The sequence below is a fragment of the Cohnella thailandensis genome, assembly GCF_014212135.1.
Classification (GTDB): domain Bacteria; phylum Bacillota; class Bacilli; order Paenibacillales; family Paenibacillaceae; genus Cohnella; species Cohnella thailandensis.
The window spans coordinates 1-115,343 of the sequence record NZ_JACJVQ010000002.1 but is presented as its reverse complement, the minus strand read 5'-3'; the positions used below and the strand labels follow the sequence as shown (position 1 = coordinate 115,343).

105 protein-coding genes, 1 pseudogene and 2 riboswitches (1 of these 108 running past the window's edge) are annotated in these 115,343 nt (G+C 56.0%); of the genes and pseudogenes, 75 read left to right on the top strand and 31 right to left on the bottom strand.

Annotated features, from left to right (window positions below; translation table 11 throughout):
• On the top strand, positions 1–212 hold the 3' portion of the coding sequence (locus H7B67_RS01005) for a YuzB family protein (protein ID WP_185117939.1). It extends 55 nt beyond the left edge of the window; 212 of the gene's 267 nt are visible here — the last part of the coding sequence; the start codon falls outside the window, past its left edge; it ends in the stop codon at positions 210–212.
• Positions 213–240: 28 nt separating this feature from the next.
• Here the strand turns inward: H7B67_RS01005 and H7B67_RS01000 are convergent, their stop codons facing one another.
• Both H7B67_RS01000 and mqnE read right to left on the bottom strand, forming a co-directional pair.
• Complete coding sequence (locus H7B67_RS01000) at positions 241–1,296, bottom strand: FAD-dependent oxidoreductase (protein WP_185117938.1); 1,056 nt, start codon at positions 1,294–1,296, stop codon at positions 241–243.
• Between the two features lie 113 nt (positions 1,297–1,409).
• Positions 1,410–2,513: an aminofutalosine synthase MqnE gene (gene mqnE / locus H7B67_RS00995; RefSeq protein WP_185117937.1), complete on the bottom strand. Its 1,104-nt coding sequence runs from the start codon at positions 2,511–2,513 to the stop codon at positions 1,410–1,412.
• Between the two features lie 281 nt (positions 2,514–2,794).
• Here mqnE and H7B67_RS00990 point away from each other — a divergent pair, with 281 nt between their 5' ends.
• The 5 genes from H7B67_RS00990 (at position 2,795) to sda (ending at position 5,790) form a co-directional block, all read left to right on the top strand.
• Positions 2,795–3,256, top strand: a complete 462-nt coding sequence (locus H7B67_RS00990; RefSeq protein ID WP_185117936.1) for a hypothetical protein — start codon at positions 2,795–2,797, stop codon at positions 3,254–3,256.
• A 164-nt stretch (positions 3,257–3,420) separates the two neighbouring features.
• Positions 3,421–3,777, top strand: a complete 357-nt coding sequence (gene erpA, locus H7B67_RS00985) for an iron-sulfur cluster insertion protein ErpA (RefSeq protein WP_185117935.1) — start codon at positions 3,421–3,423, stop codon at positions 3,775–3,777.
• A gap of 379 nt (positions 3,778–4,156) precedes the next feature.
• The gene (locus tag H7B67_RS00980; protein ID WP_185117934.1) at positions 4,157–4,555 is read left to right on the top strand and encodes a hypothetical protein; all 399 of its coding nucleotides are present in this window, start codon (positions 4,157–4,159) and stop codon (positions 4,553–4,555) included.
• Positions 4,556–4,696: 141 nt separating this feature from the next.
• Entirely contained in the window at positions 4,697–5,377 is a 681-nt protein-coding gene (locus tag H7B67_RS00975; protein ID WP_185117933.1) for a YheC/YheD family protein, read from the top strand.
• A gap of 269 nt (positions 5,378–5,646) precedes the next feature.
• A complete protein-coding gene (gene sda / locus H7B67_RS00970; protein ID WP_185117932.1) occupies positions 5,647–5,790 on the top strand; it encodes a sporulation histidine kinase inhibitor Sda in 144 nt (47 codons plus the stop codon).
• Here the strand turns inward: sda and H7B67_RS00965 are convergent.
• Entirely contained in the window at positions 5,787–6,026 is a 240-nt protein-coding gene (locus H7B67_RS00965; RefSeq protein ID WP_185117931.1) for a hypothetical protein, read from the bottom strand. The genes sda and H7B67_RS00965 overlap by 4 nt on opposite strands.
• A 94-nt stretch (positions 6,027–6,120) precedes the next feature.
• Positions 6,121–7,125: an NAD(P)/FAD-dependent oxidoreductase gene (locus H7B67_RS00960; protein ID WP_185117930.1), complete on the bottom strand. Its 1,005-nt coding sequence runs from the start codon at positions 7,123–7,125 to the stop codon at positions 6,121–6,123.
• 324 nt (positions 7,126–7,449) lie between these two features.
• Between H7B67_RS00960 and H7B67_RS00955 the strand changes: the two genes are divergently transcribed.
• Both H7B67_RS00955 and H7B67_RS00950 read left to right on the top strand, forming a co-directional pair.
• Positions 7,450–8,643 carry an NAD(P)/FAD-dependent oxidoreductase gene (locus tag H7B67_RS00955; protein ID WP_185117929.1) on the top strand — a complete coding sequence of 398 codons (1,194 nt, stop codon included), beginning with the start codon at positions 7,450–7,452 and terminating at the stop codon, positions 8,641–8,643.
• A complete protein-coding gene (locus tag H7B67_RS00950; RefSeq protein ID WP_185117928.1) occupies positions 8,643–8,921 on the top strand; it encodes a hypothetical protein in 279 nt (92 codons plus the stop codon). The genes H7B67_RS00955 and H7B67_RS00950 overlap by 1 nt, the downstream gene beginning before the upstream one ends.
• A 255-nt stretch (positions 8,922–9,176) precedes the next feature.
• Here the strand turns inward: H7B67_RS00950 and H7B67_RS31395 are convergent, their stop codons facing one another.
• Together H7B67_RS31395 and hemQ are read right to left on the bottom strand one after the other, a co-directional pair.
• A complete protein-coding gene (locus H7B67_RS31395; protein ID WP_425353908.1) occupies positions 9,177–9,377 on the bottom strand; it encodes a GntR family transcriptional regulator in 201 nt (66 codons plus the stop codon).
• Positions 9,378–9,444: 67 nt separating this feature from the next.
• A complete protein-coding gene (gene hemQ, locus H7B67_RS00940; RefSeq protein WP_185117926.1) occupies positions 9,445–10,191 on the bottom strand; it encodes a hydrogen peroxide-dependent heme synthase in 747 nt (248 codons plus the stop codon).
• A gap of 180 nt (positions 10,192–10,371) precedes the next feature.
• On the opposite strand from hemQ, the gene H7B67_RS00935 reads away from it, so the two are divergent.
• The 3 genes from H7B67_RS00935 to H7B67_RS00925 are packed head-to-tail and all read left to right on the top strand — an operon-like array spanning position 10,372 to position 12,034.
• Positions 10,372–10,656 (top strand): YuiB family protein, encoded by a 285-nt coding sequence (locus H7B67_RS00935; RefSeq protein ID WP_185117925.1) that lies wholly within the window; start codon positions 10,372–10,374, stop codon positions 10,654–10,656.
• Positions 10,611–11,090 (top strand): GtrA family protein, encoded by a 480-nt coding sequence (locus tag H7B67_RS00930; protein ID WP_245363768.1) that lies wholly within the window; start codon positions 10,611–10,613, stop codon positions 11,088–11,090. The genes H7B67_RS00935 and H7B67_RS00930 overlap by 46 nt, the downstream gene beginning before the upstream one ends.
• Before the next feature lie 50 nt (positions 11,091–11,140).
• Positions 11,141–12,034: an alpha/beta fold hydrolase gene (locus H7B67_RS00925; protein WP_185117924.1), complete on the top strand. Its 894-nt coding sequence runs from the start codon at positions 11,141–11,143 to the stop codon at positions 12,032–12,034.
• Here H7B67_RS00925 and H7B67_RS00920 read toward each other — a convergent pair.
• On the bottom strand, positions 12,025–12,507 hold the full coding sequence (locus H7B67_RS00920; protein WP_185117923.1) for a GAF domain-containing protein: 483 nt from the start codon (positions 12,505–12,507) through the stop codon (positions 12,025–12,027). The two genes, H7B67_RS00925 and H7B67_RS00920, sit on opposite strands and share 10 nt — an antisense overlap.
• 197 nt (positions 12,508–12,704) lie before the next feature.
• On the opposite strand from H7B67_RS00920, the gene H7B67_RS00915 reads away from it, so the two are divergent.
• The 12 genes from H7B67_RS00915 (at position 12,705) to H7B67_RS00860 (ending at position 25,243) form a co-directional block, all read left to right on the top strand.
• A complete protein-coding gene (locus H7B67_RS00915; protein ID WP_185117922.1) occupies positions 12,705–14,258 on the top strand; it encodes a DnaD domain protein in 1,554 nt (517 codons plus the stop codon).
• A 342-nt stretch (positions 14,259–14,600) separates the two neighbouring features.
• Positions 14,601–15,551, top strand: a complete 951-nt coding sequence (locus H7B67_RS00910; protein WP_185117921.1) for an ATP-binding protein — start codon at positions 14,601–14,603, stop codon at positions 15,549–15,551.
• Positions 15,552–15,718: 167 nt separating this feature from the next.
• Positions 15,719–16,120 carry an RrF2 family transcriptional regulator gene (locus tag H7B67_RS00905; RefSeq protein ID WP_185117920.1) on the top strand — a complete coding sequence of 134 codons (402 nt, stop codon included), beginning with the start codon at positions 15,719–15,721 and terminating at the stop codon, positions 16,118–16,120.
• Between the two features lie 158 nt (positions 16,121–16,278).
• Entirely contained in the window at positions 16,279–17,193 is a 915-nt protein-coding gene (locus tag H7B67_RS00900) for an NAD(P)/FAD-dependent oxidoreductase (protein ID WP_185118170.1), read from the top strand.
• Positions 17,186–17,896 (top strand): methyltransferase domain-containing protein, encoded by a 711-nt coding sequence (locus H7B67_RS00895; RefSeq protein ID WP_185117919.1) that lies wholly within the window; start codon positions 17,186–17,188, stop codon positions 17,894–17,896. Before H7B67_RS00900 ends, H7B67_RS00895 begins: the two co-directional genes overlap by 8 nt.
• A gap of 41 nt (positions 17,897–17,937) precedes the next feature.
• Positions 17,938–18,480, top strand: coding sequence for a GNAT family N-acetyltransferase (locus H7B67_RS00890; protein ID WP_185117918.1), 543 nt, complete (start codon positions 17,938–17,940; stop codon positions 18,478–18,480).
• 260 nt (positions 18,481–18,740) lie between these two features.
• A complete protein-coding gene (locus H7B67_RS00885) occupies positions 18,741–20,864 on the top strand; it encodes an ATP-binding cassette domain-containing protein (protein WP_185117917.1) in 2,124 nt (707 codons plus the stop codon).
• A gap of 271 nt (positions 20,865–21,135) precedes the next feature.
• Positions 21,136–22,284, top strand: coding sequence for a sulfate ABC transporter substrate-binding protein (locus H7B67_RS00880; protein ID WP_245363770.1), 1,149 nt, complete (start codon positions 21,136–21,138; stop codon positions 22,282–22,284).
• 26 nt (positions 22,285–22,310) lie between these two features.
• Positions 22,311–23,138: a sulfate ABC transporter permease subunit CysT gene (gene cysT, locus H7B67_RS00875; protein WP_185117916.1), complete on the top strand. Its 828-nt coding sequence runs from the start codon at positions 22,311–22,313 to the stop codon at positions 23,136–23,138.
• 12 nt (positions 23,139–23,150) lie between these two features.
• A complete protein-coding gene (cysW, locus tag H7B67_RS00870; protein WP_185117915.1) occupies positions 23,151–24,026 on the top strand; it encodes a sulfate ABC transporter permease subunit CysW in 876 nt (291 codons plus the stop codon).
• Between the two features lie 18 nt (positions 24,027–24,044).
• Entirely contained in the window at positions 24,045–24,248 is a 204-nt protein-coding gene (locus H7B67_RS00865) for a YezD family protein (protein ID WP_185117914.1), read from the top strand.
• Between the two features lie 302 nt (positions 24,249–24,550).
• Positions 24,551–25,243 carry an N-acetylmuramoyl-L-alanine amidase family protein gene (locus tag H7B67_RS00860; protein ID WP_185117913.1) on the top strand — a complete coding sequence of 231 codons (693 nt, stop codon included), beginning with the start codon at positions 24,551–24,553 and terminating at the stop codon, positions 25,241–25,243.
• A 93-nt stretch (positions 25,244–25,336) separates the two neighbouring features.
• Here H7B67_RS00860 and H7B67_RS00855 read toward each other — a convergent pair whose 3' ends face one another.
• Positions 25,337–25,489: a YqzM family protein gene (locus H7B67_RS00855; protein WP_185117912.1), complete on the bottom strand. Its 153-nt coding sequence runs from the start codon at positions 25,487–25,489 to the stop codon at positions 25,337–25,339.
• 195 nt (positions 25,490–25,684) lie between these two features.
• On the opposite strand from H7B67_RS00855, the gene uvrC reads away from it, so the two are divergent.
• Complete coding sequence (uvrC, locus tag H7B67_RS00850; protein WP_185117911.1) at positions 25,685–27,739, top strand: excinuclease ABC subunit UvrC; 2,055 nt, start codon at positions 25,685–25,687, stop codon at positions 27,737–27,739.
• 622 nt (positions 27,740–28,361) lie between these two features.
• On the opposite strand, the gene H7B67_RS00845 is transcribed toward uvrC, so the two are convergent.
• Complete coding sequence (locus tag H7B67_RS00845) at positions 28,362–29,876, bottom strand: CPBP family intramembrane glutamic endopeptidase (RefSeq protein WP_185117910.1); 1,515 nt, start codon at positions 29,874–29,876, stop codon at positions 28,362–28,364.
• Between the two features lie 417 nt (positions 29,877–30,293).
• A riboswitch (cyclic di-AMP (ydaO/yuaA leader) is annotated at positions 30,294–30,465 on the top strand.
• A 102-nt stretch (positions 30,466–30,567) separates the two neighbouring features.
• On the opposite strand from H7B67_RS00845, the gene H7B67_RS00840 reads away from it, so the two are divergent.
• The 4 genes from H7B67_RS00840 (at position 30,568) to H7B67_RS00825 (ending at position 34,860) form a co-directional block, all read left to right on the top strand.
• Complete coding sequence (locus H7B67_RS00840) at positions 30,568–31,911, top strand: TrkH family potassium uptake protein (RefSeq protein ID WP_185117909.1); 1,344 nt, start codon at positions 30,568–30,570, stop codon at positions 31,909–31,911.
• A 21-nt stretch (positions 31,912–31,932) separates the two neighbouring features.
• Positions 31,933–33,273 carry a TrkH family potassium uptake protein gene (locus H7B67_RS00835; protein ID WP_425353909.1) on the top strand — a complete coding sequence of 447 codons (1,341 nt, stop codon included), beginning with the start codon at positions 31,933–31,935 and terminating at the stop codon, positions 33,271–33,273.
• Positions 33,274–33,291: 18 nt separating this feature from the next.
• Positions 33,292–33,954 (top strand): potassium channel family protein, encoded by a 663-nt coding sequence (locus tag H7B67_RS00830; RefSeq protein WP_185117907.1) that lies wholly within the window; start codon positions 33,292–33,294, stop codon positions 33,952–33,954.
• Between the two features lie 69 nt (positions 33,955–34,023).
• A complete protein-coding gene (locus tag H7B67_RS00825) occupies positions 34,024–34,860 on the top strand; it encodes a polysaccharide deacetylase family protein (protein ID WP_245363772.1) in 837 nt (278 codons plus the stop codon).
• A gap of 57 nt (positions 34,861–34,917) precedes the next feature.
• Here the strand turns inward: H7B67_RS00825 and H7B67_RS00820 are convergent, their stop codons facing one another.
• The gene (locus H7B67_RS00820; protein ID WP_185117906.1) at positions 34,918–35,595 is read right to left on the bottom strand and encodes a 3D domain-containing protein; all 678 of its coding nucleotides are present in this window, start codon (positions 35,593–35,595) and stop codon (positions 34,918–34,920) included.
• A 10-nt stretch (positions 35,596–35,605) separates the two neighbouring features.
• Positions 35,606–35,770: riboswitch (cyclic di-AMP (ydaO/yuaA leader) on the bottom strand.
• A 95-nt stretch (positions 35,771–35,865) separates the two neighbouring features.
• Positions 35,866–36,780 (bottom strand): LysR family transcriptional regulator, encoded by a 915-nt coding sequence (locus H7B67_RS00815; protein WP_185117905.1) that lies wholly within the window; start codon positions 36,778–36,780, stop codon positions 35,866–35,868.
• Positions 36,781–36,974: 194 nt separating this feature from the next.
• On the opposite strand from H7B67_RS00815, the gene H7B67_RS00810 reads away from it, so the two are divergent.
• From H7B67_RS00810 to H7B67_RS00795, 4 genes are all read left to right on the top strand, one after another.
• Positions 36,975–37,652: a succinate dehydrogenase cytochrome b558 subunit gene (locus H7B67_RS00810; RefSeq protein ID WP_185117904.1), complete on the top strand. Its 678-nt coding sequence runs from the start codon at positions 36,975–36,977 to the stop codon at positions 37,650–37,652.
• Positions 37,653–37,667: 15 nt separating this feature from the next.
• A complete protein-coding gene (gene sdhA / locus H7B67_RS00805; RefSeq protein ID WP_185117903.1) occupies positions 37,668–39,416 on the top strand; it encodes a succinate dehydrogenase flavoprotein subunit in 1,749 nt (582 codons plus the stop codon).
• A gap of 13 nt (positions 39,417–39,429) precedes the next feature.
• Positions 39,430–40,200, top strand: a complete 771-nt coding sequence (gene sdhB / locus H7B67_RS00800) for a succinate dehydrogenase iron-sulfur subunit (protein WP_185117902.1) — start codon at positions 39,430–39,432, stop codon at positions 40,198–40,200.
• 231 nt (positions 40,201–40,431) lie between these two features.
• A complete protein-coding gene (locus H7B67_RS00795; protein ID WP_185117901.1) occupies positions 40,432–41,430 on the top strand; it encodes a hydroxyacid dehydrogenase in 999 nt (332 codons plus the stop codon).
• 54 nt (positions 41,431–41,484) lie between these two features.
• Here the strand turns inward: H7B67_RS00795 and H7B67_RS00790 are convergent, their stop codons facing one another.
• Positions 41,485–42,873: an extracellular solute-binding protein gene (locus H7B67_RS00790; RefSeq protein ID WP_185117900.1), complete on the bottom strand. Its 1,389-nt coding sequence runs from the start codon at positions 42,871–42,873 to the stop codon at positions 41,485–41,487.
• A 240-nt stretch (positions 42,874–43,113) separates the two neighbouring features.
• Between H7B67_RS00790 and H7B67_RS00785 the strand changes: the two genes are divergently transcribed.
• The 8 genes from H7B67_RS00785 (at position 43,114) to H7B67_RS00750 (ending at position 54,333) form a co-directional block, all read left to right on the top strand.
• Positions 43,114–44,868 (top strand): DUF4091 domain-containing protein, encoded by a 1,755-nt coding sequence (locus H7B67_RS00785; protein ID WP_185117899.1) that lies wholly within the window; start codon positions 43,114–43,116, stop codon positions 44,866–44,868.
• A gap of 55 nt (positions 44,869–44,923) precedes the next feature.
• Entirely contained in the window at positions 44,924–46,117 is a 1,194-nt protein-coding gene (locus H7B67_RS00780) for a glycine C-acetyltransferase (protein WP_185117898.1), read from the top strand.
• Between the two features lie 15 nt (positions 46,118–46,132).
• Positions 46,133–47,110, top strand: a complete 978-nt coding sequence (locus H7B67_RS00775; protein WP_185117897.1) for an NAD-dependent epimerase/dehydratase family protein — start codon at positions 46,133–46,135, stop codon at positions 47,108–47,110.
• Between the two features lie 141 nt (positions 47,111–47,251).
• Positions 47,252–47,842, top strand: a complete 591-nt coding sequence (locus H7B67_RS00770) for a thymidine kinase (RefSeq protein WP_185117896.1) — start codon at positions 47,252–47,254, stop codon at positions 47,840–47,842.
• 302 nt (positions 47,843–48,144) lie between these two features.
• The gene (locus H7B67_RS00765; protein WP_185117895.1) at positions 48,145–51,009 is read left to right on the top strand and encodes a 2-oxoglutarate dehydrogenase E1 component; all 2,865 of its coding nucleotides are present in this window, start codon (positions 48,145–48,147) and stop codon (positions 51,007–51,009) included.
• Between the two features lie 5 nt (positions 51,010–51,014).
• Positions 51,015–52,229 (top strand): 2-oxoglutarate dehydrogenase complex dihydrolipoyllysine-residue succinyltransferase, encoded by a 1,215-nt coding sequence (gene odhB, locus H7B67_RS00760; RefSeq protein ID WP_185117894.1) that lies wholly within the window; start codon positions 51,015–51,017, stop codon positions 52,227–52,229.
• A gap of 126 nt (positions 52,230–52,355) precedes the next feature.
• Entirely contained in the window at positions 52,356–52,877 is a 522-nt protein-coding gene (locus H7B67_RS00755; protein ID WP_185117893.1) for a sigma-70 family RNA polymerase sigma factor, read from the top strand.
• Positions 52,870–54,333: a DUF4179 domain-containing protein gene (locus H7B67_RS00750; RefSeq protein WP_185117892.1), complete on the top strand. Its 1,464-nt coding sequence runs from the start codon at positions 52,870–52,872 to the stop codon at positions 54,331–54,333. Before H7B67_RS00755 ends, H7B67_RS00750 begins: the two co-directional genes overlap by 8 nt.
• A 59-nt stretch (positions 54,334–54,392) precedes the next feature.
• On the opposite strand, the gene H7B67_RS00745 is transcribed toward H7B67_RS00750, so the two are convergent.
• Complete coding sequence (locus H7B67_RS00745) at positions 54,393–55,382, bottom strand: M15 family metallopeptidase (protein ID WP_245363774.1); 990 nt, start codon at positions 55,380–55,382, stop codon at positions 54,393–54,395.
• Between the two features lie 215 nt (positions 55,383–55,597).
• Between H7B67_RS00745 and H7B67_RS00740 the strand changes: the two genes are divergently transcribed.
• Positions 55,598–57,574: a methyl-accepting chemotaxis protein gene (locus tag H7B67_RS00740; RefSeq protein ID WP_185117891.1), complete on the top strand. Its 1,977-nt coding sequence runs from the start codon at positions 55,598–55,600 to the stop codon at positions 57,572–57,574.
• 400 nt (positions 57,575–57,974) lie between these two features.
• Here H7B67_RS00740 and H7B67_RS00735 read toward each other — a convergent pair whose 3' ends face one another.
• From H7B67_RS00735 to H7B67_RS00720, 4 genes are all read right to left on the bottom strand, one after another.
• Complete coding sequence (locus tag H7B67_RS00735; RefSeq protein ID WP_185117890.1) at positions 57,975–58,283, bottom strand: winged helix-turn-helix transcriptional regulator; 309 nt, start codon at positions 58,281–58,283, stop codon at positions 57,975–57,977.
• 85 nt (positions 58,284–58,368) lie between these two features.
• Entirely contained in the window at positions 58,369–59,271 is a 903-nt protein-coding gene (locus H7B67_RS00730; RefSeq protein ID WP_185117889.1) for a DMT family transporter, read from the bottom strand.
• A 231-nt stretch (positions 59,272–59,502) separates the two neighbouring features.
• On the bottom strand, positions 59,503–60,318 hold the full coding sequence (locus tag H7B67_RS00725; protein WP_185117888.1) for a histidinol-phosphatase: 816 nt from the start codon (positions 60,316–60,318) through the stop codon (positions 59,503–59,505).
• Positions 60,319–60,369: 51 nt separating this feature from the next.
• A complete protein-coding gene (locus H7B67_RS00720; protein ID WP_185117887.1) occupies positions 60,370–61,272 on the bottom strand; it encodes a LysR family transcriptional regulator in 903 nt (300 codons plus the stop codon).
• A gap of 202 nt (positions 61,273–61,474) precedes the next feature.
• Between H7B67_RS00720 and H7B67_RS00715 the strand changes: the two genes are divergently transcribed.
• The 8 genes from H7B67_RS00715 (at position 61,475) to H7B67_RS00680 (ending at position 70,469) form a co-directional block, all read left to right on the top strand.
• The gene (locus H7B67_RS00715; RefSeq protein WP_185117886.1) at positions 61,475–63,034 is read left to right on the top strand and encodes an MDR family MFS transporter; all 1,560 of its coding nucleotides are present in this window, start codon (positions 61,475–61,477) and stop codon (positions 63,032–63,034) included.
• 4 nt (positions 63,035–63,038) lie between these two features.
• A complete protein-coding gene (locus H7B67_RS00710) occupies positions 63,039–63,647 on the top strand; it encodes a PadR family transcriptional regulator (protein WP_185117885.1) in 609 nt (202 codons plus the stop codon).
• A 175-nt stretch (positions 63,648–63,822) separates the two neighbouring features.
• Complete coding sequence (locus tag H7B67_RS00705; RefSeq protein WP_185117884.1) at positions 63,823–64,281, top strand: chemotaxis protein CheX; 459 nt, start codon at positions 63,823–63,825, stop codon at positions 64,279–64,281.
• A gap of 79 nt (positions 64,282–64,360) precedes the next feature.
• Positions 64,361–65,143, top strand: a complete 783-nt coding sequence (locus tag H7B67_RS00700) for an SDR family NAD(P)-dependent oxidoreductase (RefSeq protein WP_185117883.1) — start codon at positions 64,361–64,363, stop codon at positions 65,141–65,143.
• Between the two features lie 40 nt (positions 65,144–65,183).
• Positions 65,184–66,806, top strand: coding sequence for a DEAD/DEAH box helicase (locus H7B67_RS00695; protein ID WP_245363776.1), 1,623 nt, complete (start codon positions 65,184–65,186; stop codon positions 66,804–66,806).
• A gap of 215 nt (positions 66,807–67,021) precedes the next feature.
• Positions 67,022–68,254 carry an S-layer homology domain-containing protein gene (locus H7B67_RS00690; protein WP_185117882.1) on the top strand — a complete coding sequence of 411 codons (1,233 nt, stop codon included), beginning with the start codon at positions 67,022–67,024 and terminating at the stop codon, positions 68,252–68,254.
• A 201-nt stretch (positions 68,255–68,455) separates the two neighbouring features.
• Entirely contained in the window at positions 68,456–69,220 is a 765-nt protein-coding gene (locus H7B67_RS00685; protein ID WP_185117881.1) for an ABC transporter ATP-binding protein, read from the top strand.
• Positions 69,210–70,469 carry an ABC transporter permease gene (locus H7B67_RS00680; protein ID WP_185117880.1) on the top strand — a complete coding sequence of 420 codons (1,260 nt, stop codon included), beginning with the start codon at positions 69,210–69,212 and terminating at the stop codon, positions 70,467–70,469. The genes H7B67_RS00685 and H7B67_RS00680 overlap by 11 nt, the downstream gene beginning before the upstream one ends.
• An 85-nt stretch (positions 70,470–70,554) precedes the next feature.
• Here the strand turns inward: H7B67_RS00680 and H7B67_RS00675 are convergent, their stop codons facing one another.
• Together H7B67_RS00675 and H7B67_RS00670 are read right to left on the bottom strand one after the other, a co-directional pair.
• Complete coding sequence (locus H7B67_RS00675) at positions 70,555–71,565, bottom strand: CotS family spore coat protein (RefSeq protein WP_185117879.1); 1,011 nt, start codon at positions 71,563–71,565, stop codon at positions 70,555–70,557.
• Complete coding sequence (locus H7B67_RS00670; RefSeq protein ID WP_185117878.1) at positions 71,558–72,604, bottom strand: CotS family spore coat protein; 1,047 nt, start codon at positions 72,602–72,604, stop codon at positions 71,558–71,560. Before H7B67_RS00670 ends, H7B67_RS00675 begins: the two co-directional genes overlap by 8 nt.
• A gap of 151 nt (positions 72,605–72,755) precedes the next feature.
• Here H7B67_RS00670 and H7B67_RS00665 point away from each other — a divergent pair, with 151 nt between their 5' ends.
• Positions 72,756–72,962 (top strand): amphi-Trp domain-containing protein, encoded by a 207-nt coding sequence (locus H7B67_RS00665; RefSeq protein ID WP_185117877.1) that lies wholly within the window; start codon positions 72,756–72,758, stop codon positions 72,960–72,962.
• A gap of 12 nt (positions 72,963–72,974) precedes the next feature.
• A complete protein-coding gene (locus tag H7B67_RS00660; RefSeq protein WP_185117876.1) occupies positions 72,975–74,120 on the top strand; it encodes a glycosyltransferase family 4 protein in 1,146 nt (381 codons plus the stop codon).
• 49 nt (positions 74,121–74,169) lie between these two features.
• On the opposite strand, the gene H7B67_RS00655 is transcribed toward H7B67_RS00660, so the two are convergent.
• Complete coding sequence (locus H7B67_RS00655; protein WP_185117875.1) at positions 74,170–76,800, bottom strand: family 16 glycosylhydrolase; 2,631 nt, start codon at positions 76,798–76,800, stop codon at positions 74,170–74,172.
• Positions 76,801–77,029: 229 nt separating this feature from the next.
• Here H7B67_RS00655 and H7B67_RS00650 point away from each other — a divergent pair, with 229 nt between their 5' ends.
• Complete coding sequence (locus tag H7B67_RS00650) at positions 77,030–77,230, top strand: hypothetical protein (protein ID WP_245363777.1); 201 nt, start codon at positions 77,030–77,032, stop codon at positions 77,228–77,230.
• Between the two features lie 51 nt (positions 77,231–77,281).
• Here the strand turns inward: H7B67_RS00650 and H7B67_RS00645 are convergent, their stop codons facing one another.
• The 5 genes from H7B67_RS00645 to H7B67_RS00625 form a co-directional block, all read right to left on the bottom strand.
• Entirely contained in the window at positions 77,282–78,853 is a 1,572-nt protein-coding gene (locus H7B67_RS00645; RefSeq protein WP_185117874.1) for a response regulator, read from the bottom strand.
• Between the two features lie 3 nt (positions 78,854–78,856).
• Positions 78,857–80,695, bottom strand: coding sequence for a sensor histidine kinase (locus H7B67_RS00640; RefSeq protein ID WP_185117873.1), 1,839 nt, complete (start codon positions 80,693–80,695; stop codon positions 78,857–78,859).
• A gap of 209 nt (positions 80,696–80,904) precedes the next feature.
• Positions 80,905–82,590: an extracellular solute-binding protein gene (locus H7B67_RS00635; RefSeq protein ID WP_185117872.1), complete on the bottom strand. Its 1,686-nt coding sequence runs from the start codon at positions 82,588–82,590 to the stop codon at positions 80,905–80,907.
• Between the two features lie 37 nt (positions 82,591–82,627).
• Positions 82,628–83,452: a carbohydrate ABC transporter permease gene (locus H7B67_RS00630; RefSeq protein ID WP_185118164.1), complete on the bottom strand. Its 825-nt coding sequence runs from the start codon at positions 83,450–83,452 to the stop codon at positions 82,628–82,630.
• A gap of 96 nt (positions 83,453–83,548) precedes the next feature.
• Complete coding sequence (locus H7B67_RS00625) at positions 83,549–84,469, bottom strand: ABC transporter permease (protein WP_185117871.1); 921 nt, start codon at positions 84,467–84,469, stop codon at positions 83,549–83,551.
• Positions 84,470–84,616: 147 nt separating this feature from the next.
• On the opposite strand from H7B67_RS00625, the gene H7B67_RS00620 reads away from it, so the two are divergent.
• Positions 84,617–85,366 carry a glycoside hydrolase family 16 protein gene (locus H7B67_RS00620; RefSeq protein WP_185117870.1) on the top strand — a complete coding sequence of 250 codons (750 nt, stop codon included), beginning with the start codon at positions 84,617–84,619 and terminating at the stop codon, positions 85,364–85,366.
• 205 nt (positions 85,367–85,571) lie between these two features.
• On the opposite strand, the gene H7B67_RS00615 is transcribed toward H7B67_RS00620, so the two are convergent.
• Together H7B67_RS00615 and H7B67_RS00610 are read right to left on the bottom strand one after the other, a co-directional pair.
• Positions 85,572–86,249, bottom strand: coding sequence for an LrgB family protein (locus H7B67_RS00615; protein ID WP_185117869.1), 678 nt, complete (start codon positions 86,247–86,249; stop codon positions 85,572–85,574).
• A complete protein-coding gene (locus tag H7B67_RS00610) occupies positions 86,246–86,623 on the bottom strand; it encodes a CidA/LrgA family protein (protein ID WP_185117868.1) in 378 nt (125 codons plus the stop codon). The genes H7B67_RS00615 and H7B67_RS00610 overlap by 4 nt, the downstream gene beginning before the upstream one ends.
• Positions 86,624–86,748: 125 nt before the next feature.
• On the opposite strand from H7B67_RS00610, the gene H7B67_RS00605 reads away from it, so the two are divergent.
• From H7B67_RS00605 to H7B67_RS00525, 18 genes and pseudogenes are all read left to right on the top strand, one after another.
• Positions 86,749–87,645: a LysR substrate-binding domain-containing protein gene (locus tag H7B67_RS00605; protein ID WP_185117867.1), complete on the top strand. Its 897-nt coding sequence runs from the start codon at positions 86,749–86,751 to the stop codon at positions 87,643–87,645.
• 16 nt (positions 87,646–87,661) lie between these two features.
• On the top strand, positions 87,662–88,120 hold the full coding sequence (locus H7B67_RS00600) for a GNAT family N-acetyltransferase (RefSeq protein WP_245363780.1): 459 nt from the start codon (positions 87,662–87,664) through the stop codon (positions 88,118–88,120).
• Positions 88,121–88,240: 120 nt separating this feature from the next.
• Entirely contained in the window at positions 88,241–89,293 is a 1,053-nt protein-coding gene (locus H7B67_RS30705) for a dihydroorotate dehydrogenase (RefSeq protein ID WP_342592575.1), read from the top strand.
• Between the two features lie 2 nt (positions 89,294–89,295).
• The gene (locus H7B67_RS30700) at positions 89,296–90,201 is read left to right on the top strand and encodes a hypothetical protein (RefSeq protein ID WP_245363782.1); all 906 of its coding nucleotides are present in this window, start codon (positions 89,296–89,298) and stop codon (positions 90,199–90,201) included.
• 64 nt (positions 90,202–90,265) lie between these two features.
• On the top strand, positions 90,266–90,613 hold the full coding sequence (locus tag H7B67_RS00590; protein WP_185117866.1) for a hypothetical protein: 348 nt from the start codon (positions 90,266–90,268) through the stop codon (positions 90,611–90,613).
• Positions 90,614–91,388: 775 nt separating this feature from the next.
• On the top strand, positions 91,389–91,856 hold the full coding sequence (locus H7B67_RS00585) for a hypothetical protein (protein WP_185117865.1): 468 nt from the start codon (positions 91,389–91,391) through the stop codon (positions 91,854–91,856).
• A 955-nt stretch (positions 91,857–92,811) separates the two neighbouring features.
• Positions 92,812–93,225 carry a hypothetical protein gene (locus H7B67_RS00580; RefSeq protein ID WP_245363784.1) on the top strand — a complete coding sequence of 138 codons (414 nt, stop codon included), beginning with the start codon at positions 92,812–92,814 and terminating at the stop codon, positions 93,223–93,225.
• A 228-nt stretch (positions 93,226–93,453) separates the two neighbouring features.
• Positions 93,454–94,269 carry a hypothetical protein gene (locus tag H7B67_RS00575; RefSeq protein WP_185117864.1) on the top strand — a complete coding sequence of 272 codons (816 nt, stop codon included), beginning with the start codon at positions 93,454–93,456 and terminating at the stop codon, positions 94,267–94,269.
• A gap of 207 nt (positions 94,270–94,476) precedes the next feature.
• Complete coding sequence (locus H7B67_RS00570; protein WP_185117863.1) at positions 94,477–95,010, top strand: hypothetical protein; 534 nt, start codon at positions 94,477–94,479, stop codon at positions 95,008–95,010.
• Positions 95,011–95,248: 238 nt separating this feature from the next.
• Entirely contained in the window at positions 95,249–96,100 is an 852-nt protein-coding gene (locus tag H7B67_RS00565) for a hypothetical protein (RefSeq protein ID WP_185117862.1), read from the top strand.
• A gap of 275 nt (positions 96,101–96,375) precedes the next feature.
• Positions 96,376–96,549: a DUF2281 domain-containing protein gene (locus tag H7B67_RS00560; RefSeq protein ID WP_185117861.1), complete on the top strand. Its 174-nt coding sequence runs from the start codon at positions 96,376–96,378 to the stop codon at positions 96,547–96,549.
• Entirely contained in the window at positions 96,546–96,923 is a 378-nt protein-coding gene (locus H7B67_RS00555) for a type II toxin-antitoxin system death-on-curing family toxin (RefSeq protein WP_185117860.1), read from the top strand. Before H7B67_RS00560 ends, H7B67_RS00555 begins: the two co-directional genes overlap by 4 nt.
• Positions 96,924–97,828: 905 nt before the next feature.
• Positions 97,829–98,044, top strand: a pseudogene (locus H7B67_RS00550) (DUF1569 domain-containing protein); the annotation flags it as partial.
• A gap of 24 nt (positions 98,045–98,068) precedes the next feature.
• On the top strand, positions 98,069–98,551 hold the full coding sequence (locus tag H7B67_RS00545; protein ID WP_185117858.1) for a hypothetical protein: 483 nt from the start codon (positions 98,069–98,071) through the stop codon (positions 98,549–98,551).
• 1 nt (position 98,552) lies between these two features.
• Complete coding sequence (locus H7B67_RS00540) at positions 98,553–98,939, top strand: hypothetical protein (protein ID WP_185117857.1); 387 nt, start codon at positions 98,553–98,555, stop codon at positions 98,937–98,939.
• A gap of 102 nt (positions 98,940–99,041) precedes the next feature.
• The gene (locus H7B67_RS00535) at positions 99,042–99,680 is read left to right on the top strand and encodes a hypothetical protein (protein ID WP_185117856.1); all 639 of its coding nucleotides are present in this window, start codon (positions 99,042–99,044) and stop codon (positions 99,678–99,680) included.
• Positions 99,681–99,710: 30 nt separating this feature from the next.
• A complete protein-coding gene (locus tag H7B67_RS00530; RefSeq protein WP_185117855.1) occupies positions 99,711–100,466 on the top strand; it encodes a hypothetical protein in 756 nt (251 codons plus the stop codon).
• A 277-nt stretch (positions 100,467–100,743) separates the two neighbouring features.
• A complete protein-coding gene (locus H7B67_RS00525) occupies positions 100,744–101,304 on the top strand; it encodes a histidine phosphatase family protein (protein ID WP_185117854.1) in 561 nt (186 codons plus the stop codon).
• 617 nt (positions 101,305–101,921) lie between these two features.
• Here the strand turns inward: H7B67_RS00525 and H7B67_RS00520 are convergent.
• Together H7B67_RS00520 and H7B67_RS00515 are read right to left on the bottom strand one after the other, a co-directional pair.
• Positions 101,922–103,238, bottom strand: coding sequence for an aminotransferase class I/II-fold pyridoxal phosphate-dependent enzyme (locus H7B67_RS00520; protein ID WP_185117853.1), 1,317 nt, complete (start codon positions 103,236–103,238; stop codon positions 101,922–101,924).
• A gap of 123 nt (positions 103,239–103,361) precedes the next feature.
• Complete coding sequence (locus H7B67_RS00515) at positions 103,362–103,982, bottom strand: pyridoxamine 5'-phosphate oxidase family protein (RefSeq protein ID WP_185117852.1); 621 nt, start codon at positions 103,980–103,982, stop codon at positions 103,362–103,364.
• Positions 103,983–104,096: 114 nt separating this feature from the next.
• On the opposite strand from H7B67_RS00515, the gene pdxR reads away from it, so the two are divergent.
• Both pdxR and H7B67_RS00505 read left to right on the top strand, forming a co-directional pair.
• Positions 104,097–105,632: a MocR-like pyridoxine biosynthesis transcription factor PdxR gene (pdxR, locus tag H7B67_RS00510; RefSeq protein WP_185117851.1), complete on the top strand. Its 1,536-nt coding sequence runs from the start codon at positions 104,097–104,099 to the stop codon at positions 105,630–105,632.
• A complete protein-coding gene (locus H7B67_RS00505) occupies positions 105,625–106,410 on the top strand; it encodes a helix-turn-helix domain-containing protein (protein ID WP_185117850.1) in 786 nt (261 codons plus the stop codon). Before pdxR ends, H7B67_RS00505 begins: the two co-directional genes overlap by 8 nt.
• 148 nt (positions 106,411–106,558) lie before the next feature.
• Here the strand turns inward: H7B67_RS00505 and asd are convergent, their stop codons facing one another.
• Positions 106,559–107,356 carry an archaetidylserine decarboxylase gene (asd, locus tag H7B67_RS00500; protein WP_185117849.1) on the bottom strand — a complete coding sequence of 266 codons (798 nt, stop codon included), beginning with the start codon at positions 107,354–107,356 and terminating at the stop codon, positions 106,559–106,561.
• 179 nt (positions 107,357–107,535) lie between these two features.
• Here asd and H7B67_RS00495 point away from each other — a divergent pair, with 179 nt between their 5' ends.
• Positions 107,536–108,675: a glycosyltransferase family 4 protein gene (locus H7B67_RS00495; RefSeq protein WP_185117848.1), complete on the top strand. Its 1,140-nt coding sequence runs from the start codon at positions 107,536–107,538 to the stop codon at positions 108,673–108,675.
• Between the two features lie 135 nt (positions 108,676–108,810).
• Here H7B67_RS00495 and H7B67_RS00490 read toward each other — a convergent pair whose 3' ends face one another.
• Entirely contained in the window at positions 108,811–110,163 is a 1,353-nt protein-coding gene (locus H7B67_RS00490; protein ID WP_185117847.1) for an Nramp family divalent metal transporter, read from the bottom strand.
• Between the two features lie 222 nt (positions 110,164–110,385).
• Between H7B67_RS00490 and H7B67_RS00485 the strand changes: the two genes are divergently transcribed.
• On the top strand, positions 110,386–115,343 hold a 4,958-nt coding region (locus H7B67_RS00485; protein WP_185117846.1), incomplete at its 3' end, for a hypothetical protein.

The following is a 115,343-nucleotide window of genomic DNA, read 5'->3' as shown; positions in this document are numbered from 1 at the left end:
TGGAGCGGCTGGAGCAAGAGGATGACATCGAAGTCATCGAATACGGCTGCCTAGGCAACTGCGGCGAATGCTACCTCTCGCCGTACGCCCTCGTCAACGGGGAGAGCGTCGTCGCGGAGGATGCAGACAAGCTGTACGATTTGATAATGGCCGCCCTGAAGGAGCAGGATGCGGAACGATCCGCATTAGACAAGCTCCTTGACGACTTGTAATGGTTATCTTGGTTATCGCATAAATGAATTATCCGAAATGGCGGCGGCTCTTCCACAGCACGCCGCTCTTCAGCATGCGCGGAATCCGGCCCATGAGCGACGTCTTGCCCATGACGGCGAATCCGGACTTCTTGCCGAGCGAGCCGACGGTTCCCTTAAGATGGATGCGGGGCAGCTTAATGGTTTTGTTGCTCCAGCGGGCTTGCAGCACCTGTACGACTTGGCTCGCCTGAGCTTGCGCAAGCTGGCCGCTCGGGGAGAACGGCTGGCTGGAGCAGTCCCCGATGACGAAGACGTCCGGAGCGTCCGGAAGCTCATGGAACTCGTTTACGATAAGACGGCCCTGATTGTCCTTCGGGAGAACGAGATCCTGAACGAGCTTCACCGGCTGGATGCCGGCGGTCCAGACGGCCACGTCGGTTAGAATCTCTTCGCTGCCGTTGTAAATGACCCCTTGCTCGATTCGTTCCGTATGAATGCCGGAGCGCAGCTCGACGTGGTGCTCCATGAACCAGGCGGCGACGAACTTCTGCAGCTTCGTCGGGAACGCGGACATGAGGCTGCTGCGGTCCAGGATCCGAATGTTCAGGTCGGGACGGCTCTCGCGCAGCTCGGACGCCACTTCGACGCCGCTGAGACCGCCGCCGATAATGGTGACTTGCCCGTAGGGGCGAACGTCGTTCAGTTGCTGATACGTTCTGCGCGTCGAAGAGAGCGACTGAACGCTGGCCGTAAATTCGGGGGCGCCGGGAATGCCATGATAGTTATCCGTGCAACCGAGAGCGATAATAAGGGAATCGTAGAAGAGCGGGTCGTTGTTCAATAGAAGCACGGATTTGTTCTCGAAGGAGATTCCGACGACTTCGCCGTAAACGATCTGAAGCTGAGGATGGGAGGGGTAGGATACGCGAATGTCCAATTCCGATACGGTCCCGGCGGCCAAGGCGTAATACTCCGTCTTGAGCGCGCCGAAGGGCATTCGATCCACCAAGGTGACTTTGACGTCTGCAGGGATGTTAGACAGAAGATCTTGAACGGCCGTCAAGCCGCCGTATCCTCCGCCTAGAACGATGATGTTCTTCACTTTGTCACTTCTCCTTATAAACCGACCTTCGTAAGTCGTATTATTGGCCATTTCGTGTCCTTCCACGCAACACAAAGAGCGGCCCCGAAGCCGCTCATGTCTGGTTTCACTCTTTAGCCATAAACCTTCACTTCATTATACAACGTATCGCGTTCGACCGGAATACGTCCGGCCCCTTTAATCAGCCACACCAAATCTTCCCGGGTAATGCCGGCCGGCGTCAGGGCGCCCGCGGCGTGGCTGATTCTCTCGCGCACGATCGTTCCGTGGGCATCGGAAGCGCCCATCGTGAGCGCGACTTGCGTCAGCTGCGTGCCGATGTTGATGAAGTAAGCCTTCACGTGCTGGAAGTTGTCCAGCATGAGGCGGCCGATGGCGATCGCGCGAAGATCGTCGAACGCGGAATTGCGGCGGCGAATGCCGGCCTTCGGGCTCGTCGGCTGCATGGAGAGAGGGATGAATACCTGGAAGCCGTTCGTCTCGTCCTGCAGCTCCCGCAGTTGGATCAGATGCTGCACGCGCTCTTCGATGCTCTCCACCGGACCGTAGAGCATGGTCGTCGGAGTCCTCATTCCCAGCTGATGCGCCGTGCGATGGACCTCCAGATATTGTGTGATGCCCGCTTTTTCCACCCGCATTTTATCCCGGTACTGATCCGACAGAATCTCCGCTCCGCCGCCGGTCAGGGACTCGAGTCCGACCGCCATCAGCTTCTCCAGCACCTCGCGGTAGCTGAGACCCGAGATGCGGGAATAGAAGTCGATCTCCGCGGCCGTGTAGGCCTTGATGGTAACGTTCGGGTAACGCTCCTTCAGCGCCCGGATGGATTCGACATAATAATCGAAGGATACGTGAGGATTATGCCCGCCGACGATATGAAACTCGCGCGCGGTCGGAGTGATGTGCTGATCGACATATTCGAACATCTCCTCCGGAGTCAGCGTATAGGAGCCTTCTTCCCCTTGATCCTTGCGGAAGCTGCAGAAGGCGCAGTGCGATTCGCACACGTTGGTGAAGTAAAGGCTCATCGTCTCCGTGAAGTAGACTTTCTTGCCGTTCTTGCGCAGGTTTACTTCGTTGGCCAGCTGTCCCATCGTCAGCAGATCCTCGGTCTTGTACAAGAACACTCCGTCCTCGAAGCTCAGCCGTTCTCCGGCTCTGACTTTATCGGCAATCTCCGCCATCTTCTTGTCGGAAGTCGTCGAGAGAAGAGTCATTGTGGGTACCTCCTAATGGTTCGATTGTGGTCGAGATTTGAAGATGTTTGTGAAAATAATTACTTAATTGCGATGCCTTAGAAAAGGGAGTTCAGAGGCACGGCGTCCTCAGAGCATCCGGTAAACAACTGTAGTAAGTATAAACTTCTAAGTAAAAGTCATCAACTTAAAAAGTTTGACGGGTATATTTTAGGCCAAAACGGGGAATCAACTTGAATATTAAACAAATTATGGTTATCTTTATGGTAACATTAATTCAGATTAAAAAGGAAGGTGTCCCCTTGAAACCCGAAGTTCTCCCATTGGCGGAGCTGGAACAAATGGAGCAATCCGACAAAGTCGCAACTTTGCAGAAGTACAGAGCTGCTTACACCATAAAAGATCTTAGCAACGCTTGGGGGTTGACGAACCCCATTCAGTATTACATGTGGTTGAAGAAGCAGCATATTTACGAGCAGCTCGTTCGCAAAGCGGACAAGTTCGAGCCGACGAAGGAATGGCGCCGAATCAAGGAGACGGAGAGCCGCGAGGACGACCGTTTCCAAGCCAGAGGCGGCCTGCCGGCCGATCAGTTCCGTTACGGTATCGACACCGATTCGAGCGGACCGGAGCTGGCTCAGGTGTTCCGCAGGCTGTCCGAATTTCTGCACAGCGAGAACGGCCGCTTCCGCTGCCGGATCGAGCTTAAAGCTCTGCCGCATCAAGCTAATGCGGAATGGAAAGAAGAGGAACCCGGCGCTTAACGGCGCTGGGTTTTTCTATGGGGTCATTAGGACAAGCTATCCCGGGATATTTGCTTTTCCCGCCGGATGAGAGCCGCATACGACCCTTGAGCGGGATTGACGAGGAGAGTATACTAGAGGTAAAGCGATCGATTAGATCGTCAGCACGAGGGAGGGAACCAGATATGATCTCAATCACCGAAACGGCAGGCGAGAAGATTCAAGAGATGCTCGCGGCAGAGGAGCTGCCGAACCTGTTCTTGCGCATCGGCGTACAGGAAGGCGGCTGCAGCGGTTTTTCATACGGAATGGGCTTCGACGACGAACAGCACGAGGACGATCAAGTGCTCGACGTGCGCGGAATGAAGGTCGTCGTCGACTCGGAGAGCATGCGTTATCTGCGCGGCCTCGAGATCGACTTCAAGGAATCCGCCATGGGCGGCGGCTTCACGATGAACAACCCGAACGCGACCCGCACCTGCGGCTGCGGTTCCAGCTTCCGCACGGCGACCGACGAGGGCAAGCCGGACAGCGACTGCTGATCGCACTGCGTATTTACTAATTCAGCCGATTTTACGAACCTTCTGATCTCTTCTCCAGGGAGAGAGCAGAAGGTTTTTTTCGCTCTAGCGGCCGTCCGAATATTTGTAACATGGAATTCATGCTTCGTTCATAATCCGGACTTAAGATAGTTGTCGAATCTAAAACCCAAAAAAAAGCAAAGTTAGAATAGGAAGGTTGACAATCTCCGATTTAAAGTGTACGATCTGATTACTTAAATGATAATGATAATCAATATCATTTAAGTGAATATTTCGTTGGGAGGGATGCCTCAAATCACCGATCCGTTGTCGTTATGTCGCTCTAGATCCGGCTGAAGGATTCATTTTTAATACCAATTGGCAAAGGAGTGTTTTAATGATGTCCCAAGCAATGAAAAGATCGTTCTCTTTCGTCCTTTTGTTGGTGTTCGCTCTGGCAATGGCCGTTCCGGCATTCGCGTCCACGTACACCCGTGATTATCAGTTCAACTACGAAGGGGAATACCACGAGCATTCCAGCGGCTATATCGATGGCCCTGCCGTCATCGACGACTCGGCGAACACCGTAACGCTCAAGCTTGACGGCAACTACTTCCCGGAGATCAAGATCGGCGCCAACAGCTATTTAGGCTCTTACAACGCTTCGACCGGTCAGACGACGTTCGTCATTCCGGGAACCGATGCCGCCAACATCGACATCTCGCTGCATGTTCGAGTGACGATCCTCGGCATCCCGGTCCACGACACCTGGTACGATCTGGAGATCGCCTGGTTATAAAGAAATCGCAAATAAACCGTCAGGGACAATTCCCTGGCGGTTTATTTGCGGATTCGGGCGTATCTCCGGCGTCATTCATCCAAGAACCTGTCCTTTTGTCCGAGTATGTATAAGTATAACTTGTGAAAGGAGACCATGCGGATGGATGTGGCTTCGATTGCATCAGGACGGCAGCTGGCCAGCAAGTGGCTGAAGACGAACGCGCTGCTGTCCAACCCCTTTACGGCCCGGCATATCCCGCCCTCGCGCCTGTATTCGGCATCGAACCTGCGGGCGATGCTTGCCCATCACGGAACGGTCGTCATCAAGCCGGTTCGCGGCGGCGGCGGTATCGGCGTCATGAAAATCAGCGCCAGCGGCGGAACCTACCGAAGTACTTATATGGACAGTACCCGCTCGTTCAACTCGTTCTCCGGCCTGCTGGCGCATGTCGATCGCAATCGCAGAGGAAGAAGATACTTGATTCAGAAAGGCATCCCATTGGCAACGGTGTCCGGAAGGCCGATCGATTATCGGGTGAAGTACGTCAAGGAGAATGGGGTGTGGACCTTCCGTTCCATGGTGGGACGGGTGGCTCGCAGAGGCCTGTTCGTCACGAACCTATGCCGCGGCGGAGAACTGCTTACGGCTGCGCAGGGCATAAGCCGTTCCTTGTCTTCCCGCTCGGTGAGCTCCAAAAAAAGAGAGATGAGGCAGCTCACCCGCGTGGCAACGCAGCTGCTGGAAGCTCGGTTTCCGGGAGTAGGGCAGCTAGGCTACGATTATGGAATCGACCGAAACGGACGAATTTGGATATTGGAGGTCAATACTCGTCCGCAATAGCCGGCCGTAATTTACAAAAATTTTCATAAAGAGAACTACTCGCAAAATTCATATCTATCATTTTTTTTTATAATCCTTGCGGATTAACGCGTTGTGCATAATTCCGTCCACATTATCCACTCGGATTAATGCGCGGTAAGGGTTCTTACTCACATTCTGCCCACAAGATATGCACGGAATCCTGTTGATAATGGTGCTCTTGTCCCTCCAAATGCCCCATGCTATGATGCCATCAGCCGACCAATTGCAGGGATGAAAGAGGGATTGCGATGCTTCCGCTGCTGTCCGATGAAATGTTGTTGGAAGCCTATCATCATGCGCTTCGTCTTCAGCTGGAAAGAGATTTTCTGATTCTGCTTCAAGCCGAGATCGAAAGAAGAAAGCTCAAGCTTCCCGACGATCTCGCGGTCTAGCGCCACAGCGCGACGGAATGGGTGAACGTATTCCCGCATTCCGGGCAGTCGGCGATGTGAAGACAAGCCTCCGGGTCTGCCGGGGAGCTGTCCGAGCTCGCAAGCGGAAGCCCGGGAGAGTATGGGGAGTACGGACCTTTCCAATCGTCGACTTTACCTTCGTCGGCGGCCGGCGAGCCGCAGGCCGGACAGACCGGGGTTAGAGAGACAAAAGCATTGCAGGCAGGACATATCACGAAGGGCATCCTCCTTGGAACCGGATCGAGAAATCCGGCATTGTTCCAAGTTAGGATGCCCTTATTGTTTGGATATATAGGGGAAGTCCGGCGATTACAGCTTCATGTTGCTGCTATGGCCGGGAGAGAGCTTCGCTTTCGGATCGACGTACACCTTCGCGTTGTTGATCGCGGTCGGAGCTTCGCCGAAGCCGACCGCGATCAGCTTCAGCTTGCCCGGATAGGTCGTGATATCGCCGGCGGCGAAGATGCCCTCGACGTTCGTCTCCATGCGCGAATCGACGACGATGGAGCCGCCTTCGATGTTGAGGCCCCACTCGCTTATCGGCCCGAGAGAGCTGATGAAGCCGAAGGTGACGATGACCGAATCGACCTCGAGAACGGTCTCTTCCTTGGTCTTCACGTCGGCCAGGGTAACGCTCTCGATGCGTTCTTCTCCGCGCAAGGCGACGATCTCGGAAGGAACGATCACCTTCACGGAAGACTTCTCGAGCAGCTCGACGCTGTGCTCATGGGCGCGGAACTTATCGCGGCGATGGACGAGCGTCACCGATTCGGCGATCGGCTCCAGCATCAGCGCCCAATCGAGCGCGGAATCGCCGCCTCCGCTGATCAGAACCTTCTGTCCGCGGTAGCGTTCAAGATCGTTAACGAAATAATGCAGGTTGACGCCTTCGTACTTAGACGCTTCCGGCAGTTCGAGCCTTCTCGGCTCGAAGGCGCCGACTCCGCCCGTGATAATGATCGACTTCGCTTCGTACGTCCCCTTGTCGGTCGTTACCTCGAAGTGACGATCCGCCAGCTTGCGCACGGTTTGCACCTTCTCTTCCAGCCTGACGTTGCTGCTGAAGTGGCTCATCTGCTTCTTCAGGCTGTCGACCAGGTCTTGCGCCTTGACCTTCGGGAATCCGGCAACGTCATAAATGTATTTCTCCGGATACAGGGCTGCCAGCTGGCCGCCGAGCTGCGGCATGCTCTCGATCAGGGTGACGGACATTTGGCGCATGCCGCCGTAGAAGGCGGCGAACATTCCGGCAGGGCCGCCTCCGATAATAATGACATCCGACATTGCTGCCGATTCCACTTCGTTGTTACTCATGTATGCTCAACCTCCGTTGTTATTTGCAATTTCCACCAGGACGGAATCCTTCGGAGAATCTTTCTCAATTATAACAGGATTGGGGGAGCGCGGAATAGCCGAGCCCGATTTGTCGAGGATTGTTGGAAGGAGAAGTAAAAAAGCCCCCTATTTTTGTGGAGTTGTCCAAACAATTTCGTAGGATGTAAACTTGAAAACCGATGTCAAAGCCTATAGAATTCAAAATGAAGAGGCATATGTTCAGATTGGGTGCGGAGGAATTGTGTCTTTTTTCACAATTGATAAATAGATATAAACACAACCTCGGATTGGATGGGATTAACCATGAGCAGTATTCCAAAAATCGTGATTTTGGGCGCAGGATACGGCGGTATCCTGACTTCCCTTCGATTGCAGAAAGAGTTGAACTACAACGAAGCGGACGTCACTTTGGTGAACAAACACGATTATCATTATATTACGACGCATCTTCACATGCCGGCGGCGGGAACGGATCACCCCGACAACGCCCGCGTGAATATCTCCAAGCTTATCGACGAATTCAAGATCGACTTCGTGAAATCGACCGTCGTTCAGATTCGCCCTCAGGACCGCAAGGTTATTCTTGAAGACGGAACGCTGTCTTACGATTATTTGGTTATCGGACTCGGCGGCGAATCGGAGACGTTCGGCATTCCGGGACTGGCGGAGAACGCCTTTACGATCCGAAGCATCAACTCGGTTCGGCTCATTCGCGAGCACATCGAATACCAATTCGCCCGCTACAAGCGCGAGCCGCACCGTACCGATTATCTAACCTTCGTCATTGGCGGCGCCGGCTTCACCGGCATCGAGTTCATTGGCGAGCTGGCGGACCGGATCCCGGATCTGTGCAAGCAGTTCGACGTGGAGCCTTCCTTGGTCAAGATCATTAACGTGGAAGCGGCCCCGACCGCGCTTCCGGGCTTCGACCCCGAGCTGGTGGAATACGCCATGCAAGTGCTCCAGAAGAAGGGCGTCACGTTCCGCATCGGAACGGCGATCAAGGAATGCACGCCGGACGGCGTCGTCGTCGGCGAAGGGGAAGAGATCAAGTCCCAGACGGTCATCTGGACGGGCGGCGTGCGCGGCAACCGTCTGATCGAGGATGCCGGCTTCGAGACGATGCGCGGACGCGTCAAGGTGGATGAGTTCCTGCGCGCGCCCGGACATGAGAATGTTTACGTGCTTGGCGACAATTCGCTGATGTTCAACGAACAAGGCCGTCCGTACCCTCCAACGGCGCAAATCGCGATGCAGCAAGGCGTCAACTGCGCCCACAACCTGGTCGCTTCGATTCGCAACCAATCGCCGAAGCCGTTCGTGTTCCAGAACAAGGGCACGGTCGCATCCCTCGGCAAGGGCGAGGCGATCGGCATCGCGTTCGGCAAGAAGTACAAGGGACGCGTCGCCGCTTGGCTTAAGAAGGCGATCGACCTGCGCTACTTGTTCATCATCGGGGGGATCTCCCTCGTGCTGCGCAAGGGCAAGTTCCTCTAATGAGACACTGCAGCGTACAGGTCAGAGGCCTGCTTACCCGCAGCGAGCTGGATCGCTACAACGCGCTGATGGAAGTCGGGAGCTATCTCGAATCCCAGGGCCGCTACGACCTGTCCGCCGTCGTTCAGGCCGAGGTGGATCTGCTCATTCAGCCCGGCATCGAACGGCTCAAGGAGAAGGGCCGCGAGCGCGACCGGATGACTCAGGAGTACCTGGAGGAGCTTCGCCGCGCGGAATGGGAAGCTCAGATGAAGAAGCTTCAGGACGACGAGGATTGATTTCATCGACATAGGAACCGCCCGGTTGGCCCTTCTCGGCTGGCCGGGCGGTTTGTTTTGCGAGGCGGGGAGAATGGATAAATAAGCATGAAATTTCATGTTCGTTTTTTGGATTTGAGGCTGATTTTATAAATAAGCATGAAAAATCATGTATATATCGAGACGGAGGACTCGTTCTCAAGAAATAAACTTGAAAAATCATGTTTATTTCAAGATAGCACTCCATTTCCGAGAAATAGACGTGAAAAAACATGTTTATCTCAATATGGAGGAGAGCGGGAACCGTTCGGAATTCAACGCGGTCGAGAGGGCCCGAACCGAAGGCAGGCGCGTGCCGCCCTTCAGCCGCCCCGTACGGATCTGCTCCCTAAGCCGCTCGTGCAGCTGCTGATTTATTGGCTTATGGTCTTGTAGAGAATGGCACGGCGGTCGGCAAGCAGAACAAGTCGGACGCATGCGAAAAATAGGGCTAAACGACAAAGAACCTCCGCCCCGTACGGGGAAGAGGTTCTTCTACTTGCCTCTATACCTTAAGCATTTCGCCCAAGGAATCGTTCGTCAGGCGGTTGCCGACGAAGAACTCGCCGAACTCTCCGTAGCGGGCGCTGACTTCATCGAAGCGCATCTCGTATACGAGCTTCTTGAACTGCAGAGCGTCGTCCGCGAACAGCGTGACGCCCCACTCCCAGTTGTCGAAGCCGACCGAGCCGCTGATGATCTGCTTGACCTTGCCCGCGTAGCTGCGGCCGATCATGCCGTGGCTGCGCATCATCGCCTTGCGGTCTTCCATCGGCAGCATGTACCAGTTGTCGCCGAGCAGGCGGCGCTTGTTCATCGGGTAGAAGCAAATATGCTCGCTCTTCGGCAGAATCGGCTTCAGGCGAGCGACGATCTCCGGAACCTGCATCGGGTCGACGCCGGGCTGCCCCATGTAGTTGCTCAGCTCGACGACGCTCACGTAAGAGTGAACGGGCTTCGTGAAGCGGGCGAACGCCGATTTGTTGAAGGAATTCTCGATCGCGTTCAGCTCCCGCAGCGTTTCTCTCAGATGCATGAACACGAAGTCCGCCTTCTGGCCGACGATGCCGTACAGCGCCAGGCTGCCTTCCTTGCGGGCTTCGGTTTCTTCCCATTCGCTAATCAAAGCCAACAATTCGCGGGTCGCCTTGGCGCGGTCGGCTTCCGACGCGTCTTGCCAAGCGGCCCAATCCATCGTGCGAAAATCATGCAGGACATACCATCCGTCCAGCGTTTGTGCGGCTTCACTCATCGCTTATTTTCTCTCCTCGCCATTGCTTGGTCTCCGCGTTTCTCCTATATATTTTAGCGGAAATCCCCCAGAAGGGGCAAACCGATCAAGTGAACATAGAGTGAACATCAGGTGAACATTGACTATGGAGAAAACGATCTTGTAAACTGGAAGGGATATGATGCCGGGAGGAAAGCAGTCATGACTGAATTGATCCAAGAAGTGGTCGGTACCCTGCTGTTCTACGTTTTGTTTTTCGGGATCGGCTTTATTCTCAATATGCTTATCAAGACGACGTGGATGCCGACCTGGCTCTATGTCTTTATCGTGCTGCCGCTGGGCGTGTGGCACTTCTGGGATCCGGAGCTGAGCTGGCTCGCCTTTATCGGGGTATTCCTGTGGCCGTTCCTCGCCGGAATCGGCGGAGCGCTGTCGAGCGGATGGGCGATTCGTTCCCTTCGCAAGAACGGATACCGGATGTTCTGATGGGGAATCTGTCGAAGGCGGCCGTACAGCCCCAGGGGAAAATAAAACAGCTTGCGAAGTTCGCTACGGTAGGCGTCATGAACACGGCGGTCGACTTCGTTGTTTTTACGGCGTTGGTTTACGGGCTCGGCGCCGCCTCGGCTCTGGCCCAGACGATCTCCTATTTGTGCGGCTTCCTGAACAGCTACGTCATGAACCGAAACTGGACGTTCCGGTCCGAGAAGCGGGCGAGTGCGGGAGAGGTCGTGCGGTTCGCCGTCGTGAACGCGGTCTCTTTCGGCGTCTCCATGGCCATCCTTCTCGGTTTGGAGAAGGGTCTCGGATGGAGCCCGCTAGCCGGCAAGATCGTGTCGGTCATCGGTTCGCTCGCGGTCAACTACGTAGGGAGCAAGCTTTGGGTTTTTAGAGAGTCGGCACGGAATCAAGAGGTATGAAGAGGAAGAGGGCATGGAACGCTAACGGGGACAAAACCGGAGGTGGGACCGTGCCCTTATTGCATATGAACGGAGTCGAGACGCATTATCACCTTCAAGGCCGAGGCCGGACGGTTGTATTCTTGCATCCGCCCTGCATGGGGAGCCGAGTGTTCACCTATATGCGCAATGACCTGGCCCGGGATCATCGGGTGTTGACCTTCGACTTCCGGGGGCATGGACGGAGCGCTTCGTCCGGCGAGAAGCTTACGATCCCCGTGCTAGCGGAAGATATTCGCCTCTTGATGGACGAGTTGGATCTTCATCAAGCCTACCTGGTGTCGTATTCCCTGGCTTCGATGGTCGCGCTGGAGGCGATGCTCGCCTATCCGGATCGAATCCGCGGAGCGGCTTTGTTGTCGGGAATGGCGGAAGTGAGCGACCGTCGGTCCCGCTTGGAAGCGATGGCCAAGAAAATCGCCGCCGCGTTCATGGCGAAGGAGCTTATCGCGCTAACGGGGAGCTGGAAGCATGCGGACAACGCCGAAGCTTTCTACCGCCTGCGAACCGAGACGATGGCCGGAGATCCGGAGAAGTGGAAGGAATACTTGGCGGCTTGCCTCGATTATCGGGCAACGGACCGGCTGTCCCGTATCGAGAAGCCCGCTCTTCTGCTCTTCGGGGAGAACGATCACAAGTACGCTCCATATGCGAGGCAGCTTCGGCAAGCTCTGCGCCGCGCTTCGATCGCCTGGATTCCCCGCGCGGACGACCGGCTTCCGATTCATTCGGCCGACGCTTCCTCGCAGTTTATCCGAGGGTGGATCGCGGCGCTCGAGGAAGGGCCTCGAGCGGCCGCGAGAATAAAAACGGACGGATTCCGGTACGAGTCGTACGGGTTGGGCTACGATCCGGACGACCTTGCCCGGGACGACCAAGATTCGACCTTCAAGGATTACAGGTAATCGGCGAGCACCCGGACGAACTTCTCCAGCAAGCGCTGGTCTTCTTCGGTGAATCTCCCTTTGAGAGGGCTGTCGATATCGAGGACGCCGATCAACTCATCCTTGGCGTACAGCGGAACGACGATCTCCGAATTGGAGGCGGCATCGCAGGCGATATGGCCGGGGAATTGATGGACGTCCTCCACCCGGATCGTTTCTCGCTTCTGAGCGGCCGTACCGCACACCCCGCGCCCCAGCGCGATGCGAACGCAGGCGGGCAATCCCTGGAACGGGCCGAGCACGAGCTCGCCTTCCTGCAAGAGATAGAAGCCGACCCAATTGATATCGGTCAGATATACGTTCAGCAGAGCGGAGGCGTTCGCCAAATTCGCGATTCGGCTCGGTTCATCCTCGATCAGGCTTTTGAGCTGGGAGAGAAGAATACGCTCGTTCTCCTCCCTGGAGCCGGTTAGGGCTTGACGTTCAAAGGACATGGTTCTCACATTCTTTCTAGATGGATTATCTTCGGTCTATCTAGAATAGTACAATCCCGGCCGGAATGCCACGTTCCGAACTCGCTCTTCTCCTGTTAGAGACTCCCATCGCGGGGGCCTCTTTTTCCTGTCCAGTAACCGACGGCTTTGTGCTACAATAGAGAGACCATTTCTATGAAAAGAGTGTTTAAGACCTTATGCGAGTGTCGAATCGCTTGGAATTCACGGAGAACCACCGTTACGTGGCTTATCGCGACTTCGCGCTCAGCGGCCTCGATCGGAGAATTCTCTCTCATCTCTATCAACCGATGGTCGGCGGATTCGCTATCGGTCTCTATATGCTGCTCTATCATCACCTGGAGGACGAGCGCATCGGCTATACGGTGCCGGAGCCGCAGAGAAGGCTGTTCCTGGGGCTGGATCTGGAGCTGAACGACGCGGGACGCAAGCAGCTGATCGAGCATTCCTCGAAGCTAGAGGCCGTCGGGCTGCTGCAGGTGTATCGGCAATACGACCCCGCGAACGAAGAGACCCTGTATGAATACGTGCTGCTGAGGCCGCTGTCCTCCGCGGAATTTTTTACGAATTTGCACCTGACCCTGCTGCTAAGGGACAAGGTAGGCAGGGTCTCGCTGCTGGAGCTGAAGGACCAGTTCGCGCCCGAGAGGCCGGTCGGCCTTGCCCGGTTCATGAACCGCGAGGAGACGACCGTTCCGTTCTACGAGCTGTTCCGCTTGAACGCGGGACCCGTAGACCCCGAGCTGGAGGCGGCGCTGGCGGAGAGCGCTCCGGCGTCGGAAGCGGCCGCTTCGTCCCGAATCAAGAAACCGGAGAAAATCCGGCACAGCGACATGCTGCTCCGGTTCCCGAGAGGTTCGGCGAACCGTACCTACGTGGAGCGTCTACATCTGCAGACCGAGTCGATGGAGCAGATCAATTATTTGGCTTACAAGTTCGACCTGGAGGTGCCGGAGATTTGCCGCTTGCTGGACGAGGACGGCATCTTCGAGCTTGACGGAACGCTTCGTTGGGACGAGCTTCAATCCCGCGCCAACCTGACCTATCGGCAGATCCGCAAGAGGGGCGAGGAGCGGGAGCGTTATATGGCTCGTCTTAACGCGTCGTCCAGAAGCTCCGAAGGCTCGCTTGGGCTGGAGGAGCCGGACGAGCTTCCGTTAGCTGCCTCGTATCTCGATGTACCCGCCCAATTCGCTTCGAAGTTGTCGGCGGAGCAATACAACCGCCTGCTTCGGACCGAGCCGTACACGAGGATGCAGGAGCGTTACTTCCCGGCTTCGGTTCCGGACTTCTTCGCGAATATTTTCGAGAAGATCAACCAGAACTACAAGCTTCCCGATCCCGTCGTAAACGTGCTGTTCCACTATCTGATGAGCATGGAGGACACGCAGCGGCTCACGAAGCCCTTCATCGATTCCATCGCTTCGAATATGCTCGCGAAGGGTATTGATACGTACGATAAGGCGGTCGCTTACGTCCGCAGCCAGGAGAAGCTGAACGAGACGCTGGAGCGCAGGCGCCGCGGCCAGAATGCGGCCGATGCGGGCAGCCATTCGCAGGGCTACGCCGCGGGCGGCCGGGGACGCCGGGGCTCGGGCGCCGCGAACGGCGGCGGTTCGCGCAAGCCGGCCATGCCGGTCGTGAACAGCGAAGGCCCCGCGCAGGAGATCTCGCAAGAGGAACGGGAGAAGATGAGAGAGCTTGCTCGCAAGCTTCAGGATAAGAACCGGTAGCAGGCGAGTCAGCGGCTTTACCTGTAAGCCGACGATGTCGGCTTGCAGGGGCGAAGCGGCGCGTCTAGGGGGCTCTAAGCCGACGATATCGGTTTGCGGGGCTGAAGAGGCGCCTCTAGGGAGCTGTAAGCCGACGATGTCGGCTTGGAAGGTAAGAGCGGCAGCCCAAAGGAGGCTGTAACCCGATAAATTCGGGTTTCGGAGCCCAAAACAAGTCATTAAGAGGCTGTAACCCGAAAAATTCGGGTTACGGAGCCTAAAACAAGTCACAAAGAAGCTGTAACCCGAAAAATTCGGGTTGCGGAGCTGAAACAGAAGCTTTTTTAGAGAGGGGGAGAAAAGATGGAATCGCTGGGAGAAGCGCTGAGAAGCTGGAGACAGGTCGCCGGAGGCCAAGATCCCCAGACGCTCGGAGATCGGGTGCTAAGCGACCCGCTTGTCGTGAAGTTCAAGGAACGCTATCCGGAGCTGACCGAGCGCACGCTGCGGATCAACATGAACAAGCTGTACCAGATGTCGGTCGAATACCGGAACTGCAGGGAATGTCCGGGGCTTGCGAAGTGTCCGAACGACATGCAGGGCCACTCCACCCGCCTAACGTGCGAGGAAGTGAACGGCGAATGGCAGCTGTTCGATATGAAGACTCCGTGCTCCAAGTGGACCGCCTACGAGCAGCAGGAACGCATCCGCCGCAAGATAACGAGCTACTACGCCGATGTAGACGTGTCGGACGACCGCTACAACGAGCTGGAGATGCTGGATCTGGATGCGGATCGCGAGCTTGCCGTCAACAAGATGCTGCAATACGTCGAGGCGACCAAGACGGTCGGACTCGGCACCAAGGGACTGTACCTCATGGGCAGCTTCGGAACGGGCAAGACATTCCTGGCCGGTTACTTATTGCACAAGCTAGCCAAGGAAGGCCACTCGGGCGTTATCGTCTACATGCCGGAGTTCGTCGAAGACGCGAAGGGCATGATGATGGAGCCGCAGAAGCTGAAGGAGACCCTTACCCTGATGAAGGAGTGCGACCTTCTCGTGTTCGACGATATCGGGGCGGAGAATCTCAGTCCTTGGGTGCGGGACCACGTGCTTGGCGCGATTCTGAACTACCGGATGAACCGCAAGCCGACTTTTTACACGTCGAATCACGACCTGGACTCGCTGGAGAAGCACTTCAGCTTCACGCACAAGGAAGGCGAGGAGCTTCACAAGGGGCAAAGGCTGATGGACCGAATCCGGCCTTTCGTGGATGTCGTTCATGTGCGCGGAAGGAATCAACGGGGGCAATAAATGCGATAAAAGCTATCATAACCGCGATCATCGCCTCGAATTCGGCCGAATGCCGGCTGGATTCGGGGCTTTATTTTTGCCGACACCCTCATTTCCGTTTGACAGACGGATTGATTTGCGGCTATCATGGATACATTAAGTCTGTAATTAAAGGGAGGGGAGCATCCTTGAAGTATTCCAAAGCGACGAACTATGCCCTCCACACGATGCTTTATATGATGGCGATCTCTCCGGACAAGCCGGTAGGCGTTCAGCCGCTTGCCGACGCTCAGAAGGTGTCGCCGACATACCTGTCCAAAATTCTTACGAAGCTGGTCAAAGCGGGGTTGATCGAATCGGCTTCGGGAGCGAACGGAGGGTATCGGCTAAGGGGGCGGCAAGAAGATATCTCGTTCCTGGACATCATTCATGCGGTGGAAGGCACCGCCTCGCTGTTCGAGTGCTGCGGAAGCGGCGATTCCCGATGCCTGATCCATCAGGAGATGCTCTCGGCCGAACAGGCGATGGAGGAGAAGCTGAGAAACACGAAGATATACGAGATCGCCCAAAAGCATCCGATGAGCCGCTAAAGCATCGAGGAGTACCGGATATACGAAGACGCATATCCTGCATTGTCCTTAACGAAGAAGGACGATGCTCAAACTCGCTTTAATTACAGACATTGATTATCTATAATATCTCCAAAGGAGCGGACGAAGGGATGGAAAAGGAAGGGATGGAAAAACGAATGAGATACGATTGCGCGATTGTCGGCGGAGGCCCCGCGGGATTAAATGCGGCGTTGGTGCTCGGTCGAGCTAGAAGGAACGTGGCGCTCTTCGATAACAATCAGCCGAGAAACCGAGTCACTCACGCTTCCCACGGATTCATTACGAGGGACGGGGTTACGCCTGCCGAGTTCCGGCGCATTGCTTATGAGGAAGTGACGGGCTATCCATCCGTACGGCATTTTCCGGCGGAGGTGACCTCCGTTCGCAAGACGGAGAGCGGATTCGAGCTGATCGCGTCCTCGGGCGAGCGCGTGGAAGCGCGCAAGGTGATTTTGTCGGGCGGGCTTACGGAAACGTATCCGGAGATCGAAGGAATTCGCGACTTCTATGGCAAAAGCCTGTTCGTGTGCCCTTTCTGCGACGGCTGGGAGCTGCGGGATCAGCCGCTTGCGGTCGTATCGAATCATCCCGCCGCGTTTCATGTCGTCAAGCTGCTGAATCAGAATTGGAGCCGGGATTTGGTTCTGTTCACGAACGGCGGCGATAATCTGACAACGGAACAACGGGAGCAGTTGGCGTCCAAAGGCATTCGAGTCGTGGACACGCCGGTCTTGTCCTTTGAGGGCACAGACGGCAAGCTGGAGCGGGTCCGGTTGGCGGACGGGACTTTTATCGAGAGAAGCGGAGGCTTTGTCGCTCCCGCTCAAGTTCCGAGCGGCCGGTTCGCCGAGGAGCTCGGCTATGAGATCGGAACGAACGGTGAGATCGTCGCCGATCCGATGGGGAAGACCACGACGGCCGGCGTATACGCGGCAGGCGATTCGGCCTACTTGCAGCCGTCCCAGCTGATTCACGCCGCTTCCTCCGGCAGCAAAGCGGCGTCGGCCATCGTCGGGGAACTGACGGAAGAGGACTGGCAAGCGAATGCATGACGCGGCCGAGCTATTGAAGCTGCTGGCTCCTCGCCCCGGAGAGCGGATTCTCGATTTGGGATGCGGGAACGGAGACTTGACGGCTCAGATCGCCGCCGCCGGAGCGATCCCTACGGGAATCGACAGGTCGGAGGAAACGGTGGCGAGGGCAAGGCGGAAGCATGGCGATCTGAATTTTCAGGTGGAGGACGCCCGGGTATATCGGACGGACGTCCCCTTCGACGCCGTATTCTCGCATGCGGTCCTGCATTGGATCCAAGAGCCGGAGGCCGTAGCGGCTTCCGTCTGGCATGCCCTGCGCGAAGGCGGCCGTTTCGCGGCGGAATTCGCCGGTAGCGGCAATGTCGCGGCGATTACCGGTGCCATCGAGCAGGCGCTTAGGAAGCACGGGTACGCGCCGGAGGGACGCAATCCCTGGTATTTGCCGACGATCGGCGAATACGCCAGCCTGCTGGAGCGAATCGGGTTCCGGGTTGTCTTCGCCCAGCACTTCGATCGGCCCTCTCCGATCCAAAAGGATTCGGGGATAAGACACTGGCTGAACGGATTCTCCGAGTACTTTTTTGCCGACGCGACTCCCGAAGACAAAGAGTCGATGTACCGCTTTATCGAGAGCGAGCTCGAACCCCGCCTGAAACGGGAGGGCCGGTGGACGGCGGATACGAGCCGCTTGCGCATCGTCGCTTACAAGCCGCCGGAATGATATAATACACTCCAATAGTCTAGCATGGGGAGTTGGCAGCGATGGCGGAAGAAAGGGTATATATCCGGTTTCCGGAAGAGTCGGACGCTTCGGAAGTGACGGCGATGTACGAGCGCAATCGGGAGTTCTTCGAGAGGTTCTCGCCAAGCAGGCCGGAGGATTCCTATTCGGAGGAGAAGCAGCTTCAAGCGATCCGGAAGGGCAAGGTCGACCGGGAAGAGGACCGGAGATACTCCTTCGTGATTTGCCTTAAGGAAGACGATAGGATCATCGGCGATATCACTCTCTCCTTCGTGACGAGAGGACCGCTTCAAAGCTGCATGGTCGGCTACAGCCTGGATCAGGCGTATAACGGCAAGGGCTATATGACGGAGGCGGTTAAGCAGGTCGCCCGATACGCCTTCGAGGAGCTGAAGCTTCACCGAATCGTCGGCGAAGCTTCCCCCCGGAATCCCGGATCGATCCGCGTGCTTGAGAAGGCGGGCTTCCATAAGGAAGGCATCTCCCGAAGCAACGTGAAGATCAACGGGGTTTGGGAGGATCATCAGGTTCTGGCCCTGATCAACCCGTCCGAAGACGGTTGATTCCGTCCGATGGGAATGGGCGGAGCCTCGTATGCCGGCGGGCCGGCTCTTTTGCATAGCCTGCTTTACGCAGAGTTGTTATAATCTAAGCACGAAGTCCTACTCTTTTATTCTCCGTTAACATAACTAATCGATGATAGAAGACGGACGATATCGTACTTGGATACATACCTCGCGTAACTCGGAGAATGGATATGCGATTATTTCTTAGGTTTCTACTATCGGAGTACGCTAGACGACCCTGGCTGTCGATGTCGATCTTGGCATTGACATTAATCACGGTCGGCTATCCGGTCGCTTTCTCTTATAGCTTCGTATACTTGATCGACCACGTCCTGGCGCCCGAATTCAGGAATGAGCTGGGCTGGCTGCTCCTGGCTCTGGCGGCGGGAGGCATTCTCGCGGCGGCTGCGGACTTCGGAGCGGAGTACCTTCTGCTCCGGAACGGGATTCGGATGCAGGACATGCTGCGCTTCAAGCTGATGCGGCATTTGCAATTGCTTCCGGAGAGCTACTACCGCAACCGGCAGTCGAGCACGGTCGTCGGCCGAATGTCCGGTGACTTGAACAACGTTTATGCCTCTTATCTCGCTTTTCAACCGATCGCCAATTCCGTTCTCGGCATCGGGATCTCGGCCGTTCTCTTGCTCTCCATGAACGGTTGGCTGGCCGGGCTGCTGCTCGTCGGTTTTCCCTGCTGCTTCCTTCTGCCGAAATGGATTGCGCCCCGCGCCAAGACTCTAAGCGAAGAATACAAAAATCGCGAAAATTTCACCGGGCTCATCATGGATCGGGTGTTCTACCATCAAGTGATTCGGGCCTTCGATTTGCGCAATTGGGAGCTGGGGCGGCTGCGCCGCATGACCGACGATGTCGCGGAGCTCGGATTGAGAGCCCAATTCACGCGTTCCGCCTTGGGCAAGTCCGTCAGCTCGGCGCTGCTGCTTCTGAACGTCGCGCTAGTCGCCGGGGGGGTCCTTCTCCAGCAACGGGGAATGCTGACGGTAGGAGCCTTGGTCTCCTTCCAGAGCTTCTACCTGAGAATCGGCGGATACCTCACGTCGCTGACCAGGCTCCTGCCGATTTTTGTCCAAGGATCGATCAGTCACTCGAGATTGCATACCTCGATTCTGGATCAGCCTCCGGATCCTTCCGAGCGCGCATTGTCCCATAGGGGCGAAGCAACGCCTCCCGACGAAGCTTCCGGCGACCGGGGATGGACCGTTGCCAAGCTTTCCTTCGGGTATACCGACGACGCCGAGACGTTATCTTCAGTCGACATGGAGCTTCCTCCGGGAGCGTACTGCGCGGTGGTCGGATCCAGCGGATCCGGCAAATCCTCTCTCGTCGGGCTGCTGATGCGGTTCCATGAACCGAAGTCCGGCGCGATCCGGCTTGGCGGCCGGGACGTCGGCGGCATCCCGCTGGACGAGTATCGTTCCCGGATCGGCTTCGTACCTCAAGAGATCGTGCTATTTGACGCTACCTTGAGGGAGAATATCCGATTCGGCCGCTTGGACGCGTCCGACGAAGAGGTCGAAGCGGCGGCCAAAGCGGCCGCCATCCACGATTGGATCCTGACGCTCCCGAGCGGATACGACACGGCCGCGGGGGAACGGGGCAGCTTGCTCTCAGGGGGAGAGCGGCAGCGGATCGCCTTGGCCCGGGCGCTTGTCCGCCGGCCTGAGCTGCTGCTGCTGGACGAGGTGACCTCCATGCTGGATCCCGGAACCGAGCAGGAAGTGAACGCAACCTTGTTGAGCCTAAAGGGCAGCTCAACCGTCGTATCGGTGACGCATCGCCTGCAGACGATCGTTTATGCGGATCGGATCTACGTTATGGAGAGAGGGAGAATTGCCGGCTGGGGCACGCATGACGAATTGTTGAGAGCCAGCGAGCTCTATCGCTCCATGTGGATGAAACAGAGCGGAATCTTCGTCAGCGACAACGGGCGCAACGCCGTTATCGAAGCGGATCGCCTGCGCCAGATCCCGTTGTTCCAGACGCTCGCGGACGCGGCGCTGGAGGAGCTGCGGCTGGCGATGTGGACCGAGAATGCGGAGCCGGGCGAGGACATCGTCAAGCAGGGAGATCACGGGGATACGTTCTATCTGGTGGCGCGAGGTCAGGTGGAGGTGCTGCTCGAAGGAGGAGAGGAAGAGCCCAAAAGAGTGGCGGTGCTCGAGGACGGGGATTTCTTCGGAGAGATGGCTCTCTTGAGGGAAGTTCCGCGTTCCTCGACGGTTCGGGCGATGACGAATTGCGTCTTCCTGGTGATGGACCGCCGTTCGTTCCGGAAGGCGGTGGAGGCGGACGAACGGATGCGGGATCGTTTGGAAGCGGCATACGCGCAAAGATCCGAAGAGCTGTCGAAGCTGAGATAGAGCCGTAACGGAAGCGTCTGAAGATGAGCTAATAGCTTTTGTCTATATAGGTCTACGCCCATCAAACGGCCGATTAACGCGCATAACGCGCTAATCGGCCGTTTTTATTTATTAATAAGCGCGTCGCGCTTATTAAGTTTTTTTATAGATAACAAAAATTCAACTTATTGACATTAAACCTATCCGCCTGCTATGATTTCTCCAATACCAACTAAGCGGGTAGGAATTATAAGTGGTTGTCCGCCAAAATCAGAACAGGGGTGCATGTCCAATGAATCAAAGAAAAAAGAAATGGTATTCATTCAATCTCCTTCTCGTCGCCGTTCTTATGATATCGGTGTTGTCGGCTTGCGGCTCTAACAACAACGGAAACAACTCCGCTTCGCCGTCGGCAAGCAACGAAGCGTCCGAAAGCCCCGGCTCCAGCGCGTCGGCGAGCCCAAGCGCCAGCCCGAGCGCGAGCCCGAGCGAAACCCCGAAGAAGGAATCGGTCGAGTTGCTGAACGTCTCTTACGACCCGACTCGCGAGCTGTATGAATCCTTTAACGAGAGCTTCGCCAAGTACTGGAAGGATACGACGGGCCAGACGGTCAAAATCAACCAGTCGCACGGCGGTTCGGGATCGCAAGGACGCAAGGTGCTCGACGGTCTCGAAGCCGATGTCGTGACTCTGGCGCTCGCCTACGATATCGACGCGCTGGCGGACGGCGGCCTTCTCAAGACGGATTGGCAGACGCAGTTCGAATCGAACAGCTCGCCTTACACCTCCACGATCGTCTTCCTCGTCCGCAAGGGCAACCCGAAGAACATCAAGGATTGGAACGATCTCGTCCGCGACGACGTCGAAGTCATCACGCCGAATCCGAAGACGTCCGGCGGCGCCCGCTGGAACTACCTGGCGGCTTGGGGCTATGCCGCGAAGCAGAACGGCGGCGACGAAACCAAGATCAAGGAATTCCTGAAGCAGCTGTTCGACAACGTGCCGGTGCTGGACTCTGGCGCCCGCGGTTCGACGACGACGTTCGTCGAGCGCAAGATAGGCGACGTGCTGCTGGCTTGGGAGAACGAAGCCTACCTGGCGAAGAAGGAATACGGCGACGCGTTCGAGATCGTCACTCCTTCGCTTAGCATCCTCGCCGAGCCTCCGGTCGCGATCGTCGACAAGGTGGTCGACAAGAGAGGAACCCGCGAGGTAGCCGAAGCTTACCTGAAGTACCTGTACACGCCGGAGGGCCAAGAGATCGCCGCCCAGAACTTCTACCGTCCGAGACTGCCGGAGGTAGCCGAGAAATACAAGGATCAATTCCCCGAGCTGAACCTGCTGACGATCGACGGGGACTTCGGAGGCTGGAGGGCCGCCCAAGAGAAGCACTTCAACGACGGAGGCACGTTCGACGAGATTTACACGAAGGGATCCTAATCGAAGAATAGAGGGAAGGGCAGACCATGGCCAAAAGAAAAAGCGTACTACCGGGCCGCCGGCTTACGCTGGGCTTCACCATTCTGTATCTTAGCTTGATCGTGCTCATCCCGCTGGCCGGACTGGTCGTAAAGACCGCCGGCCTCACCCTCCCTCAGTTCTGGGAGACGGTCACGAGCCCGCGCGTCCTCGCTTCCTATCGGGTGAGCCTCGTGACCGCCTTTTTCGCCGCCGTCGTCAATGTCGTCTTCGGGTTGATCGTGGCTTGGGTGCTGGTTCGATACCGTTTCCCGGGGAAGAAGCTCGTGGACGGACTGATCGACATTCCGTTCGCGCTGCCCACGGCGGTCGCGGGGATCGCGCTCACTTCGATCTATGCTCCGAACGGATGGATCGGCAAGCTGTTCGACCCGCTCGGCATCCGCATCGCGTACACGCCGCTTGGGATTACTCTCGCCCTTATTTTCATAGGAGTGCCGTTCGTCGTCCGAACCGTTCAGCCCGTGCTGCAGGATCTCGAGAGCGATACGGAAGAGGCTTCGGTGCTGCTGGGGGCCTACCGCTGGAGAACGTTCCGCAGGGTCATCCTGCCGGAATTGATTCCTCCGCTCTTGACCGGCTTCGCGCTCGCTTTCGCCAGAGGCATCGGAGAGTACGGCTCCGTCGTCTTCATCTCGGGCAACATGCCGATGAAGACGGAAATCACTCCGCTTCTCATCATCACCAAGCTGGAGCAATACGAGTACAGCCAAGCGACGGCGATCGCTCTGGTGCTGCTGATCCTCTCGTTCGGACTGCTCCTGATCATCAACTCGCTGCAACGGTGGAGCAATCGCCGTCTGCGGTCGAGCTAAGGAGGGGCGCCTATGGCCGGAGCCGTTACGACCGTCACCGCCGTCTCGAACGAGACGAGGCCGAAGCACTTGACCGAAGCGCGCTGGGTTCGCTGGACGCTCATCGGAATCGCCTTGTTATTTGTGAGTGTCGTCATTCTTCTGCCGTTGATCACGGTGCTGCTCGAGTCCTTCCGCAAGGGCTGGAGCGTCTATATCGAAGCGCTGAAGGATCCGGATTCGATCGCGGCCCTGAAGCTGACGCTTACCACCGCGCTGATCGCCGTTCCCCTGAATACGATTTTCGGCGTGGCGGCGGCTTGGGCGATCACGAAGTTTACGTTTCGCGGCAAAAACCTGCTTATCACCCTGATCGACCTGCCTTATGCGGTATCGCCCGTCATCTCCGGCTTGGTCTACATCCTTCTGTTCGGAGCCCAGGGCTTCCTGGGACCATGGCTCTTCGAGCATGACATCAAGATCGTTTTCGCGACGCCGGGGATTATCCTCGCCACGATGTTCGTTACCTTCCCGTTCGTGGCCAGAGAGCTAATTCCTCTCATGGAGTCGCAAGGCGTTCAAGACGAGGAAGCCGCCGTCAGCTTGGGCTCGCGGGGGTGGCGCACCTTCTTCAGGGTTACGCTTCCTAACATCAAGTGGGGCCTGCTCTACGGAATCATCCTGTGCAACGCGAGAGCGATGGGGGAATTCGGCGCCGTGTCCGTCGTCTCGGGCCATATCCGGGGAGAGACGAATACGCTGCCGCTTCATATCGAAATTCTCTATAACGAATATCAGTACACGGCCGCTTTCGCGGTAGCTTCGCTTCTGATGCTGCTGGCTATCGTCACGTTGATCATTAAGAGCTTAATAGAGAGTAAATTGGTTAGAAGCAAGCACGGAGAATAACGAAGGAGGAGTGGGACGATGGCGAAGCCGCTGGAATTGAACGAGAGCTGGATCGGGCGAATTACGGACGCGGTGTCCGGCTTGCAGTACGGCACGGTGCAGATCGTCGTGCATGACGGACGCATCGTGCAGATCGAGAGGACGGAGCGCCGACGCTTCGACGAAGTGAGCGAGCGCCGGGCGAGCCGCGATATTTCGCAAGGAGAACGAGCGGGACTATGATTCTCCGCATCTTCGAACTCGCATCTAGAGCATGAACCGACCTAATCGGCAATGCGCCGAGGAAGATTCGCGAGTGCGCCACTTTCGTCAACCGACGAAGGGAGGCGCAATGCGAGTCTTCTTTTTTTCGCAAGAGATGCCGCGGTTGGTATACAATTGGATAGAGAACAATTCAGGCTAAGCGGAGGCCAACAATTTAATGAACAGACGAATGTGGATCGTTCAAGGCGGCATTTCCATTCCTATCCGAATGAAGACCGCGGGACTCGAATGGCGGACATGCGTTAGGAAACGAGGTTCGAATGAGGGATAGGAAGACGGCTCGCAAGCCGAATCGCCGCGGAATCGTCGCTCTGTACGTCCTCATCGTCCTGATCGCCGTCATCGGCGTTCTGTCTTTAAACGAATCGGGCGACCGATCGGATCGCGCGGGCCGAGAACGGACGGGCGGGGCCGGCGGGGGACCCTTCAGGATCGTCATCGACGCCGGACACGGAGGGATCGATCCCGGCGCGGAAGGGGCCAGCGGAGCGGAGGAGAAAACGATGGTGTTGTCCGTCGCTCTCAAGGTTGGCGAGCTGCTGCGGCAAGATCCGATGTTCGAGGTCTTTATGACCCGAGAGGACGATTCCTTCCTCGAGCTGGAGGATCGCGCGGATTACAGCAACGACGTGCAGGCTGACGCTTTCCTGTCCATCCACGGCAACCAGTACGACGATCCGACGATATCGGGGGTCGAGACCTATTACGACTCCGAGGACAGCCTGCTCCTGGCCCAAGCGATTCATGGCAAGCTGGTCCCTGCAACCGGCTTCGAAGACCGCGGCGTTAAACGGGAGGAATGGACGGTGCTAGCCTTGAACGAACGCCCCTCGATCCTCATCGAGCTCGGTTTTCTCTCCAATCCGACGGAGGAAGCAAGCATGATAGACCCGCGGTGGCAGAATGACGCAGCTCGAGCGATCGCGGACGGCCTTAAGCAATACTTCGGCTAAGGCCAAAAAGAACATCCCGGCTTCCTCGATAGAGGGAACCGGGATGTTCTGCGTTCCGGGATCGGCGCTTGGCAGCACCTGCTCGCCAACAGATTAGCTGTTGATGAACTTGACGATGACCGCGACGGCGAACACGACGAACATGAATCCGAACATGCCGCCGAAGCCGACAACCAGGTCCCTGAGATCGTCGCGAGGTTCTTCGTTAATGTGCAAGCGAGGGTCTTGAGCTTGAATGTTCTCCATAAGGCGCCTCCTGAAGCAATCATTATTCCTAGTATAACCAACTTCTCTTTTCCTTGTAAAGCATGGAGTTAACAAGTTGTGGAAGCGCAGCGCATTTTCTCGCGATAGGAACACCCATTCCCCTTCCGGCTGTGCTACAATAGAAGCTAGCGCGGCTAACCGCCGCTCATCTTAATGCACAAGGAGGTCTCCGGGATGGAGACATCGAAGCCGGCTGCGGCTCCCGTCAGCGCGGAGCAGGCCGCAGAGAACATACGCAACAAGCTGGCCCTTCTGCCCGAACGGCCGGGCTGCTATCTCATGAAGAACGGCGAAGGGACCATCATCTACGTCGGCAAGGCGAAGGTGCTCAAGAACCGGGTCCGGTCCTACTTCACGGGCAGCCACAATGCGAAGACCCAACGTCTCGTCGCGGAGATCCGCGATTTCGAATACATCGTCACCGCAAGCAATATGGAAGCACTCATTCTGGAATGCAATCTGATCAAGCAGCATTTTCCCCGTTATAACGTACTGCTTAAGGACGATAAGTCGTTCCCGTATTTGAAAATCACCAACGAGCAGCATCCGCGGCTGGAGGTTACCCGGCGCGTCGTGAAGGATAAGGCGAAGTACTTCGGTCCATATCCGAACGCGTTCGCGGCCCAACAGACGAAGAAGCTTCTCGACCGGCTGTACCCGCTGCGCAAGTGCAAGAAGCTGCCGGACAAGGTTTGCCTCTATTATCATCTCGGCCAGTGCCTCGCGCCCTGCGAATATCCCGTCGAGAAGCCGGAGTACGAGCGGATGGTCGGCGAGATGGCGAAGTTCCTCAACGGCGGCCACGGCGAGATCAAGAAGGAGCTCCAGCGGAAAATGGAAGCGGCGGCCGAGGAGCTCGAATTCGAGCGGGCGCGGGAGTACAGGGACCAGATCGCGGCGATCGAAGCTACGATGGAGAAACAGACGATCACGATGCACGACACGATGGACCGCGACGTGTTCGGCTATGCGGTCGACAAGGGCTGGATGTGCGTGCAGATTCTCTATATGCGCCAGGGGAAAATGATCCAAAGGCACGTGTCGATGTTCCCGTTCTACGGAGAAGCCCACGAGGACTTCCTCACTTACGTGGCGCAGTATTACAGCGACAATCCCGCTCTGCCCCGCGAGATGCTTCTGCCGGACGCTCCGGCCGCCGCGGATGCGAAGGCGAACGCGACATCGGATCTCGCCGCGGCGAAGGTCGCACGCGAGGAAGGGGCGGAGGAGGACGACGCGGAAGGTTCGGAAGCGGGGGAAGGCTTGGAAGGCGAAAGCGGCTTAGGGGCCGAGTTCGACGCCGGAAGCGATGGGGACGGCCTGTCTTCCGGGGAGCATGAGGACGACGAAGAGAGCGCGGACTTCGCCCAATCCCTGCGCTCCTGGCTGAACATCAAGGTCCACGTGCCCAAGCGCGGAACGAAGCGCAAGCTCGTGACGATGGCGTGCGGCAACGCCAAGGTCGCGCTCGAAGAGAAATTCCGCTTGATCGAGCGGGATCAGGAACGCAGCGTCGGAGCGGCTGAGGGACTGGCCCAGTACATCGGCATTCCGTCCGCCCGCCGGATCGAAGCGTTCGACAACTCGAACATTCAAGGCTCCAACCCGGTATCGGCGATGGTCGTGTTTACGGACGGCAAGCCGGACCGGAAGGAATACCGGAAGTACAACATCCGTACCGTCCAGGGGCCCGACGACTACGAGACGATGCGGGAGGTCGTTCGCCGCCGGTACGAGCGGGTGCTGAAGGAAGGCTTGCCGATGCCGGATTTGATCGTCATCGACGGCGGCAAAGGCCAAATCGCTTCGGCGATCGACGTGCTCGAGAACGAGCTGGGGCTCGACATTCCGGTTTGCGGCCTCGCGAAGGACGAGAAACACCGCACCTCGCAGCTGCTCGTCGGCGACCCGCCGGAGGAGATCCCGCTGCCGCGCGACAGCCAGGAGTTCTACCTGCTGCAGCGGATCCAGGACGAGGTGCATCGCTTCGCGATCACCTTCCACCGCGAGAAGCGCGCGAAATCGATGATCGCGTCGAAGCTCGACGCGATTCCGGGCATCGGCGAGAAGCGCCGCAAGCAGCTTCTCAAGCACTTCGGCTCGCTCAAGGCGATCCGCGAAGCGAGCGTAGAGGACTTCCGCGCCGTCTCGATCGGCGAATCGCTCGCCCGGCGCATCCTGGAGTCGTTGAACGAAGGGGAAGGGGAGCCGGCCGCCGGTCAGGAATAAGAGGTTGATATACTTGATGATGCTCTCGAACGTCTCCCTTGGAGGCGCCTCGGGAGTTTTTTTGTTGGAGCGCAACAAATGGGCTGAAGCTCAGAGTCGGGAGCAAGTTTGTGGGATGTGGGGTGCAGCAAGTCGGCGGAAGTACGGGATAGAGAGCTTGTGATAAGCAAGGGAACGAACTTGTGAAAGCGCGTGGTAGAAAGCTAAAGAAAGCTGCTGGACTACGACATCGGAGGGAAGCGGGCGCCGAAGGCAAAAGAAGGCATCCAAACTACGCACATTGAAGGAGAAGAGGTCCAGGAATCAAAAGAAGGCATCCAAACTACGCACATTGAAGGAGAAGAGGTGCAGGAGGCAAAAGAAGGCATCCAAACTACGCACATTGAAGGAGAAGAGGTGCCAAAGTCTAAAGAAGGCATCCAAACTACGCACATTGAAGGGGATGAGGCGACAAAGTCTAAAGAAGGCATCCAGACTACACACTTTGGGAGAGAGCAGAGTCATATCCGATATTGATAGAAAAGTTGGAGGTTGAGAGAAGGCCTCGAACATCAAACGGCCGAGCAAGCCGTGAGGCATGCTCGGCCGTATGGCGACAATAACGTCGCGTCAAGCCGCGGTTCTAATTCGCCCGCCGACGCGAGAAAACGCCGTGCAGCCGCCAGATCGCGACGCCGACAAGGGCGGGCATCGCCATGCTGACGAGGCCGCTGACGGGATCGTACGGCAGGCCGTCGAAGATCAGCTGCACGCTCATGAGGATGGCGTCGAGCGTAACGTGGGCGAAGATGACGGCCATGAGGCCGAAGCGGAGCAGGAACCATCCGATCAGGACGCCGATGATCGCGAGTTCGATGACGCGCGATTGGACCGGATAGATCGGATAGCCGACATGCCCGAAGCCCCAGAACAGCGAAGGGGGCAGCATGGCGACGAAGGTGAGGATCGCCTTCGTTCGGCCGCTCGGCTCCCGGCGGGTCAGGGTCCGGGCGATCGAAATCAGCCACCATCGGAACAGGGCGATGCCGAAGAAACGGTAGATCAGCTCCTCCGAGATTCCCGCGCACCAGGCCAGCACGGGGAGAAGCCACGGGTAGGTCATGTTGTACGTCGACTGGGACGCGTCCGAGCCGGTGAACGATCCGAGCAAACCGTCCAGCCCCAGGAAGATGACCGATTGGGCGCCCAAGATGATCAAGCCGAGTCCGTAGCCTTGCTTCATGCTGCGCAGAACCTTGGCTCCGAAGCCGCTCTCTCGCCAGGAAGGCCATAAATTGTAGCCCATCGATTTCCATAAGCCGTCGCCGGCGACCGCGGAGAGGGACGTAAGAACGGCAGTCAACGCCAGGATGATCGCATTGACGATCAGCAGCGCCTCCACGGTTCCATCCGTGGAAGGGGGCTGGAAGCTGCTCGTTCGCGAGCGAAAACCGGCGATCATGTTCATGGTAAAGCAAGCGTACAAGCCGAAGTAGACAAGCGCCAGGAACCAGCCTCGCCTCAGGGAAGTGTGCTTGCGGTATTGGGCGGCATACGCGATCGCAAGCACGAACAGGACGATTTGCGGCAGGAGGTAGCCCACCATAGACAACGAAGAGGCTCGTTCCTCTTGCCCCGCCAGATAGGCGGTGAACGATTCCGGCAGTTGAAGCCGGTACGCGATCGACTCGCCGGGCTTCACGAGCAATTGCAGCCGGGCTTCCCCGATCGGGGCTTTCCGCGACTGGAACACGTAATCCCCGTTCCCCGTCGCCGTTCCGGTCGGCTCCCAATCGGCCGGCTCGTAACCCCATTGCTTCAAATAGTCGAGCAATTCCTTGTTGGTTATCCTTTGTTCCGTGACGGAAACCGCACCCGTTCCGCCGGAAGGGCCTTCTCCGCCGCCCCCGTACCAGGTCCAGCCGACGAGGCGTCCGCTCAGCATATGGAGCGAGAGGCGAAGCCAACGATCCTCCGCCAGCCTTAGATCCGCCCGGTACACGTCGTTCGGGAAGCGTTCGTCCCAGGTATCCTCGTAGGACTTGGAGAGCTTCGACCGCGCCAGATAAGCGACGGCGTCGTTGTCGCTCACGTGCGACAGACGCACTTCGCCGACGTCCTCCCGAGCGATCCCCCAATGCTCCGCCGCGAGACTCATCGCGGCCGACTCCGCCTCGGCCCGCGTAAGAACGTCAAGCCCATCCTCGGTGAGAACAGTATGAATACCGGGGCCAACCTGAACCCAGAGGAACGCAAACAGTCCAATAATCGAAGCCCATATCCAACGTTTCGAGAACAACAATCATCACTCCGTTCCGTTTACCGGTCAAGTAAACGCATACACAAGGGGCGCATGCCCCTTTTTCTACTGTTATCATGGTTAATCGGCCTAAATGAATGCATGAACGAGAGAAAACCGAAGAATCACCGTCATCCTCCATGTTTATGCCATAATAATCGCTCAATAAAGCGGATGAGAGCTAAATTTGCCTAATATCGGGCTTGTTCCAACGAAGCGGAGCAGACTATAATGCGTTGAGGCGACAATGCCAATAAGCAACAGCTCTCTTATCATCATACAACCCAGCCGAATTTCCGCAAGAAAACGGGGGAACCAATCCGCACGCGCCGCTTCCGAGCGCGCGGCACCCGGGGTGAATTCCGAACGCGACAGGCGCTTCGGATAGGGCTCACTGTTTCAGGCCCGAACCCGTCAGCTAACCTCGTAGGCTGTTACTGGAACAGGACTCTTGTCTAAGCACTGGGGCTCCAGTGCTTTTTGTTTTGTTCTTCTCCCTTGCGGGGAGATTAAAGGCAATACGCTATCAAGCATAATCGAGGTGGCAGGATTGTTCAAAAAGGTAAGGGGATGGTTCGTGTCGTCCCCGCCGCGAGCGCTTACGATCGGGTTTATCGTCATTATTCTCATCGGCACCGTACTGCTGAAGCTCCCCGTCTCGCTGCGGGAAGGGCAGAGCATCGACTGGGTCGACGCCCTGTTTACTTCCGCATCCGCCACATGCGTCACCGGACTCGTCGTCCTCGATACGGGGACGTCCTTCTCGACCTTCGGGCACTGGGTCATTCTGGCGTTGGTGCAGATCGGCGGTCTGGGGTTCATGACGATGGGGACGCTGTTCGCCATCTTCCTGCGGCGCAAAGTCTCTTTGAAGGAGCGGCTGATTCTTCAGGAATCGCTCAATCAGAACAATCTGGAGGGCATCATCAAGCTCGTTCTTCGAGTTATTTATTATGCACTCACGATCGAGCTTGCGGGCTCTCTCCTGTTCACCCTGCGTTTCATGCTGGATATGCCCCCGGGCAAAGCGATATATTTCGGGATTTTCCATGGCGTCTCCATCTTCAACAATGCGGGCTTCGATTTATTCGGCGACTACCGGAGCATGGCCAATTACATATCGGATCCCTTCGTCAACCTTCTATCGATCGTGCTGATCATCCTTGGCGGGCTAGGCTTCGTCGTGTTGGCCGATCTGGTCGAGTACAGGCGCAACCGGCGGCTGAGCTTGCATTCCAAAGTAGCGATTTATACCACCCTGCTGCTGTTTATCGGCGGCGCGGTCGTCATTCTGTTATTCGAATACACGAACCAGAAGACGTTCGGACCGCTGAATATGGCGGATAAAATCATGGCGTCGCTTCTTCATTCCATGACGCCGCGTTCGGCCGGGATCAGCACGATCGACGTCGCCTCGTTAAGGCAGGCCACGCAGTTCCTGCTCGTCATCCTGATGTTCATCGGCGTGTCCCCGGGCTCGACCGGCGGCGGGATCAAGACGACGACCTTCGCGGTGCTGATCGTCGCGGTGCTGGCGGTGTTCCGCGGACGGAAGGACGTGGTCCTGCTTCGTCACCGGATCGAACCGGACCGCGTTTACAAGGCGATCACGGTGACGCTCTTCTCGTTCATCATCGTCGTCGTCGGAACGATGCTTCTTTCCGTGACGGAGAGCCACTCCTTCATGGTCGTCCTGTTCGAAGCGACTTCGGCGTTCGCCACAGTCGGCCTCTCCGCCGGATTGACCCCGGAGCTTACGGACATCGGCAAATTCATCGTTATCGTCTTGATGTTCATGGGACGGCTGGGGCCGTTCACCTTGTTCTATGCGGTCGGTCCTCGCAAAGGAAAGACCCTGTACCGCCATGCGGAAGGCAAAATCATCATCGGATAACCGAAGGAGCGAAGCAAGATGATCTCTAAAGGATTCAAATGGGTATTCCGCTCTCCTCCCCGGCTTCTGTTGATCGGCTTCGCCTGCATTATCCTGGCGGGAACGATTCTGCTTAAGCTGCCTGCGGCTACGGCCGCCGAGGAGACGACGAGCTGGATCGACGCCCTTTTTACGGCGACGTCCGCAACCTGCGTCACCGGGCTGGTTACGCTCGATACGGGGACGCACTGGACGACCTTCGGGCAAATCGTCATTCTGGCGCTCATTCAGATCGGCGGTCTCGGCTTCATGACGATGGCGACGCTGTTCGCCTTTTTCCTAAAGCGCAAAATCTCCCTGAAGGAAAGGCTCATTCTGCAGGAAGCGCTGAACCAGTCGAGCATGGAAGGGATCGTTCGGCTGGTGAGACGGGTTATTGTATATGCCCTCAGCATCCAGCTGATCGGGGCGCTCCTTCTGTCTGTCCGATTTCTATTTGATATGAGCCCGGGGCGCGCGATATACTTCGGAATTTTCCATGCGATCTCCTTCTTCAACAATGCGGGCTTCGACATCATGGGGCATTACAAAAGCCTGACCGATTACGTCGGCGATCCTCTCGTCAACATCGTAACCATGCTGCTCATTATCCTCGGCGGTCTCGGCTTTATCGTGCTGTCCGACTTGATCGATTGGAAGCGCACGCGCAGGCTGACCCTTCATTCGAAGGTCGTTCTCAGCATGACGGGTTTCCTGATCGGCTTCGGAGCGTTGGTGATTCTCGTCTTCGAGTATACGAACGCGGGAACGATGGAGCCTCTAAGCTTCGGGGAAAAGCTGCTGTCAGCGTTCCTGCAGTCCGTATCGCCGAGAACGGCCGGGGTCAACTCGCTCGACCTCGCTTCGCTTCGCCAGGCGACCCAATTCTTCCTCGTGCTGCTGATGTTCATCGGCGCATCTCCGGGTTCGACGGGCGGCGGGATCAAGACGACGACGTTCGCCACGCTGATCGGAGCCGTGTACGCCATGATGAGGGGCAAGGACGACGTCGTGATGTTCCGCTATCGGTTGGCGCAGGAACGGGTATATAAAGCATTGACGGTCACCCTGTTGTCGCTTGCCTTGGTCCTCGTGGCAACGATGATCCTGTCTACGACGGAAGATCATCATTTTCTCGAGATTTTGTTCGAGGTCACTTCGGCCTTCAGCACCGTCGGCTTATCGATGGGACTTACGCTGGAGCTGACCCTTGTCGGCAAAATAATCATTATCGTCATGATGTTCATCGGACGGGTAGGACCGCTATCGATGGGTTACGCGTTCGGACCTAAGCCGGGACGGACGCTGTACCGGTACGCGGAAGGCAAGATTATCATCGGGTAGGAGAAGTGTGATCTCATTATGAAGATGCATCAATTCGTCATCATCGGGTTAGGAAGATTCGGCTCCAGCATCGGCAGGGAGCTCATTCAGCTTGGCTATGAAGTTCTGGGCATCGACCGGGACGAAGAGACCGTGCAAGAGATGAACAAGGTTCTGACCCATGCGGTCGTCGCGGACGCGACGGAAGAAGAGGTGCTGCGTTCGCTCGGGGCGCGCAACTTCGATTGCGGCGTCGTCGCCATAGGAGACGATATTCAAGCGAGCATTCTGGCAACCATTCTTCTGAAGGAGCTCGGCGTCAAAAAAGTCGTCGCGAAGGCGGTCAACGAGCTGCACGGCCGGGTTCTGGAGAGGATCGGGGTCGACCGGGTCATCTATCCCGAACGCGACATGGGGATACGGGTTGCCCACCAGCTCGTCTCGCCGAATCTTCTCGATTACATCGAGCTGTCCAAGAAATATACGATCGCGGAGCTAGCGGTCCCGGGCTGCCTGACCGGCAAGTCGCTTTCTTCGGTAAATCCGCGTGGGAAGTTCGGCTGCAGCATCGTGGCGATCAACAAGCCGAAGGGAATCATTATCGCCCCGAACGCGGAAGACGTCCTGATGGAGAACGACGTGATGGTCGTCATCGGAACGAACGAGTCGATCGAGCAATTCCAGGAAGCGATCGGCTCCTGACAAAAACGCGAAATTCTGAATGAGAAGCCTCCTCTTCGCTCACGATAAGAGCAATGGCAGGAAAAGGGGATGGCGGTTTTGCGACGGATGTGGAGAAGATGCTTGACGGGGCCGCTGATCTTGCTGCTCCTGTCCGGGGCGGCAACGGGCAATCAGGGGACTGCGTTCGCGGACGCGGAACGCCGGCTAACGCCTGCGGGGCCGGAGGTAGAGGCCGGACAATTCGAGAGACCCTCCGGCGCGAATTGGGCTGAGATGCAGAGGCGATACAAGGGAGCGTTCGTTCTGTCCGCTCCCAAGCCGTCGCGCCGCCAGGTGGCGCTTACGTTCGACGACGTGCCGGACTCCCGGTATACACCTCTTATCTTAAACGTGCTCAAACAACAGAACGTCAAGGCAACCTTCTTCGTGGTCGGAAGCCGGGCGCTTAAACAGCCGGGGCTCGTGCGGCGGATTCATGCCGAAGGACATGCGATCGGCAACCATTCGTTCGACCATCCCGACTTCTCCAAGCTGGGCATCGTCGGGATGAAGAAGCAGATCCGAACCACCGAAAGCGCGCTGATTCGCTCGGTGGGCTTCGCGCCGAGGCTGATCCGGCCGCCTTACGGGGAGATCAGGATGTCGCAGCTGAACTGGGCTCAGAGCCAAGGCTATACCGTCGTGAACTGGGACGTGGATTCCTCGGATTGGCGGCAGCTTAACGCCCAGGTCGTCTACCGGAACGTAACGAGTTCCGTCCGGCCGGGCTCGATCATCCTGCTTCACGCGGGAGGAGGAGCCGGACAGAATCTATACGGCACGGTCAACGCCCTTCCCAAGCTCATTCTATGGCTTCGGACGCATCGCTACGAACCGGTTACCCTTCCGGAATTGCTTCAACTCCCGGAACGCAAGAACGACTGACGGAGCTTCCGTCAGTCGTTCTTCGTTATGGCATATGAGCAGGATGGCGTGAGTCCCTTATTTCAGCACGTAGAGCTTCACGTTCTGGAAGCCGAATTTAGAGACATACGAGCGGGAACCGGGAATGAAGATGTCGATCCGGTTGCCGACGATGGCGCTTCCGGCGTCCGTGGCGGTCGCGATCATTCCGCCCGCGGGAAGTCCGTCGAAGTCGTAACCGGTAATGTACACTTTCGTGCCGAAGGGAATGACTTTCGGGTCGACGGCGATCGTGCCCAGCTTGAGCGGGTTGCCGAAGTAATCGACCGCTCCCCAAGCGTTCTCCTCGATGGCGGCGGAATAGGCGCTCGCCTTCATGTCAATAACCTTGGCATAACCCAGAACGGATCCGCTGGCCGTCGTAACGGACTTTGCCGCGACGGACTTCGTCGCGACGGATTTCGCCGTAACGGCGGACGTCTTGCTCTTGGCCGCGGATGCGGTTTTCGCCGCGTTTGCGGCAGAGCCGGAAGGAATCGTGATTTTCAGTCCTTGATAAATGTTTAACGGGTCTATCTTCGGGTTCGCCTTCATCAGCGTCGCGAGCGGGACGTTATATTTCTTGGACAGCGTCCAGAAAGTATCGTTGTCCGTTGCGGTGTGCGTCGTGGCGGCGAAGGCGTTCATGGCGGGGAGCATCAGAGCTCCGCCGAGGGCGAGCGTCAAGGCTCGTCGTCCAAGCTTGCGGAAAGACATCAGTTGCGGTTCCTCCTTGGTTAATAGCCGGCGAGGTTAGTTGTCGGGTTCGGACTGGGAGATCAGACCTGCGCACGTAACCGTGCGATTCACCCCAAGCGCGATTGTCGGCTCGGCCGGATCGCGCGGCAAATCGATTCCCCCGCACCTTTGCAGGTTTTGGCAGATTTAGCGTCTCTATCCGAAGTTGCATGGGATAGGCTGCTTCCATCAGAGGATACCATAGGCTTTCGGACGAGAGTAACAGGGAACTGTGCCCATTAGAAGACTTTAATCTGCCGACGTCGCTTTGCGTCCGAAGTAAGCGATCGTCTCCTCGATCAGATACTTCGTCGAGGCGGTCATCCAGACCGGCTGGCTATGGATGAGAGAGGTGGTTCTCTTCGTGAGCTCGAACTCCGCGATCGGAATGACGTAAAGTCCGTTATCCTCCATCAGCTCGGGCCGGATATAGGATTTCGGAAGCAGGGTTCCGGCCCGGATCGGAGCCAGAAGGCGAATGATCGCTTCGAAGGAGTCGATCTCCATGCGAACGTCCGGCTTAAGGCCGTACCGTCTCAGCAGCTCGTCCGTCATCGTCCGATACCAGGTTCCCGGCGAGAAGAGGATCATCGGCAGGCCGTTTAGATTTTCCAATGCAAAGGGCGTTCTTTCTATACTATAAAAATGCGTTTTGGGCAGGACGAGCATTAGAGTATCGTCAAATAAGGGAATACTGGTAATCGAGGGGTCGTCCTCTACCGAGGAGGCGACGATCCCGAAGTCTACTTTGCCTTCTTTGACCAAGGTGGCGATCTCGTGGGATTTGCCCGTGATGGCCTTGATCTCGATATTCGGATGCTTCTCGGTCATGGCGGTAATCAGCTCTGGCAACGTCGTCTGAAGAGTCGTCAAGCTGGCTCCGATGGTGGCAAGCGTCGTATCGACCGAACGGTATGCGTTAAGCTTCTGCAGGTAGTCGGAATAAGAATGCCGCAGCTCTACCGCGTATTCATAGGTGATCTGGCCCGCGGGCGTCAGCTCGAGACGCTTGCCGATCCGGCGGAACAGGTCGACGCCCAGCTCCCGTTCCATGCGGGCGATTCTCCTGGAGAGGGCGGGTTGGGTGACGTTAAGCCTCTCCGCCGCCCGGTTCAAGCTCGTATGCTCCACAACGGTCGCGAACAGCTTCATATCCTCTAGCATAAGGTTCATCCTTTGCTTATGATCAATAGTAATAAGAATTAATAAAGAAATAGCAATTCCATTATAAGCGAAAATAGGTTAACCTATAAAGCGTGACGAAATGGTGACGGTTGGACGCTTTATGTCCAAATTCGGGCTTATATGCGATCCAATGTCGTCAACCGGACGGATTTGAAAGGAGAAAGCACAACGACATGAGCGGAAACTCGTTCCTCCCCCGCAAGATTCATTCGTTGCTCGGAGTCATCCCGTTGGGATTGTTCTTCATCGAGCACGCCCTGACGAACTACTCGGCATTCGAAGGAGGCCAAGAAGGCTTCAAGGACAGCGTGGAATTCCTGCACAGCCTGCCACTCATTTTTTTCCTTGAGCTATTCTTGATCTGGCTGCCGATCCTGTTCCACGGCGTCTACGGCCTCTACTTGGCGTTCACGTCGAATCTGAACGTAGGACGGTTCAACTACGGACGCAACTGGGCATTCGCGTTGCAGCGGATCTCCGGCGTGTTCACTTTTATTTTCGTCATCTGGCACGTATGGCAAACCAGGGTCCAAGTTGCGCTGGGCAACACGACGAATGAGGAGATCGGCCAGCACATGCACGACATCGTGACGCAGCCGGGCTTCTTTATTCTGTATTTCGTTGCGGTTATCGCGGCTACTTTCCACTTCGCCAACGGCCTGTGGGCGTTCCTCGTTAGCTGGGGCATTACGATCGGTCCGCGTGCGCAAAAAGTATCTTCCCGAATTTGCATGGGCATCTTCGTCATTGTTGCCGTCTTGTTCATCCTGTCGCTGTTCGCGTTCCGCGGCGACGAGTTCGCTTCGGCGTCTGCGGCAATCGGCAGCTTGAGTTCGGCAGTGTTGGGTTAAGAGGAGGAGAAGCAAATGGCAAATCAGAAAATCATCGTAGTCGGCGGGGGACTCGCCGGATTGATGGCGACCGTCAAGGCGGCGGAAGCCGGCATGAGAGTCGACTTGTTCTCGCTCGTACCGGTCAAGCGTTCTCACTCCGTTTGCGCGCAAGGCGGCATTAACGGAGCTGTCAATACGAAAGGGGAAGGCGACTCCCCTTGGGAGCACTTCGACGATACCGTATATGGAGGAGACTTCCTCGCGAATCAGCCGCCGGTTAAGGCGATGTGCGAAGCGGCGCCGGGCATCATCCACTTGATGGACCGCATGGGCGTCATGTTCAGCCGCACGCCGGAAGGCTTGCTTGACTTCCGCCGCTTCGGCGGAACGCAATACCACCGCACGGCGTTCGCCGGCGCGACGACGGGCCAGCAGCTGCTTTACGCGCTGGACGAGCAAGTTCGCCGCTGGGAAGCCGCGGGCCTCGTCCAGAAGTTCGAGCATTGGGAATTCACGTCCGTGGTCGTCGACGACGACGGCGTCTGCCGCGGCATCGCGACGCAGGACCTGCGCTCCATGGAAGTGAAGACGTTCCGCGGCGACGCGGTTATCCTGGCGACCGGCGGACCGGGCATCATCTTCGGCAAGACGACGAACTCCGTCATCAACACCGGAACGGCGGCCAGCGCGGTTTACCAGCAAGGCGTTCACTACGCGAACGGCGAGATGATCCAGATTCACCCGACCGCGATTCCGGGCGACGACAAGAACCGCCTGATGAGCGAATCGGCCCGCGGCGAAGGCGGACGCATCTGGACGTACAAGGACGGCAAGCCTTGGTACTTCCTCGAAGAGAAGTATCCGGCCTACGGCAACCTCGTGCCTCGCGACATTGCGACGCGCGAAATCTTCGACGTGTGCGTTAACCAGAAGCTCGGCATCGACGGCGAGAACAAGGTGTTCCTCGACCTCTCGCATAAGGATCCTAAGGAGCTGGACGTCAAGCTCGGCGGCATTATCGAGATCTACGAGAAGTTCACGGGCGACGACCCGCGCAAGATCCCGATGAAGATCTTCCCGGCCGTTCACTATTCGATGGGCGGACTTTGGGTCGATTATAACCAAATGACGAACATTCCGGGTCTGTTCGCTTGCGGCGAAGTCGACTATCAATACCACGGCGCGAACCGTCTCGGCGCGAACTCCCTGCTGTCCGCGATCTTCGGCGGCATGGTGACGGGACCGAAGGCCGTCGAATACATCAAGGGGCTCAAGAAGTCCGCGGAGGACGTATCGGAGAGCGTATTCGCCCGCGAGGGCAAGAAGCAATCCGATAAGTACGAGTCCATCCTGAAGATGGACGGCACGGAGAATTCGTACGTCCTCGCGAAGGAGCTCGGCGAATGGATGACGAACAACATGACCGTCGTCCGTTACAACGACAAGCTTGAGCAGACGATCCATAAGATCAAGGAGCTCAAGCAGCGCTATGCCAAGATCAATATCAACGATACCGCCAAGTGGAACAACGCGGGCGTCGCTTTCACGCGCCAGCTGTGGAACATGCTGGAGCTGGCCGAAGCGATGACCAAGGGCGCCTTGCTGCGGAACGAGAGCCGCGGAGCCCACTACAAGCCGGAGTTCCCGGAACGGAACGACGAAGAATTCCTGAAGACGACCAAGGCGACTTGGACGAAGGAAGGACCGGAGATCTCTTACGAGGAAGTAGACGTCTCCCTGATCACGCCGCGTAAGCGCGACTATACGACGAACAAACACTGAGGAGGGAGAAAAGATGGCTGAAACGGCTACGGCAACTGCGAAACGTACGGTCAAGTTTATCATCACCCGCCGGGAGACTCCGGATTCGGCTCCTTATACCGAGGAGTTCGACATTCCGTATCGCCCGAACATGAACGTCATCAGCGCCTTGATGGAGATTCAACGCAATCCGGTCAAGGCCGACGGCACCAAGACGACTCCCGTCGTCTGGGAATCGAACTGCCTGGAGGAAGTGTGCGGCGCTTGCTCGATGGTCATCAACGGCAAGCCGCGCCAAGCGTGCTCGGCTCTGATCGACAACCTGGAGCAGCCGATCCGCGTCGCTCCGATGACGACCTTCCCGGTCGTTCGCGACCTCGTCATCAACCGCGAGCGCATGTTCAACGCGCTGAAGCGCGTTAAGGCGTGGATTCCGATCGACGGAACCTACGACCTCGGCCCGGGCCCCCGGATGGCCGAGTCGAAGCGCCAATGGGCTTACGAGCTGTCCAAGTGCATGACCTGCGGCGTCTGCCTGGAAGCATGCCCGAACGTGAACGACCGTTCGAGCTTCATCGGACCGGCTCCGATCTCCCAGGTTCGCCTGTTCAACGCTCACCCTACGGGCGAGATGAACGCTCACGAGCGTCTGGAAGCGCTGATGACCGACGGAGGCATCGAAGGCTGCGGCAACTCGCAGAACTGCGTGCGCTCCTGCCCGAAGGGCATCCCGCTGACGACCTCGATCGCGGCCATCAACAAGGACACGACCAAGCATATGTTCAAGAGATGGCTTGGCATGTAAGAGCCTCATAGCTTCGCAATCGGTTCGTACACCTTCAAGAGAGAACTCGCTAGTCTTATGACGCGGGAGCTCCTTGAAGGTGTTTTTTTATTTCAGGCTTGATTGAAGTTTAAATCTGGATCATATATGGATTATAAATATATTGATCAAAGATAATATTCGGAATATAATAGCCTTGAAATGATCTAAATGAGGTCGTGTCGATAGCTGGAAAGGAAGGGGGATTGACGGATGAATCCGCTGAACGTGGTCATGCTCCAAGGCAGGAGCCGCACGGATCGCATTTTTACGAACGAGCATCTGGAACGAATCCGGCGATTCGGAACGTTAACGGTCAACGGATCCGACGAGGATCCGACTTCGGCGCTGGCGGCGAAGCTCGCGGAGGGAGCCGACGTCGTCATCACGTCGTGGGGCTGCCCGCCGCTGGAGGCTCCGATTCTCGACCGCTGCCCGAAGCTGAAGCTTGTCCTGCACGCGGCGGGTACGGTCAAGCCGATCTTGAGTCCGGAGATTCTCCCGAGGGGCATCCGCGTCGGAACGGCGAACGAGGCGCTGGCGCGCGGCGTGGCGGAGACGGCGCTGGGGCTTGCGATCGCGTCGCTCAAAAACATGTGGCAATTGGCCCGCAACACGAGGGAGGGAGAATGGCATAAGCAGCGAGAGCGCGTTCGCGAGCTTTACGAGGTGACCGTCGGGGTGATCGGCGCGGGACTGGCCGGCCGGCATCTGATCCGATTGCTGCGGTCGTTCGAGGTTCGGGTGCTTGTCAGCGACCCGTTCGTGTCCGAGACCGAAGTCGCCGGCATGGGCGCCGTCAAGGCCGAGCTGGACGAGCTTCTTCGGTCGTCCGACGTCGTCTCCTTCCACGCGCCATCCGTTCCGGAGACGGACCGGATGATGAACGCGCGCACGCTTGCTCTCATGAAGGACGACGCGATCCTGATCAATACGGCCAGAGGCTCGCTGATCGATGAGGACGCCCTTGTCGCGGAGCTGCGGAAGGGAAGGCTGTGGGCGTGCCTGGACGTTACGAATCCCGAGCCTCCGGAGGCCGATCATCCTTTCCGCTCGCTGCCCAACGTTACGCTGCTGCCGCATATCGCGGGAGCCGAGAACAACGGTCTGCGCCGGATCGGCGGCTTTGTCGCGGACGAGGTCGAACGGTACGCGACGGGGAGGCCGCTTAAAGGCGAGGTCGACATCGCGCAGCTGCATAGATTGGCCTGACAAAAGAATCGGATTCCGATCCGCGCGCGGGTCGGAATCCGATTCTATTTTGAGCTAATTCGTAAGGCTGGGAGGCGTCTCGGGGGCGGGATGCTCCGTTGCTTCCAATCTTCTTAATATCGAGTCCGCGTTCTCCATCTTCGTCCAGTAGAGCAGTAGTTCATTGTTCATCCGGCTTAGCATGGCGGAGGTCGCGTTCAGGTCGACGTGATACCGGAAGCTCGGGATGATATCCCGGAACATGGAATAGCGGAGAGGGTTGGCGTTCTTGGGATCCTGGTATTCGGCCGCGGATTTCAGGCTCGGAATGCTCAACGTATCCTTGCGAATGCTCTGTTGGGACTCCGGGGACAGCAGGAATTCCATTAGCGTCTTGGCGGCTTGCTTCGACGCTCCGCGCTTGTTGATCGCGAGGCCGATCACGATCAGCAGCGTTCGCGCCTCCTTCGCATAAGGGACCGGCGAGATGTCGAAGTCCAACCCCGACTTCCGAAGCGCGTTCATGCGGAAGTAGCTCGTGACGATCATGGACGCTTTCTGATGGGCGAACAGGCGCTCCGACACTTCCTCCTCCGTCAGAAACAGAGAGATCATGCTGTCTTCCACGAAGCCCAGGCAGGTCTCCAAGCAACGCTTGAGCTGCTCGTCCCGATAAATCGTTTTCCCGTCCGGGCCGATCTTGAACTTAAAATCGTCTTGAAGAAGGAACAACGGCCAGCGATTGGTCGAGATCAGATTAAACAGAAAGCCGAGACGCTCGCGCTCCCGGGACAACGCTTCGTTCGCGCGTACGACGTCGGCCCAGGTCCAGCCGCTGTCCGGCTCGGACAGGCCGGCCTCTTGAAAATGGCGCTTGTTGTAGCACAGCACGATAGGCGAAAAAACGAGCGGCTGCACGTAAAGAGCGCCGTCCGCCGTAAAAGGCTTCGTCAAGAAGGGATAGACGCCTTCTACCGTCGCAAGCGGCTCCAGCGACTCGGGATGGGTACCGCTATCGAGAAACAGCTCGTAATCCTGGAGATTGACGGTGATCAGATCGATCGCTTCCCGCTCCATGCTCTCGCGCAAGGTTGACGAAAGCGGAATCATCTCGACTCGGATTTGAGGGTAGCGTTCATGGAAGGCGTCGATCAAGGACAAGAGGTTCGCTTCTTTGATCAGCGTAGGGTAGTAACCGAATTTGACGGTCGTCCGGTTGGCCGGATTCCTGTTGACGACGCGCGCGCCGATGCGCGGCTGTTTCTCGACGAAGCCTTGCTCCACTAGAGTGTCGATCGCCTTGCGGACGGATTTCTTGCTAAGTTGGAATTGCTCTCCCAGCGCTATCTCGGAAGGGAGCAGATCTCCCGCCGCGTATTTGCCCGTTACGATGTCGTTCTCGAGCGCGGCGATCATGTCGTCCATGCGGGTCTTGAACGTCGTGCGCTTCGGTCGGTTGGTCATGAGGCACCTCTTCTTTATGAATCCTAGACTAGTCACTTGCCGACGGTAACATAGGACCCAGCTATGACCTTATTTTAGTCGAAAAATATAGTCGCTTCAAATGAAGATTTAAGGCCGAAGCATCGTTCCAAACGGGCTATTCTATGCTATACTGGGCTATATCTGGGTCATAAATAACGAATCAGTTGTGAGTAATTAGATATTAAATTCTAGATATCTCTTTAGATGGAGGGGTCCGGCATGCGAATATCAATGGGCTTGGAGCATGACAGCTATAAGTACGTATACGGCGTTTATCATTCGTTCGCGGCGCCGTTCGACGAGAACAAGACCCTCTCTCTCGTCTGCGGGAGAAACGACCGGGCGGCCGCGCAGCTGCTCTTGTATGCGGACGAAGAAATGCTCGTCGCCGTGAACGAGGAGGCCTGCTTCTACGAGCGGGGGCCAATCGATATCGTCCGCGTGCGCGCGGAGATACCGGGCCTTGAGAACGGCCGGATCCGAGCGAGCTTGATCGGACTCGTCGAGGACGACGACCGGCAGTTGAAGTCGGACATGATCCTGAAGCAGCCCGTCACGCACGTGGAGAAGAGGAAGGCTCAGCCGATCTGGATCGAGGCGGAGGTGGGGCCGGGCGCCAGGCCCGGCGTTTATTATCCGCGCATCGACGTGTACCGGCACCGCATGTTCGAGGACGAGGAGCCGGTGCGGACGCTGACCTTCGAGCTGAAGGTGCTCGACGTCGTCTTAAGCGAACCGAAGGATTACGGATTCTTCCTCGATCTGTGGCAGCACAACTCGAACATCGCGCGCAAATACGACGCGGAGCTATGGAGCGACCGCCACTTCGAGATTCTGGAGAGTTACGTTTCTTCGCTGGCCGACCTCGGCCAGAAGGCCATCTCCGTCGTCGTGTCGGAGATACCTTGGTCCGGGCAGGCGTCCTGCTACGACCGGATCGATCCCGCCAACCTGTTCGAATACAACATCGTCGGCGTGACGCGCCTCGGCGAGGACGAGTGGGAATACGACTTCGGCGCCCTGAACCGGTACGTGGAGCTCTGCATGCGTTACGGCATCAAGGAGGAAATCTCGGTGTTCGGGCTGCTTAATATTTGGGTGCTGGAGGACGCGGGTTACGGCGGCGTGATCCAAGATCATGGGGATGCCGTACGGATCCGCTATTACGACGCGGCGAGCCGCACTTACAAATACATGAAGGAAAAGAAGCAGCTTGCCCGCTACGTAGCCGCGCTGGAGCGGAACTTCGTCGAGCGGGGCTGGATCGACAAGGTCAGGATCATAGCGGACGAACCGGCGGATCTTGCGTTGTTTCGCGCAAGGTTGGCGTCGCTTCGGGAGATGGCCCCGTCCTTTGCATACAAGGTCGCGATCAGTCATGCCGAATTCATGCAAGAGGAAGGGCTCCTGGATCATGTGCCGTATTTGTACTGCGTCGCCGGCGAATACGACATGATCGCGTCCCGCATGCGGGACAAACCGGGCCGAACGCTGTTCTACGTCGCATGCGAGCTGCCCTACCCCAACACGTTTATAACGTCCCCGCTGCTCGAGTGCCGGTTGCTTCCGTGGTTGGCGTTCCATTTCGGCCTGGACGGGTTTCTGCGCTGGAATTATACCGTCTGGCCGAACGATCCGCTCAAGAAAATCTCTTACCATCATCCGTTCTTTCCGGCGGGCGATACGAACTTCGTCTACCCGGGGCGGGACGGAGAGCCGATCCTGACGCTGCGTTACAAGCAGCTGCAGAAGGGCATCCGCGACTTCGAGCTGATGCAGGCTTATCTGCGCCGGGGCGGCGACAAGGCAAAGCTGGAGCGCAGCCTGCGCCGCGTGTTCAGGTGGGCAGACGTGACGGACCTTCATCAGGACTCCCGCAAGAAGCGCGAGGAGCTGTATTCGCTAGACCCGCAGGATTACGAATCGGTCATGGGAGAGCTATTGGCGGAACTAGCCGGAGGGCTGCCGGCATAGGCTTCAACGAGGGGAATCGGCGCGGGTGCGCCAAGGCATAAAGGAGAGGATTCGAATGGCAAGCTCGACCTTGTCTTCGTTTTTGCGCCGGAGCTTGACCGAGCTTCGGGACCGCGGACTCTATCAGCAGATCGACTCTTTGGAAGGACCTAACGGACCCGTCATAAGCATGAGAGGGCGGTCGTTCGTGAATCTGTCCTCCAACAATTACCTGGGCCTGGCGACGGATAGCCGATTGGCGGAGGCGGCGGTCGAGGCCACGGTCCGATACGGCGTCGGCAGCGGAGCCGTCCGCACGATCAACGGGACGTTAGCGCTCCATGCGGAGCTGGAGGAGAAGCTGGCCGCGTTCAAGGGAACCGAAGCCGCCGTTGCGTATCCTTCGGGCTTCAATTGCAATATGGCGGCGATATCGGCGGTGATGGACGCCGGCGACGCCATTCTGTCGGATGAACTCAACCATGCGTCGATCATCGACGGCTGCCGCCTGTCGAAGGCCAATGTGATCCGATATCGGCATTCCGACATGGACGATCTGCGCGCCAAGGCGCGCGAAGCCAGGGAATCCGGCCGCTACGCCAAGATCATGGCGATTACGGACGGGGTGTTCTCCATGGACGGGGACATCGCCCGCCTGCCGGACATCGCGGATATCGCGGAGGAGTACGATCTCATTACTTACGTGGACGACGCGCACGGCTCGGGGGTGCTCGGGGGCGGAGCGGGCACCGTGAAGCATTTCGGTCTGACGGACCGCATCGACCTCCAGATCGGAACCTTGTCCAAGGCGGTCGGAGTGGTCGGGGGCTATGTGGCCGGCACGAGGGATTTGGCGGATTGGCTCAAGGCGCGAAGCCGCCCGTTCCTGTTCTCCACGTCGCTGCCTCCGGGAGCGGTCGCGGCCAGCATCGCGGCGATCGGCCTGGTGGCCGGCAGCCCGGAACTGCTCGGCCGGCTCTGGGACAACGCGGAATATCTGCAGCGGGGACTCCGGGAGCTGGGCTACGCGCTGGGGCCGACGGAGACGCCGATCACCCCTTGTCTAGTCGGCGACGAAGAGATGACGCAGCGCCTCAGCGCCAGCCTGTACGAGAAAGGCGTTTACGCCCGGGCGATCGTCTTCCCGACCGTTCCGAGAGGGGCGGGGCGCATCCGCAACATGCCGACCGCCGGCCATACGAAGGAGATGCTGGACCTCGCTCTTGCCGCTTACGGCGAAGCGGGACGCGAGCTGGGACTCATTCCTTAGAAGGAGCGGGGGCGGATGAGAAGAATACTTGTAACGGGCGCGCTCGGGCAGATCGGGAGCGAATTGACGGTTCGGCTGCGGCAGCTGTACGGCGATGCCTCCGTCCTTGCGACGGATATCCGTCAAGGCCTCGGCGCGGCTGCCGAATGCGGTCCCTACCGGCTGCTGGACGTCACCGACAGCCGGGCGTACGTCGAAGCGGTTCGCGAGTTTCGGGCGGATGCGGTCATTCATCTGGCGGCCGTACTGTCCGCCGCGGCGGAGACGAAGCCGCTGCTCGCATGGGATCTGAACATGGGAGGGCTGTTGAACGCCCTGGAGGCGGCCCGGGCGCACGGATGCAGCCTGTTCGCGCCCAGCTCGATCGCCGTCTTCGGCCGGGGAGCGCCCAAGCGCGATACGCCGCAGGACGCCGTGCAGCGGCCCGCCACCATGTACGGAATCAGCAAATCGGCCGGTGAGCTGCTGTGCGATTATTACCGCCTGAAGTACGGCATGGACGTCAGGGGGCTGCGTTTTCCCGGACTCGTCTCTCACGCGGCCCCTCCGGGCGGCGGAACGACCGATTACGCGATCGACATGTACATTCAGGCTGTCCGGACCGGCCGATATTCGTCGCCGCTTGCGCGGGGGACTTTTCTGGACATGATGTACATGCCGGATGCGATCGAATCGATCGTCAAGCTGATGGAAGCGGAGGCTTCCCGGCTTAAGCACCGGAACGCGTACAACGTGTCGGCGATGAGCGTGGACCCGGAGGCGATCGCCTCCAGCATTCGCAGGCGCCTGCCGAACTTCGAGCTCGGTTACGGCGTCGATCCGCTTCGCCAGTCCATCGCGGACGGATGGCCGGACGCGTTGGACGCGTCGGCGGCCCGGGAGGAATGGGATTTCGCCGCGGCATACGATCTGGACAGAATGACGGACGACATGCTCGCCCATCTCTCCGTCAAGTTCGGAAGCGGCGAAAGCCATGCCGTCTCCGGAGAATAGCAACGATCTGCAACGACCGACAGCCGCAATGCGCGGCTTCCTCCGGTGCCGGCTTTCTCGCAAGAGATGGCTATTGGATCTGTCGAAGCCGCGCAAACTTCGCTATAATAGGGCCTATCCGCAATTGTTGGAGGGACCTTCGTGGCACAGCTATATTATAAATACGGGACGATGAACAGCGGCAAATCGTTCGAAATTATCAAAGTCGCGCATAATTACGAGGAGCAAGGCAAGGCGGTCATCATTTTCTCGCCAGCCATCGATACGAGAGACGGCACCGATCAGATTGGATCCCGCGTCGGAATGACGCGGAAGGCGGTCCCCGTCGACGAAGGGACGGATCTGTTCGATTGCGTGAAGCGGCAGCAGGACCCTCCCGGACAGCGAATCTACTGCGTACTGATAGACGAGGCCCAGTTCTTGACCAAGAGGCACGTTTTGGAGTTGACGAGAATCGTGGACGAGCTAAACATCCCGGTGATGGCGTTCGGTCTCAAAAACGACTTCCAGAACAACCTGTTCGAGGGCAGCTACAACTTGCTCGTTTACGCGGACAAGATCGAAGAAGTGAAGACCATCTGCTGGTATTGCGACCGCAAGGCGACGATGGTCGTTCGCTACAAGGACGGATTCCCGATGAGCGAAGGAGACCAGATCCAAATCGGGGGCAACGAAGACTATAAGCCCGTCTGCCGCCGATGTTACCAAGCCGCGTTCAAGGAGAAGCCCTGAACGATAGGAGCCCTGACCGATAGGAGCCTTGACCGATAGGTCGGGCTTTCCTTTTTTTTCTCCGGACCTGCCCGAACGATATTCGGCGTCGGATTTCAATGTCGGAATAGTCGCCCCAACCGGCGCCAAAGCTCGATTCATCTCGCTTCGCTTGGTCAACGCCTCCCTAATCTATCTCGAATTGAGATGATATTGATAGGAATTGATTATTTTTATCATGGCGCAGGATATACTATAATTTCAGGTGATATGATCGACAACGTTAACCTTATTAACTAATTAGTTTACCGAGGGGTAGGACAATGCCAACTGAAGAGCGTGACACGTCGTTTAACTGGCAAACGTATTATGGGCAGAACCTGGGCTACATCCAAGAGCAATACGAGCTTTATCTGACGAACCCGGAATCCGTGTCCCAAGAGTATCGTGAGCTGTTCGCCACAAGAGGAGCGCCTCCTCTTCTTGAGCATGTTTCCGGCGCCGCTTCGGCGGCTCCGGCGGCTGGATTGGATGCCAGACAGCTGAAGCATGCGGTCGACGCAGGGAAGCTCGTCTGGAATATTCGCACGTACGGACATCTGGCTGCCGACATCGATCCGCTTGGCATCGATGCGAAGCCGAGCACGAAAGTGCTGGAGCCCGCGACCTACGGCCTGAGACCGGAGGATCTTGCGGCGCTGCCGGCCAGCCTGGTCTGGGAAGGAGCTCCGGAAGGGCTCAAGAACGGCTGGGATGCCATCGTTAAGCTTCGCGAAGCGTACTCCGGGCCGATCGCCTACGAGTTCGGACACGTGCACGACGAAGCCGAGCGCAAGTGGCTGAACGATTACGCCGAGAAGCTCGTTCCGTCGCAGTCGCTTAACGCGGAAGAGCGCAGCAAGCTCGTGAAGCGCCTGCTCCAAGCCGAGCAATTCGAGGATTTCCTGCAACGGACCTTCGTCGGCGCGAAGCGCTTCTCCGTCGAAGGCAACGACGCGCTCGTCGCGCTCGTCGACGAGATCGTTCACGAATTGACGAACGCGGGCGTCGGCCAGATCACGATGGGCATGGCTCACCGCGGCCGCTTGAACGTGCTCGCTCACGTTCTCGAGAAGCCGTATACGAAGATCTTCTCCGAATTCCATCACTCGACGAGCAAGGCCGTTATTCCGGCGGAAGGCTCCATCGGGATGAATTACGGCTGGTCCGGCGACGTGAAGTATCACTTGGGCGCCAACCGTTCGATCAAGACGGGCGAAACGGCTTGGACCCGCGTAACGCTCGCGAACAACCCGAGCCACCTGGAATACGTGAATCCGGTCGTTCAAGGCTTCGCGAGAGCGGCTCAGGAAGACCGCAGCAAGGCCGGCTATCCGGTTCGGAACGAAGAAGCTGCGGCTTCGATCGTCATTCACGGGGATGCCGCGTTCCCTGGCGAAGGCATCGTCACCGAGACGATGAACCTGAGCCAGTTGAACGGCTACCGTATCGGCGGTACGATTCACATTATCGCGAACAACAAGATCGGCTTCACGACGGAGAGCTTCGACTCCCGTTCGACTCATTACGCCAGCGATCCCGCGAAGGGCTACGAGATTCCGATCATCCACGTCAACGCGGACGAGCCGGAAGCCGTCATTGCCGCGGCCCGCATGGCCAGCGAATACAGAAGGCTGTTCAAGAAGGACTTCCTGATCGACCTGATCGGCTACCGCCGTTATGGGCACAATGAGACGGACGATCCGGAAACGACGCAGCCGCTCATATATAAGAAGGTCAAAGCGCGTCCGACGGTCAGCCGCCTGTACGCCGACAAGCTCATCGCGAAGAATCTCTTCAGCGAAGAAGAGTACGTCCGCATCAAGACGGAAGTCGTCGATCGCCTGAAAGCCGCTTACGAGGAAATGAAGCAGAGCGAGAGCCAAGAAGCGGTTCACCAGACTCCGGAGCCGGTCAGCGCGGCGCCTGCCGCTCCGAAGAGCGTTCCTCTGGAGAAGCTTCGCGAGATCAACGCGGAGCTGCTGAACTGGCCGAAGGACTTCACCGTATATCCGAAGCTGCAGCGCATTCTCGAACGCCGCGCGAACGCTTTGAACGACGGCGAGAAGTTCGATTGGGGCCATGCGGAAGTGCTGGCGTTCGCTTCCATTCTGGCGGAAGGAACTCCGATTCGGATCACCGGCCAAGACGCGGAACGCGCCACGTTCGCTTTCCGCAACCTGGTCCTTCACGATCCGAATACGGGCGCGACTTACAGCCCGCTGCACCACCTGCCGCAAGCCAAGGCTTCGTTCGCTATCCATAACAGCGCGCTGTCCGAAGCCGCGGTGCTCGGCTTCGAATACGGCTATAACGTATTCGCGCCGGAGACGATGGTCATCTGGGAAGCGCAATACGGAGACTTCAGCAACGTCGCGCAAGTGCTGATCGACCAGTTCATCTCCTCCGGACGCACGAAGTGGTCCGAGAAATCCGGCCTGATCATGCTGCTGCCTCACGGCTATGAAGGCGCGGGTCCGGAGCACTCCAGCGCACGCCTCGAGAGATATCTCCAGCTGTCGGCGGAAGAAAACTGGACGGTCGCGAACCTGTCGAGCTCCGCTCAGTACTACCATCTGCTTCGCCGTCAAGCGAGCACGCTCGGAACCGAGGACGCGAGGCCTCTCATTCTCGTGACGCCGAAGAGCCTGGTGCGCAACCCTCGCGCCGCTTCCTCTCCGGAAGAGCTAGAGAAGGGTTCGTTCCGGCTGATCATCGAGCAGCCGGGTCTCGGCGGCAAGGCCGATCGCGTCGAGCGCCTGATCCTGTGCTCCGGCAAGGTGGCTATCGACCTCGAGGAAGCGCTCGATAAGGAGAAAGACAAGGACTTCGATTGGCTGCACATCGTTCGCGTCGAGCAGCTCTATCCGTTCCCGGCTCAAGAGATTGCTGCCGTGCTTGCCCGCTTCCCGAACCTGAAGGAGATCGTTTGGGTTCAGGAAGAACCGCGCAACATGGGATCCTGGGGCTTCGCCGAGCCTCGCGTTCGCGAGATCGCGCCGGCTGGCGTAGAAGTGCGTTATATCGGACGTCCGGACCGTTCGAGTCCGGCTACGGGCTTCCAACAAATCCACGCTCTGGAGCAGCAATTCATCGTACATCAATCGCTAAAGCCGAGTCCGACTTTGGCTCATAACCTGGGGAGGTAACAGCAGTGCAAGATATTATTGTGCCAGCAATGGGCGAATCGATTACCGAAGGAACGATTGCCAGATGGGCAGTTAAAGTCGGAGACGCGGTGAAGCAGGGCGACCTGCTTCTCGAGCTCGAGACGGATAAAGTCAACCTGGAGATCAGCGCCGAGTCCGATGGCGTGATCGCCGAGATCGTCAGCCAAGAAGGCGACACCGTTCGCATCGGCGAAGTCGTCGGCCGTATCGGCGCCGGCAGCGGAGCGCCGGCAGCGGCTCCCGCTCCGGCAGCGGCGGCTCCGGCGCCTGCGGCAGCCCAAGCTCAAGCTCCTGCTGCGGCTCCCGCGCCTGCGGCCGCTCCGGCAGCTGCGCCTTCGCAGCCTTCCAACCCGGCTACGATCGGTTCGCCGTCCGCGCGCAAGAACGCTCGCGAGCAAGGCATCGATCTGAGCGCGGCAGCCGCTCCCGCACCTGCTGCGGCTCCGGCCCCTGCAGCCGCTCCTGCGCCTGCAGCTCCTGCGTTCACGTCGAACAAGCCGTACGAACGCAAGAAGATGTCCCGCCGCCGCGCGACGATCGCGAACCGCCTCGTTCAAGCGCAGCACACGGCAGCTATGCTGACCACGTTCAACGAAGTCGACATGACGGCCATCATGGACGTGCGCAAGCGCCGCAAGGACTCCTTCAAGGAGAAGAACGAAGTCAACCTCGGCTTCATGTCGTTCTTCACGAAGGCCGTCGTAGGCGCGCTGAAGAAGTTCCCTCTGCTCAACGCGGAGATCGAAGGCGAGGACATCATCGCCAAGAAATACTACGACATCGGCATCGCCGTTTCCGCTAAGGAAGGCCTCGTCGTTCCGGTCGTTCGCGACGCCGACAAGCTGGGCTTCGCCGAGATCGAGCGTTCCATCGTGGACCTCGCGACCAAGGCTCGTTCCAACACGCTGGCGCTGTCCGACCTGCAAGGCGGAACGTTCACGATCACGAACGGCGGCACGTTCGGCTCGCTGCTGTCGACGCCGATCCTGAACGCTCCTCAAGTGGGCATCCTGGGCATGCACAAGATCCAATACCGTCCGGTCGCGATCAACAACAACACGGAAGTCGCGATCCGTCCGATGATGTACATCGCGCTTTCCTACGACCATCGCATCGTCGACGGCGCAGAAGCGGTGCAATTCCTCGTTAAGGTGAAGGAACTGCTCGAAGATCCGGAAACTCTTCTTCTGGAAGGCTAATCCTTTAACCGACCTAATAGAGCTGTTCCCCAGGTTTTTTGACCTGCGGGAGCGGCTCTATTTTTTTCTCCCCCCAAAACCGTTTCCGCGCCTCGGATGTCTAATGGATGAGAAGGGAGGGCAAGCATGACGACCGAAGAGCAAGTGATCGCCGCTCAGGGCGGAGACGACCAGGCATTCTACGGGCTGATCCATTCCGAGAGGGTTCGGCTATTCCGGATCGCCTATTCGTACCTGAAGAACGAAGAAGACGCGATCGAAGCGATCCAGGAACTTACCTATCGCGCTTATTTGAAGCTTGGAAAGCTGAAGGAACCGCGGTATTTTCACACTTGGCTCATTCGCATTCTCATTCGTTACTGCCTGGACGAGCGCAAGCGCAGGCAGCGGATGACGCCGGTTGACGAGGTGCCGGAGCCGCTGTCGAAGGAGCTCAACCTGGACGACCGGATTCAACTCGGCATGGAGATCGAGAACCTGAAGCCGAATCATAAGCACGTCATCATTCTGAAGTATTACGAGGACATGACGCTGACCGAGATTTCTCGCTTGCTGGAGAAGCCGGAGGGGACGGTCAAAACGTGGCTCAACCAGGCGTTGAAGCAGCTCAGGCTAGTCGGCGGAAAAGGGGGCGGAGAACATGCGTGAGGAGGAAAAGGCGGGACTCGGGGAGTTTGGCGAGTTTCGTTCGGCGGAGGAGCCGCAGAGTGAGGAAGCGCTGATCGGAGAGTCCGCGTTGGACGCCAGATTGAACGAAGCCATACGGGGCGGCATCCGGGCCGGCCGCGAAGAGAAAGGCCGCCGTCGAAGGAGAGCGGTGAAGCGATGGACGACGATGGCATCGGCATGCGCTCTCGTGTTCGTCTGCTTGCTCTCGATTCGGGTGTCTCCGGCTTTCGCTTCGATGCTTAGGGACATTCCGGGGCTCGAGAGGTTCGTCGATCTGATCGAGAACGGAGACCGGAGCATTCGGCTAGCCGTGGAGAACGACGACTATCATTCGCTTGGGCTTACGGACGAAGCGGACGGCAAGAGCTTGAAGGTCCAAGGCATCATCGTGGACGAGTCTCGCCTCGTGTTGTTCTATGAGCTTCGGAACAGCGAGAAGGAGCAGCCTTTGTCCATGGATCGGACTTGGATAAACAGTGTTATCGGAGAGATCCCCTACCGAAATGACGGGCATATAGGTTCGATCAGGGAGTCCGTGACGAAGGAGAACGGACAAAATATCGTATACGGCACGATCGAATTCTGGCAGGAGGAAGGCAAAACCAATTGGCCTGCGGCGGTTACGCTGCATCTCCAGCCGAAGGAGGCTTCCGTTGCCGCCGGCGTCGAGTCCGACGGATCGTATCGGCATCTTGACGAAGCTCTTTTCCAAATCGACTTCTCTATTCCCGCCGAATGGTACGAGGACAAGAAGCAGGAGATTCCGATCGGGCAGGTCATCGAAGCGGAAGGCCAGAAGATCGAAGTCGTCAAAGCCGTCGTCTCTCCGCTTAGGGTAGCCGTTTATCTTAGCTATGATAAGAACAATTCCAAGCAAATCTCGTTCCCCGGGGATATGCGGTTGGTGGACGAAACCGGCAAGCAATGGGGCACGAATTCCGGACATGGGTGGAGCAGCGCGAACGATCCTGGAGTATTCAATAACGCGACCATGTATTTTGAAAGTACTTACTACGATAAGCCGAACAAACTGACGTTGGAAGGAAGCTGGTTCCATGCTATCGATAAGGACGAGAAAGATGTGCTGTTGGATCTGGATGCGCAGAAAGTCGTGAAAGCTCCGGACGATCGGTTGAAAATCGAGGGAGTCACGCGGACGTCGGGCAGCAGGATGCTTCTGGAGCTGTCGATAAGCGGCGTTGCCTCTGACGATAATTGGACGTACACGCTATTCGACGGGTACTTCTATACGGTCTCCGGCGCTCCCGTCCGAATAATGGAATCGGGAAATTCAAAGGACTCCTCCGCTTCCGGAGTCCAGCACATGTACTATTCGTTGCCGCTAGCGGAACGTCCTTATGAGCAACCTTTGAGATTTCCGTTATTTTCGTATCCGGCCTACCTTCGCCAAGAATATCGAATCCCATTATGGTAAACGAATCCCCTTCTCCGGTATCGCTGCCGGGGAAGGGGATTTTGCAGTCTGGTATGCGATTAAGACTTCGCCGACGCCATAGCTTCCTTAGCCGCTTCGTCGAATTGCTCCATATACTCTTCCAGAGTCAAGCCGGAATCGTATACGGCTTCCGCGATGTCCTTGCCGACGTAGCGAACGTGCCAAGGCTCGTAGGTGTAGCCGGTAATGTCCTGCATGCCCTCCGGGTAGCGGATGATGAAGCCGTGCTCGTGGGCGTGCTTGGCGAGCCACTTGCCTTCCTTCGTGTCGCCGAAGGTCGTCTCCAGCTCGTAGTTCGCGCTAGCGCTAGAGACGTCCATCGCAAGCCCCGTCTGATGCTCGCTCTGGCCCGGATGCGCGCTTGTCCGATTGGCGACCTCCGCGCCCTTCAGCTCGGCGTTGCGGTCGAAAATCGACTTCTGCGTGGCATAGGAACGATAGCCGGAGACGGCTTTCAGACTAATATCGTCTTCCTTGGCCGCAGCGAACAGTTCCTCCAGCGCGTCCGCGGCTATTTTGCGCATCTGCTTCTTAGGCGAATCGCCCGAGAAAGAGAACTCGACATCCGGAATGACGAGATCTTCCGGAATATACTTGGAGGATAAGTTCCGCTTCTTGTTCACGAGCACGAGCAAGCTGTCCGTATTCGTGATCACGGCCAGTCCGTCCGAATTCTTCTCGATCGTGACGGCAGGCGCATTCGGGATCATCAATGCGGTAACCGCATCGGAAGCTCCCGCCGGGCTGCTTGGATTGTCAGAAGGCGACGAAGGGCTTGTCCCCTGCGGTGACTCGGAAGGGGAATCCGAAGGCTTGTCCGACGGAGATGGAGATGCCGAAGCGGACGGAGAGCCCGTCGATTGTATAGGTTCCGACGAATCGGGAGTCGACGAAGCGGAAGCGGTTGGCGAGGCAGACTCGGACGAGCCTTTCTGGGCGAATACGTCCCAGTCCCCGATGCGGGTGAAGCCCCAGACGAGAACGCCGGCCGCTACGACGGCTGTCAGCAGTTTTGTTTTTGCACCCAATGGTATCTAACTCCTCTCTAGCTATTAAGACGACTGAGAGCAGCGAGAAGTTTCGGAGATTTAGTCAATTCGTCATGGAATTGTTTTGTATTATGCGCGTTTTCGAACGAATTAAGCATAATTTTGTCGAAAAGTTAGCAAAAAACGAGAAGGATCGAGCCGTTATTTGTCTAATACAAAGGGGATGAAAATGGAAGAAGGGTGGAGTAAGCATCATGCGAGGTCAAAGAGGGCTGCGCTCTCTTCGCGTTCAAGTCTTGATCCTGATGCTGGCAGTCCTCATGCTGCCATTAGGCGGGCTTGGTTATTACTATTTTAAGACTTTAAGCTCCGATCTGGGGGAAATCGAGCGTTCCCATGCGTTGGACGTCAGCTCATCCGCGCATAAGCTGCTGGATCAGCTGGGCGAGCAGCTGTCGAGCAGCGTCATTACGAACGCGAACTGGGAGGATGCACGGGCCGCCTTCGAGAAAAAGGACAGCGCCTGGCTGGCCGAGAATATGGACGTTTCCGTCGGCATCATTCCGGGAGTCGATTTTCTGGCGGACTTGGAGCTCGACGGCACCGTCATCAACTCGGTAGGGGATATCGAGGAGTACTCCGCGAAGCTTGCCGATGAGGGCTTGCTGGCCAAGGTTAAAGAGCAAGCCGACGTATTCGGGATGGTGGATACCTCGAAGGGGCTTGCGCTCGTCGCGCTGTCGCTCGTGACGGATGAAGCGCGCTCCAAGCCGCCGGCCGGCATTCTAATGTTCGGCCGCCTGCTGGATGAAGAAGCTCTGTCTCGAGTAGGGGAGCTGATCAATGGAGATCTGGCGCTTCGATCGATGAGCGGTCAATTTTTGACTACCGATATGGACCTTCTGCCCGATCCCGGCTCCAGGCTCGCTTCCGAGGAGCCCGGCTTCCGGTCGGTCGAGCGGGGGGACAAGGGCTTCAGCGAGATCACGTCCAAGCATGAGGGCTTATCCGGCGGGTCCATAGCGGATACGGTCGTCCTGCTTCCGGCCGAAGCGAGCGCGACCGTGCGATCGGAGATGATCCGTCTGAGCTTGGTGGCGGGAATCGCGGCTGTCGCCCTGATCGTTCTGATTTCTTATCTTCTCCGAAGAAGGATTATCGTGCCGCTTACGCGTTTCGAACGCTTTCTGGGAGAGGTTACGGAAGGCAATCTGCAAGGTCAGCTTAAAGAGAACGATCTTGGCCGGCGCGACGAGATCGGCTCCATCGCCCGGTCCCTGCGCGATATGGTAGCTCAACTGAAGGAGATCGTGACGGGAATACGCAAGACGGCGGCGGTTACCTCCGCTGCCGCGGACACCTTGTCTTCCGAGGCGGAGCGTGCCGCGGAAGGCGCCAACCGGATCGCGGAATCGATCCAAGAGGTGGCGGCCGGGGCCGAGTCGCAGAAGGACGGCATGAACCGAGGCGCGGAGGTTACCCGCGGCATTCTCGACGGCATTATCACGATCGGGGAACGGACCGCGTCGATCTCGGAGACCGCCGAGGCGGCGACGCGCAAGGCGGATAGCGGCAACGAAACGATCGTAGGCGCGATCGGCCAGATGGGCAAAATCGCGGAAACGGTGGATTCGTCCGTGCAGGAGGTTCGGCTCTTGGTCGATCAATCGGCCGATATCGGCAAGATGGCGGAAGCGATCTCCCATATCGCGGCCAGAACGAACATCCTTGCTCTCAACGCCAACATCGAAGCGAGCCGGGCGGGAGAGCAAGGCCGCGGCTTCTCCGTCGTGGCGGAAGAAATCCGCATGCTCGCCCAGCAGTCCGACGCCACCGCGGCGGACATCTCGGCGAAGGTGGAGCATATTCGCGAGCGGATCGAGAAAGTCATGAAGCGAATCGACGAAGGCAACCGCGAGGTGCAAGGCGGGCTTCACTTGGTGCAAGAGGCGGGACAAGCTTTCGAGGACATCCGCTCCGGCATCTCCGGGATCGGCGACGAGCTGAAGGAGATGGCTTCCGCCGGGCAGGAGATCGGAGCGAGAACGGAGGAGCTGGCCGCGCTGGTGGAACAGACGGAGGCGATCTCGGAGTCGAGCGCCGACCGCTCGCAGGACGTCGCCGAGATCGCCGACTCTCAGTTCAACGCGGTGCGCCGGGTCGCGGACGAGATGGGGGAGCTGTCCCAGCGCGTCCACGAGCTCGAGAAGGCGGTCAACCGATTTAAGTAAGAACGGCGGCAGCTATTCTCGGTTATAGAGCGCGGGAGATGCACGGAAAAGTCGCACATCTCGCCGCCCGAGGTCGCCGAAACGGGGGAGATACACGGAAAAACCGTACATCTCCCTGCTTAAGGGCGTCAAAGCGTGGGAGATGTACGGAAAAACCGCACATCTCCCTGCTTGAGGGCGTCGAAGCGGGGGAGATGCACGGAAAAACCGTACATCTTCCCGCCCGAAGGCGCCGAAGCAGGGTAGATGCACGGAAAAGTCGCACATCCCGCTTCCAATAGGCGTCGCACCACGCGCCAAGCTACACAAACGCACCAAGCCAAGCAACCTTACGCAAACCACACGAACGCCGCAATAAAAGAAGACCGAGCAGAGTCCGCTCTGCCCGGTCTTGCTTACGTTACAGCCACTTCTCGCCCCAAGCTTGAATCGAATTGGTGACGCCTTCCAGATCTTGACCCTTCTCGGTCAATTCGTATTCAATACGCACCGGCATCTCGGGGTACACCGTACGTTTGATAATGCCGTGGGATTCCAATTCCTTCATGCGATCGGTCAACATCTTGTCGCTCATGTCGGGGATTTGCTCCTTGATGTCCTTGAAGCGCTTCGGGCCGCCCATCATCACTCGGATGATCAACCCTGTCCACTTCTTGCCCAGCAGCTCTGCCGCCGATTCATACTTGGAGCACATCTTGGTATAGTCCATCGGACTCCCCCCTTTCTACAATATCATAGCATATATGTCGCACAAAAGAAAGAAGATACTATAGAAAATAAAGTGCAAAACCGGCCTACATGCGAACCAGCACCAAACCCAGCATCAGGAACGCGAACGCTGCCCACTGGAGAATCGTCAATCTCTCCCGGTAAAGCAGCACGGAGCCAAGCGCGACAACGAGTCCGTTCGTGGCGAAAATAGGAGCGACGAGGTGGGAGGGACCATCGCTTAGCGCAGCGGAATAAAGTTGAAGTCCTCCATACGAGCACACCCCGGCGGCTAGCCCCCAGAGGAAGCCGGTTCGGTGAGAAGCTTTTTTGACTCGCTTGACTGAAGCCGCCCCGTCCGCAATCCGATCTTCCCCGCGCCTGCCGCCCGCCTCCTTGCGGGCGGCGACCGCGAACCAGATCCAGGACAATAGATAGCCTGACCAGAGCACGCTCGTATTATCAAGCCCCATCGAACCCGTGACCTTCAGCCCCCCGTTGCGGAAGAAGAAGAGCAGCATCGCGAACAGGACGAGCGCGTACCAGCGATTGTCCTTTATGGAGATCGAGCGTTCCCCGCGGATACCCAGAAGAATCGCCGCGAGAAGCAGGAAGGCGACGCCGACCATCCCTGCGACCTCCAGCGGCTCGTCGAACCAGAGGGCTCCCATCAGGATAACGAGCAGAATGTTGGCGTTCGTGAGCGGCGACGTCAGGCTGGCGGGCCCGTAATCGAGCGCCTTCATGAACAGGAGATTGCCCCAGGCGGAGCCGAGCCCGACGATCGCGCCTGCGATCCAGACGCGTACGTCCCACGGATCCCAGCTTCTATCGAGCAGGGCTTGTCCCCAGAAGCCGCAAGTGCCGGCCGCATAGAGACCCAGCAGCAGGGAATTCGATGCGCCGCCCCTCATCTGGCTGATTTTCATGAACAGGCCGGCAAGGCCGAAGACGACGGCGCTGCCTATCGCGGAGAGAAACCATAACAACGGGAGAACACCATCCTTACGAGCATCGAGAGCTGACTAGTCCATCTTTGATATTTTGTTACACAATTGAAATATCGCTGTCACTCCATTGTCGCACACCTTGGCTAGAATAAAGCTCAAGACCCCCTTTTCATATTCTTGAAGAACCCTTCAGCGGTGGAGGGTTCTCTTTTTTTTGTCCCGCCGCAAAGCTCAAGTCCGCCGAATCCCGGCGGACTTGTCGTCTTGCGCTTATAGCGGAACCGCGATCTTCCGCTTCTCTTTAAAATAAACCCAACGAGCGAACCCGATCTCCTTCAGCCGAGCCCGAACCTCTTCCCACTCATCCCCGACGCGGGAAGGAAGGTGGGCGTCGGACCCGAACGTCACGTCCGCGTTGAAGTATAAGGCCCTCTCGAGAATCTCGTCCGACGGATACCAGCCGCCGACGTCCTTCGTTTTGCCGCTGGTGTTGATCTCCAGGGCGATATCGTTCGCCGCGACCGCCTTAAGCGCCTCGTCGATCTCCGCTTCCGCCCCCCGAATGTCCGAGAAAGCGGGGTAGTATCCCTTCATGGCGTCGATATGGCCGAGCACCTGGAACACGCCGGAATTCGCGGAATCGCGGATAAGCTCGTAGTAATGCCTTTTCTCCACCGTCTGAACGGCATCCTCCAGGCTTTTCCAACGCTTGCGGTTAAAGATGCTGATTCCTCTCGTCTGGTGAACGGAGCCGATGACGTAATCGAACGGGTACTTGGCGTACTCGGCTCGGTAACGTTCGATATGCTCCGGGAAGTAATCCGACTCCACGCCGAGCAGCACGTCGATTTTGTCCTTGTAACGCTCCTTCAGCTCGAGCACCTGGGCGATATAATTCGGGAATTCGCTCCGAGCCATGGCGATGCCGGGAAAAGGCCGATCCTCAACGTGAGCGAAGTAGGGAGAATGATCGGAGATCCCGATCGCGGTCAGTCCGGCTTCGATGGCCGAACGGATGTACTCTTCGATGACGCCGTCCGCGTGTCCGCAGCGGTCGTGATGGGTGTGCAGATCGAATTTTGCCATATGCGCTTGCCTCCTGGCTGTCTCCCGATAACGGAGCGGATTTAAAATGGGTTATTCGCTTCCGATGAATTGATCCTCCGGCATGCCCTTGAGGTCGTTCAGAAACTGTCGCATCGCGCTGTTCTTGTAACGGCCGGACTTCGTGATGACGCCGACCGGATGCGCGACCTCAAGCTCGGTAACGGGGATCATCTTAAGGGTGCCGCTTCTTAGTTCGTTCGAGATCGACTGCTTGGAGACGATAGCCGCTCCCAGGTTCAGCTCGGCCATTCTCTTCACTTCCTCGCTGCTGCTCAGCTCCATCGCGATGTTGGGCTGAAGCTGGTGCTTCAGGAAGACGCGGTCCGCGAATCGCCTTCCCTGCGTATCCGGGGAGAGCAGAATAAGCGGCACGTCCTTCAGCATGTCGATGGTGACGTGCGGGATCTTGGCCAGCGGATGTCTCGGAGAGACGACGAGCTCGAAGGTGTCGTAATACAGCACGGAAGTCTCCACTTGAGGGTGTTTTTCGGTCAGATAGCCGATGCCGATGTCCACGGTACCGTTTTCCACGCTGGCAAGAACTTGGGAAGACACCATCGACTGGATGGAAGTCTTGATAAGCGGGAATTGATTCTGAAAATAAGATAGCACCCGAGGCAATATCTGTATGGCGATAGACGTCGTCGTCCCCAGAATAATATGCCCTTGCGGAACGTGCTCCAGATCGGACAGCTTCTGCTTAAGCTCTTCCACGATCGTCAGCATCCGTTCGGCATGCTCGAGGAATACTTTGCCCCGATCCGTCAGGGTTACCGGATGGTTGCGATCGACGAGGGTGACCCGGAATTCGTCCTCCAGGCTCTTGATCTGGGCAGATACGGCAGGCTGAGTCAGATTGAGCAGCTCGCCGGCTTTGCGGAAACTGAGCGTCTTCGAGATCGTAAGCAGCGTTTCCAGCTGACTGATGTTCAATGAACCGCCTCCTTCTCCCTTTTCGTTAAAGAAATTTATCAATTCTTGTCGCCCAATAAAAAACATTTTGCGCTACTCTTCATTATAGGCGATTTGGGGAAGGGGAGCAAAAAATAATCGTTGTAGATTTACATTAAATAGTTATAATAGCAGAGGAAACATTCAAATTTGAGTAAAATGACCGTGAAAAGGCGGATGAGAAATGGATACCAAACAAAGCAACTTCAAGCTCGTCATCGCGGGGCTGCTTCTGGGGCTGTTCGCTTCGGCGCTGGATCAGACCATCGTGTCTACCGCCATGGCCGGAATAATCAAGAAGCTGGGCGGAATGGACAAGTTCGTCTGGGTGTACTCGGCTTACATGATCGCGATGGTCGTCTCCACCCCGATCTTCGGCAAGCTGTCCGACATGTACGGGCGCAAGCGGTTTTTCCTCATGGGCCTTACCCTGTTCGTTATCGGTTCCGTTCTGTGCGGAACGTCCGTGAACATGGAGCAGCTAATCGTTTATAGAGCGATTCAAGGGATCGGCGCGGGCGCGCTGACGCCGATCGTGTTCACGATCATCTTCGACCTGTTCCCTCAAGAGAAGCGCGGCAAGATGATGGGACTGTTCGGAGCCGTCTTCGGCATGTCCAGCGTATTCGGTCCGATCCTGGGCGCCCTCATTACCGACAACATCAGCTGGCGTTGGATTTTCTACATTAACGTGCCGATCGGCCTGCTGTCGTTCCTGTTCATTCTCCGGGGCTACAAGGAGTCGCCGAATCATCGGAAGGCAAGCATCGATTGGATCGGCGCAATTCTGCTCGCGGCTTCCGTCCTGTTCCTGATGTTCGCGCTCGAGCTCGGAGGATCGGACGGATGGGCATGGGATTCGGCGCAAATCATCTCGTTCTTCGCGGCAAGCGGCGTGCTGCTGCTGGCGTTCCTGGCAAGGGAACGAGCGGCGAAGGAACCGATCATCGCCCTCGGGCTGTTCAAGAATCGGGTCTTTACGAGCAGCATGATGATCAGCTTCCTCTACGGGGGAGTGATGATCGCGGCGGCGACGTATATTCCGCTGTTTATTCAAGGGGTGTTCCACAAGACGGCCACCGAGACGAGCAGCGTGCTGACTCCGATGATGCTGGGCGTCGTCGCGAGCAGCCAGATCGGCGGCCGGGTCGCCTCGAAGTTCCCTTACCGCAATTCCATGGTGCTGTCGGCGCTCACCTTGCTGATCGGCTGCTCGCTGCTAGGCTTCGCCATGGACCTGAACTCTTCCAGGCTTGTCATCACTTTGTATATGATCGTGGTGGGCCTGGGCATCGGCATCTCGTTCTCGCTGCTGAACATTTCGACGCTGAACTCCGTGCCTCCTCAATTTAAGGGCTCCGCGTCCTCGCTCATTACGTTCTTCCGCACGATGGGCTCGGCGCTCGGCGTCACGGTGTTCGGGGCGCTGCAGAAAGAGAATTTCCAATCGGGCGTACGGGAGCTGCCGGGGGCGAGCCCGCAGATGGCGGAGCAGGTCAAAGGCGGCCAAGCGCTGCTGGATCCCGTTACCCAGTCGAAGATGGGCATTCCGGCGGACGTGCTTAACGAGCTGCTGAACAAGCTGGGGCATTCGATCCTGTTTATTTTCCAATGGTCGGTCCTTCTGCCCGCAGCCGCTCTCCTGTTCGCTATTCTGATGGGAGGCGCGCGGCTTGCGCGGACGGGCGCTCCTGCCGCGACGGCGGCCGCCGCGCCGCAAGAGCCGTCCGCGCGCAGAGGATAAGAACATGTCGATGAAGCTAATGGTGCTCGGCATGCTGACGGAGAAGCCGAGGCATCCGTACGATATCCGCCAGACGATGAAGAAGCGCAATTGGAACGCCTCGTTCCGGCTGCAGGACGGTTCTCTCTATTATGCCGTGGACCAGCTCCGGGAGAGCGGCTTGATCGAAGCGGTCGAAGCTGCCTCGAATGAAGGCGAGAACCGCCATGACCGAACGGTATATCGGATTACGGAAGCGGGAAGGGCGGAGCTGCTTGAGCTCATGTATCCGCAGTTGGAGAAGACGGCCTATCCTCAGCACCCGATGATGATGGCCATGCCGTTCCTCCGGCATGCGGACCAGGAGAGGGTTGCCCAGATCGCCCGGAACCAGCTCGAAGCCTGCCGGAAAAGAATCGGGCGGCTGGAGGAGGCGCTGGAACTCCGCGGAGCGATCATGCCGCACAGCTCGGCCCGCATGATCGAAGGGATGATCGGCTACGGCCGTGCCGAAGAGAAGTGGCTTAGCGACGTTCTGGCCGACGCCTTGGAAGGAAGGTTCGCCGAACGGCGTCAGGAGGAAGGAAGCCCGGCTTGCGAGGGGCTTGCCGGGGAGGAAGAAACGCCGAACTAGTGTCAAAAAGGATACTAGGTCAAAGGAATCATTTTCAGAATGAGAACCGCCATATATCGACAGTTCCGCGGTCTTGTAGTCCTCCGGTTTCAGAAAAATAGTGTACTTGTCCCCTTTCTTTAAGTATAATGAAGGAAATTGGCGAACGGTAAATTTTACTAGGGGGCATGCAGGCATGAAGGCAGAGTTCATTAACCCGTTTCTAGAATCCGCGCGCAATGTTATCGAGCAGATGGTCCAGATCAAGCCCAGCACCGGGCAGCTAAGCGTGAAGGATATCCAATTTGTCGATCATTACGTTTGGATTCAGATCGGAATGACGGGGCAGATGAGCGGCAACATCGTCTTCGGCCTGAGCGAATCCGTCGCCCTTAAGATTATCTCCGCCATGATGGGCGGCTTCGTCATTACGGAGATCGACGAGATGGGCAAGAGCGCGATCTCGGAGCTCAGCAACATGATCAGCGGCAACGCGAGCACGATGCTGTACAACCAAGGCGTTCAAGTCGATATCACGCCTCCGCGCATTTTCCATTCGGACTTGTTCGATTCGCTGGCTTCCGGCAAGGCGCTGGCCGTTCCGCTTATTATGGATGGAATCGGAGAGCTTGAGATTCAAGTGCTGATCGCTTAAGATAATCGTATACCTTTAGATTCGTAAGCCCCGTTAGGGGCTTTTCTTGTGTTCCTTACTCGAAGGGAGGGGTTGAGGAATGAAGGGTTCCGTGCAAAATAAAGTCGTCGTGCTGACCGGCGCATCGAGCGGAGTCGGTGCGGCAACGGCGCGGGTTCTGGCGGAAAAGGGCGCTATCGTCGTTCTGGCCGCCCGATCCATGGACAAGCTGAACAAGGTTGCCGCGGGGATTCGGGGGAAGCATGAGGTCGTTCGGCTGGACGTGACGGACGAAGAGCAGGTGAACGAGGCCGTGCGCTCCATCCATGAACGGTTCGGGCGCATCGACGTTCTCGTCAACAACGCCGGCTTCGGGGAATTCGTCGCTTTCCCGGAAGCGAAGCTTGCCCAGTTCCGGGAGATGATGGACGTCAATTACTTGGGCGTCGTTCGCTGCTGTCAGGCGGTTTATCCTTATATGAGGGAAGCCGGGTCCGGCCATATCGTGAATGTCGCTTCGATCGCGGGCAAGCTGGCCACCTCGAAGTCGACGGCTTATTCCGCGTCGAAGCATGCCCTGCTCGGCTTCACGAACGCTCTCCGCCAGGATCTTAAAGGCACGGGAATCAAAGTATCCGCCGTGAATCCGGGACCGATCGATACCCCGTTCTTCGATCGCGCGGATCCGGAAGGAACGTACGTGCGGAACCTCGGAAGCTTCATGCTGAAGCCGGAGCAGGTGGCGGGCGCCATCGTGAAAGTGATCGAACGGGGTACGCCGGAGAAGGACATGCCCTTCATCTCCGGCTTCGGGGCCAAGCTGTTTCAGCTGTTCCCGAAGTTGACGGACAAGCTGTTATCGGGCATCCTGAATAAGAAGTGATTGGAAGCGAAGAGCTCCGAAATCGAGGGGAGTCGACATAATGAGCGAACATCGGAATTTCCCGGGGAATGAGCCGGAGAATACGGCGGCGGGCACGGAGGCGGAGATGACCGCTCCGGAGCCGGCGGAAGCGGCACCGACGGCCGCAGAGGAAGCGAAGGCTGCTGCCGGAGAAGCGGCAGCGAAGGCGTTCTCCGGGCTCGGACTGGAAGAGAGAATCTCGGCTAAGCTGGCCGAGGAAGGAATCGGCGAACCGACGCCGGTGCAAGCGAGGGCGATTCCCGCGCTGCTGGACGGACGCGACGGCATTCTCCGTTCTCCGACCGGATCGGGCAAAACGCTGGCTTATCTGCTGCCCGTCCTGCAGAGGATCGATGCCTCCAAGAAGGAAACGCAAGCGATCGTGATGGCGCCGACGCAAGAGCTCGCCATGCAGATCGTCCGCGTGGCGGAGACTTACAGCGGCGAGCTCGGCGTTCGCACGGTCGCCTTGATCGGCGGCGCCGCGCTGTCGCGTCAGTTGGAGCGGATGAAGACCCGTCCGCAGCTCGTCGTCGGCACGCCGGGACGGGTTCGCGAAGTCGCCTCGCTGCGCAAGCTGCCGCTTCATCAAGTGCGGATGGCCGTCGTCGACGAGACGGACCGCGTGTTCTCGCTCGGGGGCAAAGGCGACGTGGAGTCACTGCTTAAGGGAATCGCCCGCGAGCGGCAGATCGTCTTCGTCTCGGCCACCCGAACGGAGGCGATGAAGGAGGCGGAAAGCCGCTGGCTGCGGAATCCGTGGGAAGCGGAGCCTGCGAGCGAGGGAGCGGAGCTCGGCTTGCCGAGCACCATCAAGCATGGCTTTATGGTGTGCGACAAACGCGACAAAATCGATCTGATCCGCCGGATCGCCCGAAACCTGAAGCCTTCGGCGGCGCTGATCTTCGTCAACGATATCGAACGGATCGGCGAGCTTCTCGGCAAGCTTCGCTACGAGGGCTTCTCCGTCGACGCCCTGTACGGCGATACGCCGGGCAAGGAGCGCGGCGAGGTCATGCGGAAGTTCCGCGACGGGAAGACGAAGCTCCTTATCGCATCGGATGTCGCCGCCCGCGGACTGGACGTGCCGGGACTTCCGCTCGTCATCCAATACGAGCCGGCGCTCGATGCGGATCACTATGTTCACCGCGCCGGCCGTACCGGCCGCATGGGCCGCGCGGGACAATCGATCATGATGGTCGCTCCGCAGGAGACGTTCATCGTGAACAAGCTGGGCAAGCAGCTCGGCCTTGCCTTCGAGGAGCTGAGGCTGCGGGAGGGCAAGCTTCTGAAAGCGAGCGCGGCCAGAGGGGAGCGCAGGGCTCCGGCGACCGAGCCGGGCGCCAAGCGCCGCGAGCCGGGGGCGGCTTCGCCGACGCAGGCTCGTCCGGTCCGGCTCTCTTCCGAGGGGAAGGCGCCTAAGAGGCAAGAGCCTGCCGATAAGACGGCGACTCCGACGCCTGCTCCTTTGGCCCATTCGATGAAACCGACGAAACCGGCGAAGCCGGCCAAACCGGCCAAACCGGTACTATCGTCCAAAGCGAAGGCGAAAGCGGATCGCAAGAAGGACAGCAAAAACAAGGGAGCGCCCCGTTGGCTCAAGGAGAAACGGAACGCCTCGAACCCGACCGACCCTACCTGATCGTTGCATTATCGTGGGGCTTAAGACCTTATTTTCCAGCGCAATTCTGGGGATAAGGTCTTTTTTTGTGCGACTTTCGCTTTATTTTGCCGAGGTTACCCTACTTCTCCCCGCGAACGGACCGAAGGTTATCAGGGCGAGGGCGGGAACGAGTCTTAGGTGGCTAGGCAAGTTCTGCGCCCCCACTATATATCAGACGAGGGAGTGTTGCACGTATGACACCTGTAAACGAGAATAAGAAAAGCTTGCTGGCAAGCCCGATCCTAAGAAAAAGCGTTGTCGGTACGCTGGCCGTCGGGATGCTGGTCGGCAGCGCAACCGGAGCCTTCGCGGACGGTAAAGGAAACGGTAACAAGAACAACAATTCGGATAATAAATACAAGTCGAAGGTGCAGTTCAACCTGAACTTCGACGACCTGTCGGAGAAGGACATGAAGTGGGCTTACTCCCACATCATCCGCCTCGCTTCCAAGCAAGTGTTCAACGGTTATGAAGACGGCAGCTTCAAGCCGAACAATTCCATCTCCCGCATCGAAGCGATCGTGGCGGCGGTTCGCCTTCTCGGGCTGAAGGAAGAGGCGGAGAAGCCGGAGAACATGAACGCGGAGCTGAACTTCACGGACGCCGACAAGATCGAGAAAAAGTACTCGTGGGCAGTCGGCTACCTCGCGGTCGCGCTGAAGAACGACCTGTTCGACGAATCGACTTCGGCGCTTCAGCCGGAGAAGTCGGCGGACCGCCTGTGGTCGGCGATTCTGCTCGTCAAGGCGCTCGGCCTGGATGAAGAAGCGAAGGCGAAGATGGGCACGACGCTCTCCTTCAAGGACGCGAAGCAGATACCGGCCGGCTCCGTCGGCTATGTAGCGGTCGCGGTCGAGAAGGGTCTCATCACGGGATACTCCGACAACACGTTCAAGCCGAACAAGCCGGTCACCCGCGCCGAGCTCGCCGCTCTGCTGGATCGCGCGGACGAGCAGCTCCCGGATCAAGAGAGCGCTCAAGCGATTAACGGCACGGTCGTCAGCCTGTCCGGAAGCACGCTGACGGTGAAGAAGTCCGACGGCACGACGGTAGGCCTGGCGTTGGCGAACGACGTGTTTATTTTCCGCAACAACACGAAGGTAGCGGCTTCCGCGCTGAAGCCGGGCGATCAGCTGTTCCTCCGGACTTACGAGAACAAAGTCGTCTTCATCGACGTTCTCGATCCCGCGGACGAGGACGTCGTGACCGCGGATGCGGGCACGATCAGCTTCTTCACGCTGAACGCGAACGGCAAGATCGCCACGCTGTCCATCGTAAAGACCGCGAACGGAACGACGTCTACGGTCGTCTATAACGTGTCCGGCGACGTGAAGATCACGGGAGGAGACGGAACGCTCGCCCCGAACAAAGTCGTCAGCCTGAAGATCGTGAACAACGTCGTTACCGAGATTGCCATTCAAGCTTAAGTTTCAAATAGAGTTAACCTAATAGCACCTTGGCCTGGTGCCCGCGCGGCCCGGCCGGAGGCTCGCCTGTTCCATTGTCGGAACGGCGGACTCCGGCCGGGTTTGTTTATGGTTGGAGGGCAATCCCTTGTTTTGAACGGCGATCTCCGCTCGTATATAATGAATCCATATGGAAGAACGAGGCAAGGAGTTGAAGTCGTCATGACGCCGGCATTGGAGATTAACCAGCTGACGGGCGGGTATAGCCAGAGAAGGCCCGTGCTGCACGGAATCAGCTTTACCGTCGAGCCCGGTCAGATGACCGGGTTGATCGGCTTGAACGGAGCGGGCAAGAGCACGACGATTAAGCACATTCTCGGGCTTATGCTGCCCCACTCCGGAGAGGTAAGGGTGGCGGGAGTGAAGCTGGAGGAGGACCGCGATCGCTTCCGCTCTTCCTGCGCATACGTGCCCGAGCAGCCGTCGCTGTTCCCGAACCTGACCGTCGCCGAGCACCTGCGTTGGACCGCGATGGCGTACGGGATCGAGCCGGGGGAGGCGGAGAGCCGCACGGCCAAGCTGGCGGAGACGTTCCGGATGGACAAGGCGATGGGCAACCTGCCGGATACGCTGTCCAAAGGGATGAAGCAGAAGGTCATGCTCATGAACGCTCTGCTCGTGTCGCCGCCGCTGCTCATTATCGACGAGCCGTTCCTGGGGCTTGATCCGCTTGCGACGAGGGCGTTAACGGGAGCTTTGGACGATGCTCGCGCGCAAGGCTCCGCCATTCTGCTCAGCTCCCACATTCTGCCCGCGCTGGAGAGAAGAGCCGACAATCTGGTCGTGCTGCACCAGGGCCGTATTATCGCTTCCGGAACGCCCGAGGAAGTGAAGAAGCAGGCCGGCGGAGCCCAGACGCTGGACGACGCGTTCGAGACGCTTGTTCTGAGCGCCGAACACGGAGGGGGTTCGAAGCTTGGGCGCTAACGAAGAAGAGAAGCTCGGCGAGCTTCGCAAGCTAAGAGCGTCCAGGGCGAAGGCGTTCCGCCAGGAGATTTATCCTCATTTCCGGTATGTTTTCCAGAGCGGGTTCGGCTTGGTTTTGTCGGCGCTCGGGATCACTTTGGTCATGGGATACATACGGACCTTAATGAACATGCCCGAAGACTGGCCGGCCGACATCGTCGGTTGGATCGTCATTGCGCTTATCTGTTTATATGCTCCGCTTCGAACGTACTTCCAGCCTTCGGACACGGTGTTCGTGCTCCCGCTGGAGCGCGGCGTGCTCGACGGCATTCTGAGACCGCTCGTTCGCAAGGCGATGATCTCGAGCGCGATCCGGGTGCTCGTCGCGTTCGGGATCTTCGTGCCTCTCTATGTTCGAGCCCCGGTGACGGAAGCGGCGGCGGATTCCCGTACGATGTGGGCGCTCGGGAGCTTGTTGGCCTTGCTTGCCGTATGGAACGTGCATGCGGCATGGCTGGAGCGGCGCATGGCCGACTCCATCTGGCGCATCGGACTGATGCTAGGGAGATGGGCGGCCGTCGTTGCGATCGTCGCGGCGTTGCTGCTGAAGTCGTTCGGCTTGGCGCTCGGGTTTGCCGTTCTGACGGTTGCCGTCTGGTACCTTCTGTCGCGGCTTTCGCCGAAGCATACTCTTCCGTGGGATCGCCTGATCGCGGAGGAGGGGGCGGCTCGTCGCCGATGGAATCGATTCCTCGGTTGGTTCGTCGACCTGCCGACCGAGTTCGCCCGCCCGGCTCGCCGGAACTGGATCGCGTGGACGGCGGAGCGTCTGCCGTGGAGGCGCGAGAACGCTTGGCGTTACTTGTACGCCAAGACGATGCTGCGCAGCGAGACGTTCGGAGCTCTCTGGCGCTGGAGCGTCCTGCTTATGCTTATCACCGCGTTCGCCGGCAAGCCGGTCATCGACCTGATCACGTTCGTCATCGCGTTCTTCGTCGGCGGCTTGCAGATTACCGAGCTCGGCCGCGTGCGCTTCGCCGAGAGCGCTTCGGTCGTCCCCTTGGCTCAGGAGGAGCGAGGCCGAAGCATCGCTTCCATCGCCCGCGCATGCGGACTCGCGATGGTCGTGCTGCTCTGGCTCGTCGCCTGCTTGCCGAATTGGCCGTTCGACCCGGCGCTCTGGATTCCCGCGCTTGCCGTCGCTCTCTTCTGGACGGGGTGGCTTCTACCCCGGCGGGTGATGAAAAGCTTTGAAGAGGATGAGGATTAGGCCGAGATGGAAGCCGTTTATTCGCTAATTATCAAGGGGCTGTCTCCTAAGTCTATGACTTAAGGGACGGCCCCTTCGAATGTTCTTAGGATAACAGCGTCCGGATTAAAGCAGCCTTCTCGATCTCGAACTCATAAGCCTCCATAATTTTGTTGGCTTCCGCCTTTTTGCCTTTTTTAAACGGATTTTTGGAAGCGCCGTGGAATTCGTGCGGGAAGAGCAAATCGATGTACAAGATTCGGCGTTGGGCTTCCGTTAGAGCGAATACGGATTCATAACAAGCGATAATTCGTTGGAGTTCGTCTTCCTCCCACCGCTGCAGCTCGTCCATGCGCTTGACGATCAGCTTGCGAACATCCCGCAAAGGGATATCGTAGGTCAGGTTGTCGAGGTCCAGAATATAGACGTTATGGCCGGACAACAGGGCATTGCCGGATCCGTAATCTTGATGGCATAGATAACCGCGATCCCCGATTTGCTCGACCCACTCGGCATAACACGACGATTGAAGCAATCGCAAGGCCTGATTCGCCATGTCCAGCATGGCATCTACCGTTTGCAAATAAGCTTGGTGAAAAGGGGATCGTTCCTGCTGCGCCGCCTTTTTCCATTTCGCCAGCTCTTCTATTAACTTCTCATAATGATCCGGCCATGCTCCCATCCGCGAAGAGATCTCGCTGTCCTCAGGGGGAACGTACCCGACGGAATCCAGATGAAACCGGGCAAGCCCCTTTAACCCGAACGCTAAATGTTCAGGATCCTCATCCATCTGAAGATCGCTTCCCTCTATCCACTGGTAGAGAGCCAACGCATACCCTTCATGGACAAAAAACAGCCGCCCGTTGCGCGTCGGGGCTATTCTGGCAACCAATGCCCCTTTTCTGTACAAATAATCTTGCGCGGACGTCGTGAAGCGGACGCTGGGAATCGATTTGCGGATCCGTTTAAGGCAATGGGTCCCCTGCGAGGTTTCCATCTTCCAGATGGTCTTGATCCCTCCGCTCTGAATCACGTTCATCTCGTACACTTCCCAATCGGGATAGTTCTCTATCATGAATTGCTTCCCTAATTCCAGCAGCCGTTGTTGATCATCCAAGGCCGATCACCTCGTCTATACGGGATTCGAAGGACTGAAGCACCGCTTCTTTGCTGGTCTCGGCGGCAATCATATCGTTTAGCCTGCTCACGTGCTTATGCGGGGTCCAGCCTGGTTCCCTGTTCTGATAGTATTTCGATACTTGCCCGTAAAAGAGATGCGGGAAACGAAGGTCCGCCATTAACACGGAGTACTGGTCCTTGGTCAGCGGATGGACTTCCTGGTAGGCCTTCAGCATCTTCACCATGAGCTCAAGATCCCACCGATCTCTCTTCTTCATGACTTTGTTTAGGATTTTTCTTATATCGCGTACGGGAAGGTCGAACGTTAACGAATCCATATCGTAAACATAAAGCTCGCCGGTTGCCGTAATGGCCAAATTGCCCGCGGCATAGTCCTGGTGGTTTAACCATTTCTCCGTCTTCGCCGCTTCTACCCATTGGCGATAAGGAGGCTGGTCCAACAAATCGAGGGAGGACCGGGCTTGCTCAAGCAAAGCATCGGCATGCTTCAGGAAAAGAACATCGAACTCCGTCTTGTGCGTTGCGCGCGACCGTTCCTGTTGCCATTGTTCCAACTGGTTTATTCTCTTTGCGAAGTCCTCGTTCCATTCTCCCAAATGCGAAGTGGCCTTCGTGCCGGGCGGAACTTCGATTCCTCGAGAGGCTTTATGGAAGAGCGCCATGCCTTTTAAGACCAAGAGAAGCTCCTCTTCGATTTCATATTCGGGAGATCTTCCGCGGATCGCTTCCAGCAGAATGAAGTTCTCGCCATCCGAGCGAACGTAAGATTCGCCCGTCTTCGTTCGGAACACGCCGGGTGTGCGGACCCCGTTGCCCTTAAGATATTCGATGGCGTGAATCATGAATTTCAGACGTTCCTCGCTGATGGGAATCTTCTTGAGTATCGCCTCGCCCGCGTCGGTTTGAATCGCCCATACGGATTTCGGTCCTTTGAAGGACAGCAGCATGATCTTGTCCGCCTTAATCGGATAATGGGAAACGGCCTTATTGGCAACTTCCGAGAAGCTAGCATCCATAGATGATCTTCCTTTCTCTCTTATTTCCATCAATCTATGAACGGCAAGGATATTTTGCTTGTATTTTTACACTTGTATTCAAGACTATTTTTGTAGCATTCTCATGGATTTTACGTATCATATTTCAATCTATTAAAAGGAAGTGAGCATCATGAAGTTAGAGGAGGAATTTGTAGGAAACGGCAAGCAGTTCGCTAAGTTTCTTCAGCAGATGGTAAACCAAATAGAAGGGGACGGGCTTGTCATTCGGGGCGAAAAAGTGGCCATGCCGGTTCAAGACGTGGAGTTTAAGATCAGTTTCAAAAACGAGCTGGGAGAAAATAAGCTGTCTATCAAGATGGAGTGGATGGACGGTTAGGAGGCAAATCCGATGAAGGTCGCTCTTATCTCCACTGAGATGAATCCTGTTCCGCCTGTGGTGGGGGGAGCTATCCAAACCTATATCGAGGGAGTGCTCCCTTATTTATCGACCGATTATGAAGTGACGGTTCTAAGCGTGAAGCATGAAAGTCTGCCGGAATTCGAGTTTAGCGACCGGGTAACGTATTTCCGGTTCGATCGGACTTTGTACGAGCATCATGTCTTCGATCATCTCCAGCGCCATTCCTATGATATTCTGCACGTGTTTAATCGCCCTCATTTTATTCTGAATTACCACCATGCCTCCCCCCGAAGCAAACTCATTCTATCCTTGCACAATGAGATGATGGCGGAGAACAAAATATCGACGTTTAGAGGGAACCGCGTCGTGACCCTTTGTCATGCAATCGTTACCATCAGCCAATACATCAAAAACACGGTCATTGATCGGTTTCCCCATGCGGAGGAGAAGACCTATCCGATTTATTCGGCCGTCGACATGCAAAGGTATCGTCCTTATTGGATGGACGAAGCGGTCCGGGAGAAAAGGATTCGACTGCGCGAAGAGTTCGGTCTTAAGGGTCGCAAGGTGATCTTGTTCGTCGGAAGATTAAGCAAAGTAAAAGGCGTCCATCTGCTCATTCAAGCCATGGAGATCGTGGCCGCCAAGCATCCGAACGCGATGCTTCTGATCGTGGGCAGCAAGTGGTTCGGCACGAACGAAACGAATAAATACGTGGACTCCCTGCACGACTTAGCTCGGTCTATCCCGAATAACGTTAAGTTTGCCCGTTTCGTCCCTCCTTCCCGGGTTCCGGATTTCTATGCCATGGCGGATCTGTTCGTTTGCGTTTCGCAGTGGAACGAGCCTTTGGCGCGAGTGCATTATGAAGCCATGGCTTCGGGTCTCCCGATCCTGACGACGGACCGCGGGGGCAACACGGAAGTCGTTCAGCACGGTTGGAACGGCCTGGTTCTCTCTAACTCGGAATATAACCAGCCCGAAGCGATCGCCCATTCCATCTTCAGGCTGCTTCAAAATGAAGACGAAGCCAGTGCGCTAGCCTATGCAGGATATTTATCCGCCAAGAGAAATTTTACTTTCGACCGGTTGGGGAACGACATTAAAGCGGTATATGAACGGATTACGAAATAAAAACAAGCGAGGGGGGACAAGTCGTCTCCCCTCGCTTGTTAAAGGAGTCTTACTCCGGAACCCCTTGAGTCACCCCATGAACGTAAGTTTGCCATGGAGTATCCAGAGCTCCTTGCCCCGGATTATAGGTGAAGAAGTACTGGACCGTATCCCCGTCCTGCAGATTGTTGACCGGATAGGCGAAGTTGCCGTTGCCCGTTGGGGTCATCGCTACGTTCAACTGCACGCCTCCGTTGACGATATAGTGCAAATCCGCGAAGGTGGCGCCGTTCACGTAGAACTGCAGGTTATCTCCGATTATTTTGAGTCCCTTCACGGAGTCGCCGACGACGTAAACGGTGGAAGGAGGAGACACGACCGTGACGGTCGAGCTGGCCGTAAAACTGCCATCCGCCGTAGTCGCCGTAACGGTTGCCGTGCCCGGAGCGACTCCGGTCACGAGGCCGTTCGAGCTCACGGCAGCGATGGAGGAGTTCGAGACGGACCAGGAGACTTGCTTGTTCGTCGCGTTGGAAGGAGCCACCGCGGCGTTTAATTGCACGCTTTGCCCAACTTCCACCTGAGCGGACGACGGACTGACCGTGACTCCGGTAACCGCGACGTTCCCGGGATTCTGGCCGCCGCTGCCTTCTTCGTAGACTCGCACATAATCGACCTGCATCGTCGCGGGGATATCGGACGGGTCGGGAGTCCGGAGACCGTCGAAGTATCCTCCTACGGCGAGGTTCATGATGAGGTAGAACGGTTGATCGAACGGAGCGTCCGGATCGTTCGGAGCGGCGACGGAATACCATTGGGCGCTCGTGACCTTGAAGAAGAACTTGCCGTCCACGTACCACTTGATGTTGTCGTCTTCCCAGACCATCGAGTACACGTGGTAATCGCTCGCGAAGGTTTGCCCCGAAGGGAAGTAGTACTCGCCTGCGATGTACTGGTTCACGGGCCATTGGCCGCCGAAGTGGACGGCGCCGCTCGTCGTGCCGGGCAGGCGTCCTTTGGCTTCCATGATGTCGATTTCGCCGGACGCGGCCCAAGCGCCGTAGACGGAATCCTCCGGAAGCATCCAGAGCGCCGGCCAGATGCCATCGCCGGTCGGCAGCTTCGCCCGAATGTCCACTCTTCCGTACTGGAAGGAGAATTTGTCCTTGGTGTTGATCTTGCCGGAAGAATATTGCGCTATCCGGTTGGGATCCTGAGGGAACGATTGCGGGTCGTTCAGCGCCCGAATGTTCAGCGATCCGTTCTGCACGAATACGTTCTGGGAGCTGTTCGTATAATGCTGCTGCTCCGCATTGCCCCAGCCCCAGCTGTTCGGATCGTTGCTGATGTAATAGCCGAGCTCGTAGTTCCACTTGCTCGTGTCGAGCGCGGTGCCGCCGAACTCATCCTGCCAGACGAGATCCATTCCCGCGATAGACGGGTCGCTCGGCGTTCCGATCTCGATATCGCCTTGATCCGAGACGTCGGGACGGGGAGCGTTCGGATTGCCGATAAAGCTGTAGGTCACCCAGTTGTTGCCGACGCTGCCTCCCAGCTGCCCGTTCAAGGGGTAGCCGATCCGAAGCTGCATATCCTCCTGGATAGGCTGGAACCAGAGCCCGTAGATATAGTCGGCCCAGTATCCCCATTGGTTGGCGGCGGACATGTTGTTGTAGCCGTTGCCGGAGTAGACGAAGCTGCTCAGAGCCGAATTGCTCAGCTCGACCCATTGTCCGTTGCGGTAGATTTGATAGACGTATTTGCCGAGCTCGGTCCCGATCGGAGCGCCCCCGTCGATCTTAGGCAGCGGGATGCCGATGGCGCCGTTCGCATCGGCCGTATATGTCGTTCCGTCATAAGGAGTTAGGTTGTAGGAGTTTCTAACGGGCACATTGAAGGTGATCGTATAAATCAAGCTGGCGCCCGAGCTGATAGATTCCAATTTCACGTTGATGGATTCCGTCACGGTAAACCAGTAGCCGCCGCTCCCATCGGTGAATTGGCCGAAGTTGACGTCGTAGATCCAGCCGCTGGCCGCGTTGTTGTCGATGTCGATCCAGGTGCTGCCGGTTACCGGCTTGACGTACACCTTCAGGTCGTCGGCGACGGCCGCATAGGGAATGGAGGCATTATTGTTGAAAATAGGGTACGTAAACCCGGCGCCGCCCGTGAAGCCCGCCGTGAGCTGAGGTCCTTGCGTCGGCGTCATCGACGTGATCGTGGTCGTGTTGATGTTCGTGAACGCGAGCGTGTAATCGAGTGTAACCCCGTTCGCCTTGGAATAGAGCCGGATCTCCGTCGTCGCGGAGAGAGTGAACCAATAGCCGTAGACGCCGCCATCGTTCCAGTGGCCCCAGTTCTGGTTATAGACAAATCCGCCGACGCTGTCGATATCGACCCAGTTGCCTCCCGATTTGACCTTGACGCCCACATCGTCGGCTACGTCGGTCCAAGTAGCGGCGCCTCCGTTGAAGATCGGCATGACGAAGCCGTAGCTTGCCTGGCCGACTCCCGACTTGGAGATGACGGGGCCGTCCGATGCCGAGAAGTAAGCCATGGACGTAACGGTCGTTCCGGCAGCTTCGGCTCCCCGGAGCCATGAAGTCGGAACAAGCCCGCTGCCCGCCAGCAGGACGAACGCGAGCAGCAGACGCAGCGCCTTCCTCGTGCCCCTTTTCCCCGGATGGATAAAACTCTTCATAATTACCCTCCTTTAAATAGAAAATGGCGTCCCCTTTTTGATGGCGTCGGAAACCGCTTTCAACAGGGAGACACCTTTATTCTAGCGAGAGGGACAATCGGATGAATAGGTGCGAGAGTTTTGATGGTGGCGCATTATTTTGGGTTTCGCGTTTACCCGATTGACTCTGACATTAGCGTCAGGCTATATAATGAGAGAAAGTTCAACGGCTAGGAAAGGGGCATTCGATATGATTACGCCGCAGGAAGAAACCATGATCAAGGCTTTGCGCGAGGCAGGGTTCCCCCCTTTATATGTTCTCATTCGAGTGAGGAACGATATCGCGAACGACGCAGGCAATATCGCTCTGGACCAGCGAGACGGCATTGTGAATACATTGGAGAAATACATAGGTCCGCTGTGGGAAGATTATCATGCTCATAAAAAGTAACAAAAGCAATAAAGGCGCCCCGTCGCAGGGCGCCTCTGCTGTTATACCGGATCAGAGAGCCGTGTCCCGTACCTCTTCCTCGCTGTCCGCCTGCTGCCGCATTCGTTCCCGGTATTCCGTGGGCTGCATGTGCATCGTCTCCCGGAAGGCGCGCGTGAAGCTCTTGTAGCTCTCGTACCCGACCATGGAGGCGATCTCGACGATCTTGCGATCGGTCTCGGCCAGCAGCCGCCGGGCTTTGTCCAGGCGCACGTCCCGCAGGTATTCGGCGAAGCCCTTGCCCACGTTCTTCTTGAACAGGTTGGAGAAGTAGGCGTAGTTGAGCGACACGTGATTCGAGACCATCGCGAGGTCCAGCGGCTTATGGTAGCTTTCGTGGATAAACCGGATCGCTTCGTTCAGGTCCTGCGAATGGCGATAGCTGCACTTGTATTCGTAATAGAACTGATTCAGCCGGAGAAGCTGCTGCTGCAGAGCCTGAATATATGCGCGGATGCCCGGATAGTCGAACAGACTGCGCAAGCAGTCGAGATCGAGGGCGTTCTCTCCCATGTAGGGACGGATGACTCGCTCGTACTCTTCCATCATCCCGACCGCGGCGCGGCTGAGCTGCAGCGTGTACCGGATGGGATAACGCTGCAGCACCTCCTTGCGGAAGAGCATGGAGAGGCCTTGCGCGATTCGGGAGCCGTTGTCGGTTCCGATTAGTTGGAAAAGGGCATAGAGCTCTTCATAGGGAAGCTGCCATTGCGGCTCCAGCCGCTCGAGATGCGAGGGAAGGAGGCAGCGGACATCCGGGAAAAGGTAGCTGTGCCGGTATAGCTCAAGCGCTTGCGCGTAGCCGCCGGGCAGCTCTCTCAAGCCTTTCCGCGGGCCGGTCATGGCGAGGACGGCGTCTACCTGTACGGACTGGAGCGCGGCCGGCAAAGCCCCCGTATCCACGCTTGCATCGACCGCGAGAATCAGGTAGGGCTGGCGCTGCAGGCACAAGCAGCCCTGCTTGCCGTAGACCTGATAGGCAATGGACTCCATGCTGTGGGCGCCGACGGCTCCCGGTTGGTTAATCCGCCGTTCCTCCCGCAGCAGGCAGAGACGATAGCGGCTCCACAGCTCCGGCAACTGCTGCTCGGTATGCCGAATCCACGCCTCATCGTTAACCGCGCCTTGCATAAACAAGCGCAGCTCCTTGCGGTCGGTTTCGCGGGCGCGGCGGGAGACGTGCTTCATGTTGCGGGAGAGCTCCAGCCGGGTCTGAATCTCTTGCGCCGCTTTCTCAACCGAGGCTTGAAGATCCTCCCGCTTCACGGGCTTGAGCAGGTAGCCCTTGGCCCCAAGGGCGATGGCCCGCTGCGCATAGGCAAAATCGCCGTAGCCGCTGATGATCAGGTAATCGACCTTGATGCGTTCTTCCCGGGTTCGCTCCATCAGCGCAAGGCCGTCCATATCGGGCATCCGGATATCGGTGATCACGAGCTGGATGCTGTGCTCGCGCAGCAATTGCAGCGCCTCGATCCCGTTAGCGGCCCCATAAAGGCCGTCAAGCGGAAGAGGGAATTGGCGCAGCATCGCCTGCAGGCCGTCGCGGATATGCTTCTGATCGTCCACAACAAGGATGCCGATCATCTCCTACCAACCTCCCAAATTTACATTTTCCCAAGGCAATCGTAGAGTTACGCTCGTGTAATCTCCTAGCACGCTGTCCATCCATAAGCCGCAGTCCTTGCCGTAATGGAGCTGGAGACGCTTGTGCACGTTCTCCAAGCCGAGCCCGTTGTTGCCCGCGACGATCGGCTTATCCGAATCGTCCAGCAGAGCGGCCTGCAGGCGGGCCAGAACCTCCGGATCGACGCCAGCGCCGTCGTCCCGGATCTCGATGAGAAGATGACGATCCTCCTCCACGCGGACGCTAATTTGAATGCGCACGCTTCCGCCGGGAGGAACCGCATGATGGACGGCATTCTCGACGATGGGCTGCAAGCACATCTTCGGGATCGCGTAACGAAGCACCTCTTGGGGGAGATCCGCCGTCAAGCCGATGCTGCCGCCATCCATGAAGTTGATGAAATGGATATAGCTGCGAATGTTGGCCAGCTCCTCGCCGAGGGTCACGGTGTCGCTGCGCCACTGCATGCTGTAGCGGAGCTGCGAGCCCAAGGAGACGAGAGCATCGGCGATAGCGGGCTGCCTCTGCACCTCCGCTTTCATTCGAATGGATTCCAGCGCGTTATAGAGAAAGTGCGAATTGATCTGCGAGTGAAGCGAATGAAGCTGCGCGTTCTTGGCGATCAGCTGCTTATCCACCACCTGCGTCATCAGGCGCTTAATCTCGTCCAGCGTGTTGTTGTAGCTGATGGCTACCTCGTCGATCTCGTCGCCGGCTTCGTTCGCTCCCAGGCCGGTGTCGATCTTCGCGTCCAATTGGCCCCGGCGCACCTTGCGCATGGAGATCAGCACGCTGTCCAACCGCCGGAAAATACGGCGGGTCGTAAACGTAACGAGCAGCATGATGAGCAGCAGCACGACCAGGGTTATCGCCAGGACGATCGCGTACCAGCTGCGCGGGCCCTCCATGAGAGCCTGATGGGAAGCGATGTCCATCACGTAGGCGTTCAGCGGAGCAATGTAGCGGTACAGCGCGTAGTAAGTGTGATCGCCAACGCGTACCTTAACGGGATCGTCCTGCTGCAGAGCATCGAGCCGCTCGTGGACTCGGCTCAGAATGACATTCAGATCCTCCCCGGCGTTCCGGGTGAAGGCATGATTCGGATGATAGATGATTCGGGAGGGATCCTCGGCGTCCATTACGACGGAGAAGAAGTCCCCTTCGGTCTCTTCCAGCAGATTGGCGAAGAACGTGCCGTGCTCCGAGCGAATCTCCATAATGGTAGGAAGCTTGCGCTGCTGATTCGGCAGGCGCACCAACCGATAGTAGGAAAGGGTATGCTCGCCGTCCCGCAAGGAGAAGAGACGGAACGCCGCGCCGCCCTCGTCTCGCAAGGTCAGCCAATAATCCTGCGGCTCGAACCGGTCGTAACGGTAGATTTCCGGCCAAATCTCGTACAGGTTCGGGTTGTCGACGTAGAAGCTGAGCTCGCCGACCATCTCATGGCTCTGGACGATGTTATGCAGCTGCTCGAATTGATTTTGCTTGAATTTGACGAGGCGGAGGCCGTCCCCGAGCATATCGGAGTGAATATAATCGATGAAGGCTTTCTGAGTCAGCACGGTTGAGGAAGCGTTTGCAAGAACGTCCAGCCGGCTGCGCAATTGCTCGTTCAGCCGGGCGACATGGCTGGAGCCTGCGGCCATCGCTTCCTTATAGAGCTGAGTCTCCTGCGTGCGGATAAAGAGAAAGGAGACCAGGATGGCCGGGACCGCGATCGCCAGGCTGAAGGCCAGAATCAGCTTATGGGAGATGCGGGAATTGCGGTACAGCTTTCTTAATCTAGCGAGCATGTCTCTCATTCGGATGCCCCCCCACCTCCGTAATATACCATATTTGGCAAATCGACCGGAAGGAGGGAAGCCCAAAGGAGAAGCGGGAGGAAAGCCGATGGAAAGCCGATGGAAAACCGACGGAAAGTCGACGGAAAGCCGACGGAAAGCCGACAATACCGGCCGCCCTTGAGAGGGCGGTTCCGGTATCGTTCATTGCCGCGCTGTTCTTCTGCCGTTTACTCCGCCATCTTCGCTTTGCGGGCATCCAGCTCGGCCTGGCGATAGGCGACGACTTGGTCGAAGCCGTAGCTGTCGCGACGCTCGAGGAAGCCGTTCCAAATCTTATCGAAAGCCGCTTCGTCCTTGGCGGTAATGAGCTCCGGCAGTACTTCCTCCCAATTCTGCGAGATGCGGGACCAGGCGACCGCCACGTCGGAATCGCCCAGCGGATCGAGGCCCTTGTAGATGCCGCTGTCGATATCGGCCTGCGCGTTGGCGAAGTCCTCCATCTGCTTGATGACGGGAGCCTTCTCCGGTCTCCACTGGTTGACGATAACGGGGTTGCGCATCATCCAGTAGGTGTCCAGCACGCCGTAGTCCTTTTCCAGCTTCGCGATGTCGGTCTCGAGCAATTGAACCAGATCGGCCTTCAACTGAGGCTTGCCGTCCACCGTATCCCACGTCTCGCCTTCCTTGCCGAGGAACAGATCCTTCTGTCCTTCTTCGCTGGCCAGGTAGGAGAGGAAGCGGATGGCGCGCTCCGGATGCTTGGTCGACTTGCTGATCATCGTCACCATCCAGCCGTCCATGTTGCCGGGGAACAGCTTCGCGCTGTCGCCACCCGCGTTCTGCGGTCCGTCCACCGCGATGTAATAGGATTCCGGGTTCGCGCTCGCGGCCAGCATCGGGTTGACGGCGGTCATGCCGGTCCATTCGCGAATCATCATAAAATAACGGGCGTTGTTCGTTTTCTCCTCGACTTGAGTATCGGAATCCACCAGGAAATCGACGTTGATCAGCTTTCGCTCGTAGGCGGTGCGGAACGTCTTGAGCCACTTGATATAATCCGGATCGGTCATGCGGTCGTACACCTTGCCGTCCTTCTCGAACGGAATGGCCAGCAGGTTCTGCAGATACTCGGTCATCCCGTAGGGAACGTTCCCTTGGGCGAAGAACGGACTCATCGTCTGGCCCTTGTATTTGGAATAGTTGTCTTTCAGCAGCTGCAGCGCTCCGAGGAAGCCTTCCGGCGTGCTCAGGTCCGGCCTGCCCATCTCTTCATACAGATCCTTGCGGACCAGGAACGTTTGGTTGGCAGCGGTCATGCCGGTCTCATGCATCAGATTCGGGCTGTAGGAATCGTTCGGAACTCCGTACGTGTTGCCGTTAGGCTGCTTATACCACTTCAGCGTGCCGTCGCCCGCCACCTTGTAGAAGTAGGGATCGTACTGGTCGGCCAATTGGTTCAACGCGTACACGTGGTCGCCTTCCCACAGCTTCTTGACGGCGGTTTCCCACGAGCCCATGGAGATCAGGTCCGGCAGCTGCCCGGAGGTCATCATCAGGGTCATTTGCTCGTTCGCTTCGCCGGAGGGAACCTCGATCTTGACGCTCACGCCGGTCTTCTCCGTGACGTATTTGGAGGTCAGGCTCTCCCCCCAATTGTGGGCGTACCAGTTGGCGCCGACGAACCAGGTCAATTCGACCGGGCTCGTATCAAGCTTCCAGGCGGGTTCGTCCGGGTTCGGCGCGGCTTCGCCCGAGGACGATGGGGTGCTGCTCTCCGTAGGCTGCGAAGATGAGGACGGAGACGAGGACGGAGCGGTTTCGTTGTTGCCGGAGTTCGTGCAGGCGGCCAGGCTCAGCATTAAGCAGGCGGCGAGAATGAAGGCGGATCTGGGTTTGACGAGCTTGCGCTTCATGATAGGTTCATCCTTTCGTATCTTTTCATTATAAGGGTCACCCTTTGATAGCGCCGATCATGACTCCCTTGACGAGATAGCGCTGAATAAAGGGGTAGAACACGAGAATGGGAGCCGTGGCGACCATCATGGAAGCGAACTTGATGGAGTTGCCGGGCAGCCGGGCTCCGAACTGGGCCATCGCCTGCTGCTGCATGAAGGACATGGAGTTCTCCGCGACGATTTTGTACAGCATGGTCTGAAGGGGAAGCAGGTCCTGCGAGCGGATGTAGATAATGCCCTGGTAATAATCGTTCCAATGATAGACGGCGGAAAATAACGCGATGGTCGCGAGGACGGCCATGCTGTTGGGCAAGACGATCCGGAACAGGACGCCGTAGTCCGACGCGCCGTCTACCTTCGCGGATTCCTCGAGCCCGTCGGGAATCGTGCGGAAGAAGCTCATGAAGATGACCATGTTGAAGAAGGTGTACATGGCGGGGAGGATAAACACCCAGAAATTATCGTACAGGCCCAGCTTCGTCATCAGGAGGAACGTCGGGATGAGCCCGCCGGAGAACAGCATCGTGATCAAGGCGATCTTCATGTACAGCTTGCGTCCGATCAGGTGGGTTTTGCTCATGCCGTAAGCCACGATAGCGGTAAACAGCACGTGCGCCGCGGTCCCTATCACGGTGCGAAGAGCGGTGACGACGAAGCCGTTCATCAGGTTCGGGTCGTTGAATACGACGCTGTAGCTGTCGAGCGATAGGTTCTTGGGGAACCAGTTGACCGTGCCGAGCAGCGCCTGCTCCGGCGAGTTGATCGAATTGATGAACACGAACCACATCGGGTACAGCGTGATGAAACAAACCGCCAGCATGAGCAGGGGATTGACGATCTCGAACGCCCCGATCCTCCTGCGGCTTCCTTGCCTTCCGCGATTGCCGTTCCTTGCCAAGTCGGAGACCTCCCTTCCTTAGAAAATGCTCTCGTTCGTTAGCTTCTTCGACGTGTAATTAGCGAGCAGCAGAAGCCCTAACGCCACGATGGAGCGGGCGAACAGGACGGCGGTCGAGAAGGAGTGACGCCCCGATACCAAGCCCATGTTGTAGATGTACAGATCGAGGCTCTCCGCCATCTTCATGTTCATGTTGTTCTTGAGCATGAAGATCTGCTCGAAGTTGCTGCCGAGAATGCCGGCGACGGCGAGAATAAACAGGATGGCGATGGTAGGCCGGATGCTCTGGACGGTGATGTGCCACATACGCTGCCAGCGATTCGCTCCATCCAGCTCAGCCGCTTCGTACAGCCCCGGGTCGATGCCCGCGATCGCGGCGATGTAGATGATGGCGCTCCAGCCCGTTTCCTTCAGCGTATCGGTGAAGTAGGTGATCCACCAGAAGTACTTGGGATCGCTGTTGTACAGAATTTCGCGATCCTGGAGGCCCAGCGCCATCATCAGCTGGTTCACGACGCCGCCCTCGCCCAGCCAGTTAAGCGCGATGCCGCCGAAGATCGTCCAGGCGATAAAGTGAGGCAGGTACGAGATCGTCTGCACCGTGCGCTTAAATCGAAGATTCCGTATCTCGTTCAGCAGCAAGGCGAACAGGATGGGAATGGGAAACCCGAGCAGGAGCTTGATGCTGCTCATCCCGAGCGTGTTGCGGATCGAACGCCAGAACCGGTCGTCCGACAGGAATTCCTCGAAGTGCTTGAATCCCACGAAGGGCGATTCCAGCATGGGCCTGGCGATGCTGTAGTCCATGAAGCCGATCATCAGCCAGAACATCGGAATATAACAGAAGATAAACATCCAGATGATCCCCGGAATCACCATGCTTTGCAGCTGCCACTGCCTCGTTAGCGCTTTCATGGGTCCGGGCTTGCGTTCGAACATGGTCGGCGCCCCCTTCCCTCTCATCCTAAAAAAACAGACATCGAAAAAAAAGGCCACGATTATCGACCCTATCCCATTTTTTTGGATTCGTTTGACCGGGCGCGAAAAAAACGTATTCTGGGGTTAAACGAGAGGAGAGTGCAGGGGATGAACAAGCTGGTTTGGGAGCAGGATTTTACTAAGGGGACTAAGGAATTGAGCTCATGGAACATCCGCCAAGGCAACGACTTGCTGGACAACGACGGCAACCCGATCGACCCGGGGTGGGGGAACGGGGAGCGGCAGTTCTATACGGGGAATCCCGGCAACCTGTATATCGACGAATCGGGACTGAATCTATGCGCCCGACTCGAGCGGGTACAGTCGGAGGACGGCCGGGAGTTCGCGTATACGTCCGCCCGGATCGACACGCGAGACCGGTTCTCCTTCCGCTACGGCAAGCTGGTCGTGCGCGCCAAGCTGCCGATCGGACAGGGCCTGTGGCCCGCGATCTGGCTGATGCCGCAGGATCAGGCGTACGGCCCATGGCCGGCTTCCGGCGAGATCGATATCATGGAAGCCAGGGGCCGCCTTCCGCGTGAAGTGTCCGGGGCCCTTCATTACGGGAAGGATTGGGACCATAAGGTCACCGTCGATTATTCCTACTCGCTGCCGGACGAGGGCACCATAGGCGAGTTCCATGATTATGCGCTGGATTGGGAGGAGGGCGCCATTCGGTGGCTGGTCGACGGGCATTGCTATGCCGAACGTTCTCTGCAGCCGGGCGTGACGCCGTTCGACCAGTCCTTCTACGTGGTGCTCAACCTTGCCGTCGGCGGCTGGTTCGATCGCGTCGAGGTGGATGAATCCTCATTGCCGGCCGTCATGACGGTTTCGGGCATTTGGCTGTACGAATAATTATTAGGCCGATGCGATCGCCGATAGGCGCGGAGTTCATATTGAGTTCAAAAAACTCGTATATGCTAGTCCCAACCATTTCGGAAGGGAGTGATCCGATGAACGCTTGCATCGACGTTCGAAGAGCCATTCTTTATGTCGGAACCGCCTTGGCCCTGTATGCCGTTCTCACTCTGGGATTTGGGCATTAATAGGAGTTGAGGGGTCATAGCCACGAAGTGACCCACGGCGCCGCCAGCAGAGTGACGAATGCCGTCACCATCATGGCGATGGCGGCGATCGAGCCGGTCGCGTCGTCGTATTCGAGAGCCTTGCTGACGCCGGAGGAGTGGGAGCTGGTGCCGAACAGCACTCCTCTCGCGAGCGGGGTCCGAATTCGGAACGCCTTCACGACAAGCGGACCCATGATCATGCTCATGATGCCGGTGACGAGCGTGGCGACCGCCGTGATCGTCGGCAGTCCGCCGATGTGCGAGGAGATGGACATCGCGATCGGCGTCGTCGCGGAGCGGGGCGCCAGGCTGTCGGCGATCGGGGCGGAGAGGCCGAACAGCCGGGACAAGCCGACGGTCGTCAGGACGGCCGCGACCGCACCGAAGCAGACGCTGACGATGATGGCTCCCGCGTTGCGCTTCATCTCTTTGACATGCTTGTATAAAGTGACCGCCAGCGCGATCGTAGCGGGTCCCACGAGATCGGAGAGCAAGCCGGCTCCTCGTTCGTATGTCGGATACGGCACTTTGAGAAGCGCGATGGCGACAAGAAGGACCGCGGGAGTTACGATAAGCGGCGTCAGATAGATTCGGGTGTATTTGCGGTATAATCTTTTGGATAGCAAATAGACAGCAATAGTGCAGACGAGCCAGAAGACGGATGCGATCATGGCCGTTCGCTCCTTTGCTTGGCGGAGAACCATTGCCCCATCAAGCCGGAACAGAGCATGACGGCGAACGTGCTGCACAGAATAACGATTGCGATGGCGACGCCTTGGTGCACGACCAGGCTCTTATAATTGACGATGCCGACCGTGGCCGGAATAAAAAACAGCAGCATCTCCGCGAGCAGCCATTTCGAGCCGAGCTCGATCCAATCGAGTTTGATCACCTTCAGTTCCAGCAGCGCGAACAGAACCAGAATGCCGAGGATCGTCCCGGGAATCGGCAGGTTCAGCCACTTCGCGATCGCGTCCGCTCCCTTGGAAAGCAGGATAAAGAACGCGACCTGGATGACGGTGGCGAACAACGCTTTGACTTTCATGCTTACGATCCCCTTTCTTGTGTATTTTCAGTATACAGAGCTCATTTTCATAGGTAAAATGAATATATCGAATGATTTACATTCCAATTGTCTATGATTTGAGCGAGAGAGAGGAGGCTGGAGCTGTGGAGATCCGTCATTTGCAGTACGTAACGGAGATCGTTCGGCACGGCAGCTTCACGAAGGCCGCCGAGGCGCTGCATATTACCCAGCCGACCATCAGCAAGATGGTTCGCAATCTGGAGGACGAGCTCGGCGCGGAAGTGTTCGCAAGGGACGGGAAGCAAGCGAAGCTGACGGCCGCCGGAGAAGCGATCGTCCGCTATGCCGAGCCGATTTTACAATTGTTCGGGCAGCTCAAGACGGAGATCGACGATCTTACGTACCTCCACAGCGGAAGCATCCGGATCGGGCTGCCTCCGATGGCGGGCTCGCATTTTTTTCCCAAGGTCATCAAGAACTTTCAGGAGCGTTACCCGGGAATTGCGCTAAAGCTCGTGGAAGATGGGGCTGCTCGGATCGAAGAGAGCATCGCGGACGGCACTCTTGACGTCGGCGTCGTGCTGTGGCCGCTTGACTCGGATGCGTTGGATTCGTTCCCTCTCGCGGAGGAGAGGCTCAAGGTCATCATGCATCCGGGCCATCGGCTTGCCGGACGGACGAGCGTCGAGTTGGCCGAGCTGGCGGAGGAGAGCTTCATCTTGTTCGTGAGCGGCTTCGCGCTTCATGACCGGATTATCTCAGAGTGCCGCTCCGTCGGGTTCGAGCCGCGCATCGTGCACGAGAGCTCGCAGTGGGACTTCATCGGCGAGATGGTCGCCGAAGGTCTCGGCATCGCGATGCTTCCGGACACGATCTGCAGGACGCTCGGGTCGGAGAAAGTCAGCGCCGTTCCCTTGATCAACCCCGTGATTCCTTGGGAGCTGGTCATGGCTTGGAGGCGAGAAGGATACCGGAGCATGGCGGCGAGGGAGTGGATCCGATTCACTCGGGAGATGTTTGCCGCTGCGTTGGAAGCATGAGAATAAGGAGTCGTAAATGGAGATGGGACCGATTTCTTGGCAGCTTACTTGGCACAGAGCCCGCCATTCCGATGGGGAGACCCTTGCCGAATTGCGGGCGCTTGTCCTGAAGGACGACTTAACCAGACTTGGAAGGTTCGATGAAGGGAAGGTCAGGCAACGTTTTCGCGATTCCTTTGATCCCGAATGCACATGGATCCTTAAAGCCGATTCTACCTTCATTGGTTGCGTAGCTTTGAAACCCAAGTCGGATGAGTATCTATTGGAGCATTTTTATATCCGCCCCGATTACCAAGGCAAAGGCATCGGGAGCCTGGTGCTGGAACGTCTTCTTGAACAAGAGGATGTAAGAGGCAAACGGGTGACATTGAATGTCCTGCAAGGGAGCCCTGCCCGGCGTCTCTATGAACGGTTTGGTTTTGAAGTGGATAGCGAGGATCCCATAGACGTTTACATGGCCAGTACGATATCTTAATTCGCCGTCCTATCATGGGACGGTTTTCTTTTTTAGGTCGAAGGGTTGCGCGTTTTCCCGGGATTTCGGTATGATGGCACCATAATCAGGAAAATCCCTTTCATCGGAGAGTGAGCTTCCGTGCCGGATTGGTCGTATCGCACGCTGTTTCGTCCCCTCCTGTTTCGATTGCCTCCCGAGAAGGCTCGAGACATTACGTTAAGAGCGTTCGGAGGGCTGGGCCGTTCCCCGTTCGGCTCGTTCGTCATCCGCACGTTCGGGCATATGGAAATGTCGTCTATGCTCGAAGGTCGGCTGGGCGGCGTTCCGATTAAATATCCGGTCGGCTTGTCCGGCAATCTGGATAGGCATGGCTATGCGGAGCGGGCTCTCGCTCAGATAGGGTTTGGCTATGCGGAGTTGGGGCCGGTCACGCCGGAGAATCGATCGGCCGGTCTTCGGATCGAACGGGACGCGGAGCGGGAGACGCTTATTTATTCGGATGCCGGAGCGAACGACGGCGTTCGGGAGATCGAGAAGAGGTTAGATAGAAGCCGTTCGAAGCTGCCGCGGTTTATCCGGCTGTTGGCTTCGAATGCCGCCTCGCCTTCGGAAGCGGGTGAAGAGTATGGGACTCTTGCCGAGAGGCTTTCTCCTTATGCGTCGGGGTGGTTCGTTGAGCTGCCTGCTTCCTGTTGGTTGAGATCGGATGAGGAATTGGCCGGTCTATGTGAGGAGATTTATCGTCAAGTGAAGAACGTTCGGGCGGATCTTCCCGTTTTACTCTGCGTGCCTTTGGACATCGGGGAATATAAGCTGGAGACGCTGCTTGGCGCCTTGAAAAACGAGGCGTGGAGCGGGATCGTCATCGACGATGTTATTCGCACGGAGCGCGGCTTCGAGATGGGCCCGGAGGGGAAGGAAGTCGCGATTCGTCTTATGGAGAAGCTTAGACTTCGTCTTATGGCGGATCAGACGATCGTCTGCAAAGCCGGCGTGCACGAGCCGCAGGATGCTCTCGACCTCATGCGCGCGGGAGCCGACTTCGTTCAGCTTCATAGCGGACTTGTTTATTCCGGGCCGGGCTTGCCGAAGCGCGTGAACGAAGCGGTTTTGTATGAGCGAATGCAGGAGTCTCCGTCGGAACGGTCGGAAGCCATGCCTTCGTTCTGGCAAAGCTGGGGATGGATGTGATCGTGGGCGGCATCATCGCTTGGCTGATCGCGGTGAGTTCGGTGCTTCTTCCGTACGATGAGGATTATCTGGGCATTCGCGGAAGCGATATTTCGGATCGTTATCCCCGCTTGCTGAACTTCATGTCCCATGACCGCATCACTCTGGCCGGAACGATGATCTCTATCGGAATAATCTATTACTTGCTAGGCAGATACGGACTCTCGAAGGGACTCCACTGGGCCAAAACGGCCGCGACCGCCTCGTGCGCCGTCGGCTTCGCGAGCTTTTTCCTCTACCTCGGCTACGGGTACTTCGATCCTCTCCACGCGACGGCGGCGGTGCTGTTGTTCCCGATGTTCCTCCTGTCGCTCCGGTCGAGAGGAGACAAGACGCTCGTCCATCCTCCCAATCTGAGGAACGATAGAGCTTGGCTTCTCGGCCAGTGGGGGCAGCTCATGATGGTCGTGCTCGGCTTCGCCTTCGCGATAGGAGGGCTCGTCATCTCGGGTGTCGGCATCACCGGCGTCTTCGTCCGGACCGATCTTGCCTATCTGTGCATAGGAACGGATGAGATCCGCAGCTTTAACGATCGACTGATCTCTGCCATCGCGCACGATCGGGCAGGCTTCGGAGGCGCGCTCTTCTGCGACGCCATCGCCATCCTCGGCACCGCCCTCTGGGGCATCCGCCAGAACGAGCGATGGATTTGGTGGCTATTCCTGCTTGGCGGAATTCCAGGCTTCTGGGGCGCCTTCAGCGTACACGCCATGATCGGCTACACGGACTTCGTGCACCTTCTTCCGGCCTATTTCGCGTTTGCTGTTTATATCGCGGGGCTGGTTCTGCTGTATCCTTATTTGATGGGCAGGAGCAGGAAGATTGTGGCTGATAAGAGGGTAAGCATTGAGGATTCGCGAAAGTTGTAGATGTTGTGAGGATTTACGAAGTTCGTGGAAAAGATGTTATGTGAAATTGATGTGGAGTGAAATAATGAAAAAATATCAAATTCGATTCTTCTTTGAGTATGGTGGTGGCTGTCTTTGGGGAGTAGATGAAAGAACTAAAGAGAAATTCGGATACTATATTAACCCGGAGGATCTACCTCTTTCAAAGGAAACAATAGATCTAATAAATGAACTAGAAATTAAATATCAAACCTCATTAGATTGGGAGTATCCTCCTAATCCTAGTCCCTGGAGTAAACAAGAGATTATATTATTTAAGACCAATTTAGAGACATTGATAATGAAAATAAAGAATGAATTAATAGAAGAGTTTGAAGTACATAATGAACTGAATTTTGAGGGTATATTCGGAGAGGACATCAACTTCACATAACATCATATCCACGCATCGGAGCCTTGCGGCTCCTCGGTCCTCGAGAAGCGATAGGCATGGGAGTTGAATCAGCGGACACATCCGCACCGACTAACCGCATCGCGGCCGGCTGCTGGTGCAGCCTTAAGTCGGTGGGACGTCGTGGATACAGGAACGTTACGCGAAATTCTCGAGAACTGGTTAAAGACCTAAAGACTATTGCGTTGCCGCGGTTATTATAACACTGGTTTTTCACTTCGATGAGATTACGCTTAATTACGAGAGTAAGTAACTCTGCGGAGCATGATAAAGGTCTGACTATGAGAGTAGTTCAGAGAAGCGTGATAAAGATCCGACTATGAGAGTAGCTCAGGGAAGTATGGTAAAGATCCGACTATGAGAGTAACTCAGGGAAGCATGGTAAAGATCCGACTATGAAAGTAGCCCTGGGAAGTATGATTAAGGTCCGACTATGAGAGCGGCTCATGGAAGCATGATGAAAAGGTCCGACTTTGAGAGCAACTCAGGGAAGCATGATGATAACGGATTGAGTGTCTCGATGGAGTAGATCGATTGCTTCGCGTTATAAAGAGCAGAGGGTATATCAAGAGGTCGAGAACTATCGCGTAACACCGTATTCACGCAGCGGGCCTGACGGCCCTTGGTCCGGCAGAAGAAGAACGATGTCGTTTCGAAGAAGTAATTGTCAGTAACAGGAAGCAGACTCAGCCGGACACACCTGCACCACCTAACCGCATCGCGGCCGGGACTTCGTCCCTTAAGGTGGTGAGGCGTCGTGAATACAATAACGTTATGTGACATTCATGAAAAGTACTTATTAAAAACTATGGAGGTAATTTCTGTGAGTATTATTGATAACATTAAATCTGTAGCGAGCGTTATTCAGAAAGCAGACAACATTGAACTCTATCGAAAGATTCTTGACTTGCAATATGAAGCTATGGAATTAGTTCAACAAAACAATGAATTGAGGAATCAGATTATGGAGTTGAGAGGAAAATTATCGACTCAGGAGAATTTGGTGTTCAGAAATAATCAATATTGGAAAGTACTTGAGGGTGATAAACAAGATGGACCTTATTGCTCTAAATGCTGGGATGTAGATAATAAACTTGTTAGACATAACGTTCTAAACAACGGTTATGTAACTTGTCCAAATTGTCAAATGACAGTAGATGATGAAAACTATAGAGGCCAACGACAAAATGAAGAAGACAGCTATAGAGATTGGATAAATTATTAGAAGAATATTCGAGGAAGTCATGAACGTCACATAACATCATATCCACGCTTCAGAGCCTGACGGCTCTTCGGTCCGCCCGAAGGGGAATCGCAAGGAAGTGGAATCAGGCGGACACATCCGCACCGACTAAGCGCATCGCGCCCGGCTGCATTCGCAGCCTTAAGTCGGTGGGACGTCGTGGATACAGTAACGTTACGCGAAATTCTCGAGAACTGGTTAAAGACCTAAAGACCATTGCGTTGCCGCGGTTATTATAACACTGGTTTTTCTCCGATGATACTACGTCTAACTACGAGAGTAAGTAACTCATAGAAGCATGATAAAGGTCTGACTATGAGAGTAGTTCAGAGAAGTATGATAAAGATCCGACTATCAGAGTAGCCCAGAGAAGTATGATAAAGATTCGACTATGAGAGTAGCCCAGGGTGCCAAGGAGCATGATAAAGGACGGACTATGTGAGTAGCTCTAGGAAGCATGATAAAGATCCGACTATGAGAGTCGTTCAGGGAAGCATGATAAAGGTCCGACTGTGAGAGTAGCTCTGGGAAGCATGATGATAACGGATTGAGTGTCTCGATGGAGTTGATCGATTGCTTCGCGTTATAAAGATCAGAGGGTATATCAAGAGGTCGAGAACTATCGCGTAACACCGTATTCACGCAGCGGGCCTGACGGCCCTTGGTCCGGCAGAAGGAGAACGAAGTCGATTCGGAGAAGTAAATGTCAGTAACAGGAAGCAGACTCAGCCGGACACACCTGCACCACCTAACCGCATCGCGGCCGGGACTTCGTCCCTTAAGGTGGTGAGGCGTCGTGAATACAATAACGTTATAAGAAATCGGCGAATACCAAACAAGACGTAATTTCCAATGCAAGGAGGGTATCCTCATAAAATTCATTTCAGATAACACATTAAACCATATATCATTGCATGATTGTGTGGTTGAAACCATTTTGATAGATGGACAGGATTTGTCCTTAGGCTTTGAGCACATAGATGTTTTATCTGATCATCCTCTTAACAGCACTGGTAAAGCTATGTATACAGGAAAGGCAATGATTACATTTATAGATCATGAAATAGTGGAATCATTTTTATATGATACTACAGGAATAAAAGGCAAAAGTAGAATTGATGTTGAAGAAGATGCACAGAAGAAAGAACTTCAAATTTCGGAATTATTACTTGATTTTGAAGTGCTGAAGGAAGAACAATTACAGAAGACCGATAATTACTTTGTCCATAGATTTGATGGAATATTGTCTCGTAAATATAATGCTGATTTTGGCTACTGTACCCTCAAGTATAAGAGTTTGATTATTGAATGGGACGAACTAATAGATAGAGCATGGTTTGAAGAAAGATGAATTTGGAAGTAGTTCAAAGAAGTCGCCGACATCTTATAACATCATATCCACGCTTCGGAGCCTGACGGCTCCTCGGTCCGCCCGAAGGGGATGGCAGGGAAGTGGAATCAGGCGTACACATCCGCACCGACTAACCGCATCGCGGCCGGCTGCTGTCGCAGCCTTAAGTCAGTGGGACGTCGTGGATACAGTAACGTTATGCGAAATCTATTTGAAGGGACAAAAACAATGACAGAGGATTTAAAGGATAATATCTTAAAAGAATTACTAAAAACAGGGTATCCATTCGAATTACAAGTATCAAATTTTTTTAGTAAAAACTCATGGTCTTTAGATCATAATAGTTATTTTATTGATAAAGATGAAAATAAAGGGAGAGAAATTGATTTAATTGCAGGAATTCACCGAAAAAATTCAGGAGAAAAACATTATATTGAACTTAATTGGAAATTGTTAATAGAGATAAAACAATCAAATGATAAACCGTGGGTTGTTTTTTCTACTCGGCCTAGTAGTTTTGAGAAAATGCTTGCATTCCCAAAAATCAAGAATTACAGTGGGTTCTCTGCTCCCTATAATAAAATACATGGGATATTTAATAGCTTTGGTACGAAATTGGGAACAAGAATAGGTCGATCTTATTATGAAGCTATGGCTGGAAATAACAAACGAGATGATATATATAAAGCACTTTCAGGGGTAGTAAAGGCGACTAGTTTTGTAGCCGAATCACGTGAAAAAGACTTGTCATCTGATAGATTATTTTATTACTACGAACCTATTATTATTTTCAACGGAAAGCTATTCGAAGCATATTTAAATGATGAAGAGGCTATTGAAGTTACTCAAGTTGATTATATGCAAGTGTCATTCAACTATCTTTCACCGAATTATGATAAAGGGAGATATATCGTACAAATTGTAACAACTGATTACTTGTCGAAATTTCTAGAAGAAACCGAGTTAAAAGTAAATAACATTTATGACAGATTGAAGAAATTAGAAGAAGAACATATATCTGAGGAGGTTTCAATGAAGAAATAGACTTCGCATAACACCATATCCACGCATCGGAGCTTGACGGCTCCTCGGTCCGCGAGAAGCGATCAGCAGAGATGTGGATTCAGCGGACACATCCGCACCGACTAAGCGTATCGCGCCCGGCTGCATTCGCAGCCTTAAGTCGGTGGGACGTCGTGGATACACGAACGTTAGACGAAATACAGGAATGACTATGAAAGGACAAGTGACATGAAAAATACATATATTCAACCTGAAACATTTATCAAGCTTAAAGAACTTGATCGAGCATTAATAAATGAAACGAAGAATTCATTATATGATTTCATTGGTATTAATTTGAGATTCAATGGATTCAAATATGATGAGATAACGCCTGACGATTGCATAGTATTTGCTTCAACTGGTACCGATGGTGATCACTTTGCTTTTGATACAAAAGAAGGAACAATTGATAATTTAGAAGAGGCACCTATTTTGTTTATCCAACCTACGGATTCAGAAACTCCTGTAAAATTAGTAGCTAAAAATATTAAAGATTTATTTTCAATCTTTCTTAAACTTAAAGAGTTCTATGTCTTAGAAAGATTTGATTGGTATGAAAGTGAAGAAGATTATATAAATGATTACAATACCAACTATAAAGAAGATATAGAAGAGCGAAATAAAGAGTTGAATTACATATCAAATCGATTAACTCAAGAATTAAATATTTCTGAAATAGATAACGTATTTACATATATTAAAGAAATTCGAGAACGGTAATATTTGGTGGTATTTCAGGGAGTCCTGTACTTCGTCTAACATCATATCCACGCATCGGAGCCTGGCGGCTCCTCGGTCCGCGGGAAGTAATCGGCAGGGAAGTGAAATCAGCGGACATATCCGCACCGACTAACCGCATCGCGGCCGGCTCCTGACGGAGCCTTAAGTCGGTGGGACGTCGTGGATACAGTAACGTTATACGAAACACCTATAAATCTGTATAAGGAGCTATTATGTCATGGACGCAACAGTTCTTGAACAACTTAGTGAATTTATTTGTGGAGATAATAAAGAATTCGCTCCAGTTTACAGGTCGGGATCTGAAATCTCTAGGTTCTTACAAAGAGCTGGAATTAGTGGGTATGTTCATGATGGTTCTACCAGGAAGTGGTGGACTCTTAATGTTCTAAATGTAATTTCAGAATACGAGATTAATTTAGTAATTAGTAGATTAGCTTCACCTAAAGAGTATCAAGGTAACCACAAACAGGTTAATCTAGCATTGAAGTCTTTGAATCAAATATTATCAATGGAAGGAATATATATTGAATTGAATGGTATAGTTCCAGAAATTAAGAAAGGTTCTATACAATTTAAGATGGAAGAACCAAATGAAAAAGAACTTAAATCACTGCCCCCACCGGATTTCTTTAATTTAGAAATCGAGAATAATTTAGCAGAGCTTCTGAGTAATAGATGGGAAGAAGCAGATAAATGTATAAAGGCACAAGCATATTTATCTGGAATTATTATCATGGGTAGTTTGCTTGAAGGGTTATTTTTAACTGTATTGCAGAGATTTCCGCAACAAGCTAACCAATCTACTTCAGCACCTAAAGATCGGAATGGTAACACTAAGAAATTTTATGATTGGTCATTAAGTGAAATGATCGATGTAGGACATTCTGAGGGATGGATTGATTTGGATGTAAAACATTTTTCACATGCACTTAGAATTTTTAGAAATTTAATTCATCCATATGAACAAATGGTTAGACAAGTAAAACCAGATGAAGATACAAGTAATATATGTTGGCTAGTTGTTCAAGCAGCTGTAAATGATTTGGCTAGGGTATTACAGAGAAGATAGGTGCTTCGTATAACATTATATTCACGCTTCGGAACCTGACGGTTCCTCGGTCCGCCCGAGGAGAACTGGCAGGGAGTAGAATCAGGCGGACACATCCGCACCGACTAACCGCATCGCGGACGGCTGCTGGCGCAGCCTTAAGTCGGTGGGACGTCGTGAATACAGTAACGTTATATGTAATACCGGCAGAGCTAAATTGGAAGTTGGGCTAGGAAGATGTTAAGTACTTTTATGTTTTGGTGTATACTGTGAAGTAAAGAAATGGAGGCGATTGTATGAGCCTAGAGGAGAAGTTGATTAAGGACTTTTTGTCATTACCACAAGAAAAACAAATTGAGGTAATTGATTTTATTGAGTTCCTCAAATCAAAAAATACACCTAAAATTGAGTCCATGATGGATGATATTATTAATGATAATATAGAAGCACTTAGAGAACTGGCAAAATGAATACAATCACAATAAGTCAACTTCTGATTTATCATCGAAAGATAATCGAAGCTACTGGTGGGTCAGATGGAGTAAGAGACCAAGGCTTATTAGAAAGTGCTCTTGGAAAAGCAGAAATAACATTTGATGGACAAGAACTATATCCAGGTTTAACAAGAAAGATCTCTGTTATCACATATTCATTGATTAAAAATCATGGATTTGTAGATGGGAATAAGCGAATCGGAGTTGCAGTTATGTTGTTATTGCTCCGAACTAATGGGATTAAAATAAGATTCAGTCAAGAGGAATTGGTTCAATTAGGACTAAGAACAGCTGAAGGGAAATTAAATGAACAAGATATTGAAGACTGGATTGTAAGACATCGGGAATAGAACCTCGATGTCTTTTTAGATATATTTGTAGCTGATTCTAAGAAAGCCGATACAACAGATAACATTATGGAAACGATGATTTCAGAGATAAAGGTCTACGACACAAGTGGAATATTCGATATATTTACAAACCAATCGACTACAAATATCCAATTGATGTATTTGTTAATGAGTTTGAAAGAAGGTTTAAAAATCAGAATTAGAGAACTCGAAGAAGACACTGGTATCAACTAACAACATATTCACGCATCAGATCGTGGTAGCTCCTTGGTCCCGGTGGGATTGTAGCAGAGAAAGGAAAAAACAAATCAAGATCCACGTTCATGGACAGTAACGATTTCGAGTGATATTGAATTGAATTTTATAATTAATGTTGGGGGTTCTTTTGGTTTATTTGAGCCTGAAATGAATGTATGGTCGACTGAAAAAATTAATCTTGATAACCACGAAATTCAGAACTTAAGAAACCAATGGATAACTTATTGGAACTAGAGCCATATAAAAAAGACAAGTGAAAAGCCGATATTCTTAGGATTCCCAAATTTTGATGCACTTGATTCGGAATTAAGCAAGGCATGTTATAAGGTTTGGAATTCGTTTCTAGACTGGTGGAATATGCCTGCTGGCGGACAGCATGCTATGTCATATTGGGAAGAAAAACCTAAAGTATTACAGTTTGTTAAGGAGTTTGAAAATGAAGTTGGAAGACGAATAAAAACTTTTCATTTGAGAATCGATTTAGTGTACGCAGGGATGAATAGATTTAAGGAATGCTATTAGCCTGATGTCGTGGATAGAGATACAGAAACGAAATAGGAAATCAGAACAAGAAAAACTTTTTTTAGGAGGACTAATGAATAGCATATTCGAACCCTATCATACAAACGAAATTATTATTCGTATCAAACAAGTCCACGATTCCAAATATCATGATTGTAGATGAAAGAGATTTTAATGTGGAAAAAGAAAAACTAATTCGAAAAATAACCACGTTTCAAATTAATGGACCCGAGAAATGTACAACCCAACCGCATCCTTTTTTCGGCAAATTTTCTCCAGAAGAATGGAGGAAGGGCATATATAAACATCTAGACCATCATTTAAGACAGTTTGGCGTTTAGCTAATAGATGTATAGGGGATATTCATGAGAAAACTGCTATCTCTCGTTTTATTACTCCTCATTACTGCATGTAACAAAGAAGAAAAACCGCAATTGAATTTTTTCGATACGAAGGAGCAAGCCATTCAACATTATGCTGCTAAGGAATCATACGTAAATGAATCTTTTCTGGAATTAGTCTTGGACTCGGACGAGACAATCGTTCTGATTCGACAGTCGAAAGATGTTTACTCTTTAGGTGAGTTAGCAGAGTCGAACGGGAAGTTTTCCTTTACAAGAATTTCAGCCTGGTTTGACATTGGGAATACGACGGGAGCTATGTTCAACATCAAGACGGTCAAAGGCGGCAACGAGTACACCATCAAACTATCCAAAGAACTGCAAGATCTCCAATCGATATATAGCGAAGATTACGGAATTTATATGACGGTAGTCGAAGGAGAAAGAGTTTATGAGGATATTAACGCAATTAATGCGATAAGGTCCATCGAAAAGATAGGGGAGTAGAATGAAGAAAATAGCAATCTTTGCATCGTTCTTTTTATTGGTTTTATTCGTCTTTCTGATTGTAAAAGCGGAAGAACACGATGGATTTAAAATCACAATCCATAATAAAGTCGATAAAGAAATCGATAACCTTATCATTGATTATCCAGGTGGACCTACGGTCGTGGATATGAAATCGAAGTCCAAGAAAACGATTAAGATACGTCCTGAAAACTTTGGCGAGGCGAGCATTAACCTTATCTATGAAGCAAATCAAAGAAAACAATCGGAAATTATTATCGGATACATCGAACGCGGCTATTCCGGGAAAGCAAATATCGATATCGAATCCATTCATGAAAACGGCGAGTTGAACCTGAGCATAAGGGAAAAGGTTAATTTATATTAAAGATTTTGTTCCCTCTAAAGCCGTCTGGAACTTTACTCCAATTTCCAACGTCTAACAATTAAGGTTATTACCGAAATTGTTGGATGAAGGAGAATCGAAGTAATGGGAAAAGGCTGGGGACCAACGCTGCTTGTCGTCGTATTCGCTATGATGTTTGCCGGGTGTACGGAGCAGTCGAACGAAGCCGAACAAACGCCGCATGCGTCTGCAACTATCGAAGTAGAAGTAAGTCATACGCCTGAGCCAGAAGCTCAAGAGCCGGAAACGGAGGATTTTTCGGTTGTGGTCGGAGACGCCGTTAAGTTGGAAACCACGATGGAGCACGAGACGGCGATATTCGATGGAACGGAATACACGATCGAACCCTATGGGGTGACTTTCGCGGTACGAACGAGTATGGGCGAACCTGCGATAGAGGGCAAGAAAGCCGTCTTTACGAAAGACTTGTCGGGAGAAGCAATGTTATCATATAAAGTGATAGAGGATTCGACTTTGGACGATGCAGTAGCCCAGGAGATACAGGACCACGAGGACTCTTTTTTCGGTGAGTTTGTCGAGACTACTTCGCTTGGCGGCTTAAGAGGCAAACACAATCAATTTAATGACGATTCTGTTTTCTCCGGAGTTATTTTCTATGAGTTTGATCGGCATGTGCTTCGGATCGAGTATCGAAGTCCGATCAATGCCGTAGACGCGATGGTTCGAATCGTCAATGAAACGATGGATTCGGTGAGGGCATGACAACGCAATAGTTGCGGGGAGGAACGAAACATGCGGGCTACCGAGGATGTACTCCGAGTTTGGAGCAGATTCAACGATTTTCCCATGGAGACCTTAACGAAAGCTTGGTACAGCACGATCGATTCCGCAAGAAAACAAAGAACCGTCGACTTAATGAAAGAACATCGGGAGAAATACGGAACGTCGGGCAATTGTTTTGATTTGGCCATCTGGCTGATCGATGAGTTTAAGCGGGAAAAACTCGATAGTTACGCGGTACTAACTCCGGACTCGCATGTTGCGGTGGTCGTTAGGAATGGCGAAGGAAATAAATACCTCTGCGAGCTTGGGGACCAATGGATCGAGCCCATCCTGATGGATAAGGAGCATGAAGATTATTCCGAGGAATACTTGAAAGGCTTTTTCCCTGGTGCGGATATAAAGCTTAACGTCCATCCGAATAAGCTCATGGTTGCTTATCGAAGACTGAACGGTAAAGAATCTCGCCAAGAATTTAGGTTGAACCCGGTTAGAGGACAAGAACTAATGGAAGCCGGGCAGAAAACTCAGCGGATTTTTTATAGTCCTCTCGTTGAGAAACGGATTTTCCAAGGGAATCAAGTTCTGCATTGGGAGTTCGATAACTATTCAAGCATGATAAGCTCAAACGAGGGCTTGAAGGTTGAAAATCCGCTGAGCAGCATAGAAGAATGGGCCGATCGAATACAGAAAGCGAGCGGAATCGATAAGGAGATCGTAAAGATAGCTCTTGAGGTATACTCTGGGGAGAGTTCAAAGGAGACCTGATGAAAAGGAAGAAATGGTTTCTTGCTCTCTCTTTAGACGCTTCAGAGCGACTTGGTTCAATTGGAAGGCGCGATCAGTTATCAGATCGAGAAGATATTCAACATTTACGGGTTTTCCAAATACAAATTTGGATAATGCGGAAATCAATGAACTTATCGAATTAAGGGATGATCTACGGTCAGCTGGATGGGGACTGAATATCGGGTACAGCATCGACTGGGATAGTTTGTCGGAGAAGATACATGCTTTAGTTAGCAACCGATAGAAGGGATAAAGCTTGGAGAAAAGAACAACCGTTTACTTGGTAAGGCATGCGGAATCCCCCTATGTAGAAGGCCAAGAGCGATCCAGAGGCCTATCCGGCAAAGGGGCGGAAGATGCTTTGAAGGTAGGCTCCCTTTTGCGGAATGAGAATATAGACATCTTCGTATCGAGTCCCTATGAACGAGCGATCCAGACGATAAAGGATGCTGCCGGGGAGAAGGAGATTCTTCTATTCGAAGACCTGAGAGAGAGAAGCATCGGGATCATTCCCGATCGGCTCTTTAGAGAAGCGAAATTCAAGGTTTACCAGGATTTCGATTTCGCTTTCCCGGAAGGAGAATCCTCCTTGGCCGCACAACAGAGGGCGATTCAGTCCTTCCTTGGCATTCTACGGAATTATGAAGGACAGAAGATAGCCATCGGCACTCACGGAGATATCATGACGTTGATCTTGAATTTCTTCGATAAGTCCTATCGCTATGACTTCTGGAAATCGACATCGATGCCGGACGTTAATAAACTGGAATTCGAAAACTCTAAATTGGTTACTGTGGTGAGATTGTGGGAGGAATGAGGCGGTAAGTAGGTCAACGGCATTTTCTAACGGAAATGGCGAACCCTTATTCGGTCTCGTAAGCCCAATTTCAGGTTTAACGGAAATGAGCGACCCTTAGATAGAGAACTGGGTGGATAAACAGGGTTTTTGTGCTTTTAAAGGTCGCTCATTTCCGTTAGAGTTGAAAATAGTCATTTTGTTGCGTTTAAGGTGCTGTGATGTCCGTTAGAGCTGCCGAGTGCTTCAAGACACCTTGCAAAGCTTCGCGCCGAACGCAAACGGGTACCATAAATAGTTGGTACTATTCCAGATTAATAGCCGGATTCCTTGCCTCGCCCTATCGATGGTCGGTCTGGGGATCCTATTTGCAGAGTCTCTATTCGACGAGTCTTTGGGCGATTGGTTCGGCATGTATCTATTCTTTGTCGGTGCAGCGGTTCTAATTAGCGTTTATGTGATTAGTTGTTCTTCGGTTCTCCTGCATAAATTACTTGCGTTGTCCGGAGTAGGAATCTCGCTTCTGCCCATAATAATCCTCATGGTAGCGACGTTAACTTATTGACGTTAAATTATTAATGAGGCATAAGAAAAGAGCTGCCCCCCGGCAGCTCTTAACTTTATCGCACGATTGGTTCTTACTTCGTTACCGCAGTGTTGCCTGCTTTAACGTCCAGGACCGCGCTGTGGATCCGGTCGAACAGATCTTCAAGCTGCGATTCTTCCATGCAGGAGAAAGCGACGCGAAGATCGGTTTGGCCGAGGGCGATCGTGCCGACGCCGTATTGGCTAAGGAGGCGCTGGCGAACGGCTTCCGCGTCAACCGTCTCTAGCTTGAGGCACATGAAGTAGCCGGAGTTGAACGGATAATAGCTCCATTCGTTGCCGTACTTGCCGCTATCGAGCAGCTCCTTCACGCGGTTGGCGCGTCCCTTCATGATCGCGAACTTCTCGGCCTTCTGAGCCTCGAACTCCGGAGACTTGAGGGCGTCGAGGACGAACGTCTGCGACGGGTGCGGGCCGCTGGAGATCGTCGCGCGAACGATGCCGAGCGTCTTCTGTTCCAGCGCGGCGAGCGTGCCGGCCGATTGGCCGCCGTACGTGATGAAGCCGACGCGGAAGCCCCAGACGTACTCTTCCTTGGTCGCTCCGTCGACCTTGATCGGAAGAATGCGCTCGTGCAGTCCGCACAGATGGCCGAACAGCGATTCCTTCAGCGAATCTTCGAAGAACAGGCCGAAGTACGCATCGTCCGTCACGGCGACGACGTTGACTCCCGCCTCGGCCGCGTCCTTGATGGCGGCTACGATCGCGCGGCCGTCCTCCGCGTTCGGCGTATAGCCGGTCGGGTTGTTCGGGAAGTTGAGCAGCACGATCGCTTTGCCCTTATCTTTCTGGGAGAGAATGGCGTCGCGCAAGCCCGCCGCGTTGAAGCGGTTCTGCTCGTTGTAGAGCGGATACTCGACCATGACCGCGCCGCGGCGAATGCCGAAGGTCAGCTCGTAGTTCTCCCAGTTCTTCTCGGGAAGCACGACCGCATCGTCGGTATCGGCGAACAGATCGGCGACGATGCTGAGTCCGTGCGTGAGAGCGTTCGTCACGATCGGAAGGCTGATCGCCTTGCCGACGACCGAAGGGTTCTCCTTCAGCATCTTGTCGCGCCATACGGTGCGCAGTTCCGGTTTGCCCGCGGGGGGCGCATATTCGTAAATGTCCTTCGGGTTGAAGGCAGACAGTTTATCCTGAATGACTTGCAGATGCATCGGCGTTCCGTTCTCGGTCGCGATCCCGATCGTCGCGTTGTACACGTTCGCCTTCGTTTTGGCTTCGGCGCTTTGGCTCAGAATACCGTCCTTAGGAAAATAAATCTGACGCCCGATACCGGAGAGCATCTCGGCGATACGCGGGTTCTCCCGCTGAATGGTGTCGTTCAGTTGCTGAGCGAGGGGGTTCATTACTGTCGCTTCCTTCCACCAGGTCATGTTATGGCGCTTTAAAGGGGCGCCGATCGTTTGGAGTTATTATACACCATCGGAGGAAGAGCGTCATCGGATTGTGGACTTTTTCACATGAAAATTTCACGGGTTTCGATAAGAGGGATGATGGGCGGCGATCTCCTCGATCGTCCTGGCGTCCCCGGGGCGGTCGCGATCGCGAAGCCCCTGCAGAACCTTGTTCAGCCGGGGCTCGGACAGGTTCTGGCCGAACTTGAACTTGCCGGCGATCTCTTCGATATCCAGCCGCATGACCGCCACGCCTCTTAAGGAAGACGCGTATTTGGGATCGCCCGCATCGATGGGAGCATGTCCCCCCTCCGGCTGCATGGAACGAAGCAGGGCGCCAAGCGCCTGAGCCTTCTCGGTTGCGTCCTCCACCTGTTCCACTCGGCCTCTCATCCGGACGGAACGGAAGAAGACGGTGGCCGGGCAGGCCAGATACGGATCGCTAAAATAGGAAGGAATGAACGCATGAGCCTCGTAAACGACGAATTCCGCCCTCGGATCGGCCGCCAGCCCCTTCATTTTCTCCCCTTGCTTGCTTCCGTGGAAGTAGGTTTTACCATCCAGATAGGCAAAATTCAGCGGAACGGCCTTGGGCCAGCCGTCCTCGCCGATAAACGTCAGCACCCCATCATGCCGTTCCGCAAGAAACCGCTCGATCTCTTCGTAGTCGGCCGCTTCGAATTCTTTTCTGCGCATGCGAATGACCCCCTAGTTGAAGTAAAATTGGTTCTAGTGTAGACCTTGGATTGACAAACAAAAAGATCCAATTATGATTAAAAACAATAGGCCATTGCGAAAGGGGGCTCCGCCGTGTTCCAAGTCCCGTACGAGTCGCGTTTGAAGGAGTGCGGCAGCAAGCACCTCGCTTTATACCTGGCGCTTCGGGAAGGAATCACGTCCGGATTGCTGGAGCCGGGAGCGAGATTGCCTTCCACTCGGCAGCTTGCCGAGCTTTATCGCCTGTCCCGCGGCAGCGTCAGCCTCGCTTACGAGATGCTGGCGGCGGAAGGATACGTGCGCACGGGAATCGGCCAGGGCACTTTCGTGTCGGGCAGGCACGGGTTGTCCGCCATTCGTCCGGCAACCGGCGAGAGGCAGGCCGAAGCGGAAGAAACGGCCGAAGCCTGCGCGCAGAAACCGATCCTATCCGCGTGGGGCGAACGGGTGGCGGGAGAAGCGGACAAGCTGTTCGGCGGGGCTGCGGCGGACTCGAATTTCAAGGGGATTTCGTTCGTTCCTCGCGGCATGGGGGAGAAGGGGTTCCCTTTCATGGAATGGAAGTCCGTCGTCTCGGCCCAATGGAGAAGGCTCGGTTCGATAGCGGACAACCACTGGGCGACGGAAGGCAGCTACCGGCTAAGGCGAGTCCTCGCGGAGAGACTGGGGAGAGAGCGGGGGATCCGCTGCGCCGCCGAGGATATCGTCATCACGGGCGGATCCATGCAGGCGATCGCGATTATTGCCCAACTGCTGCTGGAAGAAGGACGCGCGGCGGTCATGGAGAATCCGGGGTACCCGGGCATTCGCTTCGCCGTTCAGGCGACCGGAGCGTCGCTCCATCCGGCTGAAGTCGACGAAGAAGGCATCCTTCCGCGGGATTGGGACGCGCAGCTTCTCTTCGTCACGCCAACCCGCCAGTTCCCTACCGGGGCGGTGCTTCGCCTGGAGCGCCGGCTGGAGCTGCTCGAGTGGGCGGCGAGACGCGGGAGCTGGATCGTCGAGGACGATTACGACAGCGACTTCCGCTGGGGCGGGCGTCCGATCGAACCGCTGAAGTCCCTGGACGGAGAAGGAAGGGTTGTCTACGTGGGAAGCTTCTCCCGGACGATGAGATCCGAGGTCCGAATCGGCTACGCGGTGCTCCCGCAAGCGCTAAGAAACTCCTTCATCCAAGCGAAGAGGCTGTACGACCCGCACCCGGAAGGAATCGCGGAGCAGAACGCGCTGGCCGATTGGATCGCGGAAGGCGGCTACGATCGGCATTTGAGGCGAATGAGACGGATTTTCCATAAGCTGCAGGAGAGATTAAAGCGCGGGCTTGACGGATCGCTGGCGGAGCTGTTCGAGATCGTGCCTTCGGACGCGGGGCTGTCGCTCTTCGCCTATTGGAGAGGCGATGAAGCGAGCTACCGGCTTCTGCGGGAGAGGAGCCGCGAGCGGGGCGTCGCTTGGCAGGACGGCGGGAAATACCGAATATCGGATAGCGAGAACCGGCCGTCCGCGCTGTTCGGCTTCGCTCATCTGGACGAGAAAGAGATCGAGTCGGGGATCGATCGCATACGCTTGGCCGCCAGGGAGCTCGGACTTATTCCCCATGAAGATCAAGGAGGCAGCAACCATGCTTAAAGCATCGCCGGAATCTTTTTACCTACTTCCCTATTTCGCGAAGACGGTCTGCGAGCCGGGGTGGAAGTGGCAGAAGCGCGAGAAGCCGCTGCAGAACTACGACCTTTTCTACGTGTGGAGCGGGGAGGGTGAAGTGATTCTGAACGGCGCGAGCTACGAGGTCGGCAAGGGCAGCTGCTTCCTGTTCCGTCCGGGGGATCATACGAGCGCGACGCATAACCCCCAGAAGCCGCTCGTTCTAACCTATATTCACTTCGACGTGACGGAACCGGTCGAGCAAATTCCCGTGCCTTACCGCCAACTGACGGATACGATTGAATTCGAGAACCTGCTGTCCCGCTACATTCGCCTGTTCTTGGTGGAGACGTTCGCGGCGGAGGCAGAAGCGCGGCTGATCCTGAAGCAGCTGATGATTCATCTCTTGCGGGACGATCGCAACGAGCCCGTCGAGCGCAAGGCCAGCAATCAGCTGACCGAGAGCATCCACGAGGTCGCGAACTACATTCGCCAGCATCCGGGCATCCAGCATCGGGTGGACGATCTCGCCGCCCGCGCGGGACTCTCCTCCCGCTACTTCTCGATCAAGTTCAAGGAGCTTATCGGGACGTCGGTTCAGACGTATATGATCCGGACCCGCATCGAGCGGGCGCAGCATCTTCTGCTTCATGCGGGAATGAACGTGACGGAGGTGGCGGATGCTCTCGGGTACCGGGACATCTTCTTCTTCAGCAGGCAATTTAAGCAATATACGGGGAAAAGCCCTTCCGAGCTTCGATGAGGAATTGGAGCGGCGAGGTCCTGTTTATACCGATATTAAAGAACCCATTATCCCTTTGAATCAGAGCGGTCGCTTTAAAGCGTTAGCGCGACCCTCTCTGAACGGAGGGGATAATGGGTTTTTTTGTGTTTTCCTCAATAGAAGTCCGTTACTTTTTGACCGCCGTATTCAGGATGCCGAGCTTCTGCCCCATTTTCACCCGGTCGCCGATCTTAACCCCTTCGCAATCGCAGCAGGTTCCATTCTCCGTCAGGAGAACGACCGTGGATCCGAATTCGAAGTAGGCGAGCTCTTGACCGGATTCGAGCTTCTTGGGCAGCGGCTGGACATACTGGATGCTGCTCACGTTAAGAGCGCCTACCTTGACGACGGCAACCTCGCCTTCCTCGTGGGACAGGTAGGTGATCAACCGTTCGTTGCGGGACAGCACCCTTCTCATGCAGGTCAGGCCGAACTCGTTAACGGGATACACCCGGCCGGGAATATGCTCGCTCTCGACGATCGTGCCGGAACAAGGGGAATGAATTCGATGATAATCGGTGGGGCTCAAATACAGCACCCAGAAATAACCCTGTTCGTAATGGCCCGTGCGAGGAGAGCCGTTTAACAATTCCTCCAGCGTATAATCCTGTCCTTTCACTTGAAGCAGCATACCGTCCCGAATGACTCCGCAGGCGGTAATAAGAGCATCGACGGGACTGACCAAGGCCCGATCCGTCTTGTCGATCGGACGAGCTCCCGGCTTCAGGCGCCTCGTGAAGAAGTCATTCAAGCTGGCGTAATCCTGGAGGCTCTTCTCCGCTTCCTCTACCGGAATCCGATAAAGCTTCGCGAACCTGGGAATGAAGCGCCGGCTTAACGAGGATTTGGCCAATCGTCCCGTTGCCCGGGAGACGAACTTGCGCGAAGACAGCTCGGTCATGGAGCGCATCAGCCAACGATTCATGCGCCTAAGCCACTCCTTCTCTCTGATTCGTCGTACGGCATTCGCAAGACCATACGATCGCACCTAAGTGTGACACATCGCGAGCAAAAGTTCAATACGGGAGCATGGTTAGAAGCCGTGCTCGTTTGTCCGCCTTCCGTGTATCCTAGCATAACAGCCCGTACGAAGGGGGATCCGGATTGTACAGAGTCGCATTCGTCACGCCGGGAGCCTATCCGGTTCCTTCGCCTAGAGGCGGTTCGGTGGAACGGGTGGTCGAGAAAATCGTGCCGCTGCTGCAGCCTGCCATCGAAGCGAGAATCTACGGAAGGAAGGGACTCGGCCTTCATTCCAGAGGGAAGCTGAACGGAGTCGTGTGCGAACGATTCCCGATGAAGTCTCGCGCCGGATATTGGAATCGGGTTATCGCCGGCCTCCGTTCCTACCGTCCGGAGCTCATTCAGGTCGAGAATCGGCCGAAAATGGTGCTGCGGATGAGAAGGGAGTTCCCCCGCGCGAATATATGGTTGAATTTGCATTCGAACACCTTCCTGATCAAGCCTTACTTAAGGGATAACCAAACCTTGATTGCCAGCGTGCGGGCAGCCGATCGGATTATCGTGAACAGCTGCTTCCTGAAGGATTTTGTCGTGAGGAAGGCGCCGCAAGCGGCCGGCAAAATCGGGGTCGTGTATCCGGGAGTCGATCCGAGCCGGTTCTTCTGGCCCAACGGCGCCGCGGAGCGGGAGCTTCGCGGCTGGCGCGATCGTCGGATCGTCCTGTACGTAGGCAGACTGATTCCCTTGAAGGGGGTTCATCATCTTCTGGCGGCGCTGCCCGAGCTGATCAAACGGGTGCCGAACGTGCTTGTCGTCATCGTGGGGAGTCCGTTCTACGGCTCCGCCCGGACGACAGAATATAGCCGGAAGCTGCGCAGAATGGCGAAGCCTTTTTCGTCGCATGTGCATTTTCACCATTACGTGCCTTACGGCGAGGTTCCTCTCTGGTACTCCATGGCGGACGTGTCCGTCGTTCCGTCCACTCGCCGGGAAGCGTTCGGCTTGGTGAACGTCGAAGCGATGGCGGCCGGCCTGCCGGTCGTGGCGACTCGAATCGGAGGAATACCCGAGATCGTCCAGGACGGGACGACCGGATTTCTGATCGACGCCAAGAACGCTCCGGCAGAGCTTGCGGACCGGCTTGCGCTGCTTCTGAACCACGAGGAGATAAGGCTGGAGCTGGGAAGAAGGGGCCAGGAGCGAGTCCGGCAGCAGTTCACTTGGGAACACTCGGCGGCAAGCTGGCTGCAGGAATGGCACGCTTTCTTGGCGGGACGGTAGGAGAGCGAGTTTAGAACTGTAAGCCGAGATGTCGGCTTACAGGGGAACCGCACAAAGGCGAGAAAATTCCAAAAGCCATCCTTCTGGCCTCGCGGTCATGAAGGATGGCTTTTCCCATGCTTTGTAGTCAACTAATTATAAATCGGCGAACGTGGAGTACAGCAAGTAGGCGTTCAGGATGACGATGGCGACGGTGATGACCCCGGCGATGATCTTCAACCATAAGCGGTTCGCGAACTCTCCCATTTTCTTGCGGCTGGAGGTGAATTTGACCAGGGGGATGACGGCGAAGCTCAACTGCATGGACAGGATGACTTGACTGAGAATCAGCAGGTCCGTCGCGCCTTTGTCCCCGTAGAGGGCGATGACGATGACGGCCGGAATAATCGCGATCATTCGGGTGATCAACCGGCGGAGCCAGGCAGGCAAGCGAATGTTCAGGAAGCCTTCCATGACGATCTGCCCCGCGAGAGTTCCGGTCAAGGTGGAATTCTGGCCCGACGCGAGCAGCGCGACCCCGAAGAAGATCGACGCTATCGTCGTTCCGAGCAGAGGCGTCAGCAGATGGTAGGCTTCCCCGATCTCCTCCACATTCGTATGGCCCGTCTCGTGGAAGGCCGCCGCGGCTATGATCAGGATCGCCGCGTTGATGAACAGGGCGAAGAACAAGGCGATGGTCGAGTCCCAGGTCGCGAAGCGGATCGCTTGCCTTTTGCCCAATTCGGTCTGCTCGAACTGTCTCGTCTGCACGATGGAAGAGTGGAGATACAGGTTATGCGGCATGACGGTCGCCCCAAGGATCCCGATGGCGATATAGAGCATCTCCGGATTGGCGACGATGTCGGACTTCGGAACGAAGCCTTTCATCACCTCGCCGAAAGCGGGGTGGGACAGGAACAGCTCGGCGACGAAGCAGAACCCGATGATGGCGATCAGCGCGATGACGAAAGCCTCCAAATAACGAAACCCTTTATTCTGCAAGAACAGAATGAGGAGAACGTCGACCGCGGTTAGGATAACCCCGTAGATTAGAGGTATCCCGAACAATAAGTTCAAAGCGATAGCGGCCCCGATCACCTCGGCCAAGTCGCAGGCGGCGATGGCGAGCTCGGCCAGAATCCAGAGAACGACGGATACGGGCTTGCTGTAATGATCCCGGCAGGCCTGCGCCAGATCCCTTCCCGTTACGATGCCCAGCTTGCCGGCCAGAGCCTGAAGCACGATAGCCATTAGATTGGAGAGAAGAATAACGGATAAAAGCGTATAGCCGAACTTGGAGCCGCCGGCGATATCCGTCGCCCAGTTGCCCGGATCCATATATCCGACGGCTACCATATAGCCGGGACCGACGAATGCAAGGAACTTGCGGAAGGTGGAGCCGGTCTTCGGTATCCGAAGAGAACGATGGGATTCAGGCAGCGACGGCTGATGCTGTTCCCGGCGCCAACCGGAAGGACGCGAAGAAGAGACGGCCAAATCGTCTTGCATAATGATCACCTCTTAGTCTGACCGTAGTCGAAAAGTTGTTCGAATCAATCAATGTGGCATAGGGGCCATAAAGTTTCCCTAATGCAAAATTTCTGATTGGTATTACTATACGCCGGGTCTCCCGAAATGTAAACCATTATTTCGAAAGCATCGCCGCCAGTCGCGCCCATGGGTGAATGTGCATATGATACGTTAGATTTTGATGTTGGGAAGGAGAGGGACATGAGAAAGGGCAAATCGAAAAAGCCTTCGAACAGCCGAAGGCCCCTATACTTCGTGGATAATCCGAACCAATCGGAGCTGCAATGGCTGGACGATATATCCAAGAAGAACGGTAAGCCGATCAGCGTGCACGGCGCGGCAGTGGCCGAGGCACCGTCCGATAAGTCGTCCAAAACAGCCTTCGCGGCCGAGCCGGCGGCGGACTCGGGTCGGCCGGCTGAGGACGATCAGCGGGAGAAGGTCTCTGAAACGAGCGCGGAGCTCTTGTCCGCAGCGGAGGAACGGAGCTCGTTCGAGGAGCCGTCGGCGGAATCTCTCGCGAGCACGGAAGAAATCGTTGCCGTTGTCGATGCGGCAGACAAGCAAATCGCGGAATCCACGGAGGCCTTGGTCGAGATTATCGAACCGGTTCGTCCCGCGGAGTCCGAGCCGGCGCCGGAGCCGCGATCGGAGGTTCAAGAGGTCGTCGAACGGGAGCCGGAGCCTGCGGCCGCCATAGCCGAGAATGAAGAAACGGATTCGGATTCGCATTGGACGGACCAGAGAGAAGAACGGCATTGGCGGCATCAGAAGCTGGCGGAGAAAAGAATTCCGACAAGACCGGCGCCGATCGTTTACACCGACGATCTCGCGGATGAATCCGTCACGACCGACAAGCTTGCTCCCTTCGCCGTCGGTTCCAACAACCTGGCTGCCGAATCCGTGACCACGGAAGCGCTCGCCGACTTCTCGGTTACGTCCATCAAGCTGGCGGACGGCTCGATCACCTCTTCGAAGTATGCTCCGGAATCGATTACGGGCGAGCACTTAACCAAGAACTCTATCTCCGGGCAGAAAATCAGGGATCGTTCCATCACGAGCGAGAAGCTGCGAGACGGCAGCGTGTCCTCCGAGAAGCTGGCGGATCGAACGATCAGCGCCGACAAAATCGCCGAAGGCTCCATCCAGGCGAAGCACCTTAGTCTTTCCATTATTACATCGGATTTACTTAAAGATCAGTCGGTAACCTCGGAGAAGATCCGAAGCGGAACGATAAGAAGAGAGAATCTATCCAACGAGGTGATCGACACCTCCAAGCTGGCCGACGAAGCCGTCACGTCCTCGAAGCTGCGGGACGGAGCCGTCGGGCCCGCGAAGATCGCCCCGGAAGCGATCGATTCCACGCATCTGAAGCAAGGAATCATTCTGGCGGAGCACGTGGCTTTGGGTTCCTTGGAGGGAAAGCATATTGCTCCTCTAGCCATTCTCTCCGAAAATATCGCCGAAGGCGCGATCGAAACGGAGCGGCTGGCCGATCGCGCGGTCGCGGGAAACAAGCTGGCGAGAGAATCCGTCGACTCGGAGCATCTGCGCCCTTCGGCCGTGGGGCGGGACCATCTGGCCGAAGAAGCCGTTGAGAGCCGGCATCTCCAGACGGGAGCGGTCACCGCGAGCAAGCTGGCGGAACAATCGGTAACGACCGTCAATCTCGTGGAGCATGCCGTGACGACCTCCAAAATCGCGGATCAGAGCATCGTTGCCGGCAAGATCGGGGACGAGGCGGTTCAATCCCGCCACCTGGCGAAAGGGAGCATCCAGAACGACAAGCTGGCCGACCATTCGATCGAACGCAGACACTTGACGGAAGGGGTGCTGGAAGCCAGGCACCTGTCTTCCCGTTCGATCATGAGGGACCATCTGCAGGATGGCATTATCGGTTCGGGACAGCTCGCTGCCGAGTCCGTCGTTCGGAAGCATATTGCCGAAGGGGCGATCGGCTCCGCTCAATTGGCGCAAGGATCGGTCAAATCGCCCCAGATCGCGGACGGCTCCATTCAGAACCGCCATTTGGCGAACGGCTCCGTCAGGACGGCTAATTTGGCGGAAGACAGCATCACATACGACAAGCTGGCGGCCGGGAGCCTGAGACCCGTCCATTTCGGAGAGGATTCGGTTAAGGGAGAAGCGATCGCCAGGCAGGCGATCGACAGTCGTCACATTCGCTCCGGCGCCATTACTCCTGCTCATCTGGCGGAGGAATCCGTCGGAACCTCCGCTCTTCAAGGCGAATCGGTTACGGCGGAGAAGCTGGCTCCGGGTTCGGTCGGCGAGCGTCAGCTTGGCGTTCGGTCCGTGTTCTCCCATCATCTGACGGATCACCTGATCACCTCCCTCAAGCTCTCCCCGGAGAGCGTGTCGACGGATAAGCTCGCCGATCAATCTGTAACGACGGTGAAGCTCGCCGATCAGAGCGTGACGGCATCCAAGCTGGGAGCCGGGGCCGTCGGGCGCGGCGCTATATCCCCCAACTCGGTGACGGAGGATACGCTGGCCGAAGGAGCGGTCGGCTCTAAGCAGTTGAAGCGGGGCTCGGTGAATTCCGATCATCTGGCGGCGAACAGCGTTCACGCCGATGCCATCGCGAAGAACGCGGTCTCTTCGGAAGCCATTCAGGAAGAAGCGATCACGAGTAAGCATCTCGCCGTCGAGTCGGTGGAGAGCAGGCACCTTACCGCGCAATCCGTCATCGGCTTCCACTTGGCGGATGACAGCGTGCGCGAATCGCATTTAACGGACGGCTCGGTCAGCCATAGCAAGCTGTCCAACCTCAGCGTCGGGGAGCGCAACCTTCAGATGCGTTCCGTCGCCGAGAAGCATCTGGCAGCCGATTCGGTATCCTCCTCGCAGCTTCAAGAGCTTAGCGTGGGGCCTAAGCATGTTAAGGAGAACGCGATCGAATTACGGCACCTTGCGGATCAGAGCGTGAACGAGCGGGTTCTCGCCGACGGAGCGGTGGGCGAACGGCATTTGGCGGACGACAGCGTTACGCTACAGAAGCTGGCGGCGGGAAGCGTGGGCAGCGAGCACCTGCTTTTGGAGTCGGTCGGCGGCAAGCATCTGAAGCCGGATTCGGTGCTGGGCTTCCATATCCGCAAAGGCTCGGTCTCGATCTCCCATCTCGCGCCGGATATGTTCGCCCTCGCTAAGCAGGCCGAGAGAAGAATCGACTCCGAGCGGATCGAGCCGGCGGCCGTCTCGACCGTTCATCTGCGGGACGAATCGATCACCGAGGATAAGCTCGCCCCGGGCAGCATCAGCGACGACAAGCTGGCGAATGGCGCGGTAGTGACCGACAAGCTTGCGGATCGCAGCGTAACGGACCAGAAGCTGCGGGATGGGGCGGTCTCTTCCGAGAAGCTTGCGGAAGGCAGCGTAACGGAGAGCAAGCTGAGCATCGGAGCCGTCTTGGAACGGGCGCTCGCGGAGGGTTCCGTAACGGAGCCGAAGCTTGCCGCAGGAAGCGTCTCGACCGATAAATTGGCCGACGGAAGCGTCGTGAACGCCAAGCTGGGGCAGAATGCCGTAACGGGCGATAAGCTGGCGGAAGGAAGCGTGACCGAATCCGCTTTGGCGAATGGCGCCGTCACGAGCGCCAAACTCGCCGACGGCCAGGTGCTGGAGGCGAAGCTCGGCTATGGTTCGGTCACGACTTCCAAGCTGGCGGAAGCATCCGTTACCGAAGCGAAGCTTGCGGACTCGTCGATCGCCGAGAGCAAGCTGATAGAGGGAGCGGTCTCCGCGCGAACGCTTCAGGACGGATCGGTGACCGAGGCGAAGCTCGCCGACAATGCCGTGACGGAACGGAAGCTGGCGGACGGAGCGGTCACGGCGGAGAAGCTTGCGGACAGCAGCGTCACGGCGTTCAAGTTGGCACATGGAAGCGTCACGGAGGATGCGTTGGCCTACGGAGCTGTCAACACGGTGCAGATCGCGGAGATGTCCGTCATCGAATCGAAGCTTGCCGACCAGGCCGTAACGGAGCGGAAAATCGCGGACGGGGCGGTAACGGGACGGAAGCTGTCCGACGCAATCGTGTCGGAGCGCAAACTGGCGGATGGCGCGGTAACGGAGAGCAAGCTTGCCGACGGCGCCGTCACGCACGGGAAGCTGGCAGCCGGAGCCGTGTCCGAGGAGCAGTTAAAGGACGGCAGCGTGTCTCTCGGCAAGCTGTCGACGAGTTTGATGCACTACCTTACGTTCGCCGGCAGCCCCGTTACGGAGGATAGATTGGCGAAGGGAAGCGTTACGTCCGAGAAGCTTGCGGCAGGCAGCGTTGGGGCTGAGCAATTGGCGGACGGATCGGTCGCCGCCGATAAGCTGGCCGATCAGTCGGTCGTTACATCTAAGCTCGCGGACGGCAGCGTGGACGGCTCGAAGCTGGCTGCAGGAAGCGTAAGCGGCTGGCACCTGAGCGAAGGCAGCGTCGGTTCGCAGCAGCTCGCGGACGGCAGCGTGGACGGCTCGAAGTTGGCGGCTGGAAGCGTAAGCGGCTGGCACCTGAGCGAAGGGAGCGTCGGTTCACAGCAGCTTGCGGACGGCAGCGTGGACGGCTCGAAGTTGGCGGCTGGAAGCGTAAGCGGCTGGCACCTGAGCGAAGGGAGCGTCGGTTCACAGCAGCTTGCGGACGGCAGCATAGACGGTTCAAAACTGGCAGCGGGAAGCGTAAACGCCTGGCACCTGAGCGAAGGCAGCATAGGTTCTCAGCAACTCGCGGAAGGCAGCGTGGACGGAACGAAGCTGGCAGCGGGCAGCGTAAATGGCTGGCACCTAAGCGAAGGGAGCGTAGGTTCTCAGCAGCTTGCCGAGGGCAGCGTGGACGGCTCGAAGCTGGCAGCGGGAAGCGTAAACGCCTGGCACCTGAGCGAAGGCAGCGTAGGGACGCAGCAGCTCGCGGAAGGCAGCGTGAACGGTTCTAAGCTGGCAGCGGGCAGCGTAAGCGGTGAGCACCTGAGCGAAGGCAGCATCGGCTCGCAGCATCTCGCTGACGGAAGCGTGAACGGTTCAAAGCTGGCGGCTGGAAGCGTAAGCGGCTGGCACCTGAGCGAAGGAAGCGTCGGTTCTCAGCAGCTTGCCGAGGGCAGCGTAGACGGTTCGAAGCTAGCGGCAGGCAGCGTAAATAGCTTGCACCTGAGCGAAGG

What these genes read in the sequence shown, in the direction of transcription:
- sdhB (WP_185117902.1), top strand. Translation starts at nt 39,430, where the DNA reads ATGGCTGAAACGGCTACGGCAACTGCGAAACGTACGGTCAAGTTTATC.
- H7B67_RS00670 (WP_185117878.1), bottom strand. Translation starts at nt 72,604, where the DNA reads ATGGATGCTAGCTTCTCGGAAGTTGCCAATAAGGCCGTTTCCCATTAT.
- H7B67_RS00855 (WP_185117912.1), bottom strand. Translation starts at nt 25,489, where the DNA reads ATGGAGAACATTCAAGCTCAAGACCCTCGCTTGCACATTAACGAAGAA.
- mqnE (WP_185117937.1), bottom strand. Translation starts at nt 2,513, where the DNA reads ATGACTCTTCTCTCGACGACTTCCGACAAGAAGATGGCGGAGATTGCC.
- H7B67_RS00705 (WP_185117884.1), top strand. Translation starts at nt 63,823, where the DNA reads ATGAAGGCAGAGTTCATTAACCCGTTTCTAGAATCCGCGCGCAATGTT.
- H7B67_RS00620 (WP_185117870.1), top strand. Translation starts at nt 84,617, where the DNA reads ATGAACAAGCTGGTTTGGGAGCAGGATTTTACTAAGGGGACTAAGGAA.
- H7B67_RS00650 (WP_245363777.1), top strand. Translation starts at nt 77,030, where the DNA reads ATGATTACGCCGCAGGAAGAAACCATGATCAAGGCTTTGCGCGAGGCA.
- H7B67_RS00980 (WP_185117934.1), top strand. Translation starts at nt 4,157, where the DNA reads ATGTCCCAAGCAATGAAAAGATCGTTCTCTTTCGTCCTTTTGTTGGTG.
- H7B67_RS00690 (WP_185117882.1), top strand. Translation starts at nt 67,022, where the DNA reads ATGACACCTGTAAACGAGAATAAGAAAAGCTTGCTGGCAAGCCCGATC.
- H7B67_RS00560 (WP_185117861.1), top strand. Translation starts at nt 96,376, where the DNA reads ATGAGCCTAGAGGAGAAGTTGATTAAGGACTTTTTGTCATTACCACAA.
- H7B67_RS00785 (WP_185117899.1), top strand. Translation starts at nt 43,114, where the DNA reads ATGCGAATATCAATGGGCTTGGAGCATGACAGCTATAAGTACGTATAC.
- H7B67_RS00865 (WP_185117914.1), top strand. Translation starts at nt 24,045, where the DNA reads ATGGCGAAGCCGCTGGAATTGAACGAGAGCTGGATCGGGCGAATTACG.
- H7B67_RS00910 (WP_185117921.1), top strand. Translation starts at nt 14,601, where the DNA reads ATGGAATCGCTGGGAGAAGCGCTGAGAAGCTGGAGACAGGTCGCCGGA.
- H7B67_RS00555 (WP_185117860.1), top strand. Translation starts at nt 96,546, where the DNA reads ATGAATACAATCACAATAAGTCAACTTCTGATTTATCATCGAAAGATA.
- H7B67_RS00790 (WP_185117900.1), bottom strand. Translation starts at nt 42,873, where the DNA reads ATGACCAACCGACCGAAGCGCACGACGTTCAAGACCCGCATGGACGAC.
- H7B67_RS00685 (WP_185117881.1), top strand. Translation starts at nt 68,456, where the DNA reads ATGACGCCGGCATTGGAGATTAACCAGCTGACGGGCGGGTATAGCCAG.
- H7B67_RS00725 (WP_185117888.1), bottom strand. Translation starts at nt 60,318, where the DNA reads ATGGCAAAATTCGATCTGCACACCCATCACGACCGCTGCGGACACGCG.
- H7B67_RS00700 (WP_185117883.1), top strand. Translation starts at nt 64,361, where the DNA reads ATGAAGGGTTCCGTGCAAAATAAAGTCGTCGTGCTGACCGGCGCATCG.
- H7B67_RS00630 (WP_185118164.1), bottom strand. Translation starts at nt 83,452, where the DNA reads ATGCTGGCGGTTTGTTTCATCACGCTGTACCCGATGTGGTTCGTGTTC.
- uvrC (WP_185117911.1), top strand. Translation starts at nt 25,685, where the DNA reads ATGGAGACATCGAAGCCGGCTGCGGCTCCCGTCAGCGCGGAGCAGGCC.
- H7B67_RS00660 (WP_185117876.1), top strand. Translation starts at nt 72,975, where the DNA reads ATGAAGGTCGCTCTTATCTCCACTGAGATGAATCCTGTTCCGCCTGTG.
- erpA (WP_185117935.1), top strand. Translation starts at nt 3,421, where the DNA reads ATGATCTCAATCACCGAAACGGCAGGCGAGAAGATTCAAGAGATGCTC.
- H7B67_RS00915 (WP_185117922.1), top strand. Translation starts at nt 12,705, where the DNA reads ATGCGAGTGTCGAATCGCTTGGAATTCACGGAGAACCACCGTTACGTG.
- H7B67_RS00955 (WP_185117929.1), top strand. Translation starts at nt 7,450, where the DNA reads ATGAGCAGTATTCCAAAAATCGTGATTTTGGGCGCAGGATACGGCGGT.
- H7B67_RS00590 (WP_185117866.1), top strand. Translation starts at nt 90,266, where the DNA reads ATGAAAAAATATCAAATTCGATTCTTCTTTGAGTATGGTGGTGGCTGT.
- H7B67_RS00640 (WP_185117873.1), bottom strand. Translation starts at nt 80,695, where the DNA reads ATGAGAGACATGCTCGCTAGATTAAGAAAGCTGTACCGCAATTCCCGC.
- H7B67_RS00975 (WP_185117933.1), top strand. Translation starts at nt 4,697, where the DNA reads ATGGATGTGGCTTCGATTGCATCAGGACGGCAGCTGGCCAGCAAGTGG.
- H7B67_RS00665 (WP_185117877.1), top strand. Translation starts at nt 72,756, where the DNA reads ATGAAGTTAGAGGAGGAATTTGTAGGAAACGGCAAGCAGTTCGCTAAG.
- H7B67_RS00645 (WP_185117874.1), bottom strand. Translation starts at nt 78,853, where the DNA reads ATGATCGGCATCCTTGTTGTGGACGATCAGAAGCATATCCGCGACGGC.
- H7B67_RS00635 (WP_185117872.1), bottom strand. Translation starts at nt 82,590, where the DNA reads ATGAAGCGCAAGCTCGTCAAACCCAGATCCGCCTTCATTCTCGCCGCC.
- H7B67_RS00735 (WP_185117890.1), bottom strand. Translation starts at nt 58,283, where the DNA reads ATGGACTATACCAAGATGTGCTCCAAGTATGAATCGGCGGCAGAGCTG.
- cysT (WP_185117916.1), top strand. Translation starts at nt 22,311, where the DNA reads ATGGCCAAAAGAAAAAGCGTACTACCGGGCCGCCGGCTTACGCTGGGC.
- H7B67_RS00750 (WP_185117892.1), top strand. Translation starts at nt 52,870, where the DNA reads ATGCGTGAGGAGGAAAAGGCGGGACTCGGGGAGTTTGGCGAGTTTCGT.
- H7B67_RS00520 (WP_185117853.1), bottom strand. Translation starts at nt 103,238, where the DNA reads ATGAACCCCCTCGCTCAGCAACTGAACGACACCATTCAGCGGGAGAAC.
- H7B67_RS00930 (WP_245363768.1), top strand. Translation starts at nt 10,611, where the DNA reads ATGGGCGATTCGTTCCCTTCGCAAGAACGGATACCGGATGTTCTGATG.
- H7B67_RS00715 (WP_185117886.1), top strand. Translation starts at nt 61,475, where the DNA reads ATGGATACCAAACAAAGCAACTTCAAGCTCGTCATCGCGGGGCTGCTT.
- H7B67_RS00740 (WP_185117891.1), top strand. Translation starts at nt 55,598, where the DNA reads ATGCGAGGTCAAAGAGGGCTGCGCTCTCTTCGCGTTCAAGTCTTGATC.
- H7B67_RS00610 (WP_185117868.1), bottom strand. Translation starts at nt 86,623, where the DNA reads ATGAAAGTCAAAGCGTTGTTCGCCACCGTCATCCAGGTCGCGTTCTTT.
- H7B67_RS00775 (WP_185117897.1), top strand. Translation starts at nt 46,133, where the DNA reads ATGAGAAGAATACTTGTAACGGGCGCGCTCGGGCAGATCGGGAGCGAA.
- H7B67_RS00530 (WP_185117855.1), top strand. Translation starts at nt 99,711, where the DNA reads ATGCGGGCTACCGAGGATGTACTCCGAGTTTGGAGCAGATTCAACGAT.
- H7B67_RS00545 (WP_185117858.1), top strand. Translation starts at nt 98,069, where the DNA reads ATGAGAAAACTGCTATCTCTCGTTTTATTACTCCTCATTACTGCATGT.
- H7B67_RS00795 (WP_185117901.1), top strand. Translation starts at nt 40,432, where the DNA reads ATGAATCCGCTGAACGTGGTCATGCTCCAAGGCAGGAGCCGCACGGAT.
- H7B67_RS00950 (WP_185117928.1), top strand. Translation starts at nt 8,643, where the DNA reads ATGAGACACTGCAGCGTACAGGTCAGAGGCCTGCTTACCCGCAGCGAG.
- H7B67_RS00570 (WP_185117863.1), top strand. Translation starts at nt 94,477, where the DNA reads ATGAAAAATACATATATTCAACCTGAAACATTTATCAAGCTTAAAGAA.
- sdhA (WP_185117903.1), top strand. Translation starts at nt 37,668, where the DNA reads ATGGCAAATCAGAAAATCATCGTAGTCGGCGGGGGACTCGCCGGATTG.
- H7B67_RS00490 (WP_185117847.1), bottom strand. Translation starts at nt 110,163, where the DNA reads ATGCAAGACGATTTGGCCGTCTCTTCTTCGCGTCCTTCCGGTTGGCGC.
- H7B67_RS00895 (WP_185117919.1), top strand. Translation starts at nt 17,186, where the DNA reads ATGCATGACGCGGCCGAGCTATTGAAGCTGCTGGCTCCTCGCCCCGGA.
- H7B67_RS00515 (WP_185117852.1), bottom strand. Translation starts at nt 103,982, where the DNA reads ATGCGCAGAAAAGAATTCGAAGCGGCCGACTACGAAGAGATCGAGCGG.
- H7B67_RS00755 (WP_185117893.1), top strand. Translation starts at nt 52,356, where the DNA reads ATGACGACCGAAGAGCAAGTGATCGCCGCTCAGGGCGGAGACGACCAG.
- H7B67_RS00860 (WP_185117913.1), top strand. Translation starts at nt 24,551, where the DNA reads ATGAGGGATAGGAAGACGGCTCGCAAGCCGAATCGCCGCGGAATCGTC.
- H7B67_RS00540 (WP_185117857.1), top strand. Translation starts at nt 98,553, where the DNA reads ATGAAGAAAATAGCAATCTTTGCATCGTTCTTTTTATTGGTTTTATTC.
- sda (WP_185117932.1), top strand. Translation starts at nt 5,647, where the DNA reads ATGCTTCCGCTGCTGTCCGATGAAATGTTGTTGGAAGCCTATCATCAT.
- H7B67_RS00535 (WP_185117856.1), top strand. Translation starts at nt 99,042, where the DNA reads ATGGGAAAAGGCTGGGGACCAACGCTGCTTGTCGTCGTATTCGCTATG.
- H7B67_RS31395 (WP_425353908.1), bottom strand. Translation starts at nt 9,377, where the DNA reads ATGCGTCCGACTTGTTCTGCTTGCCGACCGCCGTGCCATTCTCTACAA.
- H7B67_RS00655 (WP_185117875.1), bottom strand. Translation starts at nt 76,800, where the DNA reads ATGAAGAGTTTTATCCATCCGGGGAAAAGGGGCACGAGGAAGGCGCTG.
- H7B67_RS00695 (WP_245363776.1), top strand. Translation starts at nt 65,184, where the DNA reads ATGAGCGAACATCGGAATTTCCCGGGGAATGAGCCGGAGAATACGGCG.
- H7B67_RS00600 (WP_245363780.1), top strand. Translation starts at nt 87,662, where the DNA reads ATGGAGATGGGACCGATTTCTTGGCAGCTTACTTGGCACAGAGCCCGC.
- H7B67_RS00625 (WP_185117871.1), bottom strand. Translation starts at nt 84,469, where the DNA reads ATGTTCGAACGCAAGCCCGGACCCATGAAAGCGCTAACGAGGCAGTGG.
- asd (WP_185117849.1), bottom strand. Translation starts at nt 107,356, where the DNA reads ATGAATCGTTGGCTGATGCGCTCCATGACCGAGCTGTCTTCGCGCAAG.
- cysW (WP_185117915.1), top strand. Translation starts at nt 23,151, where the DNA reads ATGGCCGGAGCCGTTACGACCGTCACCGCCGTCTCGAACGAGACGAGG.
- H7B67_RS00575 (WP_185117864.1), top strand. Translation starts at nt 93,454, where the DNA reads ATGACAGAGGATTTAAAGGATAATATCTTAAAAGAATTACTAAAAACA.
- H7B67_RS00820 (WP_185117906.1), bottom strand. Translation starts at nt 35,595, where the DNA reads ATGTCTTTCCGCAAGCTTGGACGACGAGCCTTGACGCTCGCCCTCGGC.
- H7B67_RS00765 (WP_185117895.1), top strand. Translation starts at nt 48,145, where the DNA reads ATGCCAACTGAAGAGCGTGACACGTCGTTTAACTGGCAAACGTATTAT.
- H7B67_RS00935 (WP_185117925.1), top strand. Translation starts at nt 10,372, where the DNA reads ATGACTGAATTGATCCAAGAAGTGGTCGGTACCCTGCTGTTCTACGTT.
- H7B67_RS00810 (WP_185117904.1), top strand. Translation starts at nt 36,975, where the DNA reads ATGAGCGGAAACTCGTTCCTCCCCCGCAAGATTCATTCGTTGCTCGGA.
- hemQ (WP_185117926.1), bottom strand. Translation starts at nt 10,191, where the DNA reads ATGAGTGAAGCCGCACAAACGCTGGACGGATGGTATGTCCTGCATGAT.
- H7B67_RS00505 (WP_185117850.1), top strand. Translation starts at nt 105,625, where the DNA reads ATGCTTAAAGCATCGCCGGAATCTTTTTACCTACTTCCCTATTTCGCG.
- H7B67_RS00900 (WP_185118170.1), top strand. Translation starts at nt 16,279, where the DNA reads ATGAGATACGATTGCGCGATTGTCGGCGGAGGCCCCGCGGGATTAAAT.
- H7B67_RS00960 (WP_185117930.1), bottom strand. Translation starts at nt 7,125, where the DNA reads ATGAGTAACAACGAAGTGGAATCGGCAGCAATGTCGGATGTCATTATT.
- H7B67_RS00710 (WP_185117885.1), top strand. Translation starts at nt 63,039, where the DNA reads ATGTCGATGAAGCTAATGGTGCTCGGCATGCTGACGGAGAAGCCGAGG.
- H7B67_RS00825 (WP_245363772.1), top strand. Translation starts at nt 34,024, where the DNA reads ATGGCGGTTTTGCGACGGATGTGGAGAAGATGCTTGACGGGGCCGCTG.
- H7B67_RS00780 (WP_185117898.1), top strand. Translation starts at nt 44,924, where the DNA reads ATGGCAAGCTCGACCTTGTCTTCGTTTTTGCGCCGGAGCTTGACCGAG.
- H7B67_RS00830 (WP_185117907.1), top strand. Translation starts at nt 33,292, where the DNA reads ATGAAGATGCATCAATTCGTCATCATCGGGTTAGGAAGATTCGGCTCC.
- H7B67_RS00880 (WP_245363770.1), top strand. Translation starts at nt 21,136, where the DNA reads ATGAATCAAAGAAAAAAGAAATGGTATTCATTCAATCTCCTTCTCGTC.
- H7B67_RS00845 (WP_185117910.1), bottom strand. Translation starts at nt 29,876, where the DNA reads ATGAGTCTCGCGGCGGAGCATTGGGGGATCGCTCGGGAGGACGTCGGC.
- H7B67_RS00920 (WP_185117923.1), bottom strand. Translation starts at nt 12,507, where the DNA reads ATGTCCTTTGAACGTCAAGCCCTAACCGGCTCCAGGGAGGAGAACGAG.
- H7B67_RS00815 (WP_185117905.1), bottom strand. Translation starts at nt 36,780, where the DNA reads ATGCTAGAGGATATGAAGCTGTTCGCGACCGTTGTGGAGCATACGAGC.
- H7B67_RS00890 (WP_185117918.1), top strand. Translation starts at nt 17,938, where the DNA reads ATGGCGGAAGAAAGGGTATATATCCGGTTTCCGGAAGAGTCGGACGCT.
- H7B67_RS00565 (WP_185117862.1), top strand. Translation starts at nt 95,249, where the DNA reads ATGGACGCAACAGTTCTTGAACAACTTAGTGAATTTATTTGTGGAGAT.
- H7B67_RS00615 (WP_185117869.1), bottom strand. Translation starts at nt 86,249, where the DNA reads ATGATCGCATCCGTCTTCTGGCTCGTCTGCACTATTGCTGTCTATTTG.